The sequence below is a fragment of the Stenotrophomonas sp. PvP093 genome (assembly GCF_017876915.1).
GTDB lineage: Bacteria > Pseudomonadota > Gammaproteobacteria > Xanthomonadales > Xanthomonadaceae > Stenotrophomonas > Stenotrophomonas muris.
The window spans coordinates 3504825-3617861 of record NZ_JAGIOX010000004.1; the positions used below are offsets into that span (position 1 = coordinate 3504825).

Sequence of the window (113037 nt, forward strand, 5' to 3'; positions counted from 1 at the left end):
ACCATGCGCGAACGCGTACAGCGCCGCCATGTTCAGGTGCTGCTGCGCCAGCGGATCGGCCACGCCATGCGAGGCGTAGGCGGACAGGCCGATCGAGGCAGCGGCCAGCAGCGCCCCCAAGCAGGCGAGCAGGGACGGCTTACGTGCACGACGTTCGAGATTGAACATGGGGGCTCCTTGCGCAGCGCCCCTTGCCGGGCGCCGGATCAAAAAAACGCGCCGCAATGAGCGGCGCGTTTTCGTGTCCAACACTACATGGGTCAGCCGAGGCTTACTTGACGGCCCAGTAGATGTCGTAGGTCGCTTCCGGGGTGAACGACTTGTCGATGCCGTCCTTCCAGGTTTCGTACGGGCGGTCGATGACTTCGTTGCCCGAAGTCACGGCCCAGGCACGCAGGCCGTTGCGGGCCACGTCCAGACCCGCCATGTGGCCGGTGTAGGCCGCATGCGCCGAACGGTGCGGAGCAACGTGCACGTACTTGACCGGAGCGCCGCCGTCGATCTTGACGGTCAGCTCGTCGGCAGCAGCACCTTCAGCACCCTTCTTCTTCACCGGCTGGGCGATGTCGAAGGCGTACTTCTCCTGGCCGAAGTCGGTGGTGATGATGCGGAACGGGCCGGCGGCTTCAAGGCCATTGGCCTCCATCACGCGCTTGATCCACTCCTGGTTGTCCTTGATGGACTTGGTGATGGTGTCCTGACCGCGGTCCACGTTGCCGGCGTTGACCACCAGCAGGTTCTCGGCCGGCACTTCAACGATGGCCAGGTCGGTCAGCGGGGCTTCCGGCGTGCGGTAGTCCACGTTCGGCACGGTTGCGAGCATGTTGGCGATGCGCGACAGGCCCAGCTTGATGTCGTCGCCGATCTGGCGGCTGACATACAGGCCGGCGTAGCGGCCGAACAGGTCGAAGCCGTACTTCACCGAGTAGTCCTGGGTGATCTTGACGTTGCGACCGCCCTTGCCGGTCGGCTCCAGGTTGAAGGTGGTGACCTTGTCGTGACCCTTGGTGGCGTCTTCGATGGCGATCACAACACGCTTGTTCTCTTCGGCTTCGGTGATCTTCCAGGAACCGGTGCCCAGCTCCTTGGAGGTGAAGTCGAGGGTGGCACCGGTACCGGAGGCCGGGCCGGACAGCTTCAGTTCAACGGCGGGATCGCGCAGTACCAGCGGGTTCCAGTCCTTGAAGCGGCGCAGGCTGCTGACCGTGTCGTACACGATCGTCATCTTGCGGTTGGTCTCGATGCTTTCGGTGATGTGACGCTCGCCCGGCAGACATACGCCAATGATGACGAACAGGCCAGCCACGATCCCCAAGGCGATCAGGAACTCGATAATACGGGTCATTCAGAGAGTCTCCGGGGCCGATCCCACGGCCGGGTTGATTGAAGCGAAGCGCCAATCCTAGCAGGCTTCGCGGGCATTGTTTATCGGGATTGGCGCACCGGTTTCCCTGCCGGCTGCGTATTTGTATGGACAAAGAATTCGAAGGGTAACGCATACCGCTACCCGGCAAGTAGGGGGCAACCTTGGCAGGAACCCGTAACTACGACCCAAGTCTTTGTACTTGAACGATTTTCTTCAGACCAGCTGGAGTTCGAACGCCTTCAGTACGGCACGCGTACGGTCGCGCACGCCCAGCTTGGACAGGATGTTGGACACGTGGTTCTTGATGGTGCCTTCGGCCACGCCCAGCGAATTGGCGATCTCCTTGTTGGAGAAGCCGCTGGCCATCAGCCGCAGGATCTCGGTCTCGCGGTCGGTCAGCGGGTCCGGGCGGTCCAGGCTGACGAACTCGTTGCGCATGTGCTCCAGGCCGGACAGCAGGCGCTGGGTCACCGCCGGCTGCACCAGCGAACCGCCGTCGGCCACGGTACGGATGGCACCGACCAGCTGCGCCAGGGTGACATCCTTGAGCAGGTAGCCCTTGGCACCGGCCTTGAGCCCGGCCAGCACCAGCTGGTCATCGTCGAACGTGGTGAGGATGATGGTCGGCGGCAGCTGTTCCTGCCGCGACAGCACCTGCAGTGCCTCCAGACCGGACATCACCGGCATGCGCATGTCCATCAGCACCACGTCGGGGCGCACCTGCGGTATCAGCTCGACCGCCTGCCGGCCGTCGCCGGCCTCGGCCACCACCTCGATGCCGTCGTCGAGCGCCAGCAGGGAGCGGATTCCCTGCCGCACCAGGGTTTGGTCGTCGACCAGGCAGACGCGAATCATCAACGCACTCCTTCAGGAACCTTGGTAAGGGCCGCCACCAGCACCGTTGCCGGCACCGTCGCCCGCAGCCGGAAGCCTTCTCCGGGACGGGTTTCGATCTGCAGCTGGCCACCACATTGTTGCAGGCGCTCGCGCATGCCGCGCAAGCCATTGCCTACATTGACCATATCCGCGCCGACGCCGTCGTCGCGGGCCTCCACCACCACCCGGTCGGGGGCTTCACGGTACACCTTGATCCACAGGTGGCGGGCGCCGGCGTGGCGCACCGCGTTGGTAATGATCTCCTGGGTACAGCGCAGCAGCACGTGGGCCCGCTGCGGGTCTTCCACGTTCAACGGATCCTCGATCTCCAGCTGGATATCCAGCGAGGGCACGTTCTCGGTCAGCGGGCGCAGCGCCGCGGCCAGATCGATCGCGCCGGTCTCGCGCAGCTGGCTGACCACCTCGCGCACATTGCCCAGCAGCAGCTTGGCCAGCGCGTGCGAGCGCTTCACGTGGTCCAGCGCCTGGCCCTCGGCCAGGTGGCCGGCGACCTCCAGGTTCAGGGTCAGCGCGGTCAGCTGGTGGCCCAGCAGGTCGTGCAGCTCGCGCGAAATGCGGGTGCGCTCGTTGACCCGCGCGCTCTCGGCCAGCAGGGCGCGGGTGGCACGCAGCTCCGAATTGAGCCGGCGCTGCTCGTCGCGGGCCTCGGTCTGCTGCCGTGCAACCAGGCTGGTCACGAAGATGAACATGGAGAAGCCGCCATACAGCAGCGACTGCATCACCGCTTCGAACAGCGGGAAGCGCAGCAGCAGGTAATAGACCGGCGCCACCGCCAGCTGGCTGACCAGCAGCCACAGCACCCCCAGCCGAACCGACAGCATCCACGGAATGACCCCGGCGGCGACCATCATCAGGATGCTGCCCAGGCCCGAACCGCTGAGGAAACTGACCCCCAGCGCCGAGACCGTCAGCAACAGCAGCAGGCCGCGGTCCAGCCAGCTGGTGTGGCTGTCGCTGCGCAGGATGCGGGTCAACCAGTAGTAGGCCGTGCCGAAGGACAGGTAGGCGACGAACAACAGGATCGCCCAGCCGCCCATGTCACCGCGGCTGTGCAGGTTCTCGAACTGCGAGTACGCCAGGGGCAGGCCGACCATGACCCAGGTGAACAGGCCGGCCAGGCGGAGGACGCGGGTATGGCTGAGGACTCCCAACATGCCAGCACTCTACGGGCCGCGCCTGCGCACCGCACCCCACGGAAGTCATGCCTGCCCGGTCGCCTGTTCATGCCGCAGCCCACCCCGGGCATGCAATAATCGTGCGCAGGGTCCCTTGATGGACCAACCGCGTTACCCCACGGAGTCACAATGTCGATTGTCATCCGCGACGTGCGCGAGCACGAGCTCGATTCCGTCCTGGCTTTGAACAACAACGCTGGCCTGGCCATCCTTCCCCTGGATGCGGCCCGCCTGCGCCTGTTCTATGAAACCGCTGAGTATTTCCGCGTCGCCGAGCGCGACGGCAACCTGGCCGGCTTCCTGATCGGCTTCGGCAGCGACAGCCAGCACGACAGCAGCAATTTCGCCTGGTTCAAGCAGCAGCTGGACACCCCGTTCTTCTATATCGACCGCATCGTGGTCGCCAGCCGCCGTCGTGGCGGTGGCGTCGGGCGTGCGTTCTACGCCGACGCGCAGAGCTTCGCCGAGCTGCGCTACCCGCAGATGACCTGCGAAGTCTTCCTCGACCATGGCGCCGATGCCGCCCTGCTCTTCCACGGCAGCTTCGGCTTCCGCGAGCTGGGCCAGAACACCATGCCGCAGGTCGATGTGCGCGCCAGCATGCTGGCCAAGGAACTGTGCAGCTACCCGTGGGTCCAGGAGACCTACGGCGACAAGCTGCCGGATGTGGCATGGACACGCGCCCGGCAGCTGCCGGCGCAGGCACAGCGGCCGACGGGGACCTGAGCGTGGCGGTGAATTTCGATTACGAACAGGCCGGTGAACTGAAGATCGGCCAGGTGGGCATCGCCAACCTGCGCATCCGTACCCTTGATGTCGAACGCCTCGTGCAGGAAATGCGCGAGCGCGTGACCCGCGCACCGAAGCTGTTCGGCCGCGCCGCGGTGATCCTCGACTTCGGCGGCCTGAGCCAGGTGCCGGACGTGGCCACCGCGCAGGCGCTGGTCGACGGCCTGCGCAGCGCCGGGGTGCTGCCGGTGGCGCTGGCCTACGGCACCAGCGCGGTCGACCTGCTCTCCCAGCAGCTCGGCCTGCCGCTGCTGGCCAAGTTCCGCGCGCAGTACGAGCGTGCCGAGGGCGAACCGGCCCCGCCGCCGCCCGCACCGGAACCGCGCCGGGCAGCCCGTGCCGAACCGAAGCCAGCTCCGGCGACGCCGGTGGCCAAGGTGGCCGACGCCGCTGCACCGCAGCCGGGCCGCATGCAGCTGGGCAACGTGCGTTCGGGCCAGCAGCTGTACGCGGAAAACTGCGACCTGACCGTGATGGCCACTGTCGGCGCCGGCGCCGAGGTCATCGCCGATGGCAGCATCCATATCTACGGCACCCTGCGCGGCCGCGCGCTGGCAGGGGCCCAGGGCAACACCGCGGCACGCATCTTCTGCCGTGATTTCCATGCGGAACTGGTGGCCATTGCCGGCCACTACAAGGTACTGGACGATGTTCCGGACAACCTGCGCGGCAAGGCCGTCCAGGTGTGGCTGGAACAGGACCAGATCAAGATCGCTGCGCTGGACTGACGCAGCACCAAACTCATGCAGAACCAGGAGAAGTCCTTTGGCTGAAATCATCGTAGTCACCTCCGGCAAGGGCGGCGTCGGCAAGACCACTTCCAGCGCGAGCCTGGCCTGCGGCCTGGCGCGGCGCGGCAAGAAGGTGGCGGTGATCGACTTCGACGTCGGCCTGCGCAACCTCGACCTGATCATGGGCTGCGAACGCCGCGTGGTGTACGACTTCGTCAACGTCGTGCACGGCGAAGCCACCCTCAAGCAGGCCCTGATCAAGGACAAGCGCTTCGACAACCTGTACGTGCTGGCGGCCTCGCAGACCCGCGACAAGGACGCACTGACCCAGGAAGGCGTGGGCAAGGTCCTGAAGGACCTGGCCGCCGACGGCTTCGACTACATCATCTGCGACTCCCCGGCCGGCATCGAGAAGGGCGCCTTCCTGGCGATGTACTTCGCCGACCGCGCGGTGGTGGTGGTGAACCCGGAAGTGTCGTCGGTGCGCGACTCCGACCGCATCATCGGCCTGCTCGATTCGAAGACCCACAAGGCCGAATCCGGCCAGGACGTGCCGGCCTTCCTGCTGCTGACCCGCTACACCCCGCTGCGCGTGGAAAGCGGCGAGATGCTGAGCATCGCCGACGTCGAGGAAGTCCTCGGCCTGAAGGCGATCGGCGTGATTCCGGAATCGGGCGACGTGCTCAACGCCTCCAACAAGGGCGAGCCGGTCATCCTGGATGTCGAATCCGCTGCCGGCCAGGCCTATGAAGACGCCGTCGCGCGCATCCTCGGCGAAGAACGCCCGATGCGCTTCACCAACGTCGAGAAGAAGGGCTTCTTCAGCAAGCTGTTCGGAGGGTAAGCATGGGCCTGTTTGATTTCCTCAAAGCGAAGAAGACCACCGCCGAAACCGCCAAGAACCGCCTGCAGATCATCATCGCGCAGGAACGCAGCCACCGTGGTGGCCCGGACTACCTGCCGCTGCTGCAGCGCGAGCTGCTGGAAGTGATCAAGAAGTACGTGAACATCGACGTCGATGCGGTGAAGGTCGACCTGGTGAAGGATGGCCAGCACGATGTGCTGGACATCTCCGTGGCGCTGCCGGAAGGCCCGGACAAACCCTGATCCCCTGCCCCGCCCGTGCCTGCATGGGCGGGGCTGCCTGACCCGCATGACCGATACGACAACCGCCGTGGACATCACCTGCGTGGGCGACATCGCCTTCGCCGATGCGCAGTGCCTGCTCGCCGCGCATGGCCTGCGGCTGCACCACGTGGCCGCCGGCGAGCCGATTCCCGGCAGCTACTGGGGCGAGCCCGAGGCGGGCATCATCGCCAGCAACGTCTACGTGCGCGATGACACGCCCGTGCACTCGATGCTGCATGAGGCCTGCCACCTGATCGTACTGCCGCCGGAGCGGCGGGCGCAGGTGCATACCGATGCCACCGACTCGGTGGCCGAGGAAGACGCGACCTGCTACCTGCAGATCGTGCTGGCCGGGCAGCTGCCCGGCGTCGGCAGCCAGCGGCTGATGGCCGACATGGATGCCTGGGGGTATACGTATCGGCTGGGATCTACGAAAGCGTGGTTCGAGCAGGACGCCGAAGACGCGAAGGCATGGTTGATCGAACGCGGGTTGCCGGTGGCGTGATTCACCGGGAACCGGGGTCAGATCCCTTTTGCGTCGCAAAAGGGATCTGACCCCATCACCCCGTCGCCGTATCAGCCCTGCCCGGCCAGTGCGCGCAGGGTGATGCCGACGATGTAGGCCAGGTAGGTGCCGGTGGCATAGCCCATCGTGCCCAGCAGCACGCCCACCGGCGCCAGGGCCGGATGGAACGCGGCCGCCACCACCGGCGCCGAGGCCGGGCCACCGATGTTCGACTGCGAACCGACGGCGAAATAGAAGAACGGCACCTTCAGCAGCTTGCCCAGGCACCACAGCAGCACGATGTGCACGGCAATCCAGATCAGGCCAAGCAGGAACAGCCACGGGCGATCCAGCAGCGCCAGCAGATCCATCTGCATGCCGATGCAGGCGATCAGGAAGTACAGCAGCAACGAACCCAGCCGCGATGCACCCGCCCCTTCCAGGTTGCGTGCGCGGGTGAAACTCAGGCTCAGGCCCAGCGTGGTCGACAGCACCACCACCCACACGAACGGCGCGTCCAGGCTGAACTGCGACGCCCAGCTGACGTTGGCCTTGAACCAGGCCGCCAGCGGCGCACCGATCGCATGCGACAGGCCGACGCCGCCGAAGGCCACCGCCACGATCAGCATCAGATCGGTCAGGCTGGGAATGCGTTCGTGCTCGGCCTGGAAGCGCGCGATGCGTTCCTTCAGTTCATCGATGGCCGAGGTATCAGCGCCACTGCGTGCATCGATCTTCGCTGCACGTCCTGCCAGGAAGATCAGCGCGGCCATCCACACGTAACCGACACCGACATCGACCACCGCGAACTGGCCAAAGGTGGTCGCGTTGACGTCGAACACTTCGCGCATCGCCAGCATGTTGGCACCACCACCGATCCAGCTGCCGGCCAGTGCCGCCATGCCGGCCCAGGTATCGCCGGCCACGGTGTCGGGATGGATCGCGCGCATCACCAGGAACGCCACCACCGCACCGAGCATGATGCTGGCCGAGGCGCCCAGGTACATCAGTACCAGCTTCGGGCCGAGCCGCAGGATGCCCTTGATATCCACTGCCAGGGTCAGCAGGATCAGCGCCGCCGGCAACAGGATGTCGCGCGCGATCGGGTTGTAGAGCTTGGTGTTCTGGCCGTCGATCAGGCCGACGGTGTTGTAGATGCCGGGAATCAGGTAGCACAGCAGCAGCGCTGGCACGAACGTATAGAAGCGCTTCCACAGCCCCTGCTCGCGCGAGGCGGTCCAGAACACGGCGCCAAGAGTGGCGGCGATCAAACCGAAGACGACGATGTCGTTCTGGATCAGGGCAGTCGAAGGCATGCAGGCGCTCTGGTAGAGCCGGCCGCTGGCCGGCTGCTGTTGGCGGCAGATCAGGAAGGTGTGCCGACCAACGGTCGGCACCCACCGGTAAAGCAGATGGTGAAACAGAAGCGCCGCCCCGGAGGGCGGCGCCGCAACCATCAGTTGCCGATGTGCTGCTTCAGCCAGGCATTGACGGTGTCATGCCACAGGATGCTGTTGTTCGGCTTCAGCACCCAGTGGTTTTCATCCGGGAAGTACAGGAACTTCGATTCGATGCCCTGGCGCTGGGCAGCGGTGAACGCGGCCAGGCCCTGCTCGACCGGAATGCGGAAGTCCTGCTGGCCGTGGATGACCAGGATCGGCTTCTTCCAGTCCGCCACGTGGTTGACCGGGTTGAACTTCTCGTAGTTCGCCGCCTTCTGGTACGGCGTACCGCCCTGCTCCCACTCGGTGAACCACAGTTCTTCGGTGGCGTAGCCCATCATGCGCTGGTCGAACACGCCGTCATGGTTGACCAGGCACTTGAACGGGCCGTTCCAGTTGCCGGCAATCCAGTTGACCATGAAGCCGCCGTAGCTGGCGCCCAGCGCACAGGCCTTGTCACCATTGAGGAAGGAATACTTCTTCAGCGCCGCATCCCAGCCCTTCTGCAGGTCTTCCAGCGGGCGGTCGCCCCAGTGCTGGCTGATCGCATCGGTGAACGCCTGGCCGTAGCCGGTGGAGCCGTGGAAGTCGATCATCACCACCGCATAGCCCTGGCCCGCGTAGGTCTGCGGATTCCAGCGGTAGCTCCAGCCATTGCCGAAGCTGCCCTGCGGGCCGCCGTGGATCAGGAACGCGACCGGGTACGACTTGCCTTCCTGGTAGTTGTGCGGCTTGACCACGTAGCCATGCACGGTGTCGTTGTTCCAGCCCTTGAACTCGAACTGTTCGTAGTCGCCGAAGCTGACATCCTTGAGCACCTCACCGGCGGCCGGGGTCAGCGCGCGCAGCTCGCCGATGGCTTCGCCCGCGGCCGGCAGCAAGCCAACCAGCACCTGGTCGTTGCTCTTCAGGCTGTTGCGGGTGATCGCCACGCTGTTGCCGGCCACATCGACCGAGGTCACGCTGCCGTCGCCGATCAGCTTGGTGGCCTTGCCGCTGGCCACGTCGATCTGGAACAGCGGGTGTTCGCCGAGGTCATCGGCCGTGGTGTAGATGCTGGCGCCGTCGGCGGACAGGGTGATGCCGCCAGCCGAACGATCCCACTGCGGGGCGATCTCGCGGGTCTTGCCACTGGCCAGGTCCATCGCCATCAGGCCGAAGCGGTCAGCCTCGAAGCCCGGGCGCTTCATCGCGCGGTAGAACAGGGTCTTGCCGTCGGCACTGAACACCGGGCCGGCATCCCAGGCCGGGTTGGAGGCGGTCAGGTTGACCGGCGCCTGCTTGCCCGCCGCGTCGAAGCGGTACAGGTCAAAGTTGGTCGACCACGGCTCCTGCTTGCCGGCCACGCGGATGCTGGCGACCACGCTGGCGCCATCCGGCGACCACGCGAAATCATCATTGCCGCCGAACGGCTTGGACGGGGCATCACCGTCAATGGTGGCGCTCAGCGCGGAAGCGCCCTTGACCGGACCGGCCTTGGCTGCCGGCAGCGGCGCGACGAACAGGGTGTTGCGGCGGCCGTCGTTCCAGGTATCCCAGTGGCGCACGAACAGCGAATCGAAGACCTTGCCACTGGCCTTGGCGCCGGCGACGTCCTTGAGCTTCTTCTCGGTGCAGGCCAGGTCCGAGGCACAGGCCTGGAACACGCCGGCGCTGAACAGCACGCGGTCGTCCTGCGGCGACACGTGGTAGCTGTCCACGTCGACCGGGAAGTCGGTCAGCTGGCGCGGGGCGCCGCCGCTGAGCGGCTGCGCGTACAACTGCTGGCTGCCGCTCCTGGCGCTGAGGAAATACACGGTCTGGCCATCGGCCGACAGCGAAGCGGAATTGACGTTCCAGCCGGCCGGGGTGATCTGCTTCGGCGGTGCTGCATCGCGGGTACGCAGGTTGCGCGCGAACAGCGCGGTGGAGGCCTTCAGGTTGGCATCCACGCTGCGCTTGGCGAACACCACGGTGCCGCCGTCAGCGGTCAGTACCGGTGCGGAGACGCGGTCCATGGCCACCATGTCGCGGACTTCCAGGCCACGGGCAGCGGCGACGCTGGGCAGGGCGGCCAGCAGGCTCAGTGGCAGCAGGGCATGACGCAGTTTCATCGGGGTCTCCGCAGGACGGCAAAAAACCGATGGTAGGCCCGTGCGGCCGGGGCTGCCAAGGCCATCGGTCATGGCTGCCGGTGGGGCGCGGCCCCGCCGCCAGAAAAAGCAAACCGCGCCGTGGCGCGGTTTGTGGGGACACCGGGGTCGGATTCGATTCCGACGGAATCGGCTCTGACCCCAGACGCTGTCAACCCGGGGTCAGAGCCCTTCCCTGCGGGAAGGGATCCGACCCCAACCCTTACGCCATGGCGCGCTTGCCGGTGCGGTAGATCAGCCAGCCGATCAGGAACAGCACGGCCAGGCCGATCCACTGTGCGCCCGGCAGGTGGAACGGCACGGCCAGCACGTCGGCGCGACTGCTCACCACGATCGGAATCGCGATGGCGATGCCCATCAGTGCCTCACCGGTGATCAGGCCGGCGGCGAACAGCACGCCCGGCTTGTGCACGCGGTCGCGACCTTCTTCGTCATCGGCACGCACCTTGTGGAAGCGCTCGACGAGGTAGGCGATCAGGCCGCCGAGGAAGATCGGCACCATCAGTTCCAGCGGCAGGTAGATGCCGATGGCGGCGGCCAGCACCGGCACGCGGAAGCGGGCGTTGCGCGACTTCAGCCAGCTGTCGAACGCGATGATGGCGGCACCGACCACGGCACCGATGCCGATGAAGGTCCACGGCAGTTCACCACCGAACAGGCCCTTGGCCACCGAGGCCATCAGGTTGGCCTGCGGCGCGGCCAGCGCGTTCGGGTGCAGCTCCGACTTCACGCCGATGCCGTAGGCGGTGGCCAGCAGGTTCAGCACCGGGGCCATGATCAGCGCGCACGAGAACGCACCGATGCCCAGCATCAGCTGCTGCTTCCACGGGGTGGCACCGACGATGTAACCGGCCTTGAGGTCCTGCAGGTTGTCACCGCCGACCGCTGCAGCACAGCACACCACCGCGCCGATCATGATCGCGGCCACCGCGCCCAGCGGCGCGCCGAAGGCGCCGACCGGCTGCAGGCCATCCTTGCCCAGCAGCACCACCAGCACGGCCGAAGCGAACAGGATGGTGGAGATGGTGATGCCCGAAACCGGGTTGTTGGACGAGCCGATCAGGCCAGCCAGGTAGGCCGAGACCGAAACGAACAGGAAGCCGGCGACGATCATGATGAGGGTCATCGGGATGGACACGTGCCACTGGCCGACGATGGCCTGGTACAGGGCCAGCAGCGGCAGCACGAACACCACCAGGGCGACCAGCATCCACTTCATCGGCAGGTCGCGCTCGGTGTGCGCCAGCACCGGGCCACCGCTCTTGCGGGCGGCGGCAAAGCCGCTCTTGACACCGTTGAGCAGCGACTTGCGCAGCGAGATCAGGGTCCAGATGCCACCGATCAGCATCGCACCGACGCCCAGGTAGCGCATCTTCGCGCCCCAGATGGCGAACGCTGCCTCGGTGGACGAGGCCGCGGCAACCGACGCGGCCAGTGCCGGATCGGTGTTCATGAAGAACGCCTGGTAGATCGGAATGGCGATGTGCCAGGTCAGGATCGAGCCGGACACCACCACGATGCCGACGTTGAGGCCGACGATGTAGCCCACGCCCAGCAGTGCCGGCGACAGGTTGGTGCCGATGAAGGCGGTGACCTTGGAACTGCCGACGTAGGCCGAGGTGGCCCAGGCATCGGGAATCAGGCGCATGCCGCTTTCCGCGGCCAGCTTGACGAAGGCACCGATCACCGCCGACAGGCCGAGGATCTTCAGGCCCGGGCCCGGGTTCTCACCGGCCTTGAGCACTTCGGCCGCAGCCTTGCCTTCCGGGAACGGCAGCGGGTCTTCGACAATCATCGAACGGCGCAGCGGCACCGAGAACAGCACGCCCAACAGGCCACCGAGGCCGGCGATGCCCAGCACCCACCAGTACTTGAAGTCCGGCCAGTAGCCCATGATCACCAGCGCCGGGATGGTGAAGATCACACCGGCGGCGATCGACGAACCGGCCGAGGCGCCGGTCTGCACGATGTTGTTCTCGAGGATGGAGCCACCGCCCAGCAGGCGCAGCACGCCCATGGAAATCACCGCGGCGGGAATGGCGGTGGCGATGGTCAGGCCTGCGAACAGACCGAGGTAGGCGTTTGCGGCCGACAGCACCACCGCCAGCACGATGGCCAGGGCCACTGCGCGGAAGGTGAGCTGCTTGGGCGCAGCGTCGTGGTTCATGGAAGCCCCTGCTGGCAAAAAATCCCTGCCACGCTAGCGTTCAGGGCAGATCAAGTCCAGCGTGCCAAAGGATGGGGGCGTGTGCTGCGGCGCAATGGGCCGGTACGTGGACCGGCAATCGACCGACCCGGCAAAGTCCGGCTGGGCACGCCGTAAATGATATGTTATATCTTAATGATACCTTGTTGTTACTGCATCGCATGCCCCCTTCCCCCTCCCCCCGCCTGGCCTCCATCGACCAGCTGCGCGGCACCGTGATGCTGTTGATGCTGCTGGACCACGTGCGCGAGACCTTCTTCCTGCAGCACCAGGTGAGCGACCCGATGGACGCGGCGACGGTCTCCCCCGCGCTGTTCGCCTGCCGTCTGCTGGCCCACCTGTGCGCCCCCGTGTTCGTGCTGCTGACCGGGCTGTCGGCCTGGCTGTACGGCCAGCGCCAGGCGGATCCGCGCGGGGCCACAGCTGCGTTCCTGCTCAAGCGCGGGCTGTTCCTGGTGGTGCTGGAACTGACCCTGGTGAATTTCGCCTGGACCTTCCAGCTGCCGCCGGAAACGCTGTACCTGCAGGTGATCTGGGCCATCGGGCTGAGCATGATCGCGCTGGCCGGGCTGCTATGGCTGCCACGCCCCGTCCTGCTGGCGGTCGCGGTCGCGGTGGTGGCCGGGCACAACCTGCTGGATGGTGTGCGGGTGGAAGGAAGCGGCCTGCTGGCGGTGCCGTGGAAAGTGCTGCACCAGCGCGACTGGATCGAGGCCGGCGCGCTGCGCCTGCGCACCTCCTACCCGGTACTGCCGTGGATCGGGGTGATTGCGCTGGGTTATCTGATGGGGCCCTGGTTCGGCCGCGCGCGCGCGCCGGAGCAGCGCCAGCGCTGGCTGCTGTGGGCAGGCGTCAGCGCGCTGGCCCTGTTCGCGCTGCTGCGGTTCGCCAACCAGTATGGGGATGCTCCCTGGTCGTACCAGACCACTACGCTGCGCACGTGGTTGAGCATCTTCAACGTCACCAAGTACCCGCCGTCATTGCAGTTCCTGTTGCTGACCCTGGGCGTGGGGCTGTTGCTGCTGCGCTTGTACGAATGGCCGCCCCTCGCGCTTGCGCTGCGCCCGCTGTCCGATATCGGCGCCGCGCCGATGTTCTTCTACCTGCTGCACCTGTACGTACTGAAGGGGCTGTACCTGGCCGCGTTGGCGGCCTGGGGGCCGACCCATGGCGAGCTATATGCCCTGGATTCGGTCAGCGGCCTGCTGCTGGTGGCCTGTGCGCTGGCGGTGGTGCTGTACCCGCCGACGCGGGCCTTCGCGCGGTTCAAAGCGCGAAGGCGCGATCTGCCTTGGTTGCGATACCTGTGAGCGGTGGCCGCCGGGGGAGCGCCATCCCTGCATGGCGTGGATCCACCGGCGGCTGCCTGCCCAGGCCCAGAGGCCTATAATCGCGCCCTTTCCGCTGTCCCCGCCGTCGATGACCGTTGCCGCCTCTGCTTCCGACGACTTCCTGGGCCACCCCAAGGGCGTCTACGTCTGCTTCTTCACTGAAATGTGGGAGCGCTTCTCCTTCTACGGCATGAAGGCGCTGTTGCTGCTGTACCTGACCAAATACCACCTGTTCGGCGACAAGGCCGGCCTGGACCTGCTCGGTGCCTACGGTGGCCTGGTGTACTGCATCCCGGTGTTCGGCGGCATGCTGGCCGACCGCTGGCTGGGCATGCGCCGGGCAGTGCTGTTCGGCGGCATCCTGCTGGTACTCGGCCACCTCGGCATGGCCTTCGAGGGCCACGCCGCGTACCGGGTGAACGGCGAAGTGGTGCGCGACACCTCGGCGCTGGCGGTGACCTACCTGTCGCTGGCGCTGATCATCATGGGCGTCGGCTTCCTGAAGCCGAACATCTCCACCATTGTCGGCAAGCTGTACGCCAAGGACGACCCGCGTCGCGACTCGGGCTTTTCGCTGTTCTACGCCGGCATCAACCTCGGCGCGCTGTTCTCGTCCCTGGTGTGTGGCTTCCTCGGTGAGGCCTACGGCTGGAAGTACGGTTTCGGTGCGGCCGGCATCGGCATGCTGGCCGGCCTGGCGATGTTCCTGTGGGGCCAGAAGTACCTGCAGGGCCATGCCGAACCGCCGCAACCGGCGGCGCTGAAGCAGAAGGTGCTGGGCCTGCCACGCGAATGGCTCATCTATCTGTGCGCGGTGCTCGGCGTGCTGCCGGTGGCATGGCTGATGTGGGCCGCCGGCAACGGCGCGTTCGCGCTGGGCGGTGAAATCAGCCTGGCGCTGATGCTGATGCTGGTGGTGCTGGGCGGCGTGCTGGTCTGGTTCGCCTGGTTCACCGGCACGAAATGCACGCCGGTGCAGCGCCAGCAGATGATCGCGCTGATGGTGCTGATCTTCATGGCGCTGGTGTTCTTCACGATGTACGAGCAGTCCTACGGCTCGTGGGTGACCTTCACCGACCGCCTGCTGACCAAGGACATCGTGCCCTCGCTGGTGATCACCGGCGGCACGCCGCTGCCGTGGTCGATCCTCTCGCTGCTGCTGGCACCGCTCGGCTTCGTGGTCAGCGCGCGCCTGTCGGAACGGCGCCCGGGCTCGGCCGCGCCGCGCACGTTCTTCGCCGCCATCGTCGTACTGATGCTGGTGCTGCTGGTGCGCGACTGCCTGGTGATTCCGCAGACCGCCGGCTCGCTGACCTACCTCGGCGGCCTGTTCCTGGTGCTGCTCGCTCCGGCCTTCGCCGCGCTGTGGACGTGGATGGACCGCCGCGGCTGGGAACCGGGCAAGCCGGTGAAGTCGGCCTGGGGCCTGGTGATCGGCGCGCTGTCGTTCGTGCCGCTGGCGCTGGCCGCACAGCAGGTGGGCGCCACCGGCGAGATGGCCAGCGTGTGGTGGCTGGTGCTGGCCTACTTCCTGCTGGCCAGCGGCGAGATGTGCCTCTCGCCGGTCGGCCTGTCGGCGGTGACCCAGCTGGCCGTGCCGCGGGTGATGAGCCTGATGATGGGCACCTGGTTCCTGGCCACCGCATTCTCGGAAACGCTGGCCGCGCTGTTCGGCAAGCTGGCCGCGATCGAGGTGCCGGAAGGCGAATCGCTGGACATGGTGGCTGCCGCCGGTGCCTACGCGCACCTGTTCTGGCTGCTGATGTGGATCGGCTTGGGTTGCGCGTTGGCGGCCTTCATCGCCGCGCCGCTGCTGAAGAAGATGATGCACGGGGTGAAGTAAGTCCCGCGTGCGGAAGACCAGGGCGGCGGAAAATTCATCCGCCGCCCTGTCAGCTCAGGGCGCCTTGTCCTTGCCGGCCACGGGCGCGGTCGTCGCGGTCTTGCCCCCCAGGCTGCGCGCCAGGAACGCCAGCAGCTTGTCGTAGTACTCGCTGCGATGCGCCTCGGTGTAGAAGCCGTGGCCTTCGGTCTTGTAGTACAGGCTTTCCACCGGTGTGCCGGCGCGCTTGAGCGCCGCTTCCATGCGCTCGGTATGCTGGATCGGCGCACGCTTGTCTTCGCCACCGGCGGCGAGGAACACCGGCACCTTGATCCGTTCGGCCAGGTTCACCGGCGACACCGCGCCCAGCTTGGCCGGATCACCCAGCCATTCGCGCAGGTAGGTCACGCCTGAGCCGCGGTCCTGGATATCGCCACGGGTGTACATCATCGGCAGGTCGTAGACCCCCACATAGCCGGCCGCGCACTGATACAGCCCGGGTTCGCGGGCCGCCCCCATCATCGCCGAGTAGGCCCCGTAGCTGGCGCCATAGATGCAGATGCGACGAGCATCGGCGATGCCTTCGCTGATTGCCCAGCGGGTGGCATCGGTGACATCGTCCTGCATCGCCGCGCCCCACTGCTGCGCACCGGCCTGGGTGTGGGCCCGGCCGTAATTGCCCGACCCACGGAAGTTGACCTGCAGCACCGCATACCCGGCGGCGGCCAGCATCTGGGTTTCGCGGTCGTACTGGCCGGAATCGAAGATGTCGAACGGACCGCCATGCGGCATCACCACCATCGGCAGGTTGCGGCCGTTGCTGCCGGCCGGCAGGGTCAGGAAGCCATGCAACGGCAGCCCGTCCCGCGCCTTCAGTGCAATCGGCTTCACGCTGGCACTGCGGTCCACGTCAATCCAGTCGCTGCGGCTGATCAGGTGGTCAGCCTTGCGCGCCACCGTGTCGTAGACGTAGAAATCGCCCGGGTTCGAGCCCGACCAGGTTTCCACCAGCACAACACGGCCATCGCGGGTGCTGGAGGTGATGTAGACCGGCCCTCCGAAGGCGGCTTCCAGGCTGCGGTACAGGCGCGCCTCCGGCGACTTCTCGTCGAAGAACCGGGTACGCGGCGTGTCGCCCAGATAGAGCGCGCCCACCGGCACGTGGGTGCCGGGCCGATGGATGATGCGATACGGATTGACCACCTCGTCGCGCAGCAGCGTGGCACGCTCGCCGGTCTGCGGGTTCCAGCTGACGATCGCGTCCGGGCCCTGGGTCTGCTCGACGTTGAGGTAGGCCAGGCTGTCATCGGCCGAGAAGCCGAGGGCGGTTTCGATGCGCTTGCTGACGGCCTCGTCGTTGATCAGCTTCCAGCTGTCGCCACTGCGTTCGCGGAAGTACAGCTTGTTGATGTTGTCGCTGCCCGAGCCATGCACGAAGCGCACTTCGCCGGCGCCGGCGGTGGTGAACTCGCCGCGCCGTACCGGCGAGGACGCCACCCGCGAGCGACGACCCGTAGTCACATCCATGCGATCTACGCGGGTGTACGGATCCTCGGCCAGCGGCCATACGGTCACCAGCACGTTGCGCTCGTCGCCCGGCAGGTCGTCGGCCAGGAAGGCGGCCACTGCTTCGACCTTCTTCGGCTGGATGCGGGTCCCCGGGCCCTTGCTTTCGACGCGATAGCCGACCAGCAGCTCGCCACGGTTGCCGTTGGCGTCGATGGCATAGAGTTCGCCGGTGGGATTGGGTTGGTCGAGCGAGCCCCACTTCTGGGCCAGGCCGATCAACAGGCGCTCGTTGCTGACCCAATCGAATTCCTGCGCGTGGTTGCGGCTGGGCGGCCAGAAACTGCCGACCACCTCCTTGTCCTTCAGGCGCAGGATCGCGATCGCGGTGCTGTCCTCCCTCGGCACCGTTGCCGCTACGTACTCGCCCCCCGGCGAGATCTTGATGTCGGTGAAGGTCTCCCGGCGCAGGTACTGCGTCAGCTCCACCGCCCCCGCGCTGCCTGCGGCAACGCCCCCGATGACGGCCAGTGCGGCCGCCAGAATCGTCCTGTACATCCTTCCCCTGCTCCTGTGGACACCTTGTCCTGGTCTCCGATTCTAGGCAGGGCAATGGGTTTCCCGCCAGAGCCGGAAAAGACGACGGCACCGTTGCCGGTGCCGTCGTTGCCACTACCTTGGAGAGAGAGAGTCAGGACGTGGGTTCGGGGGGCGTGCGCCGGGTCAGTGGACTCCGCGCACCGCCAACATGAGGGCCAGGATGCTGAGGATCACGGCGATGGTGCCGTCGAGCATGCGCCAGGTGCTGGGCTTGGTGAACAGCGGCGCCAGCAGGCGTGCGCCGAGGCCCTGCGCGGTCAGCCACAGGCAGCTGGCCGTGACCACGCCCGCAGCGAAGGCCATGCGGGCGTTGCCGAAGTTCTCGGCGATGGAGCCGATCACCATCATGTCCAGCCAGAAGTGCGGGTTGATCAGCGAGAAGCCGACCGCGGCCATCAGCACCGCGCGGCGGCTGCCGTCGTCGCTGTCGGCCTCGCCCATGCCACCGCCGCCGGCGATCGCACGGCGTGCCGACTTCATCGCATACCAGGCCAGGAACGCGACACCGGTCCACAGCACGGCGGTGGTCAGCCACGGCAGCGCTGAAGTGAGCGTGCGCAGGCCGGCCACGCTGGCAAAGATGAAGATGGCATCGATGGCCGCGCAGGTGGCGACCACCGGCACGATGTGCTTGCGCAGGATGCCCTGGCGCAGAATGAAGGCGCTCTGGGCCCCGACCACGGCGAACAGGCCGATGCCGGTGGCTGCACCAGAGAACCAGGCACCGAGGCCGGTGCTGGCGGAGATGACCGAGAACATGGGATTCACTGCCTTGTATTGCTTGGGGGACGGTGCCTCGCGAAGGCGGACAGCACCGGAACGGGCGCCATTGTCGCGCCGCAACATGGAAAAGACGAGCTAAACTTCCTAAACCAACATTAGCGGAGCTTAATTCGATGCGCATCGATCACGCCCAGCTGCGCGCCTTGGCCGCGGTGATCCGCGAAGGCAGCTTCGACCGCGCCGCGCAATCGCTGAATGTCACGCCCTCGGCCATCTCGCAGCGGGTCAAGGCACTGGAGGACCGGATCGGCCGCCTGCTGGTCAAGCGTGGCACCGCGGCCACCGCGACCGCCGAGGGCCAGCTGCTGGTGCAGCTGGCCGAGCAGACCGCCCTGCTGGAACACGATGCGCTGCACCGCATGGGCCTGGCGGATGAGGACCTGCCCCAGGCCAGCATCCCGGTGGCAGTGAACCACGACAGCCTGGAAACCTGGTTTCCGCAGGCCGCGGCGCAGTTCGCGCAGGGCACCGGGACCACCCTGGACCTGCGCGTGGAGGACCAGGACCACACCGTCGAACTGCTGCGCCAGGGCACGGTGCTGGGCGCGGTGACCACGCTGGACGAGCCGGTGCAGGGCTGCCAGATCCACGCGCTGGGCAGCATCCGCTATGCAGCGACCTGCACCCCCGAATTCCGCGAACGCCACTTCGCCAAGGGCGTGACCGCGCAGGCACTGGCGCAGGCACCGGTGCTGGTGTTCAACCGCAAGGACGAAATGCAGTCGCGCTTCGCCCGGCGCATGGCCGGCGATGACCTGCCCAGCACCGCACCGACCTGGTGGATTCCGTCCACGCGCGCCTTCGTGCAGGCCAACCTGGGCGGCATGGGCTGGACGATGAACCCATTGCCGCTGGTCAAGCGGCACCTGGATGCCGGGCGACTGGTCTACGTACGCCAGCGCGCGTGGGAAGACGTGCCGCTGTACTGGCAGCACTGGAAGGGCGACGTGCAGACCATGGCCCTGCTGACCCGCGCCGTGCTGGATGCATCCTCGGCATTGATCCGGCGCAAGCGCTGACGCACAGCGCAAAAAGGGGACGGAGGGGATTAAGTCGCTTAAGGCCAATACGACATCCAAGGCAAATACGGCTTAATCCCCTCCGTCCCCTTTTTCGGGGCTCCATCGGATCTCCATCAAGCCTACACACCGGGTCCATGCGCGATGCGGATACTGGCGGGCCGACCATTACAAGGATGTCCGGCATGCCCGTGTACCTGCGCGATGCCCGCCCCGAGGATGCCGCTGCCTGCGTCGACCTGCGTGGGCGCACCCGCGAGAACGCCTTCAGCGCCGAGCAGCTGGCCCAGCTGGGCATCACTGTGGACAGCTGGGCGGCCGGCATCGCCCAAGGCGATTCGATCGGCCGCGTCGCCTGGGAGGGCGAGCGCATGGCCGGCTACTGCTTCGCCGACCGCGACAGCGGCGAGGTGCTGGTGCTGGCCCTGCTGCCGGACTACGAGGGCCGCGGCATCGGCCGCCAGCTGCTGCAGGAAGTGGTCAGCCTGACCCGCGATGCCGGCCACCGGCGGCTGTTCCTGGCCTGCTCGGCCGACCCGCGTTCGCGCTCGCACGGCTTCTACCGCCGCCTGGGCTGGCGCCCGACCGGCGGGGTCGATGAGGCTGGCGACGAGATCCTTGAGCTGGTCTGATCCCACCGTCGCCGGGCATCGCCTGCCGCCCATGTGGCAGCACCGCGAAACGTCGGATGCTGCGTTGCATCAAAAAAGGACCGGATCCGGTTAGAATCACCGGTGGATGATGCAAGGCGTTGTTTCTTCACGCCCTTTCCCTGCCCCACGCGCATCCTGACCTCTTCCCCTCCGCCAACGATCCCGCCCCCATGAAGAAATTTGGCAAGGCTCTTCTCGCCCTGCTCGTGCTGCTGTTGCTGGCCGCCGCGCTGTTCCTGTACTGGCCGCTGACCCAGCGCTCGGTGCCCGCCGCCAGCAACGACAAGCCCGTCGATGTTGTGCTGGTCGGCGCCGGCATCATGAGCATCACCCTGGCCACCTACCTGCAGGAACTGCAGCCGGACTGGAACATCCAGGTCTACGAACGCCTCGACGGCGTCGCCGGTGAAAGCTCCGATGGCTGGAACAACGCCGGCACCGGCCACTCGGCGTTCGCCGAACTGAACTACACCCCGGAACTGCCCGACGGCAGCATCGAGACCAAGCGCGCGGTCGGCATCGCCGAATCGTTCGAGGTCTCGCGCCAGTTCTGGTCGCACCAGGTGAAGGAGGGCCGGCTGAGCCAGCCCAGCGACTTCATCAACCCGACCCCGCACATGAGCTTCGTCTGGGGCGATGACAACATCGCCTACCTGCACAAGCGCCAGCAGGCCCTGGTCAAGAACCCGCTGTTCTACGGCATGCAGTACTCCGAGGATCCGGCCCAGATCAAGCAGTGGGCCCCGCTGCTGATGGAAGGCCGTGACCCGAAGCAGAAGGTTGCCGCAACCTGGATGCCGCTGGGCACCGACGTCAACTTCGGCGTGATCACCCGCCAGCTGACCGCCGGCCTGCAGCGCAGCCCGAACTTCAGCCTGCACCTGAACCATGAAGTGAGCGCGCTGCGGCAGAACGCCGACAAGAGCTGGAACGTGACGGTGAAGGACCTCAAGGCCGGCACCGAATCCACCACCCACGCCCGCTTCGTGTTCATCGGTGCCGGTGGCGCCGCACTGAAGCTGCTGCAGATGTCGGGCATTCCGGAATCGAAGGACTACGCCGGCTTCCCGGTCGGCGGCCAGTTCCTCGCCTTCCAGGGCCAGGACGTGACCTCGCGCCATGGGGTGAAGGCTTACGGCATGGCCGAGACCGGCTCGCCGCCGATGTCGGTGCCGCACCTGGATGCGCGCAAGCTGGACGGCAAGCCGGTGGTCCTGTTCGGGCCGTTCGCGCTGTACAGCACCAAGTTCCTCAAGCACGGCTCGTGGTGGGACCTGTATTCCTCGGTCACCCACAACAACGTTGGCCCGATGCTGGAAGTGGGCAAGGACAACCTGGACCTGGTGCAGTACCTGATGGGACAGGCGCGCCTGAACGATGCCGACCGCCAGGCCGAACTGGTCAAGTACTTCCCCAATGCCAAGCCGGGTGACTGGAAGCTGGTCACCGCCGGCCAGCGCGTGCAGATCATCAAGCGCGATCCGCTGAAGGGCCCGGTGCTGCAGTTCGGTACCGAGATCGTGACCGACAAGGACCACACCCTCGCCGCCCTGCTCGGCGCGTCGCCGGGCGCGTCGACCTCGCCGCCGATCATGCTTGACCTGATGGCCAAGGCCTTCCCGGAGCAGATGAAGGCCGGCTGGGAAACCCGCCTGCGCGAGATCGTGCCGTCGTACGGGCGCAAGCTCAACGACAGCGCCGCGCTGGTCAACGAGATCCGCACGCTGACCAGCCAGACCCTGCAGCTGCCCTACCTGGAGGTGCCGGTGGACGCGAACGCGGCATCGCCCGCTCCGGCGGCGGTTCCGGCGCCGGCCAAGGAAAAGCGCAACGCCAACGAGGAACTGCAGGCGCTGTAAGCCCGCAGTTTGCTTTCGATGCAGACGGACGGCCACCTTCGGGTGGCCGTTTGCGTTTGTGCAGGTTACGCCTGTAGAGCCGAGCCCATGCTCGGCTCCGGCAAAAAGCAGCCGAGCATGGCTCGGCTCTACAGAAAGCGATGCCCCGTGCCGGGAACCCTGCGCACAATGACGCGAATTGTAATGTTGTTAAGAATTATTTACATTTGCGTCCTGCGCAGTGACCGCGCCTCGCCCCAGACGGACCTGACCGTGCCCGAAGCCGCCGCCCCGGGTGCTGGACGACTGTTGCCGCCCCTCCCCGCCTCCACGCTTCGAGCCCACCATGTGCCTGACCTTCGATAACCGCCTGCCCCGCCGCGCGCTGCTGCCGGCTGCCCTGCTTTCGTCTTTGACCCTGCTGGCCGCGCCCAGCGCGTTCGCCGCCACTGATGGCGCTGCCGACGCCAAGACCCTGGACCGGGTGAGCGTGCGTGCCGAACAGTCGGCGCCGCCGGCCAGTACCACGCGCCTGCCGATCACCCTGCAGGAAACCCCGCAGTCGGCCACCGCGATCAGCCTGCAGCGCCTGCAGGACGAATCGCTGTTCAGCATCAATGACGTGATGCGCAACGTGACCGGCGTCAGCGTGTCCTTCTATGACACGCAACGCCCGCTGTACTACGCGCGCGGCTTCGCCATCACCGACTTCCAGGTCGACGGCATTCCCACCTACAGCGGCTCGACCAACCAGGAGTACGACACCGCTTTCTACGACCGCATCGAAGTGATCCGCGGTGCCAACGGCCTGCTCAGCGGCGCCGGCGTGCCGTCGGCCACGGTCAACCTGCTGCGCAAGCGCCCCGGCAAGGAATTCGACGCGTCGTTCGCGGTCAGCGCCGGTAGCTGGGACTACCGCCGCATGGAAGCCGACGTAACCGCGCCGCTGACCGCCGACGGCCGCTTCCGCAGCCGCGTGGTCGCCGCCTACACCGATCGTGGCCTGTATTACGACCGCTACAAGGAAAACAAGATGGCCGGCATGGCGGTGCTGGAAGGCGATGTCACCGACAGCACCACGGTTACCGTCGGCTACCAGACCCAGGACAACAACCCGACCGGTTCGACCTGGGGCACCGTGGCGTTCTTCGACAACCAGGGCAACTTCGCCCATCTGGCGCGCTCGACCAACCTGTCGCCGAAGTGGAGCTACTGGAAGCGCGAAAGCAATACCGCCTTCGCCAACCTGGAACAGCGTTTCGGCGACCACTGGCTGCTGAAGATCAACACCGCCTACACCCGCGGCAACGTGCAGAACGTGCGCCTGTACGGCACCGGCAACCCGGACCCGGTGACCGGCGCGGGCATCTACCTGCGCGCGGCCGCCGGTGATTCGAAGGACACCCGCCGCAATGTCGATGCCTACCTGACCGGCAGCTTCCCGCTGTTCGGCCGCGACCACGACCTCACCGTCGGCGCGCAGTGGTCGGACCTGGAAGGCACCACCAATACCGTGGCGCTGAACTTCCCGGGCGACTGGGCGACCTGCGGGCGTGAGCGCTGCTACTACATCCCCAACGTGTTCAACTGGAACGGCGACATCTCCGAGGTGACCTACACCCGCACCGGCGCACGCCGCGTGGCCAAGACCACGCAGAGCGGCGTCTACCTGGCCACCCGCCTGCGCCTGGCCGAGCCGCTGTCGCTGATTGCCGGTGCGCGCCTGAGCCGCTGGGAAACGCTCAGCCGCTCGTACAACGCTGCCGGCGCCTATACCGGCACCAGCGGTGCATACAAGGTGAGCGATGAGGTCACTCCGTACGTGGGCCTGGTCTACGAGATCACCCCGAACGTGTCGGCCTATGCCAGCTACACCGAGATCTTCAATCCGCAGAACTACAAGGACCGCAACGAGAACCTGCTGGCACCGGTGCAGGGCTCGAACCTGGAAGCGGGCATCAAGACGCAGTGGTTCGATGGCCGCCTGACCGCCAATGCGGCGGTGTTCGAGGCCAAGCAGGACAACTACGCGGTGCGTGACATGAGCGTGCCGGAAGGTACGCTGAGCGACGGCAGCTCGGCCTATATCGGCATCAACGGCACCAAGGCGCGCGGTTGGGAGATGGACGTCAACGGCGAGATCCTGCCGGGCTGGACGGTCAATGCCGGCTACACCCGCGTCAAGGTGACCCGCGCCGCCACCGACCTGCTGTACGCCAATCCGCCCAAGGACCTGCTGCAGCTCAACACCCAGCTGCAGCTGCGCGGCGCGCTGGAGCGACTGAGCATCGGCGGTGGCCTGCAGTGGCAGAGCCGGGTGCAGGGCTACAACATCGCCTACCCGCTCGGCGGCACGGTGACGGTGAACCAGCCGGCGTATTCGCTGGTGCAGTTCAACGCCAACTACCGCATCAGCGACAACTGGACCGCGACGCTGAGCGTGCGCAACGCGCTGGACAAGACCTACTGGGCCAACCTGGACTACAACAACTTCGGCGAGCCGCGCTTCGTGTCGGCCAGCCTGCGCTGGAAGTTCTGAGCAAACGACGGGTGCAAGGTGGGTGCCGACCGTTGGTCGGCACGCCCTCCGCCACGACCGCGGTCGTGGGCTACCTGAATGGGCCCGTCGCCGTGCGGGCCCTTCCTTTTGCTGCACTGCAGGTTGCACCCTACGCCGTAATTATGCCGTAATTATCCCAACACCCGTCGGAAGCCGGTCAATGAACCCGAGCTGGGATACGTTGGAACGCAGTCGCCAGGCCCGCCTGGAACGTGCCGCGCCGTGGGCCCGGGGACGCGAGGTCGCCGCCGGCGACGTAGGCGAGCTGCTGCATGCACTGCTGGAGCCCGGCGACAAGGTCTGCCTGGAGGGCAACAACCAGAAGCAGGCCGATTTCCTCGCCCAGGCCCTGGCCGATCTTGATCCGGCCCGCGTGCACGACCTGCACATGGTGCAGTCGGTGCTGTCGCTGCCCTCGCACCTGGATGTATTCGAGCGTGGTATCGCTTCGAAACTGGACTTCTCGTTCTCCGGCCCGCAGTCGGTGCGCTTGGCCAACCTGGTGGCTGAAGGGCGCATCCAGATCGGTGCCATCCACACCTACCTGGAACTGTTCGGCCGCTACTTCATCGACCTGACCCCGCGCGTGGCCCTGGTCGCCGCGCAGGCCGCAGACCGGCACGGCAACCTGTACACCGGCCCGAACACCGAAGACACGCCGGTGATCGTCGAAGCCACTGCCTTCGGTGGCGGCATCGTCATCGCCCAGGTCAACGAGATCGTCGACGCCCTCCCCCGCGTCGACATTCCCGCTGACTGGGTCAACTTCGTGGTGCAGGCACCGAAGCCGAACCACATCGAACCGCTGTTCACCCGCGACCCGGCGCAGATCTCCGAGATCCAGGTGTTGATGGCGATGATGGCGATCAAGGGCATCTACGCCGAGTACGGCGTGAACCGCCTCAACCATGGCATCGGCTTCGATACGGCGGCCATCGAACTGCTGCTCCCCACCTACGCCGAATCGCTCGGGCTGAAGGGAAAGATCTGCCAGCACTGGGCGTTGAACCCCCACCCGGCACTGATTCCGGCGATCGAATCGGGCTTCGTCAGATCGGTGCATTCGTTCGGTTCGGAACTGGGCATGGAGAAATACATCGCCGCGCGAGGTGATGTGTTCTTCACCGGCGCCGATGGCTCGATGCGTTCCAACCGCGCGTTCTCGCAGACCGCCGGCCTGTATGCCTGTGACATGTTCATCGGCTCCACCCTGCAGATCGACCTACAGGGCAACAGTTCCACTGCCACCCGTGACCGCATCGCCGGCTTCGGCGGTGCACCGAACATGGGCTCGGACGCACGCGGCCGCCGCCATGCCAGCGAGGCCTGGATCAAGGCCGGGCAACAGGCTGCGCGCCCGGGCGAAATGCCACGCGGGCGCAAGCTGGTGGTGCAGATGGTGGAAACCTTCCGCGAGCACATGGCACCGGCCTTCGTCGAAAGGCTCGATGCCTGGGAACTGGCCGAGCGCGCGCAGATGCCGCTGCCGCCGGTGATGATCTATGGCGACGACGTCAGCCATGTGCTGACCGAAGAAGGCATCGCCAACCTGCTTTTGTGCCGCACCCCTGAGGAACGCGAACAGGCGATCCGCGGCGTGGCCGGCTATACCGCCGTGGGCCTGGGCCGCGACCGCGCGATGGTGGAAAACCTGCGCGACCGCGGCGTGATCCGCCGTCCCGATGACCTTGGCATCTCCGTGCGCGATGCCAGCCGTGACCTGCTGGCGGCGCGTTCGGTGAAGGACCTGGTGCGCTGGTCCGGCGGTCTGTACGACCCGCCCAAGCGCTTCCGCAACTGGTAAGGGGCTGAGCATGGAAACCCTCGACTATCGATTCGAAGGACACACTGCGGTGCAGTTCCCGCGCGAAGCGGTGCTGGTCGGCGTGCTGGCCTCGGGCAACCTGGAAATCCTGCTGGAACCCGCTGCGCTGGAAGGCGCGATGACGGTGCGCATCATCACCGCCGCGAAGGGCTTCGGCAGCGTGTGGCAAGCGGTGATCAGCGACTTCGCACAGCGTCATCCGCTGCGCGATGTACGCATCTCGATCAACGATGCCGGTGCGACCCCGGCGGTAGTCAGCCTGCGCCTGGACCAGGCCGTGGAAACCCTGCGTGCTGGAGATCCACGATGAACCGGACGCAGCGCTACAGCTACTACGAAGCCGATGCGCGCGAGCGTATCGCCAGCCTGGTCGATGCCGGTTCCTTCAGGGAATTCCTCGGCCCGGCGCGGCGGATGATGAGCCCGCACCTGGCACAGCTCGACCAGCCCGCGGCGTTCGACGACGGCATCGTTGTCGGCGAAGCCACGCTGCGTGGCCGACGCGTGCTGCTGGCCGCGCAGCAGGGTGAATTCATGGGCGGCGGCGTGGGCGAAGTGCACGGTGCCAAACTGACCGGGCTGCTGCGCCGCGCAGCCGAAACACATCCCGAAGGCGTGCTTCTGCTGCTGGACACCGGTGGTGTGCGCCTGCACGAAGCCAATGCAGGGCTCATCGCCATTTCCGAGATCATGCGCGCCACCCTGGACGCGCGTGCAGCGGGTGTGCCGGTGATCGCGCTGATCGGCAGCGGCAACGGCGCCTTCGGCGGCATGGGCATCGTCGCCCGCTGCTGCAGCACGGTCATCATGTCCGAAGAGGGGCGCCTGTCGCTGTCCGGCCCGGAAGTGATCGAAACCGTACGCGGCGTGGAAGAGTTCGATTCCCGCGATCGCGCGCTGGTCTGGCGCGTAACGGGAGGCAAGCACCGCTACCTGATCGACCAGGCACAGGTGCTGGTGCCCGATGCCATCGAGGCCTTCGCGCAGGCGGCCAGCAACGCGCTGCAGCCTGATACCAGCAGCACCGATCCGGATACTGCACTGGCTGCGCTGCAGGAACGCCATGCGGCATTGAAGGCGCGCGTGGAGGCCTGGGGCGATTGCCGCGATGGCCTGGAGATCTGGGCCCGCCAAGGCATCGCAGCCCCCGAGCGACTACCGCTGCTCGACACCGATGAGTTCCTCATCGCCACCGCCGACCGGAGCCTGCCATGAGCATGCCGTTGCAGAACCTGCTCGATGCCCTGTTCCCGCATGGGCATGCCATTGCGGTGAACGATTCGGTGCTGACCGGCAGCGCCACCACCGAGGATGGCGAGGTGACCGTGATCGGTACCGCCGACAAACTTGAAGTCGGCGTGGACCACGCACTGGCACTGGCCGAAACCGTGCTTGCCAGCACCGGCGCACATCCACAGCGACCGATCGTGATGCTGGTGGATACCGCCGGACAGCGCCTGGCGCGGCGCGACGAACTGTTGGGCATCAATGGTTACTTTGCGCATCTCGCGCAGACGCTCGATCTGGCACGCCGCCGTGGTGCGCGCCTGGTCACCCTGGTCTACGGCGAATCGGTCAGCGGTGGCTTCCTGTCATTCGGCCTGATGGCCGACCACATCCACGCCCTGCCCGACGCACAGGTGCGGGTGATGGACCTGCGCGCGATGGCACGGGTGACTAAGCAACCGCTGGAGAAGCTGCAGGCGCTCAGCCAGAGCTCGCCGGTATTCGCGCCGGGCGTGGCCAACTACGTGGCGATGGGTGCGGTGGAATCACTATGGGAAGGCGACCTTGCCCAGCGCCTGCTGCAGGCCCTGCTCACGCCCGCCGAAGGCGACCGACGTGCTGCACGCGGCGCTCAGCGCGGCGGTCGTGCCCTGGCGGCCGGGGTTTCGACTGCGGTGGCCCACGGCGATGCCTGAGCGGCCCGCCCGCCACACGCTGGCCTGGCTGTCGGCCGATGCCGACTGGCGTGCTGACCTGACGGCGCACGAACCGCGCCTGGCGGCGTGGTTTGCGCAGGGGTTGCCAGCGATGGTGGCACGCAGTGCGGCGGATGATCCCGACCCGCGACTGCGCCTGGGGGTGCCGCTACCGCTAGGCGAAGGCAAGCAACGGCTGGCGCTGCGCGTGGCCCTGCAGGACATCCAGCACCTGCAGCCTCCCCCTGCCCTGGATCAGATTCTCGCCGGCGGCGTTCCGGCTGACTGGCAGGCGGCACTGCAGGCAATGCTGCGGCTTGCACCGGCCCGCGTGTTCGGCGCCTTCGCCTGGCAGCACCTCAGCGGTCTGCCCTATGTGCACGCACGCTCGGACATCGACCTGCTGTGGCAGGTGGGCGACGCGCGCCAGGCCGACCTGCTGGTCGAGCGCCTGCAGCACTGGGAAAGCGCCTTCGGGCATCGGGTCGATGGCGAACTGTGCCTGGTGGATGGTGGCGCGGTGAACTGGCGCGAATACGCCGGGCGCAGCCGCGAGGTACTGGTCAAGCGCCTCGATGGTGCCGCACTGGAACTACGTGATGCGTTGTTCGCCTCCACCGGGGTGAGCGCGTGAACGCCCTCGTGCAACCGGCGGTCAGGCCAGCTGCCGTGGACAGCGCGCGTCTGGGGCGCCTCGCCATCGCCAGCCTGCACGCCGAACTGGCCCTTGCACCCAAGCCAGGGTTGGTCACCCCCTTCGACAGCGGCAGCCACCACGACATGGACGCCGGCACGTTCCTGCGCAGCCTGTTCACGCTGCGCCACTACTTCATCGCCGTGGCCTGCCTCGGTGCAGCCGAGGCGGACTTCAATGCCTTGCGCCGGTGTGGCATCTCCGCCGAAATCGCGATGCTGCGCGCGACCGCCGGCATCAACACTCATCGCGGCGCGGTCTTCAGCCTTGGCCTGCTGGTCGCGGCTTCCGCTGCCTGTCGGGGCCGCGCGGGCGGTGCCATCGCAGCCGAGCAGGTCTGCCAGGAAGTGCGCCGCTGGGCTGCCGAGCTCGCCGGCGCACCACTTGATGCGAACAGCCCTGGCCAGCGCGCGCGCGCACGGCACGGCGTGCAGGGTGTGCGCGAACAAGCGGCCGCCGGCTACCCGCTGCTGCGCGAGGTGGCACTGCCTACACTGCGCCACGCGCTGGCCAGCGACCTGCCACGCGAGGCCGCGATGTGCCAGACCCTGGTGCAGCTGATCGCGTGCGTGGATGACCTCAACCTGCTGCACCGTGGCGGCGCCAACGGCCTGCGCTGGGCCCAGCAACAGGCGCGAGGCTTCCTCGATGCCGGTGGCGCCTTCGTACCCGGCTGGCAGGCACGCCTGCACAGCATCGGTGATGGATTCGTCGCACGCCGGCTGAGCCCCGGCGGCAGTGCCGACCTGCTGGCCTGTGCCTGGTTCCTGCTGCAGCAGGAGGTCGCATGAGCCTTGCCCTGCTCTGCCCCGGCCAAGGCGTCCAGCACGCGGAGATGTTCGAACGCGTGCGCGATCTTCCGGCCGCACGCCACATCCTTGATCTGGCCAGCACGGTGCTCGGACGCGATGTATTTTCCGCCGCTGGGGCCGAAGACCGCTTCGACAATGCGCAGGCGCAACCGCTGCTGTGCGCGGCCAGCCTGGCGCAGTGGCAAGGACTGCGCGACTGCGTGCCAGCGCCGACGCTGATCGCTGGCTACAGCATCGGCGAGCTCGCCGCGCACGCCATTGCCGGCAGCTTCGATGCGGCCACCTGCCTTGCCCTTGCGGCGCAGCGCGCGCGATTGATGGACAGCGCCAGCCCCGCCGATGCAGGCCTGCAGGCGGTGCTTGGCCTGGAACGCCATGTACTGCAGCCGCTGTGCGATCTGCACGGTGCGCACGTGGCCATCGCCAACGGGCAGGACCATTTCATCGTGGGCGGCACGCGCGCCTCGTTGCAGCGGCTGGCCGATGCAGCGCGGGCGCAGGGCGCGGACATCCGTCTGCTGCCGGTGCGCGTGCCCGCACACACACCATTGCTGGCGGCGGCGGTCGCACCGTTCGCTGCCGCACTCGATGCATCGCCACTGCAGGCCCCACGCCTGCCGCTGCTGGCCGGCATCGATGCGCGACCGGTGCGGGACCGCGCAACGGCAGTCAACACGCTTTCGTTGCAACTGGCGCAGACCATCGAATGGGCGCAGGTGATGCGCCAGGCCTTCGAGCGCGGCGCGCGGGTATTCCTGCAGTTGGGCCCGGGCAACGCGCTGGCGCGCATGGTCGCGCCGGCCTATCCGTGCTGCGAGGTGCGCGCGGTGGAAGAGTTCCAGAGCCTTGAAGGCGCGGCGGCATGGGTCCGCAGCGCGCTGGAACGGCTGCAGTAACGGGTTCGAGCAGTACGTATCACGCAACACGCCGTACGTCGCCTTACCCCGGGATGGCGGGTCTCCATCCGCGCTGTACGTGAGTCACGTGTCTGGGAGGGCGCATGAGTCCACAAATCGCAACGATCATCGGTCTGGTGATCATGTTCATCGTCGCCACCGCGATGCCAATCAACATGGGTGCCGTCGCTTTCGCGCTGGCCTTCATCATCGGCGGGCTGTGGGTCGACATGGGCGGCAAGGAGGTCCTGGCCGGCTTTCCCGGCGATCTGTTCCTGACCCTGGTCGGCATCACCTACCTGTTCGCCATCGCGCAGAAGAACGGCACCATCGACCTGCTGGTGCACTGGGCAGTGAAAGCGGTGCGCGGCCATATCGTGGCCATTCCGTGGGTGATGTTCGTGATCACCGCGGTCCTCACCGCGTTCGGCGCTCTGGGCCCGGCCGCGGTCGCGATCATCGGCCCGGTCGCCCTGCGCTTTGCCAAGCAGTACAACATCAATCCACTGATGATGGGCCTGCTGGTCATCCATGGTGCGCAGGCCGGCGGCTTCTCGCCCATCAGCGTGTACGGCAGCATCACCAATGGCGTGGTGCAGAAAGCCGGGCTGGAAGTGACCGAGATGGCGGTGTTCCTGACCAGCCTGGGCTTCAACTTCATGATGGCGACGATCTGCTTCTTCGCCTTCGGTGGCATCGCCCTGCTGCGTCGCGGTTCGATCACGGCAGCGGGAACGATCGGCAATGCCGAGCTGGCGATGGCCGGTGGCCCGCAGGCATCCTCGCGCCAGTTCGCGATCGAAGGCCATGGCGCGCTGGTCGCGGCGGGCGGCGGCACCCTGTCCAACGATCCGGCGGCACTGGATGAGGTCAGCCTGACCCGCGAGCGGTTGTTCACCCTGATCGGCCTGCTCGGCCTGGGCGTGGCCGCGCTGATCTACAACCTCAACGTCGGCCTGGTCTCGATCACCGTGGCTGTCGCGCTGGCACTGCTGTCGCCACAAAGCCAGAAGGGCGCGGTCGATGGCATCAGCTGGTCCACCGTGCTGCTGATCTGCGGTGTGGTGACCTACATCGGCGTGCTGGAACATGCCGGCGCGGTGGACTTCATCGGCAATGGCGTGTCCGACATCGGCATCCCGCTGCTGGGTGCACTGCTGGTCTGCTACGTGGGTGGCATCGTCTCTGCATTCGCCTCGTCGGCCGCGGTGCTCGGCGCAACGATTCCATTGGCCGTGCCGTTCCTGATGCAGGGTCACCTCAGCGCCGCTGGCGTGATCTGCGCGCTGGCGGTGTCGTCCACCATCGTCGATGTCAGCCCGTTCTCCACCAATGGCGCACTGGTGGTGGCTTCGGCAGCCAAGGAAGAGCGCGAGAGCCTGTTCCGTCGCTTCCTGGTGTACAGCGGTCTGGTGGTGGCGCTGGGGCCGTTGCTGGCCTGGCTGGTGTTCGTGGTGCCGGGCTGGATGTAACCGCCATCGGGTCGTGCCGGCCGCTGGCCGGCGCGACCTGGCGTTACACTCTGCGCATGGCCATTGCCCCTGCCCCGCGGTCACCGAAGAAGCGCGCGCCTCTGTACGAAGAGGTGGCCGAACACGTGCGCGAGCGCATCTATGACTACCGGTTGCCGCCGGGCGAGTGGATCGACGAGCCCGCGCTGTGCGAGGAACTGGGTATCAGCCGTACGCCCCTGCGCGAGGCGTTGAAGCTGCTGGCAGCCGAAGGCCTGGTGCAGATCGATGCCGGTCGTGGCAGCCGGGTCACCCGGCTGACGCTGGAAGACCTCAACCAGCTGTTCCCGGTGATGGCCATGCTGGAAGGCCGTTGCGCACACGAGGCGGTGAGGCACATCGACGATGCCGGCGTGCAACAGCTGGAGGCCCTGCATGCGGCGATGGAAGCGGCGGCGGCCGAGGGCAACATCGCCGAGTACTACCGCAACAACTACCTGATCCACGAAACCGTGCAGCATTACGCCGGCAACCCGTGGCTGATCCGCATCACCCACGACCTGCACCGCATCCTGAAGATGCATCGCGGCCGCCAGCTGCTGACCCCAGGGCGCACCGCGCAATCGCTGGCCGAGCACCGCGAGCTGATGGAGTGCTTCCGCCGCCGCGACGCGCAGGCCGCCGAACGCACCATGGAACGCCATCTGCTCAGCCAGGGCCAGGCCCTGGCCGCCTATGTGGCGGCAGGCGGGCTGTTGAACGTGCCGGCGCCCTTGCCGACCGAAGGCGGCGGCTGAGCGGATGTGGTTGCCGGCCAGCGGCCGGCACTACCGGGACGTGCCCTTGGTTGGACTGTTGAACGTGCCGTGGGCGCTTGCCCGCCGAAGGCGGCGGCTGAGCGGATTTGGTTGCCGGCCAGCGGCCGGCACTACCGGGACGTGACCTTGGTTGGGCTGCTGAACGTGCCGTGGCCGCTTGCCCGCCGAAGGCGGCGGCTGAGGGGAAGAGGTTGCCGGCCAGTGGCCGGCACTACCGGGACGTGACCTCGGCGGGTTAGTGCCGGCCGCTGGCCGGCATCCCGAAACGTCTGATCAATCGCCACCGCAGCTGCCGCCGTCCCCCCCACCACCATCACTGCTGCAGTCGGAGCTGCTGTAGCTGTGATGGCTGTGGCTGTCACCGGAATAGCCAACGGAGGTGTCATGGCTTGCGCCGCCATCCCCCCGGCTGCCTGAGCCATCGGCCGTGGCCACTGCCAGGCACAGGATGGCGCCGACCAGCGGCAGCAGCCAGACCAGCAGCAGCTGCACCGCGCGGCCACCCGCCGACAGGCCATCACGCCTGACGATCACCACGGTAGCCGCCACGTTCAGGCCCAGCACCAGCAGGACCAGCAGAAGGGCAACGATCAACATTCGGCGGCTCCATGCCTGGACTGGAGGGCATTATGGGCCTGCCAGCCCGGCAATGGCCCTGCCCGTCATGAAGATGGGACAATGCAGGGCGCGCCGGCCTGCTTCCAGGCCGCCGGCGCCCCCCGCACCACACGGAAGAAGAAGAACAACAACATGCTGAAAGTCATTTTCGATACCGACCCGGGCGTCGACGACGCCCTGGCCCTGCTGTACCTGCACAAGCACGCCCAGATTGACCTGATCGGCGTCACCACCACCTTCGGCAATGCCTCGGTGGAGTCGACCACGCACAACGCGCTGTACCTGAAGCAGGCCTGGGGCTTCGCCGCCCCGGTCGCGCGCGGTGCCGGTGGCCCGCTGCAGCCGGAAGCCACCCCGGAAGCCTGGCCGGTGCACATCCACGGCCACAACGGCCTGGGCAACCACCCGGTGCCGACCGAACTGGACGTGGCCGCCGACGCGCGCCCCGCTCACCAGCTGATCATCGACCTGGTCCGCGCCCATCCGGGCGAAGTGACCCTGGTCGCGGTCGGCCGCATGACCAACCTCGCGCTGGCCTTGCAGCAGGCCCCGGACATCGCCGGCCTGGTGCGCGGCGTGGTGATCATGGGCGGCGCGTTCCACGTCAACGGCAACATCACCCCGGCCGCCGAAGCCAACATCTGGGGCGATGCCGAAGCGGCCGACGTGGTGTTCACCGCCAGCTGGCCGGTGACCGCCATCGGCCTGGACGTGACCACCCGCGTGGAAATGGACCGTGACGGCCTGGATAAGCTGGCAGCGATCGGCGGTACCGACGCCGAGCTGGTGCGTGCGCTGTCGCAGGATTACGTGGACTTCTACCTGCAGGCCGGCCACAAGGGCATGGTCGTGCATGACTGCTGCGCCTGCATCGCGCTGACCCGCCCGGAGCTGTTCCAGTTCGAGCGCGCCAGCGTGCGCGTGGCCACCGACGGTGTTGCCCGCGGCATGACCATTCCCAAGCCGGAAGGCATGGCATTCGGTCCCAGCGTGTGGGACGGCCACGTGGTGCAGTCGATCGCCATCGGCGTGGATGCGGCCGCGGTACTGGCCGACATCGAGCAGACCCTCAAGGTCTGACCCGCTAGCGCTTGGCCCTGCCCGGGACCGTCTCGGGCAGGGTCCACAGCACCGGCAGCACCAGCACCGCCACCAGCGCGATCATCGCGCCTGGCGCTGCTGCCCAGCCGCTGCGCTCCACCCACCATTGCGCCAGCCATGGCGTTGCCCCGCCGAAGAAGGCCGTGGCCATGGTCACCCCCAGTGCCAGCCCACTCACCCGCCCTTCGCCGGGGAACTGCTCGGCCGTGGCCGGGGCCGCGACCGCGCTCACGCCGCCGGCCACGCAGGCCAGCAGCACCGCCGCCAGCGCAATGCCCAACGGCGGCGCCTGTGCCATCCAGGCGAACAGGGACAGCGGCAACAACGCTGCCAGCAGGGTCAGGCCCAGCAGCATCGGCCGCCGCCCGACGCGGTCGGACAATGCGCCACACAGCGGCGTGATCGCAATCACTGCGACCGCCGCAATTGTCGAAAGCCACAGTGCATCGCCCTCATCGTGGCCCTGCGCGTGCAGGAACGCAGGCACATAGGTGATGCCCACGTAGTAGGTGATCGATCCCAAGGCCGAGATCGCGAAGGTGCGCGCCACCGCCAGCGGGTGGTGCTGCAGCACATGCCGCAGCGGCGTGGCAGGAATGCTGCCTTCGCGGCGCTGGCGTTCGAACTCAGGCGATTCGTGCATGCCCGAGCGCGCGACCAGGATCACCAGTGCCAGCGCAGCGCCGACGAAGAACGGAATACGCCAGCCCCAGCTGTCCAGCTGCGCGGGCGCGAGCAGCGCCACGGTGACCGCCGAGATCGCTACCGCCAGCAGTGCGCCTACTTCACTGGCGGCCGAGGCCAGCGAGGTCACCAGGCCACGCCGCCGCGCCGGTGCGCTTTCCAGCAGGTACGCCACCACGCCGGTGTACTCACCGCCCACCGAAAACGCCATCACGCAGCGCAATACCAGCAGTAGCACGCCCGCCGTGGTACCTGCGGTGGCCGCGGTTGGCAGCAACGCAGTGGCCAGCATCGCCGCCGCCATCAACGCCATCGAAGCCAGCAGCATCCAGCGCCGGCCCAGGCGGTCGCCCAGGTGGCCGAAGCACAGCGCGCCCAGCGGGCGCATCAGGTAGGACACCGCGAAGCCGGCCAGGGTGACCAGCAGCGCCTGTTCGCCGCCGCCGAAGAACACCCGCGACAACACCGTGGCGAAATACAGGTACAGGGTGAAGTCGTACCACTCCACTACCGTGGACAGGCCCGCCACCCACATCGAGCGCTGCCGCGCCGCGGTCATTGCGTGTTCGCCTTCAACAGCCTCGGTCCCGGTTGCGCAGGTTCGGGGCAGGATGTCATGGCCCGGGTGAAATACCGGTCATCGGCCATCCGCTGCCTGCATGTACTGGGTTTCATGGCCGGTGAAGCGCTCACCGTCAAAACCGAAGCAGAAGCGCCCTTCCTCGAACACGCGGTAGACCAGCAACGCGCCATCGAGGCAGAACTGCGGCTGGTCCACGCCCGTCTCCAGTGTCCCGTAGCCGGTAGCATCACCGCCCTTTCCCGCCGGCCCGGTGAAGGCATCGAACGGCAGTGGCGTCGCCCTGCCCGTGCGGGTATCGACCAGCACCAGCGTGCGCTGGAAATACTCCGGACGATCATCGACCTGTACCAGCAGGTAGTGCCGGTTGAAATTGGGTTTCTGATGCTGGAGGGCATCTTCGATGGCTGCGCGGTGCCGCGCATCGCAGAAGTCGACCGGGCTGTAGCGGTAACTGCAACCGTCGTGGTCGTAGGGCAGGTTCATGCCGGAATAGCTGATGCTTCCCTCGCTGTCCACGTCGTGGCCCAGTTCCGGGGTGCTGCACAGCAGCCACGAACGCTGCGCATCTTCGGGATCGGCCATCAGCTTCGGCTCGCGGCCCGCCTCGTAAGCCGCATCACCCGGGAAGTCCTGGCCGAAACGCTGGCGGACGATGGGACGTGCCTTCTCCAGCGGCAGGCCGATCCTGGCCCCACGGAACGAAACGAATGTCATCGTCGGCAGGATCACCTCTTCCACCGGCAGCCCCTTCCACTGCCCCTGCACGCAGAACGTGGCGATCTCGTTCTCCACGTCTTCCTTGCAGGGCTTCGGCGCGTTCGCCGCCAACCAGGGATGGGCCGGGCGCCCGGTCTGCTGATCGATGTACCAGCCGTCCAGCGCGCAGGTCGGCAAGGCGTCGAGCAGCGGAGAGAGATCTGTTGCGGTGGCCGGGGCGGCAGGCGGCGTGCCCGCTGCGGGTGGGTCGGTCGGTGCGTCCGGTGTGCGCTGGCAGGCCGCCAGCGCGAGCAGACCGACCAGCAGCGCGACGTGGCGCGGGCGCTGGATTGAATGCTGCGTTCCCTGCATTGCGTGCTTCCTGGTTTCGACACTCCCTGCAGATGATCGCCGATCCCAAGGCCGTGCAGGAACGTCACAGATCCCACATCGGGGTCAGAGCCCTTCGCTCCCGCAAAGGGATCCGACCCCGCCCGTTACCCCGGCAGCTGCAGCTCAGCCATCAGCCCGCCACCCTCGCGGTTGCGCAACCGCAGCGAGCCGCCCAGCGACTGCGCCAGTTGCACCGCGATGGCCAGTCCCAGGCCAGTGCCACCGGTATCGCGATTGCGCGAGCTTTCCAGCCGATGGAACGGCGCCAGCACTGCCTGCAGCTGGTCCTCGGGGATGCCCGGGCCTCGGTCGGAAATTCCGATCCATACCCTTCCGGCCTCGTCACGGCCGGCCTCGATCTCGGCAGCGCCGGCGTAGCGGAGTGCATTGTCGACCAGATTGCCGACCACCCGTCGCAGCAGCTGCGGCCAGGTCTGCACGACCAGTCCAGCGGGCGCACCGCCACTGACCGGCTTGCCCATGTCCTCGTAATCGCCGACCACACTGGCCAGGAACGCGCCCAGGTCCATCGACACCGGCGCGCCACTGGCGACGTGGCTGCTGCGCGCATAGGCCACACCCTCGCGCACCAGTTGCCCAAGGTGATCGAGGTCGGCCAGCAGCCGCTGCTGGGTGCTGTCTTCAGGCAGGGTCTCCACCCGGAGCTTCATGCGCGTGATGGGGGTCTGCAGGTCATGCGAGATCGCGGCCAGGATCTGCAGGCGTTCACTGACATGGCCACGAATGCGTGCCTGCAGTGCGTTGAGCGCGGCTGCTGCGCCGCCCACTTCCGCCGGGCCATCTTCAGGCAGTGCAGGCCCGTCCTTGCCCGGCTGCAGATGCTCCACCGCATGCGACAACTGCTGCAGCGGGCGCATGGCCAGGCGCACCGCCAGCCACGCGCACACCAGCAGCAGCGCCAGCTGCACCAGCAGCACGGCGGGCAGCCAGCGCGCCAGCGGCAGGCCCGACGGGGTGACTTCAATGGTCAAGGGAGTGCCGTCGTGCAGGCGCAGTTCCACCTCGAACCGCTCCGGCAGGCGAGCCACCTGGCGCGCCTGCAACGGATAGCGGTGCTGCAGGCTGTCATCGATGATCGCCGTGACCTGGCGTGCACGATCGGTCTGCAGCCCCGGTCCGGCCGCGGCCGGGCGCAGCAGGTAACGGTAGGTGCGCCGCTCCAGCCGCGGCACCCAGGCATCGCGCTGGTCCGCGGGCAGGTGCTCCAGCAGCGCGACACTCACGGCCACGTCTTCGTCCAGGTTGCGCAGCATCATGCTGCGGGTGGACTGGTAGCGTTCGAAGAACAGCAGGCCGAAAGACAGTGCGTGGGCCAGCGCCAGTCCGCCCAGCAGCACCAGCAGCAGCCGCGCCGACAGCGTGCGCGGCCAGCGTGGGCGGCGTGCGGTGGCGTTCATTCGTCCGGCCCCAGCAACTGCACCGGCACGCTGAACACATAGCCTTCGCTGCGCACGGTCTTGATGTAGGTCGGCTCGCGTGCGTCGTCACCCAAGCGCTGCCGCACGCGGCTGACCAGCAGGTCGATCGAGCGGTCAAACAGTTCGGCATCGCGGCCCTGCGTGAGGCTGAGCAGCTGGTCGCGGCTAAGCACCCGATTGGCGTGATCGAGGAATACGCGCAACAGGCGGAATTCGGCGCCACTGAGTGGATACGCGGTGTCCTGTGCATCCAGCAGATGGCGTGCGGTGGTGTCCAGGCGCCACTCGCCGAAGGCCAGCTGGCGACCGGCTTCGCTCACCTGCAGGTTCGGCGGCAACATCCGGGTGCGGCGGATCACCGCATTGATGCGTGCCAGCAGTTCGCGCGAAGAGAAGGGCTTGGTCACGTAGTCATCAGCGCCCATTTCCAGGCCGATGATGCGGTCGGTTTCGTCGTCGCGGGCGGTCAGCAGCACCACCGGCACCGCACGATGCTTGCCGGCGCGCAGGTTGCGGCACAGGCTCAGTCCGTCCTCGCCCGGCATCATCACGTCCAGCACGACCAGATCCACGGCATGGGTATCCATCAGCGCGCGCATGGCCCGGCCACCGTCGGCCTGGCTCACGCGCAGGCCGTTGCGTTGCAGGTAATCGGCCAGCATCTGGCGGATCTCGCTGTCATCGTCGACGACCAGGATGTGCGGTACGTGGTTCATTGCGTTCTCGATGAGGACGAAGGTCAAGGCCGCGCGGTGCGGCCATGGTAGCGCGGCTCAGGGGTTGGCCAGCAAGCGCTGGATCTCGCTTTCGGTACGTGCGTAGTCGCCCTCGCCGTAATGGCGGTAGACCACCCGCCCCTGCCGGTCGAGCAGGTACAGTGCGGGCCAGAAGCGGTTGCCCCAGGCGTTCCAGATCCGGTACTGGTTGTCCTGCACCACCGGCCAGGCGATGTCCAACCGTGCGATGGCCTTGCGCACGTTGCCAGGCAGCCCTTCATAGGCGAACTCCGGCGTATGCACGCCGATCACCCTCAGGCCCTGCGACGCGTAGCGCGCATGCCACTGGTGGACATACGGTGCCACGTTGAGGCAGTTGCTGCAGGTGTAGGTCCAGAACTCGACCAGCACCACCTTCCCCCGCAACTGCTCCAGTGTGAGCGGCGGGCTGTTGTGCCAGGGCCCGCCACCGTCGAACCCGGCGGCGGGAACGGCCTGTGCCGGCTGCGCATCGGCCTCCGGGCTGGGCCAGGCCATCAACAGCGCAGCCCCACCCAGCACGCCCATCAGCAACGGCAGCACGTACGCACGCAGGCCGGCCATCGCTCAGCCCCCCTGCTCGGCCAGTGGCAGTTCCGCCGGCTTCACCCCCGCCGCTTCCAGGATACTGTCGGCCACCTGCGCCGGATGCGAAAGCAGCGACACATGGCTGCTGCCGATCGATTGCAGCTGCGCGCCAATGCGCTTTGCGGTGGCGGCCTGCAGCTGCGGCGACAGCATGCGATCGTCACGGCTGAGCACGTACCAGCTCGGCTTGCTGCGCCACGCCGCAACGTTCACTACTTCGCCCAGCGCGCTGGCCTTCAACGGGACCTGCGTGCTGTACAGCAGTGCGGCCGACTTCTTCATCACGTCCGGCGCGAAGTCCTGGGCGACAGCGTCAGCCGGCAACGTCAGGTAGCCGTCCCTTTCCTGCAGGCGGGCCAGGCCCGGACCGACCGGGAAGCCTTCGCCCTGTTGCGCCGATGATTGCCCTGCATCCGGTGCGAACGCCGCCACATACACCAGCGCCTGCACCTTCGGGTCATTGCCCGCTTCGGTGATGACCGTGCCACCCCAGCTGTGGCCGACCAGCACCACCTTGCCAGGCGCAGCGGCAATCGCACGACGGGTGGCGGCGACGTCGTCGGCCAACGAGGTGAGCGGATTCTGCACGGCCACCGCCGGCAGCTTCCAGTCATGCAGGGTGCTGATGACCTTGCTCCAGCTGGAGCCATCAGCGAACGCGCCGTGCACCAGGATGACGGTGGGCGGTGCAGCGGTATCGGCCCGGGCAGCGAAGGCAGGGGCGGCGGCGGCAAGGGCGAGAGCGGCGGCCAGCAAGCAGGTACGGATCATGGGGGGCACTCCGGAGTTGGGAGTGGCCATTTCCGCCTGCCGGTGTATCGGCGCTGTTTCTCCGCAGCGCGGAGTTGTACCGGACTGTAGGGCGCAGGCGGGTTTCTACAGTGGGATACATTCGCGCGCCGGTCCTGGCCGGGCGCTTTCGGGTGGATATCGCTGCCCGCACGCGGGCGCGCAACGCCCCGATGCGCATCCGCGCATCGTCTTTGTATCTGACTGTACGAAACCCCGGCCGCGGCCACAGTCGCTGACAAAACCCCGGGCAACGGCACACGTTGCCGATACCTGCGCCGCCTGGAATGGCTTCCATCGACCACTGGCCCGCAGGACACCACCATGATCAGCACCGCTTCTTCCGTGTATACGCCCCGCCTGGACGCCGTCGGCCGCTGGCTCTCGCCGTTGGCGCTGCGCACCCTGCTGGCCTGGGAGTTCTTTGAATCCGGCCGCGAGAAGCTGGGCGGCCAGAACTGGTTCGCCGACCTGGAAGGCCGCTTCCCGTTCCCGTTCTCCACACTGCCCGCGTCGCTGAACTGGCAGCTGGCCACGTGGCTGGAACTGGTGGGTGCGGTGATGCTGCTGCTCGGCCTGGCCACGCGCTCGGTGGCCTACGTCTTCTGGGTACTCACCATCGTTGCCATCGCCGCCGTGCACTGGCCCGACCAATGGAACGGCCTGGGTGAACTCTGGCAGGGCTATGCGATCACCGACCAGGGCTACGGCAACTTCAAGCTGCCGTTGCTGTTCCTGGCCATGCTGCTGCCACTGATCCTCAACGGCGGTGGCGCACTCAGCGTGGACCGGCTGCTGGCCGGGTCCGGCCGTGCCACGGCACGCAATGACGGCCTGGGTTGGGGCGTCAGCCTGATCGCCCTGCTGCTGCCGGTTGCCGCGCTGTTGCCCGGCATCGGCTTCGGCGGTGCCCTGCTCGGCGGTGTGCTGCTGCTGGGCCATCTGCTGCGCTGTCGCCGCGCCGCCTGAGCCGACTCCCCTGTTCCCGCGCGTTTCGCTTTCCGTCGCCTCTTCGGCGGCGTCCATCCCGCACGCCCCGCGTGCTTTCCCAAGGAGTCACCACCATGTCCATCTCGACCAAGAACACCTCTTCCTCCCGCCTGCCGCGCATCGGTGCCATCGGCATCGCCCTGGCCGGTGGCCTGCTGCTGGCCGGCCAGGCCGCGGCGATCCAGCCGCTGGCGATCAGCGCGGTGGCCATGAGCGCCGCCGCCGAAGGCAAGTGCGGTGAAGGCAAGTGCGGGGCCAACAAGGCCACCACCGGCAAGCCCGCCGGCAAGGCCAAGGTGGCCGAGGGCCAGTGTGGCGAAGGCAAGTGCGGCGACGCCTCGTTTGCCCGCACTGATCGCGACCACGACGGCAAGGTCTCGCGTGCCGAATTCAACGCTGTGGCCGCCAAGCGTGCCGCCGAGTTCGACCGCATCGACACCGACCACGACGGTTACATCAGCGAGCAGGAAGCGCACGACTACCTGCGCAGCGTCTACACCGCCAACGGCAAGCCGATGCCGAAGGGCCTGTTCTCCCGCGTTGCCGATTGATCGACGTTCACCCGGCGCCGCCTTCAAGGCGGCGCTCTCTGTGGAGCATCCGCCATGTCCCTGCCCCTGCCCACCCATGCCGCCGGTCTTGGCCTGCGCCGTGGCCTGATCGACGAACTGCTGGCCATGCCGGCCGGTGCCATCGACTTCCTCGAAGTCTCCCCCGACAACTGGATCGGCGTCGGCGGTGCACACGGCGACGCGCTGCGCCAACTCAGCGAGCGCCACCCCTTGACCTGCCACGGCCTGTCGCTGTCGCTGGGCGGTCCTGATCCGCTGGACCGCACCCTGCTGGCACAGACCCGTGCCTTCCTCGACCTGCACCAGGTGCAGCTGTACAGCGAACACCTGAGCTACTGCGCCGCCGGTGGCCATGTCTACGACCTGCTGCCACTGCCGTTCACCGCCGAGGCCGTTCACCATGTCGCCGGCCGTATCGCCCAGGTGCAGGACATGCTGGGCCGGCGCATCGCCGTGGAGAACATTTCCTACTACGCCGTTGCCGGCGCGGACATGAGCGAGATCGACTTCATCAACGCCGTGCTCGCCGAAGCCGACTGCGACCTGCTGCTGGACGTCAACAACGTCTTCGTCAATGCCTGCAACAACGGTTACGACGCCTTCGAATTCCTGGCCCACGTGCCGTCCCACCGTGTCGCCTCGCTGCACGTAGCGGGCCACTTCGATGAAGACGACGGCTTCAAGATCGATACCCATGGTGCGCCGGTGAAAGGCGTGGTCTGGGCCCTGTTGCGCGAGGCCTACATGCGGGTGGGCGTGCGTCCCACGCTGCTCGAACGCGACTTCAACTTCCCGCCGCTGGCCGGATTGCTGGCCGAGATCGCGCAGATCCGCCAGGCGCAGGCTGAGGCACGTTGGCCGGAGGTGGCCCATGGCTGAGCCGCTGGCTACCCTGCAACGGCGCTGGGCCGATCATGTGCGGGACCCTGCAAAGACCGCACCCGATGGCGTGGAGGCGCGCAGGCTGGCGGTATACCGCCGCCTGTGCATCGACAGCCTGGACACCCTGCTGGCCGGCAGCCTGCCGCGACTGCAACAGCAGTTGGGCACGTCGCGCTGGCGCGACACCGTGGCGCACTATTACGCCCGCCACACCTGCCAGACCCCGTTGTTCCCACGGATCGCCGGCGAGTTCGCGGCCTGGCTGGCAGTGCAGGACACGCTGGTACTGCCGGGCTGGGCGGCGGAACTGGCGCACTACGAGAGCACGCAGCAGTCGCTGCACATTGAAGCGCGTGGCACTGGCTGTTTGCTGCAGCGCGTACCCGAGGACAGTGATGTGCTGGCGGTTTCGCCGCTGGTGCGGGTGCTTGGGTACCGGTGGCCGGTGCATGAGGACGAGGGCCTGGAGCCGGTGCTGGGCGCAGCTCCCACGCTGCTGGTGATCCAGCGCCGCGCCGATTTCAGCCTGAAGGTCGAGCAACCGTCACCGCTGGCCTACGCGCTGCTTTCGGTCTTCGGTGACGACGGCGCGCGTGTGGATGAGGCACTGCAGGCGCTGTCCGAAACACATGACGTGGCAACGGACGCATTGCGTGCTGCCTGCGTGCCCGTTCTGGGCGAGCTGTGCACGGCGGGGGTGCTGGTTGCATTGCCTGCTTTCTGAGGTGCCGGCCAGCGGCCGGCACTACCCGCCCCCTACTTCGAGGTCTCATCATGGCTGCTTCCAACATTTCCTTCCTGCACGGCTGGCGCCTGTTCGTAGCCATCGCCGTGGTCCTGATCGCGTTCGCACTGACCGCCTTCGCCCTGTATCCCGATGCAGCCGAAGGCAGCCGCGCGGCGATCCGGCTCACCGCCCGCACATCGTTCCTGCTGTTCCTGGCGGCATTCACGGCATCCTCCTTCGCCACCCTGCTGCCCGGCCCGTTCACCCGGTTCCTGCTGCGCGAACGGCGCATCATCGGTCTGTCCTTCGCGTTCTCGCACCTGCTGCACGCAGTCGCCATCACCAGTTTCGGCATCCTCAACCCGGCGTTCTGGCCAGCACGCTCCGCGCTGGCCAACCTCCCGGGTACGGTGGGCTACATCGCCATCCTGGCGCTGGCCATCACCTCGCACCGGGGGCTCGCCAGGCGCATGGGACCCACCGCCTGGCGTCGCCTGCACGTCACCGGCATGTGGATCATCGCGGCGGTGTTCACCTACTCGTACTTCAAGCGCGTGCCCGGCAACTTCTGGTATGCGGTGCCGTCGGCGCTGCTGTTCACCGCCTTCGTGGTGCGCTGGATCGCCAAGCGGGCGCAGGCCCTGCGTCGAAGTGCGCATGCGCGGCCGCCGCTGCGGGCGGCCTGACGGGCCGGGGTCAGATCCCTTTGCCAAAGGCAAAGGGATCTGACCCCACATCAGGTCAAGGCGCGCGGCGCAGCGTGATCAGGGTGATCTCCGAAGGCACGCCGATGCGCGCCGGGAAACCGGCCCAGAGGCCCGCGCCGTTGCCCACGTACAGCGTCATCCCCTCCACGTCGTAGCGGCCGGAGACAAAGCCACCATTGGCCCGCTTCACCAGCTGGTCCATGCCGATGATCTGCCCGCCGTGGGTATGCCCGGACAGCTGCAGCTTCACCCCACGCGCCGCCGCCTCGCGTGCATTGCGCGGGCGATGGTCGAGCAGGATCACCGGTGCGGACGGATCGGCACCGGCCAGCGCAGCATCCAGATCCGGCAACGGCAGGCCATAGCGCGCCGCCACCGGATCGGTGACACCGGCGATGGTCAGCGCCGCGTCGCCGCGCCGCACCTGCATGTGGCTGTTCTCAAGCACCTGCATGCGCAGTGCGCGGAATGCCTGCATCCAGTCCTGGTACTGCGCGTAGTACTCGTGGTTGCCGGTGATGGCGATGACACCGTCCGGCGCTCGTAGATCGGCCAGAGGACGCGCGTCGTCACGGCGGGCCTCGACGCTGCCGTCGATCAGGTCGCCAGTGATCACGATCAGGTCCGGCTTCAGCGCGTTGCTCTCGTCCACCACGCTGCGCACCCAGTCGCCGGTCAGCAGGCGGCTGGCGTGGATGTCGGTCAGCTGCAGCACGCGATAGCCGTCGAACGCAGCAGGCAGATCCTTGATCGCCACGTCGATCTGCCTGGGCTGGGGCACGGCCATGCCCTGGCTGATGCCATAGCCACTCACAAGCAGCGCCAGCAGGCCGGCCAACGGCCGCAGCTTCGAGGCGCGCAGGGCCGATACGATGCGCGGCCATCGCAGCAGGCGCGAAAGCAGCAGGCCCACATCCAGCACCAGCATCAGCAACGCCAGCAGCAGCACCGCCGTGGAGCCGGTGGCCAGGACGGCGATGGCCATCTTCGGGATTTCCGGTGATGCCATCGTGCCCCAGAAGGTGGCCACGATGCGCAGCTGCACGGCCGTGGCCACCACCAGCAGCGACAGCACGACCTTCAACCCGATGGGCATGCGCAGCGGCCAGAACAGGCGCCAGGCCACATACAGGCCCATCAACAAACCGATCGTACTCAGCACTGCAACCATCCATGACAGAAAGCGGGCCCGCCATGGTGACGGCTGCGGGTCGTGTTGTGTAGAGCCGCGCCCATGCTCGGCTTCTCGACACGCAGCCGGGCATGGGCCCGGCTCTACAACAACAGGCGGTCAGGCCATTCCGTCGAGGCGCTCCACCCGCAGGCGGGCGATACGGCGCTTCTCCATTGCCAGCACGGTGATGCGCACGCCGGCCACCTCCACCGCGTCGCCGACGTCCGGCAGGCGGCCCAGCTGCTCCAGCACCAGACCCGAGATGGTCATGTAGTCGGCACTGCGGGGCAGCGACACGCCCGCCAAACGCTGCAGGTCGTCCAGGGTCAGCGCACCATCGGCCTCCCATTGATCCTCGCCCTGCGCCACCACGCCATAGCGCTCGTCCTGGGTATCGACCAGGTCACCGGCAATCGCCGCCAGCAGGTCGTTGGCGGTCACCAGGCCCTCCACGCTGCCGTACTCGTCCACCGCCACCGCCAGCGGCACCGGATGCTGGCGGATCAGTTCCAGCGCCTGCAGCGCACTGGCAGTGGACAGAACGTACTGCGGTTCGCGCAGGTTGCCCTCCAGCTGCAGTGGCTTGCCCTGCAGCAGGTCGGCCAGCACGTCCCGGCTCTGCACCACGCCACGCAGGCTGTCCAGGTCACCGTCGCCGACCAGCAGGCGCGTATGCGGCGAGGCCACCAGGCGCGCCACCACATCCTCCTGACCACGCGCCAGGTCGATCCATTGCACGTCGGCACGCACAGTCATCACGCTGGACACCGGACGATCGGCCAGGCCCAGCACGCTGCGGATCATTTCGTGCTCCGCCGGCTGCAGGCGCTCGTCGGCGTCCACCTGCTCGTCCACGCCTTCGTCCTCGTGGCCGTTCGCTGGACGCGCGCCCAGCATCCTCAGCACGGCATCGGCGGTGCGCTGGCGGAACGGCTGGCGGCGCTCGTTGCGCTCACGGTTGAAACGCACCCACTGGTTGAACGCCTCGACCAGGATCGAGAAAGCGATCGCTGCGTACAGGTAGCCCTTCGGGATCTTGTAGCCCAGGCCTTCAGCCACCAGGCTGAAGCCGATCATCAGCAGGAAGCCCAGGCACAGCACCACCACGGTGGGATGCTTGTTGACGAAGCGGGTCAGCGGCTTGCTGGCCAGCAGCATCAGCGCCATGGCGATGGTCACGGCCGCATACATCACGCCCAGGTTGTCGACCATGCCGACGGCGGTGATCACCGAGTCCAGCGAGAACACCGCGTCGAGCACCACGATCTGTGCCACCACCATCGCGAAGCTGGCATAGACCTTCTTGCCATCCTCGTGATGCGCGCGGCCTTCCAGCCGTTCGTGCAGTTCCATGGTGCCCTTGAACAGCAGGAACAGGCCACCGCCCAGCAGGATCAGGTCGCGCCCGGAGAAGCTGTGGTCGAACAAGGTCACCAGCGGCTCGGTCAACTTCATGATCCAGGCCAGCGCCGCCAGCAGCACCAGCCGCATCAGCAGTGCCAGCGCCAGGCCGATCACCCGCGCGCGGTCGCGCTGGTGCGGCGGCAGCTTGTCGGCAAGGATCGCAATGAACACCAGGTTGTCGATGCCGAGAACGATCTCCAGCACGACCAGGGTTGCAAGGCCCATCCATATCGAGGGGTCAGCCAACCATTCCATTTCAGGTCCGTTTCGTCAGTGGGTAAGGGAAAAGGGCGTCCACTCAGTCGGCATCCTGCGCCTGCGCCGGGTCATGCCCAAGCAGGTCGCCGGGCGTGCACTGCAGCTCGCGGCAGATCGCATCCAGCGTGGAAAAGCGGATGGCTCGCGCCTTGCCGGTCTTCAGGATCGACAGGTTCGCCAGGGTGATGTCGATGCGCCCGGCCAGCTCGGACAGGGTCATGCCCCGTGCCTGCAGCATGCGGTCCAGGGTGATGACGATCGCCATCAGATGACACCATCAAGGTCATCGCGCATCGCCGCGCCCACGGCGAACACGCGTGCGAGCACGAACAGCATCAGCACCGCCACCAGCCCGGTGATCGACATGCCGCCGCCCACCTCCATCCAGGTGAAATCCGGGCCCATCCAGGCCGCGTAGGCACCGATCAGGATCGACAGCAGTTCCATTGCCAGCATCAGCCAGGCCATGCGCTGCAGGCGCTGTGCATTGGCATGGGTGAACGGCCGCTCGCGCGCCGCCGACTTCAGCAGCCTCAGCAGATGGCGCAGGAACAGCAGGCACAGCACCAGCAGCGCGACGATCGCGCCCAGGCCCAGGCAGAAGTGCAGGAACAGGTCGTTGCCATGCGCGGCGGCGGCCTCGGCGTCATGCACGCTGTCGAGCAGCCAGCGGCGGTCATGGGCGACCAGGGGCACCGCCAGCAGTGCGGCCAGGATGCCCAGCCAGCACATCGCCCGGACGGCCTGTACGGCGGCCTGGGCCAGGGTGAACAAGCCTCGCGCGGGTCTGGCGCGGGCGGGACGAGCGGTCAAGCGGCCTCCGGCATTGGGGTGGCCTCGCCGCCCCAGGGTGGATTTATCGATAAACGATATAACACATCCTGCGTGAAAGGCTGAATCGCGGGCATGGTCCACCGGCTGGGCGCGGGCCCCGGCAGGCGTTACGGGGTGGGAGCCGCGGGTTCGAGCATCGCGTCCCCCGGCGTCACCGAGGCCATCGCCTGTACGCCGGCCTCGGCCGCCTGCCGCGTCACCAGCCGGAAGCGCACCTGCAGCTTGGCCTGCCCCGGCGTGGCCCAGCCGTATTGGATCGCCACCTGGTCGGCCGACAGCGGACCACGGCCCGGCAGCGAGCGCGCCTGCAATGGCTTCGGTGCCGCCTGCACCAGCCGTGCGAAGCCCTTCTGCACCACCGCCGCATCGGCCTTTTCCGCATACACCGAGCAGGTGCCATCGTCGGCCCAGCTGACCGCATAACGGCCGCTGGCCAGCGGCACCATCCAGGCCACGCCCGACTGCCCCTGCAGCAACGTTGCCGCTTCGGCAGGCTGCAGCGGTGACAGCCCGTTGGATTCCATCAGCGACTGCAACCGCGCCGGCGCGCCGATGTGCTGCATGCAGGCGGTATCGAACAACTCGCTGAAGGGATCCTGCGCCGGGGCCTTGGCCTTGGGAGCACGCGCGGGTTGCGCCACCGCCAGGGTGGGCAGCAGGGCCAAAGCCAGCCAGAACGCAGGACGCATCGGGATTCCACGCTACGGAAAACAGCAGGGAGGATGGCAAAGCCCGGGCGCGCCGCGCAATGGGTCATGGCTTGACAGTCTCATGGCTTGACAGTCTTAAGCTGCGGGAGCAACATTAATTAACGAATTAGTTAATTCCCTCGCCATGGACCGCATCTTCGAAGCCCTTGCCTCCACCGCCCGCCGGCAGATCCTGGCCTATCTCAGCGCCGGCGAGCTCAGCGCGGGCGAGCTGGCCGAGCGCTTCGACTTCAGCAAGCCGGCGTTGTCCAGCCACCTGCGCATCCTCGAGGAAGCCGGACTGATCGAACGCGAGAAGCGCGGCCAGTTCGTGTACTTCAGGCAGGTACCCGACCGTTTGGCCAACACGTTGTTCTCGTGGGCGGCCGAAGTCTGCCCGGTCGGCGGCCCGCTCAAGCGTGAAGCCCGCGCCCGCCGCAAGTCCCCCGCCCGCTGATCCGCCCCGCCAAGGAGCATGACCATGCCTGGTTCGACCCGCGATCGCCGTTCGTTTCCAGCAGTGCAGCTTCCGGCACAGGACGGCGGCAGTCCGACCGAAGTCACCCTGATCGCGCAGCTCGGCATCGGTGCCGGCGACGCGCTGGTGAGTGACGCCGGCCAGCGTCAGCGCCACCACCCGGCCTTCATCGATGCGTTGGATGAACCTTCGGCGCGACTGGGTGGCATGCACCTGCAGCACGGGGATGCCTCCTCGCTGTACAGCTTCACCGTCGGTGCCGGTGGCCACCCGTTTCATCGCCATGCAGGCCCGCGCATTTTCACCGCCATCGCCGGCAGCGCGGGAGCCGAGCTGCGTTTCGCTACCGCCTCCGACGCGCAGCTGGCAGCAGGTCCTGGTGCCTTCGCGCGCACGCTTCGGCGCGTCCGCATCCCACCGGACTGCCTGTTTACCGTGCGCTTCGGCGGCGGCACCTGGCACCAGTTCGCGTCGAACCATCCTGCACATCCGGCGCTGTTTGCGCTGTCCTGCCACAGCGATGAACTGGCAGGCCGAATGAGCGAGCAGACCCGTGCGCAGGTGGAGCGCAATGCCGCCGATATCCCCAGCCTGACCGAGGTGCTTCCGGAATCGTACTGGCCTTCGTGCACCTCGCTTGCGGCGGCACCGCTGTTGCAGCTGTCGCTGCAGGCGGCACCTCCCAGCGTGTGCGCGCTCCTGTGCGCGCGTACCCGTGCCCTGCTCGGCCCGCTGCGCCGCATCCCCATGCGGCCGCTGCGCGGGTTCGTCGAACGTGCCACACCGGCCTATCCCATCCATTCGCGGCCCGCGCCCACCGATGGCCTGCTGACCACAGCGCTGCCGCACAGCCACTACCAGGACCTGACCACCCTGTGCCTGGAACCCTCGCAGGTGCTCCACCGTTCAGCGTCGGCGCTGCTGGCCGACGTACTGGAGGGCTTCCTGCGCAATCCACCCAGCGGCGTAGGCCATCTGATGGCGCTGCGAAACCGACTGGTGGCACCGCTGCGGTTGCGCACGTCGCCGCTGGGATGCCCGGTGTCGTCATTGCTGTCGACCGATCGCAGCCGGTTGTTCGCTGGTCGATTCCCGGTGCTGGATTCGCACATCGATACGCAGGACAACGACGCCGAAGTCCTGCTCGGCGCCGACGATCGGCACCTGCGTTTCCGCAGCAGCGTGCGCGTGCAGCGGCATCGCGATGGACATGTCGAGATCAGCCTGGGCTCACGCGTGCAGACCCTCAATGCGTTCGGCGGCATGTACATGGCCCTGATCGACGCCGGGCACCGGCACTATGTCGCGCCGGCACTGCTGCGGCGTGCGGTGGAGCACGCCTTGGCACCGGAACTGGCCAACCTTGAGGATCCGGCAGCACACCCTGCGCACTGCTGACCCTGGAACGCGATGCGCCGGGCGCTGCGTGGTTCCGGTCAGATCACGATTTCGCCCTCGTCCTCGCCATCCCAGTAGTGGACGCGGCTGGCGCGCACATGGATCAGTACCAGCCCCGGTGTATCCACGCCCTGTTCGAACCAGCGCTCCAGGTCCTTCACCCAGTGCTGGCTCATCGTGGCCCGGTCGCGCACCAGCACAGCCCTGCCCTGCACGTGCACGAACAGCGGCGGCTTGCCCAGCAGCGACTTGCTGCCGGAAAGACCCAGCGCAACGGCGGGGTCAGCTTCAATCTCGCGCACCATGTCGGTGTCTTCGGTGGTGAAGAACCAGCTGTCACCGTCATAGTCCACGTCGCCATTGTTGCTCATCGGACGGCCGGCAATCTCTCCACCGGCGTGGGTCTGCAGCAGGGTGAAATCAATGCCGGCCATTTTCCTGGCCAGTTCGGGCAGGGTGAGCTGGGTCATGGCGTCGTCCTTCATGGAATGGAATCCCAGCGTCTGCGCAGCGCGGTGACCTGGGCGTGGACGGGTAGTTGCGGCCTCTTCACAGGAAACGAGATAGAGCGCATGGCGCGTACGTGACGCACTCCTCACCACCACACTGGCGTTAACGGCAGATGGAGGAACGGCCCTGCAAGCCGCGACACGCCCCTAACGGCGTGCTGCCCCAGAATCGCGCAACCCCGTGGCGCGACCGGCATGGCTGCCGGTACAAACGCGGCCTTTCCTCCGCAACCGCATGGCCTCCACATGGACCTGTCCGCCTGGCTCGCGTTCGGCTGCTACCTGTTGGCGTTCTTCATTGTCTGCCTATTTGCTGCGGCCTATCTGAAACGCTCCGACTTCATGCCCTACCACGGCCAGGCCGTGGACAGGCCGTGGGCACAGATCGACCCCCGCATGCAGGTGCTGCTGATGGCACTCATCCGCGTGGTCGGCGCTGCTTGGATCGCACTGGCCGGTGCCGGCGTGATGCTGGCCTGGTTGATCTTCTTCGGAGGTCACTTCGCACTGCCGCAGCTGCTGGCGTTCCAGCTGTTCTGCCTGGTCGCCACCCTGCCGCCGGTCCTGGTCGCTTCCGGCGTGCGGCGACGCACCGGTGCGCGTACACCGGTGCCCGCCGGCGCCGCAGTGGTGCTGCTGTCGGTCATCGGATTCGTGCTGGCCCTGTTGTCGCTACCGCAGTGAGTTCTTTTTCTCCCCTCTCCCCCGCGAGGCTCCACGATGAATCCCGAATCGATCTTCTACAGCGTGGTCAACGGTGATCTTCCACGCTCCCAGGCCGGCACCCTGCTCGGCTGGCGCTTCGTCGGTTACGACGATGCACTGCGCCGCATCCAGGTCGAGTTCGAGGCCGGGCCGGTGCTCACCAACCCGATGGGCAACGTGCAGGGCGGCTTCCTGTCAGCGATGCTGGACGACTGCATGGGGCCAGCGATCTACGCCACCCTGCCTGCCAACCGCATCGCGGTCACGGTCGAATCCAAGACCAGTTTCGTCAGCCCCGCACGGCCCGGGCGGATCATCGGCTGGGGCGAAGTCGAGCACAGCAAGGGCAGCATCGCCTTCACCCGCGGCTGGCTGACCGACCCGGCCGGCAAGGTGCTGGCCACTGCCAGCGCCACCTTCCGTGTGGGTGCGCTGCGCTGGCGTGGACTCTCGGTGCCGCGTCCCATCGCGCGCCGGATGATTGCGCGCACGCTGCTGCGCGTGCATGCGCAGATCGGCTGATGGGTGCCGTCAACGTGCGTTGCGGCCGCCGCCAGCCACGCGCACGCGGTCGCGGCCCTGCGCCTTGGCCTGGTACATGGCCGCGTCGGCGGCACGCAGCAGGGTGCGCCAGCCCAGCGCGTCGGTGCCGCCCTCGGCCACACCGAAGCTGGCGGTGACGCGCAGCACCTTGCCACCGACCAGGGCGATGTCCAGCCGCTGCAGCGCCACCCGCAGCGACTCGGCCAGCTGGCGGCCACCGGCCAGATCACCGTCGGCCAGCAACACGAGAAACTCCTCGCCACCATAGCGGGCAATGCTGTCGCTGCGGCGCAGGTGGCGCTGCAGCAGCTGCGCCACCTGCACCAGCACCTCGTCACCGGCGTCATGCCCGTGGCCATCGTTGATCGCCTTGAAGCGGTCCACGTCCAGCAGGATCACCACCGCGCTGTTGCCACCGTCGGCATGACGCTGCTGCACCAACTCGTCCAGCGCGCGCCGGTTCAACAGCCCGGTCAGCTCATCGGTGCCGGCCAGCTGGCGCAGCTCGCTGGTCAATGCCGAGCGCTCGCGCGACTTCTCGCGCAGCACTTCGATGGCATCGAACAGGCGCTGCATCTCGGCCAGCGGGTGGGTCACATGCTGCTCCGGGCCGGGCGCTTCCGAGGCGATCTGGATGACCTGCTTCTGCGCCTGCAGCAGCGGCCGCAGGATCTGAAGATGCGCGATGCGCAGCGCCACGCCCAGCACCACCAGCGTGCCCAGCACCGTCGCCACCAGCACCACCAGGCGCGTCGCTTCGCGATTGCGGGTGCGTTCGAAACGGGCGATGGACACGCTCAGGTAGCCGTCCCGCAGCGCTTCCAGCGACCGCAGGGTCGGCACGTAGCGGGTGGTGAATTCGGCGGTGGTCCACGGCGGCGGCACGCCGCGCCGGCCATCCTCGATCAACTGTTCGATCATCGGCAGCGATTCGCCGAAGAACTGCCGGCGCGCCATGTCCCAATGCCAGGACAGCGCTGGATCACTGCGGAACACCGCTTCATGGCTGCCTGCCAGCCGCCACAGCTCCAGCAGGCGGCCTTCGGTCTGCAATGCCGCCCGCACCTGTTCGTCACGCCAGGCCCCCGGCACCGCCACCGGCGCCATCACGTTCGAGGCCAGGCGGCCGCCATGCTCGCGCAGGTCGATCAGCACCTGGCCCTGCATCGCCGGAATCGCCGCTTCGCGGTCGGCGCTGACCAGCACGTTGATCTGCGCCGAGGTCAGCACGTGCAGGCGATCAACCACGGCGAACATGCTGCTGATCGCGCGCTCCACGTCCTCCACCTGGCGCGCGCCATGCGGCTGTGCCGCCACCCGGTCCACCGCGGCCCGCGCCGATTGCAGGCGACGTTGCGCATCGGCCAGCAGCCCGTGTTCGTCGACCACGCCCGGGTGAGCGTTGAACACGGTGTCCAGGCGTTGCAGGGCGGTATCGACCCGCTTGCGCGCGACTGCCAGCTCCGCCGCCAGCCGGGCCTGTTCGCCCGCATCGGCCGTGTCGGCCCCGAGCAGGCTGTTGGCGGGGCCGCGCTCGGCCGACACCAGGTTGGCCAGGTCGAAGGTCTGCCGCAGCTGGCGCAGGCTGACCAGGTTGTCCTCGGCGGCAGTGAAGCGCAGCGTGCCCTGCACCAGCGCGATGGCCATCAATGGCAGCGTACAGACTACGAACAGCCCGGCCAGGATCCAGACCCAGGTCCGCAATCCGATGGGCGACGCCTTGCGGGCCATGCACATTTCCCCTGTAGTGCACAACACTGTAGCGGCCGCCTGCACAGGCGCCAAGCCGCTACCGGATCAATCGTTGCCATGGGTATACCGCGCCCGCCGCGAACGCACCGACAAAGGCCGCACGGGTCGTCGAATCGGGGCAAATTACGTCATGCCCCGCCGCGTCAGATCCAGCGCTGGTCGACCAGTTCGCGCTTCACGTAGGCATAGAACACCGGTGCGGCGACCAGGCCCGGCAGGCCGAAGGCCGCCTCCATCACCAGCATGGCCAGCAGCAGCTCCCAGGCACGCGCCTGGATCTCGCCACCGACGATGCGCGCGTTGAGGAAGTACTCCAGCTTGTGGATCACGATCAGGTACAGCAGCGCCGCCACCGCCACATAGAACGAGACCGACAGCGCGACGATGGCGATGATCGTGTTGGAAATGATGTTGCCTACCACCGGCAGCAGGCCGGCCAGGAAGGTGATCAGCACCAAGGTCTTGGACAGCGGCAGGTGCACGCCGAACAACGGCAGCACGCCCAGCAGGAAGATGGCGGTGAACACGGTGTTGAGCAGCGAGATCTTCACCTGCGCGAACACCACCTGGCGGAACGCGGTGGCCAGGCGGCTGGTGCGCCCGACCAGCTCCTGCGCCAGCGGGCCCATCTTCGGCAGCGGCAGTTCGTCATACAGCGCGATCATCGCGCCCAGCACCATTCCGATCAGTACGCGCACACCGACCTGTACCACCGAGGTACCGGCCACGCCCAGCTGCCGCTGGTGCTCGGCGGCCCAGTCGTTCAGCGCCGCGCGCAACGCCGGCATGTCTTCGGGAATGTAGGGTTGCAGCAGCGCCGGCACCTGGTGCCGCGAAGTGTTGAGGATCTCCATCAGGCGCGCCAGCAATGCGTCCGGGCCGCCGGTCTCGTTGCGGAAGAACGAGGCCACGCCGATGCCGGCCAGTACCAGCCCGCTGATGATGATCGCCGACAGCACGATCACTGCGATCGCCCGTGCCCGCCCCGGCGGCAGCTTGCCCTCCACGGTGGAGGCCAGCACGTGCGTCAGCTGGAACACCAGCAGGCCGGACAGCAGGGTCACCACCAGGCCCAGCTTCAGCGCCAGCCACATGCCCAGCAGCATCATCAGCCACGCCGCGATCCTTGGAATGGGGGGTTTGGGCTGGGCAACGAGAGCGTCTTGCATGGGAGCGCGTCCGGGCGGGGTGGCCCATGGTAGAGGATTGGCATGCCGATTCCGCGTGCAGGATGAACGGGCATTTCACCCTCGTTCGGCGGCGGCGGTGCCGCACTCACTCGCCGTAGCTGGCCGTGTTCTTGCCCTGCCGCTTGGCGTGGTACAGCGCGCGGTCGGCCAGTGCCAACCAGTCCTCGACACTCCCGCCACGCGGTGTGGCGGCAATGCCGATACTGACGCTGAACTCCACGCCCGGCGTGGCCTGCTGCGCGGCCTCCAGCAGGTGCAGGCGCACCCGCTCGGCCACGTGCATCGCATCGACGGGCGCGCAGTCGCGCAGCAGCACCACGAACTCATCGCCCCCCAGCCGCGCGGGCGTATCACCGGGCCGGGCAAAGGTGCGCAATGTCGCCGCGATATGCCGCAGTACCTCGTCACCGGCGCGGTGGCCATGCGAGTCATTGATGCGCTTGAAATCATCCACATCGAGCATCAGCAGGCAGGCAAAACCGCCCTGGCCCTGTGCCCGGTCCAGCGCCTGCTGCGCACGCAGGATCAGGAAGCCACGGTTGGCCAGCTCGACCAGCGGGTCCATCCGGCTGAGCCGCTGCAGCTGACGGTTCTGCGATTTGACCCGGCGCGCCAGCTGCCAGCTGAGAATGCTGAGGCCGATGCCATACACGAACAGGAACGGGACACTCAGCATGATCGTGCGCTGCGAGGTGACCGGCTGGAAAGGGAAGCCGAGCAGCCACCAGGCGAGAGCGAAACCCAGCAGCAGGGCCAGGGTGGCGCGCATCGCCAGGCGCACGCCACCGGCAGCGATCTTGTCGGCCACCAGCAGTGCGGCGAACAGTGCACTGGGCACCGCGCTCAACGCCATGAAGGCGATCCAGCCACCGCCGAAGAAGGAGTCGGCCACCATGCAGCGGAACTGGACGACCGCCGGCTGGCGCGAGCGCTGGGTCAGCCGCAGTGCCAGTGCCGGCCACGCCAGCGCGTTGAGCAGCAGCAGGACCCAGGCCAGCCCGCCGTCCTGGCGTTCAAGCATGATCGAAGCGATGGGGATCGCCCCCAGCCCATTGCCGACGAAACGCATCCAGCCGATGCGACGTGCCGCGCCAATGCCTTCGACCGCGCCTTCCGCCGAATCGGTGAAGAATGGCATTGCCGACCCCCTTGCGCGATCGCACCTGGTGCTACGGCCCTTGCCGGGCTGCCTGCGATGAGTCTGACAGCTTTGCGTCAATTCGGGATCAAGGTTGCGCGATATCGCGCGGGCCGCTGCCGCTCCCCCTCCCCGTGGTCATCCGGGTCGGGGCGCAGCCGTCGAACCACGCAGCTTGAAGCTGAACTCCAGCGTCTGCTGAAGCGGCACATCGACGTGCTCGATGATGGCGAGCAGCAGGTTGACCGCACGCTCGCCAATCTCCCGCATCGGCTGCCGGATGGTCGTCAGCGGGGGCGTGAGGTAGCGGGAGGACGCCAGATCATCGAAGCCGACCACGGACAGCTCGTCCGGCACGCGGATGCCCAGGTCCCGGCAAGCGGCCAGGGTACCCAGTGCCATCTGGTCACTGAAGCAGAACACCGCGGTCGGCGCGGCCGTGCCATCCAGCAGCGCCATCGCCGCTGCATGGCCGGATTCCACGGAAAAGTCACCCGGCACGATGCTCAGCTGGCGCAGGCGGCCACGCGCCTTGCCGGCCGCGCGGACCCCTTCCAGCCGTTGCTGGTGCAGGGGATTGTCAGGCGGCCCGCCGACCACCGCAATCCGTTCGTGTCCCAGCCCGTACAGATGCTCCATCACCGCGCGTGCGGCGGCGGCGTTGTCGATGTGGACGCTGGGGATGCCCAGCGCGGGGTCGAACTCGCAGCCGTTGACCACCGGTGCGGCGGCGCCGCGCTGCTCGACGATCTCGCGCGCGGTCGGTGGCAGGCGATGGCCCAGCACGATCATGCCGTCGGCCTCGTTGCGCCGGAGCATCTGCGCGTAGCGCTCCTCACGATCGGGTTGATGCTGGGTATCGCCCAGCAGGACCGCATAGCCCACCGCCTGCGCGGCCTCCTCCGCCCCCTGCAGGATCTGCGCGAAGAACGGATTGGCGATGTCCGGGACGGTGACGAGGATCTTGCCGCTGCGCTGGGTCTTGAGCGTGCGCGCCACCGTGTTGGGCACATAGCCCAGTGCGGCGGCGGCCTGCTCGATGCGCGCGCGGGTGGCCGGCAGCACCTTGTCCGGCCGGGAAAGCGCGCGCGACACCGTACCGGCGGACACGCCGACGTGTTTTGCGATGTCGTAGATGGTGGCCATGGCGTTAGTCCTCCTGCCCGCTGTGCACTGCACAACAGGTCCTGCGTAAGCCCCTGCTAGGATAATGCAATCGATTGCATCGAGGGCGAATCACGTTGAAGACGCTCAAGGGTCCAGCGCTGTTCCTGGCGCAGTTCATCGGCGACACAGCTCCTTTTGATCGGCTGGACACGCTGGCCGGATGGGCCGCGGGTCTGGGCTATTCTGGCGTACAAGTCCCCACCTCCGCGCCCCACCTGTTCGACCTGGCGGAGGCGGCGCGCAGCCAGGCGTACTGCGACGACATTGCCGGCATGCTGGCCGGGCACGGCCTGCAGATCACCGAACTGTCGACCCACCTGCAGGGGCAGTTGGTTGCCGTCCATCCTGCCTACGACAGCCTGTTCGACGGATTCGCGCCACCGGACAAGCGCGGCAACCCGGCCGCCCGCCAGGCCTGGGCGGTGGAGCAGCTGCGGCTGGCGGCGCAGGCCAGCCAGCGCCTGGGGCTGACCGCGCATGCCACGTTCTCCGGTGCATTGGCCTGGCCCTACTTCTACCCCTGGCCGCAGCGCCCGCCGGGACTGGTGGAAGAAGCCTTCGCCGAACTCGGCCGTCGCTGGCGCCCGATCCTGGATGCGTTCGATGCCTGCGGCGTTGACCTGTGCTTCGAGATCCACCCGGGCGAGGACCTGCACGATGGTGCGACCTTCGAGCGCTTCCTCGATGAGGTCGACCACCATCCCCGCGCGAAGATCCTGTACGACCCCAGCCACCTGCTGCTGCAGCAGATGGATTACCTCGGTTTCATCGACCGCTACCACGCGCGCATCGGCATCTTCCACGTCAAGGACGCGGAACATCGCCCCAGCGCAAGCAGCGGCGTGTACGGCGGCTACCAGGACTGGATCGACCGTCCGGGCCGGTTCCGTTCACCCGGTGACGGCCAGATCGACTTCAAGGCGATCTTCTCGAAGTTCGCGCAGTACGACTTCCCCGGCTGGGCGGTACTGGAATGGGAGTGCTGCCTGAAGCACCCGGAAGACGGCGCGCGCGAGGGTGCCGCCTTCATCCGCGACCACCTCATCCGCGTGACCGAACGCGCCTTCGATGACTTCGCCGACAGTGGCACCGACGCCGCATCACTGCACCGCATGCTGGGAATCTGAGCCAAGACCGCCCCGGGAGGGCAAGCCATGACGCACGCCATGTCGCGCCTGGGCGCGATGATGTTTCTGCAGTTCTTCATCTGGGGGGCGTGGTTCGTCACCCTGGGCACCTACCTGGTGCAGGGCCCGCTGCAGGCCAGCGCGAGCCAGGTGGCGACCGCGTTCCTCAGCCAGTCGATCGGCGCCATCGTGGCGCCGTTCCTGGTCGGGCTGATCGCGGATCGCTACTTCGCGGCGCAGCGCATTCTTGCGGTACTGCATCTGGCCGGTGCCGCGCTGATGTGGCTGGCGTCCACGGCAACCAGCTTCAGCATGTTCTCTGCGTGCGTCATGGGCTACATGTTGCTGTTCATGCCGACCCTGGCACTGGCCAACAGCGTGGCCATGCGGCACATGCAATCACCCGAGAAGCAGTTCCCGCTGGTCCGCGTGGCCGGCAGCATCGGCTGGATCGTGGCGAGCGTGCTGATCGGCTGGCTGGGCTGGGAACAGGCGCATCGGCTTGAGCTGACGTTCCGGATGGCGGCGGCGGCGTCGCTGGTGCTCGGGCTGTATGCGTTCACCCTGCCGCACACACCGCCACTGGCGCAGCAGCGCGATGCCGGGCTGGGGCAGATCCTGGGGCTGGATTCGCTGCGGCTGCTGAAGTCGCGCGCCTACCTGGTGTTCTTCCTGGCCTCCATCGCCATCTGCATCCCGCTGTCGTTCTACTACAACTTCACCAATCCCTATCTCAACGACCTCGGCGTGCGCGGCGCGGCAGGCCTGCAGTCGCTGGGCCAGGTTTCCGAAGTGCTGCTGATGCTGGCCATGCCGTTCCTGTTCGTTCGGCTGGGGGTGAAAACCATGCTGGCGGTCGGCATGGCCGCCTGGGTGGTGCGCTACGCGCTGTTCGCCTTCGGCGATGCAGGTGGCGGTTTCCCGCTGCTGGTGATCGGCATCGTGCTGCACGGCATCTGCTACGACTTCTTCTTCGTCACCGGCCAGATCTACACCGATGCCCATGCCGGCCCTGCCGCGCGCAGCAGCGCACAGGGGTTCATCACCCTGGCCACCTATGGCGTGGGCATGTTGATCGGCACCTTCCTGTCCGGCGCGGTGGTGGAGCACTTCACCACCGAGGCCGGTCCCGACTGGCAGCAGATCTGGCTGTTCCCGGCCGCTGTTGCGCTGGTGGTGCTGGTCGCCTTCCTGCTGCTGTTCCGCGACCGGCCGGCGGCTGCGGCCGCGCCCTCCACACCCTGAGGATCCCAGTCGATGCCCAAGCTTGGAATCGCCATCGTCGGCACCGGCATGATCGGCGCCGTGCACCGCCGCGCGGCCTTGCTCGCCGGCGCCGAGGTACGCGGCGTGGCCGCCTCGTCACCGCAGCGCGCGCATGAGGCAGCGCACTCCTGGAATGTCCCGCGCGCCTACCTGGATATCGAGGAGGTGATCGCCGATCCGCAGGTACAGGTGGTGCACGTGTGCACGCCCAACCATCTGCACCGCGCCATGGCACAGGCTGCGCTGGAAGCCGGCAAGCACGTGATCTGCGAGAAGCCGCTGGCGACGACGCTGGACGATGCGCAGGCGCTGGCGGTACTGGCCGCCTCGACCGGATTGGTTGCCACCGTCCCCTTCGTCTACCGCTACCACCCGGTGGTGCGCGAGGCGCGTGCACGCATCGCCCAGGGTGACCTGGGGCCGCTGCACCTGATCCATGGCAGTTACCTGCAGGATTGGCTGCTGGACCCGGCCAGCAACAACTGGCGCGTGGACCCGGCGCTGGGCGGCACCTCGCGCGTGTTCGCCGACATTGGTTCGCACTGGTGCGACCTGGTCGAATGGGTCAGTGGCGAGCGCTTCACCGAAGTGAACGCGGCGTTTGCCACGGTGATCGCCGAACGCAGCGCCGTCACCGGCCAGAGCTTCAGCACACCGGCGGCGAACGGCGCGACGCAGGCGGTCGCGAGCGAGGACGTGGCGACGGCGATGTTCAGGACCGGCGCCGGTACGCTGGCGTCGTTGACGGTGAGCCAGGTTTCGGCCGGACGCCGCAACCGCCTCTGGTTCGAGATCGATGGCGCCAAGGCCAGCATGGCGTTCAACCAGGAGGACGCCGAGCGGCTGTGGATCGGCCTGCCCGACCAGCGCGAGGAGATCTTCGTGCGCGGGCCCGGCGCGGGCACTGCCGAGCAACGCCGGCTGTCGGCGCTGCCGGCGGGGCACGCGCAGGGCTACGCCCAGTGCTTCGAGGCGTTTGTCGCCGACACCTATCGCGCCATCGACGGCGAGCAACCGGACGGCCTGCCCACCTTCGAGGACGGCATGCGTTCGGCGCGGATCGTTGATCGTGTCATTGCATCGGCCAGGTCACGCGCCTGGACCACCATCGGTTGAATCCCGGGAGGATCTGTTGATGAAAGCCCTTGTCCGTCGAAGTGCAAGCCTCGTCCTGCTGCTCGCGGCGCTGCCCGCCTTCGCAGTCGAAGCCGCCAGCGCGCAGAAGCCGATAGCGGTGCAGATGTACACCCTGCGCAATGCCGGCTCGCTCGAGCAACAGTTGAAGATCGTCCACGATGCCGGTGTGCACGCGGTGGAAACCGTCGGCACGCAGAACGTCAGTGCCGCGGAACTGAAGCAGCTGCTGGACCGGTATTCGATCAAGGCCATTTCATCGCATGTGCCGCTGGCCGAGCTGCGCAGCAACCTGGATGGGGTGGTGACCTTCAACCGGTCGATCGGCAACACCACGCTGGTGGTGCCGTACCTGGACAGGAAGGAACGCCCGAGCGATGCCGCCGGCTGGACCGCCCTGGGACAGGAACTGGGCCGGATCGCGAAACAGGTGCGCGGCAAGGGCATGCGCCTGGCCTATCACAACCACGACTTCGAGCTGGTCGACTTCGATGGCAGGACCGGGCTGGAACTGCTGTTCGCCGCCGCCGGCCCCGACCTGCAGACCGAGCTGGACCTGGCCTGGGTCGCGCGTGCGGGCCTGGACCCGGCGGTGATGCTGGGAAAGTTCCGCGGCCACGTATTCGCGGTACACGCCAAGGACAATGCGCCCAAGGGCCAGGCCGAAGACGAGGGCGGATTCGCTGCGGTCGGCCAGGGCGTACTGGACTGGAACGCGATCCTGCCTGCCGCGGCGGTCGCCGGCGTGCATTGGTACATCATCGAACACGACCAGCCACGCGAGCCGGCCAAGGTCGTCCAGGCCGGCGCCGACTATCTGCGTGAACACCTGACCACCAATACGCCTGCCCGTGCGCGGCGCTGACGCATCAAGGAGCCCCACATGAAAATGATCCTGGCAATGGCGGTGGCCCTGGGCGGCATGAGTGTTGCGACAGCCGCCTGGTGCAAGGGCGACCCGGCTGCGGGAGCAAAGCTCTACACCGCGAACTGCGTGGCCTGCCACGGCGCCGATCGCGCGGGCATGCCGGGCGCGTTCCCGGCACTCACCGACATCGGCAAGCGCATGGCACCTGCACAGATCAAGGAAAAGATCAGCAAGGGCGGCGGCCTGATGCCGCCCTTCTCCCAGCTGTCACAGCAGGAGATCGACGATATCGCCAGCTACCTGGCGAAGTAAGCGGCCGGCGACCACGCCGGCCGTGTGCGGCTACAGCTCGCGCACCCAGATGTTGCGGTAACTGACCCTGGAGTCATGCTCCTGCAGATAGAGCGGCGCACACGCATGGGGCGAATACGAGGGCGCCCCGATGTACTCGGTCTTGCCTGCCAGCACGGTGTCATCCTGCACCAGCACGCCGTTGTGCAGCACCGTGATGCGCGCGGGCGACACAAGCCCACCGCCCACCGAGAAGCGCGGTGCCTTCCAGATGATGTCGTAGGCCTGCCACTGGCCCGGCGCGCGCGAGGCATTCACCCGCGGCATGGCCTGCTTGTAGATGGAGCCCGCCTGGCCATTGGCATAGGTCGGGTTGTTGTAGCTGTCGAGCACCTGCAGTTCATACAGTTCCTGCAGGAAGATCCCGCTGTTGCCCCGGTTCTGGCCGTCAAAGCCCTTCGTGTCAGTGGGCGTGCGCCACTCCACATGCAGCTGGACATCGCAGAAGCGTTGCCGGGTGCGGATGCCCTTGCTGCCCGGAACGACGGTCATGGCGCCCCCGGCAACCTTCCAGGGCACGCGTCCGCCCTGCTCCGATTCCCACGCGGAGACATCCTTGCCATCGAACAGCACGATCGCGTCGGAGGGGGCCTTGCCTGGCGGCGTGGCCACGACAGCGGGCACGGGGGTCCACAGTTCGGTCATCTTCGGGTCGCGCGCAGCGTCGGCACTGTCCTGCGCGAATGCAGATGCAGCGGCCAGCAGGCCAACAGTGATCAACGCAGGGCGGATCATCAGGGTGGTGTCCATCAGCTGGTCCCCCACGCGGGCGTACCGGGGACATAGGCGAGGTCGCCGTCGTAGCGGCCGGGCACCGCGACGTACTGCAGCACGCCGGTCGCCCCGACCTTGGAGGTGAAGAAGCCGAAGATGGCCAGCTGCTTGATCATCGTGAAGTAATGCGGCATCGCCTCGCCCTCTTCAGGCGTACCGGTCTCGGTCACGTCGGCAGAGCGCGCCTTGGCTTCGGCGTCCAGCGTTCGCAGCAACTGGGTGCGGGCTTCCGGCGCAAGCGCCACAAACCTGCCGCCGGCGCGCTTGTCGATATCGACCAAGCCTGCCCGGAACGTTGCCTGCTGCCGGGCGGTGTAGCAATCGCTGACGAAGGTCGCCATGAACAGGCCAGCGCCGGCATCCTTCGCCCCTGGCGTCCGGGTCCGCGGCAGGATGGTCTCGGCGATCTCGTCCAGCGTGCCGATGTCGGCATCGGAGAACAGGGTCTTCACCGGTGCCGCGGCGGCGTTTCCCTGCGCGAGCGCAGGCAGGCCGACCATGGCCGCGCCGGTGGCGGCAACGATCATCTTCAACAGTTCGCGGCGATCCATCAGAGGCTCCCCGCTTTCAGTTCGCGTGCCGCGTGGTCGGCCGCGCGCGCGGTCAGCGCCATATAGGTCAGCGAAGGATTCACGCAGGCGCTGGAGGTCATGCAGGCACCGTCGGTCACATAGACGTTGGGCGCATCCCAGACTTGGTTGTGCGCGTTCAATACCGAGCTCTTCCGGTCACGTCCCATGCGTGCGGTCCCCATCTCGTGGATGCCCTTGCCCGGGGCATAGTCGTGGTCGTGCATCTTCACGTCCTTGACGCCAGCCGCCTCCAGCATCTCGGCAGCATCGGCGGCCATGTCCTTGCGCATCGCCAGTTCGTTGGCGCGCATGGACACGTCCATCGCCAGCACCGGCAGCCCCCATTTGTCCTTGCGGTCGTGGTCCAGGCGGATCGTATTGTCGTGGTGCGGCAGCATTTCACCGAACCCGGTCATGCCGATGCGCCAGTCGCCCGGTACGGTCAGCGCCTCCTTCAGGTCGGCACCGATGTTCAGCTCGGCGATCTCGCGCGACCAGCCGGTGCGGCTGGCACCGCCCTGGTAACCGAACCCGCGCAGGTAGCCGCGCTTGTCGGCCGCGACGTTGCGGAAGCGCGGAATGTAGAAACCGCACGGACGGCGGCCGAAGTAGTACTTGTCTTCGTAGCCCTCGACCCGGCCCGAGGCGCCCGCACCGAAATGATGGTCCATCACGTTGTGCCCCAGCTCGCCCGACGAAGAACCCAGTCCCCCCTCCCACACATCGGTCGCCGAGTTCATCAGCAGCCAGGTCGAATTGAACGACGATGCATTGAGGAAGATGACCTTGGCGGTGTACTGGTAGGTCTGCCCGGTCTCGGCATCGATCACCTCCACGCCGCGCGCACGCTTGCGATCCTTGTCGTAGAGCACTTCCTTGACGATCGAGAACGGCCGCAAGGTCAGGTTGCCGGTCTTCATCGCCGCTGGCAGCGTCGCCGCCTGGGTCGAGAAATAGGCACCGAAGGGACAGCCCAGGATGCACTTGTTGCGGTACTGGCAGTTCACGCGCCCCTGCTCGGGCATCGGCTGGGTGATGTTGGCGGTGCGCGAGTGGATCATGTGCCGCGTTCCGCCGAAGGCCTTCTTGATCCGCGCGGCCACGTCCTTCTCGACGATGTTCAACGGGATCGGCGGCAGAAACTCGCCGTCCGGCAGCACGTCCAGTCCTTCGCGCGTGCCGGCGATGCCGGCGAACCTCTCTACATGGTCGTACCACGGCGCGATGTCGGCATAGCGGATCGGCCAGTCGGTGGCGATGCCATCCTTGAGGTTCGCTTCGAAGTCCAGGTCGGAAAACCGATAGCTCTGCCGGCCCCACATCAGCGAGCGCCCGCCCACGTGGTAGCCACGGAACCAGTCGAAGCGCTTGGTTTCGATGTAGGGTGAGTCCTGCTCGTTGGCCCACATTCCTTCCAGGTTCTCGGCCAGGCCGTAGTCGCGCATCAGCACCGGGAAGGCGGCCTTCATCGCCTGCGTCGGCCGGTTGCGATGCGGGAAGTCCCACGCTTCCTTCATCGCATTGACGTAGTCCTTGACGTGCTCGATGTTGCGCCCGCGTTCCAGCATCAGGACCTTCAGGCCCTTCTCGGTCAGCTCCTTCGCTGCCCAACCGCCACTGATTCCCGAGCCAACAACAATGGCGTCGTAGTGATTATCTGCCATGGTCTCTCACCTGGGTGGATATCGTTTCAGACGTCGCAGAGGCGGATCGCCTCGCGCAATGAGGCAACGGGATCGGGCGCTGCAGGCGTGAATTCCTGCGCCAGATACCCCTTGAAACCGGTGTCGCGGATCGCGCGACAGATGGCCGGATAGTGGAGCTCCTGCTGGTCTCCAATCTCGTTCCGGCCCGGCACGCCTGCAGTGTGGTAATGCTTGAAGCAGGCGTGATGCTTGCCGATGGTGGCGATGATGTCGCCCTCCATGATCTGCATGTGGTAGATGTCGTAGAGCAGGCCGAAGTTGTCCGAGCCGAGCCGCTGGCACAGCTCCACGCCCCAGGCCGAGTGATCGCACAGGTAGTCGTGGTGATCGACCCTGGAGTTCAGCAGCTCCATCACCAGCACCACGCCGCGCTTCTCGGCATGCCCGAGGATGCGCTTGAGGCCCGCCTCGGCATTGGCCATGCCGTCCTGCGGGTCCATGCCGTTGCGATTGCCGGAGAAGCAGATGAGGTTGCGGTAACCGGCATCGGCGACCAGGTCGATGTGCCGCGTGTAGCGCTCCACCAGCGGGTCGTGGAATTCGCGGCCGGCAAAGCCCTTGGTCAGGCCCAGCTCCGCGCCATTGCACATCGAGCTGTAGACGCCGTTCGCCTTCAGCGTGGGCCAGTCTTCCGGGCCGACCAGGTCGATGGCGGCGAAGCCGATGTCCTTCACCGTCGTGCAGAGCTGGGCGACCGACAGCTGCGGGAAGGTCCAGCGTGCGACGGAGTGCTTCAGGTTGCCCTTGAGCGCTGCGGTGGCGGCGAATGCAGGCAACGCTCCCGCAGTACCCAGGGCTACGCCTCCAGCAACCGCCATGCGCAACGCATCACGCCGCGTGAGGCCCGTCGCCGGAGCCGGTCTGATCGAATGGATGGACATCCACCTGCCGGCCTCCCAACCGACATCAAACACTGAGGATTCACTGCAATGCAATCGATTGCACCATAGGGGAGGAATTTGTGTGTTTGCAAGTCGCAGTGCACGAAAATCAATGCTGCGAGGCACAACTCCGCAACCGACCTGGAAAACAAAAGCCCCGCGTGAGCGGGGCTTTCCTTCTGGCGGTGGGAGCAGGACGACGCCTGTTGGCTACAGGGTCGAAACCGTGCCGCCGTCGATCCGATACTCCGTTCCGGCAATCGACGCCGACCGGGGAGACGCCAGGAACACAATCAGATCGGCCACCTCCTGCGGTGCCGCGGGCCGTCCCACCGGGATCCCGCCGAGCCAGTCCATGACCACCTTCTTGCCTCCTTCATAGTCGGTTCCCGCTTCCGCAGCGATCCGTTCTGCAAATTCCCTGGATGCTTCTGTCTCGATCCAGCCCGGCGCTACGCTCAGCACCCGCACGCCCTTGGGGGTGACCTCTCGTGAAAGCGACTTGCTGTAGGTCGTGAGTGCCGCTTTGGCGGCGGCGTAGGCGGTGGTGGACTCCGGCAGAGGCAGCATGCGCTGGATCGAACTGACGTGGATGATCACGCCAGCGCTCTGCGCGAGCATGGATGGCAGCAAGGCACGATCCAGGCGGACCGCCGGCATCAGATTCAGGTTCAGCTCGGCAAGCCAGTGCGCATCACTGATCGCTGCGAAGCCACCGGCAGGTGTCTTTGATCCCCCCAGCACATTGACCAGGATGTCTGCGCCGCCCCATGCCTGCAGCACGGCGTGGGCGAAAATGCCGGTGCCCTCGGCCGTCGACAGATCGGCGGCTACGTAGGCGACTCCTTCCACCGGGCGTGCCGGCAGGCTGCGCGCCGACGTCATTACCCTGGCCCCGGCCTCGGCGAGGGTCCTGACCACGGCCGCCCCCACACCGGCCGTGCCGCCGGTCACCACGGCCCGCAGGCCACCGAGTTGAAGATCGAAGCTCATGCCGTGATCTCCAGCGATGCGATCAGGCCCCGTTCCAGTTCGAAACGGTAGCTCAGCAGAATCGGACTGCCGGGGAAGTTACCGCTCACGATGGCACGGACAACGTGGTGTTTCTCCTGCCGTTCGATGGCGCTCGGCACGCTGGTGGCGCTGTATTTGGCCGATGCCTCGGCCAGGAAGGCTTTGATGGCGTCGACGCCGACGAGGGTGTGCCCGTCGTCCTTCAGCACAGCCTGGGCGGCAAAACAACGCGCCAGCAGTTCAGGGTCATGTTCGGCCGCGAAGTACGCGGCAATGGGTTCTGGGAGGGTCAACGCATTCATTCCTGGCTCCTGCAGTGGTCAGGCGCTCAGGATGTGCACGCTGGTCGGTTAAGTGAATGCCCTATAATCCGAATGGGTTATGTCAAGAATCTCACATAATGCGCGGATCCGAGTTCGCTGAACTGAAGGCCTTCGTGGCGGTAGTGGAACGTCAGAGCTTCGCGCGGGCGGCGGAACATCTGGGGGTATCGCCCTCGGCCCTGAGCCAGACCATCCGCCAACTGGAAGGCCGTCTCGGCACCCGCCTTCTCAATCGCACGACACGAAGCGTGGCGCCCTCGGCAAGCGGCGGGCGACTGTACGCGCGCATCGCGCCGCTGTTCCAGGAGTTGGCCGTCGCGGTCGCTGAAACCAGCGAAGCCAGCGGACGGATCAACGGGACCCTGCGAATCAATACGCTGGGCATCGCCGCGAGAACACTGATTGCCCCGCGGCTTGCCCGCTTCCACCAGGCCTACCCTGATGTCGTTGTCGACATCGTGGTCGACGACGCGCTCAGCGACATCGTCAGTGGCCGGTTTGATGCGGGCATCCGCGTGGGTGGTCAGCTCGAGAAGGACATGGTGGCCATCCGCCTCACCCCGGACCTGAACATGGTGGCCGTGGCGTCACCGGATTACCTGGCACGCCGCGGAACACCGCGAACTCCGGCGGAACTGCAGGATCACGCCTGCATCAACTGGCGGCTGCAGAGCGATGGCAGGCAGTACCGATGGGAGTTCAAGAAGCGAGGTCGCCACCTCGAGGTCGCCGTGGACGGTCCTGTCGTCACCAATCACGCTGACATCGGGATTGCGTCGGCCCTGGCCGGCCTTGGAATCGCCTATCACTTCGAACAGGATGGTGTGGGCGAACTGTTGGCACAGGGACTGCTGGTGCGGGTACTGGCGGATTGGTCGGTCTCGCGGCCCGGGCTTTTTCTCTACTACCCGAACAGGCGGCATCGCCCCGCCCTGCTGGGCGCGTTCATTGACTGCCTGCTGGACCAGGGAATGTTCGGCAATCGGTGACGAGGTCGACGAACGTCCGCATCCTGCCGCCGGGCAATGGGATCCTGCCACGTCGCCTGTAACGAGAAGGGCCCCGGGCACGCGTGCCAGGAGCCCTTGTCGGGATAAACGGAAGATACGCTTAGAACGGAATATCGTCGTCAGCGAAGTCGTCCATCGGCGGCGCCTGCTGCGGCTGCGGGCGCTGGTTGCCGCCCTGGTTGCCGTAACCCCCGCCCTGGTTGCCGCCCTGGTTGCCATAGCCACCGCCCTGGCCGCCACGCTGGCCACCGCCACCGCCGCCACCGCCGCCACCGCCATACTCCTGGCGCGGCGCCTGCTGGCGCTGCGGACGATCGCCGCCGTAGTTGCCACCACCACCGCCACCGCCTTCACCGCGGCCGCCCAGCATCTGCATTTCATCGGCGATGATGTCGGTGGAGTACTTCTCCACGCCGTCCTGGCCGGTGTACTTGTCGTAGCGCAGGCTGCCTTCGACGTAGACCGAGCTGCCCTTGCGCAGGTACTCGCCGGCGATCTCGCCGAGCTTGCCGAAGAACACCACGCGGTGCCATTCGGTGCGCTCCTGCTGGTTGCCATCCTTGTCCTTGCGGACGCTGGTGGTGGCCAGGCTGATGCGGGTGATCGCCATGCCGCCCTGGGTGTACTTCACGTCCGGGTCGTTGCCGAGATTGCCGACCAGGATGACTTTGTTGATGCCGCGCGCCATAGGTACCTTCGTCCGTTGTCCAGGGGCAGACCGCCAGTGATAGCACAGCCCCGGCCGGGGGTGCAGTACGCTGGGCCGCCCCTGTTGAAATTTGGGGGAATGCGAGAACGACGCATCTTACCATTGCCGCCGCCATCCGCCCGGTCAGGAGACCCCGACCGCACCGAAGGATCACGCTGATTTCCTTGTCCGGCAATGACTTACCTGTGCCCAGGCCGACGTTAAGAGGGGCATTCGCGTCTGCGCATGGCATCATGCCCGGGCACCTCCCACCTGCCCGCTCCGCCCACACATGACGATCAAAGGCAAAGCCACCTCCCTGGACATCGCCCACCTGGCCGGGGTCTCCCAGCCGACCGTGTCGCGGGCCCTGCGTGGCAGCCCGATGGTCAACGCCGAGACCCGTGAGCGCATCCTGCGCATTGCCCGCGAGCTGAACTACAAGGTCGACAAGAATGCCTCCAGCCTGCGCCTGCGCAATGCCGGCACGCTGGCCCTGCTGTTCTTCGAGGACCCGACCAACGACGACTCGCTGATCAACCCGTTCTTCCATTCGATGCTGGGCTCGATCACCCGCGCCTGCGCCCTGCACGGGCAGGACCTGCTGGTCTCGTTCCAGCAGCTGTCCACCGACTGGCAGGCCGATTACGAGGACAGCAACAAGGCCGACGGCATCATCCTGCTCGGCTACGGCGACTATCACGAATCGCGCGACCGCCTGCAGCGGCTGGTCGAACAGGGCACGCACTTCGTGCGCTGGGGCGCCGCCCTGCCCGGCCAGCCCGGTGTCTCGATCGGCAGCGACAACTTCCAGGGCGGGCATGACATCACCACCCACCTGCTGCAGCAGGGCTGCCGCCGCATCGCCTTCCTCGGCCATGCCTCCAGCCACTACCCCGAATTCCAGGAGCGCTACCGCGGCCACGTCGCGGCCCTGCAGGACCACGGCCTGGCCGCCGAACCGGCGCTGCAGCACGATGCGATCACCACTGAAGCCTCCGGCCAGGAAGCCTGCCAGGCCCTGTTGGCGCGCGGCGAGCCGATCGATGCGATCTGCGCGGCCAGCGACCTGATCGCCATCGGTGCGATGCGCGCCCTGCGCGAGGCCGGGCTGCGGGTGCCGCAGGACGTGGCGGTGACCGGCTTCGACGACATCCCGCTGGCCGCTTCGGTATCCCCCGCGCTGACCACGGTGCAGCAGGACACCAAGCAGGCCGGCCAGCTGCTGGTGGAACGCCTGCTGGCGCTGATCGGCCGGCAGCCGGTGGACAGCCAGAGCATCCCGGTGAAGCTGGTGGTGCGCGAATCATCCCTGCGCGGGTAAGGCGCCGCTGGGCCGGCGCGCTGGCCAACGCACGACGGCGGGATTCTCCCCCCATGACCAACGGCGGATGCGCACGGAGGCGGTTGCGCGGATAACGCGCAGACATTGCCCAGGGAAAGGTGTACGTCGCATGCTGAAGATCGATTCGCTGTCCAAGACGTACGCCAACGGCGTGCATGCCCTCAACAACGTCACCCTGGACATCCCGCGGGGCATGTTCGGCCTGCTCGGCCCGAACGGCGCCGGCAAGTCCTCGCTGATGCGCACGCTGTCCACCCTGCAGGAGGCCGACAGCGGCACGGTGACGCTCAGCGTTCCGGGCGAGGCGCCGATCGACGTGCTGCGCGACAAGGACGCCGTGCGCCGTCGGCTGGGCTACCTGCCGCAGGATTTCGGCGTGTACCCGAAAGTCAGCGCGCTGGACCTGCTGGAGCATTTCGCAGTGCTCAAGGGCCTGACCCAACGCGCGCAGCGCCGCGAGGTGGTCGATGGGCTGCTGCAGCAGGTGAACCTGTGGGATGCCCGCAAGCGCAAGCTGGGCACCTACTCCGGCGGCATGCGCCAGCGCTTCGGCATTGCCCAGGCGCTGCTGGGCGACCCACGGCTGGTGATCGTCGACGAACCCACCGCCGGCCTCGACCCGGAGGAACGCAACCGCTTCCTCAACCTGCTGGCGGCGATCGGCGAGAACGTAGCGGTGATCCTGTCCACCCACATCGTCGAGGACGTGACCGACCTGTGCCCGACGATGGCGATCATGAACAAGGGCCAGGTGCTGCTGACCGGCCGCCCCAGCGAAGCGATCAACGCCCTGCAGCACCAGGTCTGGCGCAAGCAGGTCGATCCTTCGGAGCTGGCCGACCATGAAGCGCGCTACGTGGTGCTGTCGACCCGTCTGGTCGGTGGCCGCCCGGTGATCCATGTGCACAGCGCCAACGACCCCGGCGACGGCTTTGCGGCCGTGGCTCCTGACCTCGAAGACGTGTACTTCCAGCGCCTGCGCCTGCAGGCCCGTGCTCGCGCGGCAGCCTGAGCGGAGCACGCCATGATCCTCAATTTCTTCCGTTTCGAGCTGCGCGAGCAGCTGCGTTCCCCGCTGCTGTGGCTGCTGGCCGGGCTGTTCGCCCTGCTCGCCTTCGCCGCTGCGTCCAGCGACGCCGTACAGATCGGTGGTGGCAGCGGCAACGTGCACAGCAACGCTCCCACCGTGATCGCGCAGATGCTGGGCATCTTCACCCTGCTCGGCATGCTGGTCACCGCCCTGTTCGTCAGCAATGCGCTGCTGCGTGACTTCGAACTGGGCACCGCCGAGCTGATCTTCGCCAGCCCGGTGAAACGCCGCGATTACCTGGCCGGCCGCATCGCCGCCGCCCTGGCCACCGGCCTGCTGTTCTACCTGCTGGTCGCTTTCGGGCTCTGGCTGGCACCGTTCATGCCCTGGGTGGACGCCGAGCGCATGGGGCCGATCAGCTGGCAGGGCTATGCCTGGAGTTTTGCGGTCATCGTCATTCCCAACCTGTTGTTCACCACCGCGCTGCTGTCATTGCTGGCAGTGGTCACGCGTTCAATCCTGTGGGTCTACATCGGGCTGGTGGCCTACCTGGTCCTGTTCGGCGCCAGCGCGGCGGTGCTGCGCGACATCGACAACACCTGGCTGGCGGTGCTCAGCGAGCCTTTGGGCATGCGCGCCCTGTCACGCACCATCCGCTACTGGTCCACCGCCGAGCACAACAGCGGCGTTCCCGGCCTGGCGGGCTACCTGCTGGCCAACCGTGCCCTGTGGCTGGGCGTGACGGCGCTGCTGTTCGCCGCCACGTTCGCCCTGTTCCGCACCGAGCGCAGCGGCAGCGGCCGTCGTCGCTGGGGCCGCCGGCAGGCGCAGCCGGTTGCCGACGCCGCCGCCCTCCGGCCCAACCGCAACCCGTTGCCGCGCGTGGTACCGGCATTCAGCGCGACCACCGCGTGGCAACAATTCCTGCGCCAGGTGCGCTTCGACACGCGCGGCGTCCTGCGCAGCGTGCCGTTCATCGTGCTGCTGGTGCTGGGCCTGGCCAATTTCCTGCCCAACGCGCTGTTCCGGCAGACCCTGTACGGCACCTCGATCTGGCCGGTCACCTCGCAGATGATCATGGGCCTGCAGGGGGCCTTCAGCTGGCTGCTGGTGATCATCGTGCTGTTCTTCGCCGGTGAGCTGGTGTGGAAGGAACGCAGCGCGCGCATCAACGAAGTGACCGATGCCATGCCGGTGCCGAACTGGGTACCGCTGCTGGCCAAGTTCACCGCACTGCTGGCAGTGATCATCTGCTTCCAGGCCGCCGGTGCACTGGCGGCGATGGGCGTGCAGCTGGTCAAGGGCTACACCCACCTGGAGCCGCTGCTGTACCTGCGCAGCCTGGCGCTGGATTCGGTGATCTACATCCTGATGGGGGGCCTGGCACTGGTGCTGCAGGTGCTCACCAACAACAAGTTCGTCGGTTACGCGCTGCTGATCGTGGTGATGATCGGCCAGGGCGTGCTCGGCATGCTGGACTACACGCAGAACCTGTACACCTTCGGTGGCTGGCCCAACGCTCCCTATTCGGACATGAACGGCTACGGCCACTTCCTGCCGGGGCAGCTGGCGTTCCAGGGCTACTGGGCGCTGTTCCTGCTGACCCTGATGTGCCTGGCATCGGCGCTCTGGGTGCGCGGTGTCAGCCAGGGCCTGCGCCAGCGCCTGGCCCTGGCCGGCCGCCGCCTGCGCGGCCCGACCGGCGTCTTCGCCGGACTTGCGGCATTGGCCTTCGCCGGCGTGGGCAGCTGGCTGTACTGGAGCACCAATATCCGCAACGAGTTCATCTCGCCCGACCAGCAGCTGGACCTGCAGGCCCGCTACGAGCGCGAGCTGTCGAAGTACCGCACCCTGCCGCAGCCGCGCATCGTGGCGGTGGACAACCGCGTGGACCTGTTCCCGGAATCGCAGTCGATGGTGATCGATGCGAACTGGACGGTGCGCAATACCCATGCCACGCCGATCCAGGACGTGCATGTCTCGATGGGCGATGACAAGCAGCTGGTCGACGTCGACCTGGGTGGGCAGACGCTGTCGTTGCACGATGCCGATCTCGGCTACCGCATCTACCGCCTGCAGAAGCCGCTGCAGCCGGGCGAAACCCGCAGCGTGCATTTCCGGGTGGTGCAGAAACCCAACGGCATCACCGCCGGGCTGGCGCCGAGCAACATCGTGGACAACGGCACCTTCTTCAACAGCCGCGTGCTGCCCTCGTTCGGCTACAACGAGGGCGCCGAGATCAGCGACCGCAACGAGCGGCGCAAGCGCGGCCTGGGTGAGCCGCGGCGCATGCCCAGGCTGGAGGACGAAGCGGCGCGCGCCAACACGTACATTGCCAACGATGCCGACTGGCTCGACTTCCGCACCACGGTCTGCACCGCACCAGACCAGGTGGCGCTGGCCCCGGGCTACCTGCAGCGCGAGACCACGGTCAACGGCCGGCGCTGCTTCAGCTACGCCATGGACCGGCCGATGCTGAACTTCTATGCCTATCTATCGGCACGCTGGGAGGTGCGCAAGGCGAAGTACAAGGACATCCCGATCGAGGTCTACTTCGATCCGGCGCACGGCTACAACGTGGACCGGATGATCGAGGCGGTGCAGAAGTCGCTGGCCTATTACGAGGCGAACTTCACCCCGTACCAGCACCGCCAGGTACGCATCATCGAATTCCCGGGCTATGCCCGCTTCGCGCAGTCCTTCGCCAACACCATCCCCTATTCCGAGGCCATCGGTTTCATCGCCGACCTGCGCGACCCGGACAAGGTGGACTACGTGTTCTACGTGACCGCGCACGAGATCGCGCACCAGTGGTGGGCGCACCAGGTGATCGGCGCCAACGTGCAGGGCGCGACCGTGCTGTCCGAATCGCTGTCGCAGTACTCGGCCTTGATGGTGATGGAGCAGGAATACGGCCGCCAGCACATGCGCCAGTTCCTCAAGCGCGAACTGGACGGCTACCTGTCCGGCCGCGGTGGCGAAGCCATCGAGGAACAGCCGCTGGAACGCGTGGAAAACCAGCAGTACATCCACTACCAGAAGGGTTCGCTGGTGTTCTACCGCCTGCGCGAGGAAATCGGCGAGCAGGCGCTGAACCGTGCGTTGAAGCGCTTCCTGCAGGACAAGGGCTACCAGCAGCCGCCGTACACCACCTCACGCGAGCTGCTGGGCTACATCCGCGCCGAGACCCCGGCCGACCGCCAGCAGCTGGTCACCGACCTGTTCGAGAAAATCAGCTTCTACGACAACCGGGTGATGGCCGCCAGCGCCCGCAAACGTGCTGACGGCCGCTACGACGTGACCCTGGACCTGCATGCCGCCAAGCAGTACGCCGATGGCAAGGGCAGGGAGAGCGACGCGAAGATGGATGACTGGGTCGAGATCGGCGTGTTCGCCACCGGGCCGTCGGGCAAGGAACGCGACCAGAAGGTGCTGTACCTGCAGCGCCACCACATCACCAGCGCCGCGCCGAAGATCACGGTGACGGTGGATGAAAAGCCGGACGAGGCAGGCTTCGATCCCTACAACAAGCTGATCGACCGGGTGAGCGATGACAACCGGCGCAAGGTGACGATGTGAAGCAACGGGGCGCCGGCCGATGTGCCGGTGCTCCGCGCGACGCGTGCGGGCTTGGATTGGCCTTGCTGTAGTGCCGAGCCCTGCCCCGCACACCGTCCACGACAACCGCGAAGGTTCAGCGCACCGGGGCCTTCGGCCCCAGCAGCGCCAGCAGCACGAAGACCACGATCGAGGCGACGGTGCCAAGCACCGCCGGCAACCCGAATGCCCACGCCGGACGGCCCTGCTGGCGCGCCCACTGGCCCAGATGCCAGGCGGCCCCCAGGTTGATCAGCCAGGCAATGGCGAACACCGGCCACAGCACCATGCCCACCGCACGCAGAACAGGCATGGACACCAGTGCGGCGACGATGGCCGCGAACAGGAAGACCAGTGCGGAGCGGGAATGGCGTGATCGTGCCGGTGCGTCGGCGGGTGATTCGCTGAATTCCATGGAGAGAGCCTCGATCCCGATGTTGTCCAAAGGGGATCACGTACGGTGCCCGAAGGGAAGCTCTCTGTAGTATCGAGCCGTGCTCGACTGATCCGGCATTGCGCGAACGGCAGCCGAGCATGGGCTTGGCTCTACATGACAATCAACCCTGGGCGAAGTCCTTCAGGATCTCGCCGACGCCGCTGGGCGAGATCTCGAAGCCCAGCGAAGTGCCCGGGTTGATCACCACGCCGTAGCCACCCGGCACCCGGCGCAGCACGTCCAGCATCTGCCAGCGGATCTGGTGTTCGGCCTGCTGGCTGTAGATGCCCACCCGCGACGGATCGGTGAACACGGCCACGTGCAGGGTGCCCTGCTTGTCGAACAGCAGCGGGTCGAAGCCGCTGCCATCGGGGGTCACCAGGCTGCCGGTCAGCAGTACCACCTCGGAGGCGACGAAGGCCTCCATGAAGGCGCGGATCGGCACCGACCCGTCCATCGCCGCCTTCAGCAGGGTTTCGATCGGGGTCTGCGGGGCGAGGTCGGTCATGGCGATACGGCGGGGCGTGAGGGGGGCCTATTGTGCCGGATATGGTCACCCCGGTAGTGCCGGCCGCTGGCCGGCACCTGAAGGTGCCATGGATTCATGGGTTGCCGGCCAGCGGCCGGCACTACCGCCCCAGCCGCACGTCCCGCGCCCGCTGGTCGGCCATCGCTTTGTCCAGCTCGGCCTGCAGCGCCGGGTGCTGCACGGTGGCATCGAGCACGTACACCTTCACCCCGTGCGCCGGCACTTCGGCCTTCAGGGAAGCATCCACCTGCAACGAACCGCCGTCCAGCGCATCACGCCAGCGGCCCGCCTGGACGTACCGCGCCACGGTGAAGGTCTTCGCACTGTCGCCCTTGTTCAGCAGCACCAGCGCGGTCTGCGCCACCTCGCCATGCTGCAGCACGCGGAAGAACACCGCCTCATCACCCTGCAGGCGCTCGTTCACCTGCAGGCCGCGCTGCAGCGCCGGAGTGGCTGCGCGCAGCCGGGCGATACGCTGCAGCGGCGCGAAGATCGGACTCTTCGGCGCAGCATCCACACGCGGCTGGCCGAAGTAAGCGCGATTGCCGGCATGCTCGGCACGGCCACGCATGAAGCCCGTCTCCGAGCCGTAATAGACCACCGGAATGCCGCGCGCGGTGAACAGCCAGTTGTGTGCATCGATGAAGCCACTGTCGCTGGCCTGCAGTCGTGGCATGTCGTGGTTGTCGTAGAAGCTCATCAGCTCGTACGGGTTGGCATACGGCCCCCCCCTCAGGTGCAGCGGCTCGGCCAGGGTTTCAAAGCCCTTGCCGGCGGTGCCGAACGCCTGCTCCAGCGCACCGCGCAACGGGAAGTCGAGCACGCTGACGTTGGCGTTGGCCGGCCAGGTGTGCTCTGCAATGCGCGCGGCATCGTAATCGAACGCTTCGCCGAACATGAACATGCCCGGGTGCTCGGCGCGGATACGCTTGACGAAGGCATGCCACCACGGGTGCGGCAACCAGCCGATGGTGTCGATGCGCAGCGCATCCACGCCCTGAGCGGCCCATTGCAGGTAAGCACCGACCAGGTAGTCCATCACCGCCGGATTGTCCTGGTTGAAGTCGGACAGCTCGGCAAGGTTGCCATCGAAGATCGAGCCGTCCTTGCTGTCGACCGGTCCAATGCTGTTGTAGAACGCGTGCAGCGGGTTGTGCTTCGGATCCAGTTCCTGCGGCGGCAGGTTCTGGTGGTCGGCGATCAGTTTTCCGTCCTTGTCGAAGATCTGCCCGAACTGCGGCTGCCGTGTCGGCATGGTCCAGGCCGGCGAACCGTGGTTGCCTACGATGTCCAGCACCACCTTCAAGCCGGCACCGTGCAGGCCCTTGGTCAGCCCGGCGAAATCCAGGTCTTTGCTGGGCAGGTGCTCATCGAGCTTGTAGAAGTTGATGCCCCAGTACCCGTGGTAGCCGGTCTTGCCGCGGTCGGTCAGCGTGCTGGTGCAGCTGATCGGCTTGCTGCCGGTAAAGGCCTCGTCCGGGTTGTCGACGATGGGCGTGATCCACACCGCGCCGAAGCCGAGGTTGCGGATGTACTGCGCATTGTCGAGCACGCCGCGGAAGTCGCCGCCGAGATAGCCGATGTTGCCGTCCACCTTGTCCGGGCATGGCACCGGAATATCGAAGGTGCGGTGCACGCCGCCCTGGTCACGGTGATCGTTGGACGGATCACCGTTGACGAAGCGGTCGGTGACCACGAAGTACACCGCATCGCTGGCGAACGGTTCGGTGGTGCCCACATAGTCCGGGCGCGGCGCGGCCGCCGCATGGCCGGCCAGCAGCATCAAGGAAACAGCAACAGACAACGCAGCACGCATCACACCACCTCCGGACGGGACGGAACCCACAACACGCACAGGCCGGCAATGAACAGGCTGCAGCCGCCCAGCACCAGCACATGCATCGGCTGGCCGCCCAGCAACGTGCGCAGGGCGAAGCCGAGTGCACTGGCCGCCACCAGCTGCGGGATCACGATGAAGAAATTGAAGATGCCCATGTACACGCCCATCTTCGATGCCGGCACGCTGTCGGACAGCAGTGCATACGGCAGCGAGAGGATGGACGCCCAGGCGAAACCGACGCCGACCATCGACAGCAGCAGCCAGTGCGGGTCGCGGATGAACATCAGCGAGACCAGGCCGGCACCGCCCAGCCACAGGTTGACCAGGTGGCTCCAGCGCAGGCCGATCGCACGCACCATGAGTGGAATCAGCACCGCCGCCAACGCGGCGAACCCGTTGTAGGCGCCAAACAGCACGCCCACCCAGTTGGCGCCCTCGTTGTAGGCCGCCGACTCTGGTTCAGTCGAACCGAAATGGGCGCCAGCCACCGCGGCGGTGGTGTAGATCCACATCGCAAACAGCGCGAACCACGAGAAGAACTGTACCCACGCCAGGCGACGCATGGTGACCGGCATCGCGCGCAGGTCGCCGACGATGGCGGCCAGCATGTGCGTGGCCGGCAGCGTACGCGCGAGCGCCAGCAGCAGGCCATAGCCGGCACACAGGCCGGCCAGCACGTACAGCATCCGGTCGCCCTGCCGCCAGGTGATCAGCAGCGCCAGCAGTACGCCCAGCCCCAGCCATCCGGCCACCTGCACCCAGGGCGCCGGGCCGCTGATCGGCGCCGCTGCGTGATGTGACGGAGGTTCGGCGTCATCGAAACCGGCCAGCTCCGCCGGTGAGTATTCGCGGGTGCTGACCACCGTCCAGGTGATTGCCGCCAACAGCACCACCGCGCCGAAGTAGAACGCATAGCGCACGGTATCAGGCACCTCACCTGCGGCGGCCGTATTGGCGACCCCGAAGTGGGCCAGGATGAACGGCAGGAAGCTGGCGACGATGGCGCCCACGCCGATGAAGAAGCTCTGCATGGCATAACCGGCCGGACGCTGGCGCGGCGCCAGCTGGTCGCCGACGAAGGCGCGGAACGGCTCCATCGACACGTTGATCGAGGCATCGAGTACCCACAGCGTGCCGGCGGCGATCCACAACGTCGGCGAGTTCGGCATCACCAGCAGCGCCAGCGTGGTCAGCACCGCTCCGATCATGAAATAAGGACGGCGGCGCCCCCAGCGCGTCCAGGTGCGGTCGGACAGGTAACCGATCACCGGCTGCACCAGCAGGCCGGTCAGCGGCGCGGCGATCCACAGCCCGGGCACCGCGTCGATGTCCGCGCCCAGCGTCTCGAAGATGCGGCTGGCATTGGCGTTCTGCAGGGCGAAGCCGAACTGGATGCCCAGGAAGCCGAAACACATGTTCCAGATCTGCCAGAACGACAGCTGCGGCTTGGCGGTACGATTCATCGTGCGCCCTCTGCCGCGGCCACCGGCGCCACCATCAGCGCCTGCACCTGGGCCTGGTTGAGCACGCCATCGCGTCCGCCCTTGCCCCCGGTGTAGTGCGCGAAGTGCTGCAGCGCGCTCATGTTGAAGCCTTCTTCAAGCGTGACCGTGCATCGGCCCTTGGGCACCGTGAATGTCGCCGAGGTCGAGTCCTGCACGGCCACGCTGTGCGGCAGGGTGACGGTGTGCCGCTGCAACGGCTGGCCCGGGCACTGCAGCACCAGCTGCTTCACCGCAGCGGTGACGCCGGTGTTGATCGGCCCGTTCGGATTGCGGTACTGCAGGCGCAGGCGCACCTGCCCGGCCCTGGCGGAGGTGAACTGCCAGCGCTGCGTACCCTTCAGTCGCTGCTGCGGACCGACGCATACCATCGGGCTGTGCAGCGATTCAATTGCACCGTCGCGCCGGGTCAGGCTGAGGCAATGCTGCAGGCCATCGTCACCGATGCGTGCCAGGCCATTGCTGGCGGCGAGCGCCCGGCCGTCCTGCCACAGCACCTGGCCTGCAGCGACCACGACATTCCAGCCCCTGCCCTTGCGTTGCACCTGCGGTGCGGCCGGCGTGGCTGGTGCGCGCGCATCTGCGTCGGCCGTCGTCGCCGCGCTGCGTGGCGCCGCTGCGGCGGGCACCAGCTGCACGGTGGTGGTGGCGCCACGGGTCTTCACCTTGCCCGCCACCAGCAGGCCATCACCCACCTGCTTCGGTCGCTCCAGCACATAACGCCTGCCATCGGCCTCCAGGGAGATGCGGCGCTGATTGCCGAACAGTTCGGGCACCAGCACGGCCGGCAGCTTGGGCTGCACGCGGCCATCGTCCTGCACGCCGAATACGCCCTCGACCACCATCGACAGATAGCCGGCCACCGACCACAGCTGGCGTTCGGAGTTGACCACCGGGCCGCTCAGCACGCCCTCGTCAACATGCACCGCCTGGCTGACCAGCTCGTAGTTCTCCATGTTGGAACCGGCCAGCGCGGCGCCCTGCATCAGCGAGCGGATCTCGGCGGCGATGCGCGGTGCATCGTCCAGCTGGCGCGCCGCGCGCAGCGAATAGGCACTGACGAACGGCCAGATCGCGCGGTTGTGGTAGATCGGCTGCTGCGCCTCCTGCGGCCACACCACCGGGCTGCCGGCCGGGCCCATCGGATACGCCGCCAGCGCACGCCGCGCGCGCTCGGGCGGCAGCACCTCGGCCAGGATGCCCAGCGACAGGCCGAGCAGATCGACCTTGGCGTACGGCACCGGGTGCGCGGCCTCGCCGATGTAGCTCATGTACTGGCCGATATCCTCGCGCCAGAAGCGCGCATTGATCTGCTGCGCCAACGCATCGGCCCAGGCCCTGTAGTCGGTCGCGCGGGCATCGCCGTGCTGCCCGGCCAGGCGTTCGGCCAGGCGCAGTGCCTGGTAGTGCAGCACGTTGGTGGACAGTGCGTAGGAATCACCGATGAAACGCACGTCCTCACGGGTCCAGTCTGGATAGGTCTGCTCGCGCCAGTCCAGGAAGGAGGTCTCGCCGCGGTACAGACCCATCTGCGCGTCGAACACCATCGCGCGGTCCTGCGCCAGCGCGCCCTGCAGCGCCTGCCAGACCTGATCGGCAAACGCTCGGTCCTCCAGCAGGTGGCGTGCCGCCAGGAACCACACCACGCGATCACTGCTGATCGGCCAGCTGCCGCCGGAACCGGTGTCCTGCGCCACGAACAGGCCGGGCGTACGCCCGTCACGGGCTGCCGACAGCTTGAACTGCAGCGACTGCCGGGTGCGCTGCGGGTCCAGCCGCGCCAGCGCCAGGTCGGCGGCGAAGCTGACATCACGGGTCCACACATAGGGCCAGCGTGCACCGGTCTGGAAGCACTCGCACGGGACCGGCCGCCCCTCGTCGAACGCCGGATCGCGGATCGCGTCCACGCGGTCCTGGGACATCTCCTGCTGGGCCAGCGCGAACAGGGCATCGAACATCACGCTGCCGGTCTGGCTGCGCATCGGTGCGGCTGCGATCTGCACTGCGCCCTTCGGCGCATGCAGCACGAAGCTGCCCTTGGCAGCGGCTTCGGCGCGCGCATGGCGACCGTCGAATTGCAGGTCGGCCGCCTGCGCGGTCGATCCCAGCGCTGCCCCCAGGGCAGCGGTCAGGCAAATGATCTTCAGCATCGAAGCGGCGGACCGGCTTGCGCCCGTCGGCCTCCCTCCCTCTCTGCACGCGTTGTAGGTCCGCACCGTCGTTGCCGGCGGGCGGGCGCGGCCCCTCCCTCAAGGTGCCTGGGCCCCATGGTAGACGCGGGGCTGTCGGCTGCGTCCAGTTGCATACGTATTCATGGCATCGCGCGGTGGCGCGCCCGCCGCGCTGGCTTATGGTCCGGGTCTGCCAACGGCGCCTTGGGAGGGGAATTGCCGATGTCATCCACTGCTGTACGCGCGGTGTTCGCGCACATGCTCGGCCTGGCCCTGATCGGGTGGGCCACGCTGGTACAGGCCGCGCCACAGGTGGCCAGCGTCGAATCGCCGGGCAAGGTATTGAAGGTCAGTCTGCTGCTGGACGGCGGCACCGCCCGCTACCGTGTCGAGCGCCTGGGCGACACCGTGGTGGACGATTCGAAGCTTGGCTTTGCCCTGCGCGACGGTCGCCTGGACCGCGATTTCGCCCTGCTGGGCCAGCAGCGGCGCAGCGTCGACGACACCTGGGAGCAGCCGTGGGGCGAGCGCCGGCTCACCCGCGACCACTTCAACGAGCTGACCGTGCAGCTGGCTGAAACCACCGGCCGCAAGCGGCGGCTGGATGTGGTGTTCCGCGTCTACGATGATGGCCTTGGCTTCCGCTATGTGTTCCCTGAACAACCGAACCTGCGCGAAGCCATCATCGATGACGAACTGACCGAGTTCGCCATCGCGCCCGAATCAACCGCCTGGTGGATTCCCGCCGGCGAACCGATCCACTACGAATACCTGTATCAGCGCACGCCGCTGCGCGAAGTGCCGCTGGTGCATACGCCGATGACCCTGCGCAGCCGCGATGGCCTGCATCTGGCGATCCACGAGGCAGCGCTGGTGGACTATGCCGGCATGTGGCTGCGGCGCACCGAGGGGCAGCGCCTGCGCGCGCAGCTGTCGCCCTCGGCCGAAGGCTGGAAGGTACGCCGCACCCTGCCCTTCGCCACGCCGTGGCGCACGCTGCAGATCGCCGATCGTGCCGGTGGCCTGGTCGAATCGGACCTGATCCTCAACCTCAATGAACCCAACGCGCTGGGCGATGTGAGCTGGGTGAAGCCGGCCAAGTACCTGGGCGTGTGGTGGTCGATGCACCTGGACAACGAGAGCTGGGCAACCGGACCGAAGCACGCGGCCACCACCGCCAAGACCAGGAAGGTGATCGACTTCGCGGCCGCGCACGGCTTCCGCGGCGTGCTGGTGGAAGGCTGGAACCCGGGCTGGGATGGCATGTGGGTGGGCAATGGCTACGACTTCGATTTCACCCGTGCCACGCCTGATTTCGACATTGAAGCGCTGACGGCGTATGGCCTGAAGAAGGGCGTGCACCTGATCGGCCATCATGAAACCGGCTGCGCCATCGAGCACTACGAGGACCAGCTGGGTGCCGCGCTGGAGCTGTATGCACGGCTGGGCGTGGACCAGTTCAAGACCGGCTACGTCTGCGACGACGGCCAGGTCGACCGCCGCAATCCGGCCGGGGGCCCACTGTGGCGCGAGTGGCACGACGGGCAGTTCATGGCCCGCCACCACCTGAAGGTGGTGCAGGAAGCCGCGCGCCGGCACCTGTCGGTCAACCCGCATGAGCCGATAAAGGATACCGGCCTGCGCCGCACCTATCCCAACTGGATCTCACGCGAAGGCGCGCGCGGCATGGAGTACAACGCCTGGGGCCAGCCACCGAACCCGCCCGAGCACGAGGTCAACCTGGTGTTCACCCGCATGCTGGCCGGGCCGATGGATTACACCCCCGGCATCCTCAGCCTGAAGGGCCGCCACGGCCAGGCCATTCCCAGCACGCTGGCCCGCCAGCTTGCCCTGTACGTGGTGCTGTACAGCCCGATCCAGATGGCCGCGGACCTGCCCGAACACTACCTGCAGCATCGCGAGGCGTTCCGTTTCATCGAGGACGTGGCGGTGGACTGGGAGCAGAGCCGCGTGCTCGATGGCGAAGTGGGTGACTACGTGACGATCGTGCGCCGCGACCGCAACAGCCGCGACTGGTTCCTCGGCAGCATCACCGACGAACACGGCCGCGTGCTGCCGGTACCGCTGGGCTTCCTGGAGCCAGGCGTGCGCTATCGCGCCGAGATCTACCGCGATGGTGAACGCGCTGATTTCCGCAGCAACCCGTTCGCGTTCGCACGCGAAACCCGCGAGGTGACCAGTGCCGATGCACTGACGCTGGTGCTGGCACCGGGCGGTGGGCAGGCCATTCGCTTCACGCCCATCCACTGAACGTTTTCCTACCTGCGCTCCCGTAGCGCCCGAGCCCATGCTCGGGCGGCGGTGCGTAGCACCGAAACGCAGCCGAGCATGGGCTCGGCTCTACCGAACAAGGCACCTGAAAGCGATTACAACCCTGCAGACGCCATTGAATACGTATGCAGGGTGATTCCCGCGAAGAACGCGCTGCCTACCATAGCGGCGACGACAGCGGCCACCGCGTCGCACGTTCACGGCCCCGCCGGAACGCTCACAAATCGATCTGCAACATTGCCTGGGAGGGGAAAATGTTGAACCACAAGCGCAGCGCGCTGAGCATCGCGCTGGCCGTTGTCCTGGCGCCGACGCTGGCGTCGGCACAGTCCACGCAGAACACCACCACGCCGGCCGGCACCGCCGCCACCAACCTGGATACGGTGCAGGTCACCGGCATCCGCCGCGGCATCGAGAGCGCGATCGCGGTCAAGCAGGACGCCACCTCGGTGGTCGAGGCAATCTCCGCTGAAGACATCGGCAAGCTGCCCGACGTCAGCATCGCCGAATCCATCTCGCGCCTGCCCGGCCTGGCCGCCCAGCGCGTGGCCGGCCGTGCGCAGGTGATCAGCGTGCGCGGCCTGTCGCCGGACTTCGCCACCACCCTGCTCAATGGCCGCGAAGTGGTCAGCACCGGCGACAACCGCGGCGTCGAGTTCGACCAGTACCCGTCCGAGCTGGTCAACGGCGTGACGGTGTACAAGACCCCGGACGCGGCGCTGGTCGGCCAGGGCCTGTCGGGCACCATCGACATGCAGACCGCACGCCCGCTCAGCTTCGGCGAGCGCGTGATCGCGGTCAGTGGCCGCTACCAGAAGAGCTCGCTGGGCCGCGCCGCCAACACCGATCCGTACGGCAACCGCTTCAGCGCCAGCTACATCGACCAGTTCCTGGACAAGACCCTGGGCATCGCCATCGGCTATGCACACAGCGACATGCCGATCCAGGAGAACCAGGTCGGCCTGTACGAGCCGTGGACCACCGAGCACACCGACAAGGGCGACCGCCCGGGCGTGGGTGCCGGCACCTACTTCTCCGATGGCATCAAGGCGCTGCGCCGCACCGGCAACAACAAGCGCGACGGCGTGATGGCCACGATCCAGTTCCGCCCGAACAACAGCTGGACCAGCACCTTCGATGCCTTCCACACCGAAGCCGAGCAGATCGACACCGCCAACCAGTTCGAGCTGAACCTCAGCAACTACAACGGCAACTACACCCCGGGCCTGCTGGTCAGCAACCCGCAGGTCAACGCCAACGGCTCGTTCACCGGCGGCACCGCCAGCGGCGTGTATCCGCTGGTGCGCGGCATGTACAACAAGCGCAAGGACAAGATCGATGCGTTCGGCTGGAACAACGAGTTCAACTTCGGCGGCGTCAAGCTGGTCGCCGACCTGAACTACTCCAAGGCCACGCGCGACGAGCTGAACCTGGAAAACAACCTGCAGCTGACCCCGATGCCGCAACTGGATACGGTCGGCGTGTCGATCCGCCAGGACGGCTTCTCGCAGATCACCCCGGGCCTGAACTACTCCAACCCCGATGCGCTGTTCCTGACCAACACGATCTACGGCTCCGGCTACGGCAAGGTGCCGCAGGTGGAAGACCGCCTGAAGGGCGGCAAGCTGGCTGCCACCATCGCCCTTCCTGATGCCATCGCCTCGTGGGCACCGGACATCGACATCGGCGTGAACTATGCCGACCGCCGCAAGGTGAAGACCCAGTCCGAAGGCAACATCCTGCTCGGCGCACAGGGCGATGCCAACATCGCCTCGGACCTGCAGTACCGTCCGGTGGACCTGGGCTTCGCCGGCCTCGGCACCATCCCGGCCTGGAACGTACCGGCCGCTGTGGGTCGTTACATGACCTTCAACCCGGTCGACAACCTGGACTACCTGATCCCCAAGTCGTGGACGGTCGAAGAGAAGATCACCACCGCCTGGGCGCGCCTGAACATCAACACCGACATCGGTGAAGTGGGCGTGCGCGGCAACATCGGCGTGCAGATGCAGCACACTGACCAGAGCTCGGATTCGCGCTACTGGGACAGCTCGCAGTCAGCCGGCAACAACGTGCAGCCGTATTCGAACGGCCGCACTTACAACGACTGGCTGCCGAGCTTGAACCTGGCCTTCATGTTCCCCCACCAGCAGACGCTGCGCTTCGCCGCCGCCAAGCAGGTCGCGCGCCCGCGCGTGGACCAGATGCGCGCCGGCCTGGAGTTCGGCGTGGATACCGGCACCGGCCGGCCGGGCGGCAGTGGTGGCAATCCGCTGCTGGATCCGTGGCGCGCCACCGCGCTGGACCTGTCCTATGAGAAGTACTTCGGCGAGAAGGCCTACGTGGCTGCCGCGATCTTCTACAAGGACCTGAAGAGCTACGTCTATACCCAATCGGTGGACAACTACGACTTCACCGCGCTGCTGGGCAGCTACGTGCCGCCGCCGGGCATGACCGCGCCGGTGCTGACCACCGGCACCTTCTCCGCGCCGCAGAACGGCAAGGGCGGCACGTTGAAGGGCCTGGAACTGACCGCATCGTTCCCGCTGGACATGCTGACCGACAGCCTGCGTGGCTTCGGCCTGCAGGCCAGCGCGACCTTCAACAAGAGCGACATCACCATCCTGGATCCGGAGAGCGCCTCCAGCGTCGGCAGTGACCCGATCAGCCTGCCGGGCCTGTCCAAGCGCGTGTACAACTTCACTGCCTATTACGAGCGCAGCGGTTTTGAAGCACGCGTCAGCCAGCGCCGCCGGTCGGACTTCATCGGTGAGATCGGCAACTTCAACGGCAACCGCAGCCTGCGCTATGTCGTCGGCGAAAACGTGACCGATGCGCAGGTCAGCTACACCTTCAGCGACAGCAGCGCCCTGCGTGGCCTGACCCTGCTGCTGCAGGGCAGCAACCTGACCAACGAGCCGTACCGCACCTACGCCGGCAGCAAGGACCGCCCGCTGGAGTACATCGAATGGGGCCGCACCTACATGCTGGGCGTGAACTACAAGTTCTGAGGCAGCGCCGGGCCCTGCCCGGCAGCCCGGACCCGGTAGTGCCGGCCGCTGGCCGGCAACAGAAAACAGGGAGCAGGACCGGAAACCCGCTGCGCAGGCAGCGGGTTTTCCTCTGCGCGGATGCCGGCCGCTGGTCGGCAAGGCCCAGCCACAAAAAAGGGACGGGGCGCTTCGGCCCCGTCCCCGCAAGTACCGCCACCGGAGAAAACGGTCAGCTGCGTCGGGCGCAATACACCGCGCGTGGCGGCAGCTGGAGTTCATTGCCCTGCACCGTGCCCGCATCCGGGCCCGGTACCACCACCTGCTGCCAGTTGCCCGGCGGCAGCGGATGGCTCACCGCTTCGGCCGACAGGTTGAAGGCCAGCAGGAGGGTTTCATCTGCAAGCATACGCTCGAACAGCAGCACGGGCTCGGCGCTTTCAAGAAATCTGATGCTGCCATGCAGGAGGGCCGGCTGGGTATGCCGCCAGGCCAGAAACGCGCGGAACGCCGCCAGCACCGAATGCGGGTCGCGCTCCTGCACGGCGACCGCCGCGGCCCGGTGTTCGGCCGGGATCGGCAGCCAGGGCTGGCCAGTGGTGAAGCCGGCCAGCGGTGCATCGGTCCACGGCAGCGGGGTACGGCAGCCGTCACGGCCCTTGAAATTCGGCCAGAAGGTGATGCCATAGGGGTCCTGCAGGGCCTCGAACGGCACCTCGGCCTCGGCCAGGCCCAGCTCCTCGCCCTGGTACAGGCAGACCGAACCGCGCAGCGAGCACAGCATCGCCACCAGCATCCGCGCCAGGCGCGGGTCGGCGGGGTGGCCGCCCCAGCGGCTGACCGCGCGCTCCACATCGTGGTTGGACACCGCCCAGCACGGCCAGCCTTCGGTCATCGCTGCTTCCAGGCGCGAGACCGTATCGCGGATGTAGGCCGCACTGTAGTCGTCCACCAGCAGCTCGAAGCTGTAGCCCATGTGCAGGCGGCCATCGCGGGTGTACTCGGCCGTGGTGGCCAGCGAGTCTTCCGAAGAGATCTCGCCCAGGCTGACCGCCCCCGGGTATTCGTCCAGCAGCGCGCGCAGGCGCTCCAGGAACGGCAGGTTCTCCGGCTGCGTGTTGTTGTAGTAGTGGTACTGGTAGGCGTACGGGTTGTCCGGGCTGAAGCCGCGCCCCACCCGCTTGTCGGCGGGCTTGGCCGGGTTGTCACGCAACTGTGCGTCGTGGAAGCAGAAGTTGATCGCATCCAGGCGGAAGCCATCCACGCCGCGGTCGAGCCAGAAGCGCACGTTGTCCAGGGTCGCCTGCTGCACGTCCGGGTGATGGAAATTCAGGTCCGGCTGGTCGACCAGGAAGTTGTGCAGGTAGTACTGCTCACGGCGCGGCTCCCACTGCCAGGCGCAGCCGCCGAACAGCGACAGCCAGTTGTTGGGCGGGGTGCCATCCTCGCGCGGGTCGGCCCAGACGTACCAGTCGGCCTTCGGATTGCTGCGGTCCTGGCGGCTCTCACGGAACCACGCATGCTCGATCGAAGTGTGGCTCAGCACCTGGTCGATCATCACCTTCAGGCCCAGGCCGTGGGCCTTGGCCAACAGGCGGTCAAAGTCGTCCAGGCTGCCGAACAGCGGGTCGACATCGCGGTAATCGGCGATGTCGTAGCCGAAGTCGGCCATCGGCGACCTGAAGAACGGCGAGATCCAGATCGCATCCACGCCCAGCGCGGCAATGTGGTCCAGGCGCTGGATGATGCCGGGCAGATCGCCCACGCCATCGCCGTTGGCATCGAGGTAACTGCGCGGGTAGATCTGGTAGATGACGGCTCCGCGCCACCATGGATAGTGCGACATCGACAGCCCCCCTCCGGGCATGCGGGACCCGCCGGCAGCGGGCCGAAATCCTGATCCGGCAAGCTTAGCGGCGGGCTCCCAGGCATGGCGCAACCTGCATACGTATTCACGCGGAGGGCCGCGCAGGCCGGGCTGGAATTGCCGCTCGGGCCGGTTTGCGCCCGAATTCACGGCCAGCGCCTATAATCGGTGGTGAGCCTGAAAGCCTGATCGCATGACCATCACCGAAGACACCCGTCCCGCCCTGGGCCTGCCCCAGATCCAGTCGCTTGCCGCGGCCGACATGGCCGCCGTCGACGCCCTGATCCGGCGCCGGCTGTCCTCGGACGTCGTGCTGATCAACCAGATCGCTGACCACATCATTTCCGCCGGCGGCAAACGCCTGCGCCCGATGCTGGTGATGCTGGCCGGCCATGCGGTCGGCCAGGCCGGCCCGGAGCACCACCAGCTGGCGGCGATCATCGAGTTCATCCACACCTCCACCCTGCTGCACGACGACGTGGTGGACGAATCCAGCCTGCGCCGTGGCCGCAGCACCGCCAACGCACTGTGGGGCAACGCGCCCAGCGTGCTGGTCGGCGACTTCCTGTACTCGCGCAGCTTCCAGCTGATGGTCGAGCTGGAGCGCATGCCGGTGATGCAGATCCTGGCCGACGCCACCAACCGCATCGCCGAGGGTGAAGTGCTGCAGCTGCTGCACGTGCACAATCCGGATACCGACGAAGCCGCCTACCTGCGCGTGATCGAGCGCAAGACCGCGGTGCTGTTCGCCGCCGGCACCCGCCTGGGCGCGCTGGCCAGCGGCGTGGATGAAGCGACCCAGCATGCCTTGTTCGACTACGGCATGCATCTGGGCTACGCGTTCCAGATCGCCGACGACGTGCTGGACTACTCGGCCAACGCCGAGGAGCTGGGCAAGAACCTGGGCGACGACCTCGCCGAGGGCAAGGCCACGCTGCCGCTGATCCACGCGATGGCCCACTCCGACGACGCCACCCGCGAGCGCCTGCGCACCATCGTGCAGGACGGTGACGCCTCGGCGATGCCGGAAGTGCTGGCCGCGATCCGTGCCACCGGCGGCCTGGAGTACAGCCGCGCGCGTGCCGAGGAATATGCCGCAGCCGCCGAGCGCGCGCTCGACGGCCTGGGCGACAACGATGCCGTGGCCGCCCTGCGCGGCCTGGCCCGCTACGCGGTGCAGCGCTCGCATTGACCGGCTGAGGTGTGCCGACCAACGGTCGGCACCCACCAAACCGGCATTCCGGTGGGTGCCGAGCGTTGGTCGGCACTGAAGCATCGGTAGTGCCGGCCGCTGGCCGGCATTCCCGATGACATCCGCAGCATCATGAGGTTGCCGGCCAGCGGCCGGCACTACCACTGCACGAATCAACGTTTCTCGAAGCGTTCCTCGAAGAACTCATCCAGCGCCTTCCATGCGCGCTTCGCCGCCCGCTCGTTGTACTGGCACCCCGGCGGACTGTTGGCATCGCGCTCGGCGAAGCAGTGCACCGCACCGCTGTAGTTGGTGAACTCCCACTCGACCTTGGCCGCGTCCATTTCCTTCTGGAAGCCAGCGATGTCCTCGGCGGTCACGCTCCTGTCGTCGGCGCCGTTGAGCACCAGCACCGACGGATGGCTGCCACCGGCCTGCGCCGGCAGCGGTGAACTCAACCCACCGTGCAGGCTGACCACACCGGCCAGCGGCGCACCGGCACGGGCCAGTTCCAGCACCGTGGTGCCGCCGAAACAGAAGCCCACCGCGCCGATCCGGCCGGCATCGAGCGGCACCTTGCCCGCCTGCGCCCTGAGCACGTTCACCGCCTCCAGCGCACGTGCGCGCAGCAGCGGCCTGTCATTGCGCAGCTTGGTTGCCACCGGCCCGGCCTCGGCATCGGTCTTCGGCCGCACGCCCTTTCCGTAGACATCGGCCACCAGCACCACGTAATCATCGCCGGCCAGCTGCTTGGCCTTTTCGACCGCCGATTCGTTCACGCCCTTCCAGTTCGGCACCATCACCAGACCCGGGCGCTTGTCGTTGTCGCCGTCGTCATAGACCAGCACGCCACTGAAGGTCGTGCCCTGGTGTTTCCATTCCACCGGCTGGGTCTTCATCGCCGCCCACGCCGGCATCGCCGCCAGCCCCAGGATCACCGCCACACCGCATCGCCAACGATTCATGCGCCTGCTCCGCAAGAAAAAGGGGACGGAGGGGATTAAGCCGCATTTGCCCCTCCCGCGTCGCATTCTGCATTGGCGACGTGACGCAGGTGTGGTTGGATACGACTTAATCCCCTCCGTCCCCATTTTCCGTATGAACGTTGTTGACCGCTTTCTGTCTGGCCTGAACCCGCGCCTGCCTGCTGATGACGCCTCGCAATGGATCCACGTCCAGGGCGCCAGCGCCGAAGACCTGCAGCGCCTGCGTGTGCAGTGGCCGCAGGTGCCGGACAGCCTGGTCGAACTGCTGTCGGGCGTGGATGGCACCCATTTCCGCGAGTATCCAGGCGGCGAGGTGTGCGTGCTGATGCTCGGCTCGGACGTTGAGGACGGCGGCTATCCGTACTACCTGCGGTCGGTCGCACAGATCTTCGAAGACCAGCAGCAGTGGGACGACAGCATCCGTTCGATCTACGAAGAGTGGCTGGATGACGAACCGGAGATCCTGGGTGAGGGCATCGACGCCGATCTGCCGATGAACCGCCGCCTGTGCTTCTCGCACTGCATGAACAACGGCGGCACCTCGATGCTGTACCTGGATTTCGATCCCGCGCCGGGCGGCACGGTCGGCCAGGTGGTGCGCTACCTGCACGATCCGGACAGCTACGCGGTGATCGCCCCCAGCTTCGACGCCTACCTGCAGCAGCTGATTGACGGCGATTACGCGTTCATCGACGAAGATCTGTAGATCCACGCCATGCGTGGATAGCTGCACAGGATCCCGCCGGGGTCAGAGCCCTTTCCTGCGGAAAGGGATCCGACCCCTCACCCGATACCCAGCCCGGGAATCGCGCTGATGCTGTCCGGATCGAAGCCGGCCAGCTCGGCGAAATGACGGCCACGCGCCACGTAGTCGCGGTACGCACCAAAGCTCGGTGCACCCGGCGACAGCAGCACCACCCCGCCCTGTTCGCCCAGCGCGGCACGCACCAAGGCCATCGCCTCGGCGAGATCGCCCGCCGCATGCAGGCCGAAGCGACCGGCGTCGGCCAACGGCTGCAGCATCGCGTGGATGCGCGGGCCGTTGCTGCCCATGGTCACGATCTCCACCGGCGGCACATCGTGCGCCATGTGCTGCATGAAATCGGTCCAGTCCAGGCCACGGTCATGCCCCCCCACCAGCAGCGCGATGCGCTGGCCGGCGAAGCACTCCAGCGCGGCCAGGCTGGCATGCGGCGTGGTGCTGATCGAATCGTTGACGTAGGTCAGGCCATCGGCCACGCCGATGCGCTGCAGGCGGTTCGGCAGCGGACGGAAGTCCTGCACCGCCGGCGCAAGCGCCGCGGCATCCAGCCCCAGCGCTTCCAGCGCGGCCAGCACCGCGCACAGGTTGCCGCGGTTGTGGCGGCCTGGCAGCGGCGTGTTGCGGGTATCAAACACGGCCTGCTCACCGCGATGCACGATGTCGCCGCGCATGTGCCAGCCCTGCGGCTGGTTGAACCAGACCACTTCGCTGTCGGGCAGCGACAGCGCGGCCAGGTGCGGATCGGCGGCGTTGAGCACAGCGATGCGCGGTGCGGCTTCAGTCACCAGCCGCAGCTTGTCTTCGATGTAACGCTGTTCGCTGCCGTGCCAGTCCAGGTGTTCCGGGAACAGGTTCAGCACCACCGCCACCTGCGGGCGGCTGCCACTGCGTGCCACCTCACCGGTCTGGTAGCTGGACAGTTCCACCGCCCAGTACTCCGGCGCGGGCTGCGGATCCAGCACTTCCAGCAGCGGCAGGCCGATGTTGCCGACCAGGCCGGTGCGATGGCCGGCGGCACGCAGCAGGTGCGCAACCAGCGCGGTGGTGGTGCTCTTGCCCTTGGTACCGGTCACGCACACGGTGTCGTGCACGGTGCCATCGTCGGCCGCGTGTTCGGCGAACCACAGCGCGGTGCCACCGATGAAGCTGGTGCCCTGCCCTGCAGCCGCCATCGCGATCGGCTGGTAGGGGCTGATGCCGGGCGATTTGATCACCACGTCGAACGCGGCCAGCGCTTCAGCGGAAGGCTCGCCACGCACGTCCAGTGCGCCCTTCGTTTCCGCACGCGCCGCCTCGACCTCGGACGCCGGGCAGAACAGGCTCAATGCCAGCGTGGGCAGGCGCGCGCGCAGCACCGCAAACGCGGCGCGGCCCTCACGGCCCCAGCCCCACAGCGCGACGCGCTTTCCTTCAAGCTTCGAAATCTTCACGCACCCGTTCCCACAGCGCAGCTGGAACACGGTGCTCGCCCTGCAGCTGCAGCAGCGGTGCCAGTTCCAGTTCGGCGGCATCCAGCTGCGGCTGGATCTCGTTGCAGAAGCGCTTCACCAGCACGTCTTCCTTCCACTCCGGGCGCTGTGCCAGGGTCGCCATCGCCGCACGCGATTCGCGGCCTTCGCCCACGCACTCGAACGGCTTGTGGTCCTGGAATTCCAGCAGCGCATCGAAGCCACCGGCCTGCTCGGCATCGTCCAGCAGGTTGCGGCCGAAGATGCGCACCAGGCGCGTCTTGGGCATGAACGGGGCCAGCGCCAGGAACACGAAATGGCATTTCGGGCAGACGCCGCACCAGCGGTTCACCGGGCGCTCGCCGAGGATGTGGAAGTTGCGGTTGCAACTGGAGAAATGCGCGTCGTAGAAGTCACTCTTGGCGAACTGGCGGGCCACCGCCAGCTCGGACATCGGGCGCAGCAGCGAGTAGTACTGCAGGTCCGCCGCCACGTACTTCTGCACATGGCTACCGAAGGCCTGCTCGCAGGCCCACCCCTTGGACCACTGGTGGTTCACTTCGCCGGTGCCTGGAATCTGGCTGCCGTAGCTGGCCGAGCGCTCGTTGGAGAACACGACCTGGTCCACGCCGTGCAGCAACGCGGCCAGCACCATGATCGCCGAGTTCACCACCGTCACCGGGATATGGCCGTTCCAGGCGCCCTGGCGGTTCAACTCGAACAGTTCCGGTGCCAGCGTGCGGCCCAGGTTCAAGGTCGGCAGGCCAGTGCGCTCGGCGCACGCACGGATCAGCTGCGAGCCACCGATCCAGGTCACGGTCTCGTCCACGCCGGCACGGCGCAGCGCTTCGATGCTGACCAGCGAATCCTTGCCGCCGCCGATGGCCACCAGCGCGTGCGGCTGCAGGCCCAGCGCCGGCGCCTGCGCAGCTACGCCCTGCACCGGCAACCGGAAGCGGCCGCGCAGGTTCAGGCCGTTGCGGTAGGCGAATTCGCCCAGGCCGTTGAGGTAAATGGTCTCCACCAGCGCGGCGGTATCGGCATCGATGCTGTAGCTGTCGATGCTGACCGTATCCGGTACGCCGGCCTTGTAGTAGCTGACACCGGCGATCAGGTGCAGCAGCTGCAGCGCGCGCTGCACGGCGGCGCTACGCGCTTCGTCCAGCACGAACGGGGCGCCGGGCACGGTGATGGTTTCCACCATCTCCGGGCCGTCATCAAAGGCGTAGACCAGCCTGGCCACGCCGGTATCCGCGGCGAATTCGCAGCGGACGAAGCGGAAGCGGGAAACCTGGTGTTTGTCGAAAGCAGTCATGGTGTATCCGGTCAGGCACGGGCCCGCGCGATGGCGCGGGGCGTGTCGGTGGGCGGGTGCAGGGCGCGCGCGGTGGTCATTCGATCACGTCTTCGCGCGGCAGCATCCGCTGGTTGTAGGTGTTGGCCATCACATAGCCGTACGCGCCGGCGTCGGCGATCAGCATCACGTCGTCCGGCGCAGTTGACACCGGCAGCTTGCGGCGCTTGCCGAACACATCGCTGGATTCGCAGATCGGGCCGACCACATCGAACGCCGCTTCGGCATAACCACCCTGGCGGCTGAGATTCTCGATGTCGTGCCAGGCGTCGTACAGGGCCGGGCGCATCAGCGTGTTCATGCCGGCATCCAGGCCCACGCGGCGCACGCCGTCCTTTTCCACCACCTGGGTGGCATGGGTCAGCAGCACGCCCGATTCGGCCACCAGGTAGCGGCCCGGCTCGATCGCCAGGCGGAATGCCGGGTGCAGCGCCTTGACCTCGGCCAGGCCCTCGGCCCAGGCGTCCAGGTCGAACGGCTCGTCTTCGTCGCTGTACGGAATCGGCAGGCCGCCACCGATGTCGATGGTGTGCACGCTGCCGATGCGGCGGGCGAAGCCGGCCAGCTCATCGCACATCAGGCGCCAGTGCTGCGCGGTTTCCACGCCACTGCCCAGGTGCGCATGCAGGCCGACCACGCGGCTGCCCAGCTCGGAGGCCGCGCGCACGAACTCGTCCACGCGGGCGATCGGCAGGCCGAACTTGGACTCCTTGCCGCCGGTGCGGACCTTGGCATGGTGGCCTTCGCCACGCCCCAGGTCGACGCGCAGCCACAGCTCGCGGTTGCGGAACAGGTCCGGCCAGCGTTGCAGCGCTTCGACGTTGTCGACGGTGACGGTCACGCCAAGGGCGAACGCCGCCTCGTACTCGCTGCGCGGGCAGAAGCTGGGAGTGAACAGCACGCGCCGCGGCGACAGCTCCGGCAGGTGCTGGAACACATGCTTCAGCTCGCCGTACGAGACGCACTCCAGCCCGAAGCCCTCGGCTTCCAGCAGCTGCAGGATGGCCGGGTGGCTGTTGGCCTTGATCGCGTAGTAACGCTGGTCGATCGGCTTGATCGCGGCCAGCGCGCGGGCGCGGGCGCGCACCGTCGGCAGGTGGTAGACATAGCGCGGCGTACCGGCATCGGCCAGCTGCAGCAGGTGCGCACGCTGGCCGCGCCACCACGGCGTGCCGCGCGGGCGCACGGTGCCGGCAATCTCGCGCCAGCGCGGGCCGAACACTTCGGTTTCTTCCACCGGCATCGCACCGCTGTCGATCAGCTCGGCATGCAGGATCGGCAGCAGGCCATCGGCATCGGCCTCGTCGATGACGAAGGTCAGGTTCAGGTCGTTGGACGACTGCGAAATCATGTGCACGCGCTCGCGGCCGAAGGTGGCCCACACGTCCGACAGCTTGTGCAGCAGAGAACGCATGCCACGGCCGACCAGGGTGATCGCCGCGCACGGCACGATCACCTTCACCTTGCAGATCTGCGACAGGTCGGCCGACAGCGCGGCCAGCACATCGGTGTTGACCAGGTTCTCGGACGGGTCCAGCGACACGGTGACGTTGGTCTCGGCCGAACCGATCAGGTCCACCGACAGGCCATGCTTCTTGAACAGGTTGAACACATCGGCCAGGAAGCCGACCTGCTGCCACATGCCGATGCCTTCCATCGACACCAGCACGATGCCGTTGCGGCGGCTGATCGCCTTGACGCCTGGTACCGGTGCAGCACTGCCGTCAATGCTGGTGCCCGGCAGTTCCGGACGCTCGGTATCGAGGATGGCCATCGGCACGCCTGCATCGCGGCACGGCTTGATCGAGCGCGGATGCAGCACCTTGGCACCAGTGGTGGCGATTTCCTGCGCCTCGTAGTAGTCCAGGCGGGTCAGCAGGCGCGCGTCCGGCACATCCTTCGGGTTGGCACTGAACATGCCCGGCACATCGGTCCAGATTTCCACGCGGCTGGCGCCGAGCAGCGCGCCGAAGTACGCCGCCGAGGTATCCGAGCCACCACGGCCGAGGATGGCGGTACCGCCATCGGCATGCCGCGAGATGAAACCCTGGGTGATCAGCAGGCGGGTCGGCTGCGCGCGGAAGCGCTGCATCCACTCCGCGTCGGCACGCCACTGGCAGTTCACCGACAGGCGCTGTGACCAGTCGCTCTGGTTCGGCTGCGGCGGCATTGCGTCCAGCCACTGGCGGGCATCCATCCAGCCCATGTCCAGGCCCGAGGCCTGCAGGTAGGCCGCGCCCAGCGTGGACGACAACAGTTCGCCCTGGCCCAGCACTTCGGCCTGCCACTGCAGCGGACGGGTGGCCGCACGCGGGTCGTCGAGCAGGCCCTGCAGTGCCGCCAGGCGCTCGGCCAGTACTTCGCAGCCCAGGCCCAGTTCGGCCAGGAAGCCTTCATGGCGTTCGACCAGCGCGGCCACGCGATCACGGCTGTCCGGCGCGCCATCGGCGATCGCGGTCAGCTCGTTGGTGACCCCGGACAGCGCCGACACCACCACCAGCACGCGCGAGCCGGTCTCTTCCGCGCGTTTTTTCGCCAGCTTCCCGATCGTGTCCCAGCGGTGACGACGCGACACCGAGGTGCCGCCGAACTTCAGTACGATCCAACGATCGACAAGGGGGGAAGCTGACATGGATTGGCTATGTAGAATGTGGGGAAGCCGCCCTCGGGGGCGGAACCTTTGATTCTAAGCGCAATATCCCCGTAGATGGCCCTCCTCCGTTACCTGCAGCTCGATGTCTTCGCCTCCCGCCCCGGAACCGGGAATCCACTGGGTGCCCTGCTGGACGCCGATGCGCTCTCCGGCGAGCAGATGCAGGCCCTGGCCGCCTGGCTGAACCTGTCCGAGACGGTGTTCTTCCTGCGCCCCAGCGCGCCCGGCGCCGACTACCACATCCGCATCTTCACCCCGACCCGAGAGCTGGCGTTCGCCGGCCACCCGAGCGTCGGCGCGGCCTGGGCGGCGGTGAGCTGCGGCCTGGCCCAGCCTCGCGACGGCGCCCTGCTGCAGCAGTGCGCGGCGGGGGTGCTGCCCGTGCGGGTGAGCGGCCCGGCCGAGGCACTCCAGATCCAGCTGGCCAGCCCACCGGCGCGGCAACTGGCGACTGGCGCAGATGTGGCACCCGAAACACTGCTGGCCCTCGCCGCCAACGGGCACGTGCCCGAACTCTGGGACAACGGCGCGCGCTGGTGGCTGCTGCCGCTGCGCGATGCCGCCGCTGTGCGCGGCCTGGCGCCGGACATGGCCGCCCTGCGCGACTGGAGCCTTGCCACCGAGGCCACCGGCGTGGCCGTATTCGCCGACGAAGCCGGTACCGACCACACCCGTGTGGTGCGCACATTCTGCCCCGCCGATGCGGCCAGCGTGCCGGAAGATCCGGTCACCGGCAGCGCCAATGCCCTGATCGCTGCCTGGCTGCGGCAGCGCAACGCCCTGCCCGGCCGCGAGGGCCACTACGTGGCCAGCCAGGGCCGCGAAGTCGGCCGCGATGGCCACGTGCAGGTGCAGGTCGACGCGCAGGGCACGGTCTGGATCGGCGGCCAGGTGCAGCCGGTCATCGACGGCCACCTTCGCTGGTAGCGCACGAAAAAAGGGGACGGAGGGAATTAAGTCGCTTATCGCACTTGGGGCACAAGCGACTTAATTCCCTCCGTCCCCTTTTTTGTGCCCCGCGCTACGCTATGCCGCCTGTTTACTGGAGTCCTGCCTGATGTCCACCCGCCGTTTCCTGCAGCTGGATGTGTTCTCCCCGCGCGCCGGTGCCGGCAATCCGCTGGCCGTGGTGCTTGATGCCGAAGGCCTGGACGATGCCAGCATGCAGGCCATTGCGCGCTGGACGCGCCTACCCGAGACCACCTTCGTGTTCCCGCCGCAGGTCGCAGGCGCCAGCTACCGGCTGCGCATGTTCAGCCCGCAGAAGGAGGTCCCGTTCGCCGGCCATCCCAGCGTCGGCACCGCGCATGCGGTGCTGCAGGCGGGCCTGGCCGCGCCAGTCGACGGCGTGCTCGTGCAGGACGGCATTGCCGGTGCGCTGCCGCTGCGCGTGAACGGCGAGGGCGCGCAGCAGCGCATTGCCATCCGCACCCCGCGCGCGCAGCTGGCGGAGATCGCCGAGGCCACCGACCCGCGCCTGCAGGCGGCGCTGAAGGATTGGCCGCTGGGCTCGCTGCCGCCGGCGCGCATGCAGGGCGGGCGCAGCTGGTGGGTGGTGCAGGTGGCCGATGAAGCGGCACTGCGCGCACTGCGCCCGGACTGGGACGCGGTCGCGGCTCTGGCCGAATCCACCGACAGCATGGGCGTGTTTGCCTACGCCTTCAGCGATGGCGGCGAAGGCTTCGATCTGGCGGTGCGCGCCTTTGTCGGCAATGGCCGCCGCTTCGAGGACGCCGCCTCCGGTGCTGCCAATGCGGTGCTGGCCGCATGGCTGGACCTGCGCGATGCGCTGCCGCGGGGCCGTGAATCGTTCGAAGTCAGCCAGGGCCGCGAAGTCGGCCACGACGCGCGCCTGACCCTGCGCGTCGATGAAGACGGCGAGGTCTGGTCGGGCGGGCAGGTGCAGACGGTGATTACCGGCACCCTTGATTGGTGATCGCGCTGGCGGGTGGTAGAGCCGAAGGCAGCGGCAGGAGCCGCTGCCAACGTCGGACGCGACGGCCCGGAGGGTGGCGGCCAGGAAGGCCGCCATAACGCTGGCCGGCTGCTACATGGACCCCGGCATCATGCGGTTGCCGGCCCGCGGCCGGCACTACCGTGGCTCAGCCCAGTTCGGCTTCCAGGCTGATCGGCACCGCGCTCAGCGCCTTGGACACCGGGCAGTTCTGCTTGGCGTCATCGGCAATGGCACGGAACTGTGCGGCGTCGATACCCGGCACCACGGCCTTCACCTTCAACCGGATCTGCGACAGCTGCGGCCCGCCCTCCAGGGACAGATCGACCTTGGCCTCGGTGTCCAGCGAGGTCGGGGTGAAGCCGGCCTCACCAAGCTTGGCCGACAGCGCCATGGTGAAACAGCCGGCGTGCGCGGCGGCGATCAGCTCCTCCGGATTGGTGCCCTTCTCGTCGCCGAAGCGGCTGTTGAAGCCGTAGCGGGTCTTGTCCAGCAGCCCGCTCTGCGGCGTGCTCAGCTGTCCCTTGCCCGACTTCAGATCGCCTTCCCAGTGCGCGGTGGCGTGTCGCGAGATTCCCATGTGCTGCTCCTGCGTGGCGGTGATGAACGGCCACTCTCGCACGGGACGCGTTAGCCCTGCGTCGCTCCGCCGCATGCCGCACGTCCGCCGGACATCGGACAGCTGGTCACTTCTTCGCCAGACCGACGTGGACTTTTCCCTTGTTTTCAGTGGTTTCGCACATTCCAGCAACGGGCAGGCAGCAGCCATCGCGCACGCTGCAGCGCCCCCGCCCCCCACCGCCGGCCATGTACTGAATCGGCCTGGATATGAAAAAACATGCACTTTCCGCGCTTCGGGCTATTGGCGGCGCCCGAGAGTTGCCCTACATTGCGCTTGCCGACGGGGTTCGGCGCCGACCACACAACCAACCGTTCACGGAACAGGAAACCATGGCAAAGACCGCTAAGAAGGCTGCCCCGAAGAAGGCAGTGAAGAAAGTCGCGACGAAGGCAGCCGCCAAGCCGGCCGCTCCGAAGCCGATCAAGGAAGTGCTGACCAAGTCCGGCCTGGTTGCACACATCGCTGAAGCCTCCGGCGTCATCGCCAAGGACGTCCGCGCTGTGCTGGCCTCGCTGGAAAGCGCCGTCGCCTCCTCGGTGCACAAGAAGGGCGCTGGCTCGTTCACCCTGCCGGGCCTGCTGAAGATCACCACCGTCAATGTGCCGGCCAAGCCGAAGCGCAAGGGCATCAACCCGTTCACCAAGGAAGAGCAGTGGTTCGCTGCCAAGCCGGCCACCACCAAGCTGAAGGTGCGTCCGCTGAAGAAGCTGAAGGACGCCGCGCTGTAAGCGCGCGCCCCAACGCGGATTCCGACGGGACGGCTCTGGCCGTCCCGTTTTTTTTTGTCCGCACCACACCCCGCAACACAGCGTTGCCGCGGCCCCGGCAATCCCCGTACAGGCCCGCCAGCATTGGCTGCCGGTGCTCCGCAAAGGGCGCGGAACGTACCGGGTGGAACACTGCGTGCAGCGCCGGCCGTCGCCGCCAGCCGTGGCCTTGCCTATGGTGGGCACATCCTCCACAGCTACGGCGAGCACACCCTCATGGCCAGCCCCTCCACCCGCTACCGCATCTCGGTAACCCCGATCGAAAAGGACGGGCTGCAGTGCACCGGGCGCTGCACCATCGAACTGGAACACCGCGCCGGCCGCGACCTGATGCGCCTGCTGGAAGCGGCCCCGCGTACCGCCGGCATCAGTGGCGACGAGCGCGCGACCCTGGTGATCGCCACCCAGCTGCTGCGCGACATCGTGCAACGCCACGCCGAGACCGACGGCCACGCACTGGCCGCCATCGCCGCTCAGGTCCTGCCGGCGCTGGACGCGCTGGAGCAGCTGCCCTCCTCCCGCTGATAGCGGCGCAACCGATACACTGCCGCCCTCCAGGTTGCCTCGGGGAGGAGGCGGGCATGCGCAGGATCCTGTTCCTGATCGCACCACTGGTGCTGCTGGGTTGTTCACGCCCGGCGGCACAGACGAATGATCACATCACGGCAGCGTCCGCTCCCGTCGCCGCAGCAGCGGACACCGGTACCGGCCCCGGCCCCGCAGCATTGCAGGCGAGCGATATGACGCTGCTGTCCGCCGTCGACGACGGCGCAGAGCCGCCGTCGACGATGCTCAACCGCTACGTCGCCGCACTGCTCAACCGCGACCGCGCCGCCAGCGATGCTGCCTGGACGATCCCACCCGGCGACCCGCGGCATGCAGACGACGCCGCGCTGCGGCAGCTGCAGGACCTGCGCACGCTGCGCCTGCACAGCGATACTCCGATCGCCCGAGATGACCGGCAGCCACCGCGGCTGCTTGAAGTCCCTGTGCAGATCCGTGCGGTCACCGCCAATGGCACGTTCCGCTTCGGCGGCTGGTACCGCGTGCAGCCCAGCAGCGACGGCAGCGCCTGGCAGATCCAGTCGGCACAGCTGCGTCCAACGCTGGACTGAACCGTTGCAGCGGCATGCACGCGCGATTCAGCCTGCGCGGCTACTCTTTGATCCATCCATCTGCTTTCCACCGGTCACCGACATGCGCCTGCGTTCCCTGATGACCCGCCTCGCGGCCTCCACCGTGCTGATCGCCGCTGCGATCGGTGCTCAGGCGGCTCCCTCCATTTCCGGCCGCGAACTGTCGGTGGGCGCCAGCGACGTGCAGCAGTACCTCGATGGCAGCTTCCCGCGCACCCAGGACGCCCTCGGCGGCCTGATCGCCCTGACCATGAGCCATCCGCAGCTGAGCCTTCCGGCCGGCGAACGGTTGACCCTGGGCATGGACGTCGCGCTGGCCACCGCCGGCGGCAACCCGGCCCGACTGGGCACGGTGAAGCTCAGCAGCGGCCTGCGCTACGACGCGCAGACCCAGGGCTTTCACCTGCAGCAGCCGAGCGTGGATGACTTCACCCCGGCCAACCAGGGCGGCCGCCTCGACTCGCGCACCCGTGGCCTGCTCAATGCGTGGCTGAGCGACTACGCCCAGCGCGAACCGATCTACAAGCTGGACCCGGCCGTGGCCGGGGTGCTCGGCGCCCTGCAGGTGCAGTCGGCACAGGTGAAGAACGGCAAGCTGGTGGTCACTTTCAACCAGAACCTGGGCAACCTGGTACCGGCAGGCCTGCTGGGCAAATGAGGTGGTGCCGGCCGCTGGCCGGCAGCACGTCACTGCATCTGCCGGCCAGCGGCCGGCACTACCGGTAGCGCATCAGGCGGCAAGCGCTTTTACCACCGCCTCGCTGAAAGCCGGAATGTCATCCGGCTTGCGGCTGGTGATGACGTTGCCGTCGACCACCACCTCGGCATCGCGCCATGTCGCACCCGCGTTCGCCAGATCCTGCTGCAGGGAAGGCCAGGAGGTCAGCTCGCGGCCATCGGCCAGGCCGCTGTTGATCAGCAGCCACGGGCCATGGCAGATCGCCGCCACGGGCTTGCCGGCTTCATCCACTGAACGGATGAAGGCCAGTACGGCATCATCGGTGCGCAGTGTGTCCGGATTGATGACCCCGCCGGGCAGAACCACCGCATCGAAGCGTGCAGGATCGGCCTCATCCAACGGGATATCCACCGCGACGGCGTCGCCCCAGTTCTTCTCCTTCCAGCCCTTGATCGTCGCTTCCTTTGCGGGCGAGACCACGCTGACGCGCGCCCCTTCCGCTTCCAGCAAACGCTTGGGTTCGATCAGTTCAGACTGTTCGAAGCCGTGGGTGGCAAGGATGGCAATCTGCTTGCCCTTCAATCGCTCTGCCATGGAGGCACTCCGGTTGGGGGAGCCCACAGAATGGAAGAACGGCCCTTGCGCGGCGGTGACCCTGTCGTGCACGGCAGGTGGAGAGCCGCCGGGTGGTGCCGGCCGCTGGCCGGCACCTGGATTGCGCCTTGCCGGCCAGCGGCCGGCACTACCCGGTACCGATCAGCGCTTGGGCTGCAGCATCGTGCCGGTGCACTTGGGCGAGCCGCAACGGCACTCCCAGATCTTCTTCAGCTTGGCGGTGTGGCGCTCGGCCAGGGTGATGCCGTAGTTGTAGGTCAGCTCCTCGCCGGCCTTGATATCACGCAGTGCCTCGATGAACACCTTGTCGCCCCGGCTGTCGCCGTCCTCGTCCTCCTCGATCACCGCCTCGCAGTTCGGGTCGCAGCTGTGGTTTATCCAGCGCGCGTCGTTGCCCTTGTAGTTGGCGTCGATCACCCAGTCATCGTTGAGGGTGAACAGGAAGGTATGGCCACTTTCGACGTCGCCGCTGTCATCGGCATCAACGTCGCCGTGGCTGCGCAGCAGGCCCTTGTACTGGATCACGCGCTCGCCCTGCTTGATCGGGGCCACGGCGAACACGCCGTTGCCATGGATGGCGGACTTGCGGGCTTGGATCTTCTTCGGCATCGGCGCGGGCTGTTTGCAGCGAATGGAATGGGGATTCTCGCCCATTCCGGGTGATTGCGAAAATCACCCCGTTGGCGCAGCATTGCGCCCCGGCAACGGCCGCGGTGTGTCCTCCCGGCCTGGCCCAAGCGCCGGCTGAATGCCCGGGTTGGATGGTGGCGAATAAAAGCGTACAATTTCAGTCCGCTTTAAGAACCACTCGCATCCCCATGTTGCGCGTCACCAAACTCACCGATTACGCCACCGTCGTGCTGACCGTGCTCGCCGCCCGTCCGGGCGAAGTGCTCAGTGCCACCGAGCTGGCCGAATTCACCGGTCTGGAGCCGCCCACCGTCAGCAAGGTGCTCAAGCCACTGGCCCAGGCCGGCCTGGTCGAAGGCCTGCGTGGCGTCCGTGGCGGCTACCGCCTGACCCGCCCGGCCATCGAGATCTCGTTGTTCGAAGTGGTCGAAGCGATGGAAGGGCCACTGGCCCTGACCGAATGCAGCCACGACCACAACCAGTGCGGCATGGCGCCCAAGTGCGGCGCGCGCAGCAGCTGGCGGCTGATCAACGACGTGGTCTCCGAGGCCCTGCGCGATGTCACCCTCGCGCAGATCCTGCCCCCTCTCCCCCTTGCCGATGACGAACAGCGCCGCACCATCGCTGTCGACGTCGTCTCCTGATTCGTAGGCAGCCCCCATGGCCACCGAAACCATCGAAAACGTCGCCCACGACGACACCCCCAACCGCGAGATCCACGAGCAGCTCGGCCGCAAGTATTCGGCCGGCTTCATCACCGAGATCGAGTCGGACTCCCTGCCGCCGGGCCTGGACGAGGACACCATCCGTGCCCTGTCGGCCAAGAAGGACGAGCCGGAGTGGATGACGCAGTGGCGCCTGGATGCCTACCGCCACTTCCTGACCCTGCCGATGCCGGACTGGGCCAAGCTGGAGATCGCGCCGATCGACCTGCAGGCGCTCAGCTACTACTCCGCGCCGAAGGGCCCGAAGTACGCCTCGCTGGATGATGTGCCGAAGGAACTGCTCGACACCTACGACAAGCTGGGCGTGCCGCTGCACGAGCGCGCCAAGCTGGCCGGCGTGGCGGTGGATGCGGTGTTCGACTCGGTATCCGTGGGCACCACCTTCCGCAAGGAACTGGCCGAGAAGGGCGTGATCTTCTGCTCGATGTCCGAGGCCATCAAGGAACACCCGGCGCTGGTGCGCCAGTACCTGGGCACCGTGGTGCCGGTCGGTGACAACTACTTCGCCGCGCTCAACTCGGCGGTGTTCTCCGACGGCAGCTTCGTGTTCATTCCCAAGGGCGTGCGCTGCCCGATGGAACTGAGCACCTATTTCCGCATCAACGCCGGCCACACCGGCCAGTTCGAGCGCACCCTGATCGTGTGCGAGGACAAGGCCTACGTCTCCTACCTGGAAGGCTGCACCGCGCCGATGCGCGATGAGAACCAGCTGCACGCCGCGGTGGTCGAGCTGGTCGCGCTGGAAGATGCGGAGATCAAGTACTCCACGGTGCAGAACTGGTACCCGGGCGACGAGAACGGCGTCGGTGGCATCTACAACTTCGTGACCAAGCGTGCCGAATGCCGTGGCGCGCGCAGCAAGGTCACCTGGACCCAGGTCGAGACCGGCTCGGCGATCACCTGGAAGTACCCGTCCTGCGTGCTGCTGGGCGACGATTCGGTCGGTGAGTTCCACTCGGTCGCGCTGACCCATCACCGCCAGCAGGCCGACACCGGCACCAAGATGATCCATGTCGGCAAGCGCACCAAGAGCAAGATCGTCAGCAAGGGCATCAGCGCCGGCCGTGGCCAGAACACCTACCGCGGCCTGGTGCGGGTGGACCGCAACGCCGAGGGCGCGCGCAACTACACCCAGTGCGACTCGCTGCTGATCGGCAAGCAGTGCGGCGCGCACACCTTCCCCTACATCGAGGTGAAGAACCCGGGCGCCACCGTCGAGCACGAGGCGACCACTTCCAAGATCTCCGATGACCAGCTGTTCTACTGCCGCGCCCGTGGCATCAGCCAGGAAGACGCGGTGTCGATGATCGTCGACGGCTTCTGCAAGCAGGTGTTCCGCGAACTGCCGATGGAGTTCGCGGTGGAAGCCAAGAAGCTGCTGGAAGTCTCGCTGGAAGGTTCGGTGGGCTGACCGCCCGCCCCTGCCCCTCGCAAACGCATTCTCTTTACCGGCGGGCCCTGGCCCGCCCCACGGAAACCCCCACCATGCTGAAGATCGAAAACCTCCACGCCCGCATCGGCGACAAGGAAATCCTCAAGGGCCTGTCGCTGGATGTGAAGCCCGGCCAGGTGCACGCCATCATGGGCCCGAACGGCGCCGGCAAGTCCACCCTGGGCAACGTCCTGGCCGGCCGCGACGGCTACGAAGTGACCGAAGGCAGCGTGCAGTTCGACGGCGTCGACCTGCTGGAGCAGGACCCGGAAGCACGTGCCGCCGCGGGCCTGTTCCTGGCGTTCCAGTACCCGGTGGAAATCCCGGGCGTGAACAATACCTACTTCCTGCGCGCGGCACTGAACGCCCAGCGCAAGGCGCGCGGCGAAGAAGAACTCGATTCCATGCAGTTCCTCAAGCTGGTGCGGCAGAAGCTGGCCGTGCTGCACCTGAAGGACGAACTGCTGCACCGTGGCGTCAACGAAGGCTTCTCCGGCGGCGAGAAGAAGCGCAACGAGATCTTCCAGCTGGCCGTGCTGGAACCGAAGCTGGCGATCCTGGACGAGACCGACTCGGGCCTGGACATCGACGCGCTGAAGAGCGTGGCCGACGGCGTCAACGCACTGCGCGGCGCCGACCGTTCGTTCCTGGTCATCACCCACTACCAGCGCCTGCTGGACTACATCAAGCCGGACGTCGTGCACGTGCTGGCCGATGGTCGCATCGTCAAGAGCGGCGGCCCCGAGCTGGCGCTGGAGCTGGAAGCGCACGGCTATGATTTCCTGAAGGACCGGGTCGTGCCCGAGGCGGCGGTCTGATGAGCGCCCTGCTTGACTCCATGGCCCAGGCCTTCTGTGGCAGCGATGCGCGCCGCGAAGTGCTGGATGCGGCCCTGCGCGACGGCCTGCCCGCCGCCCGCAATGAAGCCTGGAAGTACACCTCGCTGCGCCAGCTGGAACGCCGTGCGTTCGCTGCAGCGCCACTGCAGGGCCCGGCGCTGGACGCCGCGCTGCTGGACGACATCCCGGCGCCGCGCCTGGTGTTCGTCAACGGCCGCCTGGATGCCACGCTGAGCGATGTGCAGGCCCTGCCGTCCGGCGTGCAGCTGCAGCCGCTGTCGGCCGCGCTGGCCGCTGGCGAAGACGCCGTGCGTTTCCTTGGCCGTCGCTACGAGCGCAGCGAAGAGATCTTCGCCCGGCTCAACGCCGCACTGGCCGATGAAGGCGTCGTGCTGCGCGTGGATGAAGGCGTGCAGGTCGAAACGCCGCTGCAGCTGGTATTCGCCAGCGTCGCCGGCGAAGCCGACCTGGCCTGGCACCATCGCCACCTGATCGAACTGCGCGCCGGCGCCAGCCTGGGCGTGGTCGAGCACCGCTTCAGCGTGGGTGACTCCGCCCACCTGGACAACACCGTGCTGCATGCCCACGTCGCCCGCGATGGCGTACTCAAGCACGCCCGCGTGCAGGCCGGCAGCGCCCGCCAGACCAGCTTCCTGCGTACCGACGCGGTGCTGGCCCGCGACGCGCAGTACCACCGCGTGGACCTGGAACTGGGCGCCGCGCTCAGCCGCCACGAACTGAACGTGCGCTTGGAAGGCGACAACGCCCGGCTGACCGCCAACGGCGTGCTGCTCGGCAATGGCCGCCGCCACGTCGAGACCCGCCTGGGCATCGACCACATCGCGCGCGATACCGCCTGCGAGCTGCTGTGGCGCGGCGTTGCCGCCAACCGCAGCCGCGTGGTGTTCCATGGCGGCATCCAGATCCGCGGAGGCGCCGACGGCACCGACGCGAACCTGTCCAACAAGAACCTGCTGCTGTCGGCCGATGCCGAGATCGACACCCAGCCGACGCTGGTGATCGACGCCGATGAAGTGAAGGCCGCGCACGGCGCGACCGTCGGCCAGCTCGATGCCAATGCGCTGTTCTACCTGCGCTCGCGTGGCCTGCCCCAGGTCCAGGCGCAGGCACTGCTGAGCGCTGCGTTCTGCCATGAACCGCTGAAGATCCTGCCGGACGCGTTGCGCGAGCAGCTGGCACGCCGCCTGGACAAGGCCCTGGCCGAGGCGGGTGTGGCATGAACCTGTCCACGCCACGCCCGATCGAAGAACGCACCGGCGCCCCGGACTGGGATCGCGTCCGCCTCGACTTCCCGCTGCTGATGCGTGAAGTGCACGGCAAGCCGCTGGTCTATTTCGACAACGCCAACACCGGCCAGAAGCCGGTACAGGTGATCGGCGCGGTGGATGAGTTCTACCGCCGCTACAACGCCAACGTCAGCCGCGCGGTGCATGCACTGGGCAGCGAAGCGACCGACGCCTACGAAGGCGCACGCAACAAGCTGGCACGCTTCCTCAACGTGCGCGCCAGCGACCTGGTGCTGTGCAGCGGCACCACCTTCGCCATCAACCTGGTGGCCTACTCGTGGGCGCTGCCGCGATTGAAGGCCGGCGACGTGATCCTGATCACGCGCATGGAACACCATGCCAACATCGTGCCGTGGCAGCTGGTCGCGCAACGTACCGGCGCCACCATCCGCGTGGCCGAGATCACGCCCGATGGCGCGCTGGACCTGGATGCGCTGCGCGCGGCGATGACCCCGGAGGTCAAGCTGCTGGCGGTCACCCATGTCTCCAACGTGCTGGGCACGGTCAATCCGGTGCGCGAGATCTGCCGTGAAGCGCGCAAGCGCGGCATCATCACCGTGGTCGATGGCTCGCAGGCGGTGCCGCACCGCAAGGTCGACGTCGCCGCGATCGGCTGCGACTTCTACGCCATCACCGGCCACAAGATGTGCGGTCCGACCGGCACTGGTGCGCTGTGGGCGCGCCGCGAGCACCTGGACGGGATGCCGCCGTTCCTCGGCGGCGGCGAGATGATCAAGGAAGTCAGCTTCGACGGCACCGTGTTCAACGATGCCCCGCACAAGTTCGAAGCCGGCACCCCGAACATCGCCGGTTTCATCGGCCTGGGCGTGGCCGCCGACTACCTGCAGCAGCTCGGCCAGGAGAACGTGGAAGCCCGCGAAGCCGAACTGCTGGCGCACTTCACCGAGGAGCTGCGCCGCGTCGACGGCCTGCGCATCATCGGCGAAGCGCCGGAGAAGGCCGCCGTGGTCTCGTTCCTGATCGATGGCGCGCATGCGCACGATCTGGCCACCCTGCTCGACCTGGAAGGGGTGGCCGTGCGCTCGGGGCAGCACTGCGCACACCCGCTGCTGCAGTACTTCGGCGTCGCCGCCACCTGCCGTGCCTCGCTGGCGTTCTACAACACGCACGCCGAGATCGAGCGCTTCATGACCGCGCTGACCAAGGTACGCAAGCTTCTGGGCTGAGCCGGCACACCGGGGTCAGATCCCTTTCGCGACGCGAAAGGGATCTGACCCCACCAGTATTCCCGACAGCCGCCGCTGCGACCGCAATGCCCGCTGGATCGCGACCAGATGAACGCGGCATACCGCCCGCAGCACACCGGGGTCAGATTCCTTTCGCCACGCGAAAGGGCTCTGACCCCACCAGCATTCCCAACAGCCGCCGTTGCAACTGCAATGTCCGCCGGATCGCGACCAGATGAACGCGGCATACTGCCCGTAGGACAGCGGGGTCAGATCCCTTTCGCCACGCGAAAGGGATCTGACCCCACCAGCATTCCCGACAACCGCCGTTGCGACCGCAATGCCCGCCGGATCGCGACCAGATGAACGCGGCATACCGCCCGCAGCACACCGGGGTCAGATCCCTTTCGCCACGCGAAAGGGATCTGACCCCACCAGCATTCCCGACAGCCGCCGTTGCGACTGCAATGCCCGCCGGATCGCCAGCAGATCCCCCGCCGGAATACCCGCCTCGATGAACTCCACATAGCGCCTGCACCGTTCATCCGCATCAGAACCCATCAGCTCAAATGCCGAATGCGGCTCGAGCAGCGCATTGGGCCTGCCACGCGCATTGGCACGATAGCTCGACCAGCGATAGTCACCGGGATGCGCCACCTTCCCCGCCCGAACCGGGTTGAGCTCGATGTAGCGCTGGCAAGCCAGCAGATAGCGATCCGTATCCACCACCGCGGAGTGGAAGCGCCCTTCCCATAACGTGCCGGTGCGGCCCTGCCGATCATTCACCCGACGTACGTAGGTCCGGTTCACGGCCTGCATCATCCGCGACAGCCCGCCGCAGAGATCAGGCGTTGCCAGAAGATGGACGTGATTGTCCATCAGCACATAAGCGTGGACCCGGCAGTGCCGCTGGTCTGCGTGATGACACAGCAGACGCAGGTAGGCCACGCGGTCGCCATCCGCAAAGAACACGGGCTGGCGATTGTTGCCGCGCTGGACGACATGTTGCGGATATCCGGGCGCATCGATGCGCCGTGGCCTTGGCATGGGCTGCTCCTGGTAGCAGGGGGTCAGGGCCCTTCGCTGCGCAAAGGGATCTGACCCCGAGCATCTGCCGATTCCGGGCCCGTGCCAGTCGGTCCATGGCCTGCCGTTGAGTCAGTAGATGCCGGGGTCAGATCCCTTTCGCGTTGCGAAAGGGATCTGACCCCACTCCCCCATTTGCGCCCGCCCACGCCCCACCTAGAATGGGGCCATGAGCACCCTGACCTTCCGCGCCGCCACGCCGGCCGACATCCCCGCCCTGATCGCCCTCGTCACCTCGGCCTACCGTGGCGACGCCAGCCGCGTTGGCTGGACCACCGAAGCCGACCTGCTGGATGGCGCCCGCATCGACGCCGAAGGCATCCAGGCCGACCTCGACCGCCCGCGCTCCACGATCCTGCTGGCCGAGCGCGAGGGCCAGCTGGTGGCCTGCGCCCACGTTGCCGACGTCGACGGCAACGGCTACTTCGGCATGTTCTCGGTCGATCCGGCCCAGCAGGGCGGCGGGGTCGGCAAGCAGCTGATGGACGCCGCCGAAGCGCACGCCGCACGCGAATGGAAGGTGCCGGTGATGCAGATGACGGTGATCGACGTACGCGACGAACTGATCGCCTTCTACGAGCGCCGCGGCTACCAGCGTACCGGCATCAAGAAGCCGTTCCCGTATGGCGACGAACGCTTCGGAATCCCCAAGCGCGACGACCTGCGCTTCGAGGTCCTGGAAAAGCCACTGGCCGGAGCCGCCGCGTGAGCGATACCTGGACCTTCGTGTGTGCCGGCAACGAGCTGCTGCCCGGTGAAATGAAGAGCGTGTTCGACGAAGTGACCGGCACGCCGATCGTGGTGTTCAACCTCGACGGCGAGCTGTACGCGCTGGAAGACCAGTGCACGCATGAGGAGTTCGAGCTGTCCTCGGGCGAGTTCAACACCGACGAAGGCAGCGTGGAATGCGTGCTGCACGGCGCGCGCTTCGACGTGCGCGATGGCCGCGCCCTGTGCGCCCCGGCCTATACGCCGGTACCCAAGTTCCCGGTGAAGCGCGAACACGACGCCGTCTGGACCCGCGACGACCGCGATTGAGGCGGCGTTCGGCCGCCGGCGACTCCGCCCAGGGGGTGGAAGCCAGCGGAGCGCGCTGAGAGGCGTTCAGTGGCCTCCCCGGGCATCCAGACCGCTCGCTCGCCCGCGCATATGCGAATCATTATCGTTGATGTTATCCTACGTAACATCTTCGTAACGACTCCGCCCCCTGCGCCATGGCTTTGCCCGCGCCCGCCGCCACGCTGTGCCAGCTTGCCCGCCATGGGTGGCCGTTGGCTGTGGCCCTGCTGCTGACGCTGCTGCTGGGCTGGTCGGCCCTGCACGAAGGGCGCGATGGACCCGCCACCTACGGCTGGCAGGCACACGCTGAAGATCTTCAGCAGGCCATGCCGATGCCGGCCCCGCCGGCGGACGAGTGCCCGCGCCATGCGGTGCCAGCACCGGAGCCGCCGCTGGATGGCGAGGGCACAACGCCCTGTACCGGACTGGCTCCCCCGCGCGCCGCCCTGGTCGCGCACGTTCCGCTGTGGCGCTCCGATGCCCTGCACTGGCAGCTGCACGATCCCGCACTGCGGTTGAACCCCGGCCACGCACCGCCTGCACCGCACGCCAGCTGAGGCGCCCTGCGGCCATTGCCGTGCGCCTGGAGTCGTCCGCTGCGTAGCCGAGCATCGGCTCGGCTCTACAGAAAACGCCCTCTACATGCCGTCGCGCTGTCTGCGCTTCGGCCCTCGCCCCTTTCCGATCCCAGCCACTACCACCCAAGCCATGACCCACATCACGTCCCGCAAGCGCGCCCCGCGCGTTTCCCTGCTCGCCACCGCCACCCTGGCCGCCGGCTTCGCGCCGTTGGCCGCACAGGCGGCCGACAGCGCTGACGCAGCCTCCTCCCGCAAGGCCACCGACCTGGACAAGGTGCAGGTGCGCGGCAGCTGGTTCAATCCGTCGTCACCGAAGTTCACCGCCGAGCTGCTGGACACCCCGAAGTCGGTGTCGATCGTCTCGGAAAAGCTGATCGCCGAAACCGGTGCGACCAACCTGCAGGATGCGCTGCGCATGGTGCCGGGCATCACCTTCGGTGCCGGCGAAGGCGGCAATCCGACCGGTGATCGCCCCTTCATCCGTGGCTTCGATTCGCAGAGCAACGTCTTCGTCGATGGCCTGCGCGACGTCGGCTCGCAGACCCGCGAGATCTTCGACCTGGAGCAGGTGGAAGTAGTCAAGGGCCCGAGCTCGGCCTACGGCGGCCGTGATTCCGGCGGTGGCAGCCTGAACCTTGTGAGCAAGACGCCGAAGCTGAAGAACGAGACCAGCGCCAGCATGGGCATCGGCACCGACAGCTACGCGCGCGGCACCGTGGACGCCAACTACGTGCTGGGCGATGGCATCGCCGCGCGCCTGAACCTGATGAAGCACGAATCGGACATCGCTGGCCGTGACGCCGCCAATGTCAGCCGCTGGGGTATCGCGCCGTCGATCGCGTTCGGCCTGAACGGCCCGGCCCAGCTGATCGCCAGCCACTACCACATGCAGAGCGATGACCTGCCGGACGCGGGTGGCTTCCCGTATGGCAACCCGAACGGTGCGCCGGCCTCGAAGTGGGTCGACGGCCGCCCGATGGTGCCGGACCGCAACAACTACTACGGCCTGGTCGACCGTGACTTCCAGCGTACCCGCGCCGACATC

At 67.2% G+C, this 113037-nt stretch carries 105 protein-coding genes (2 of these 105 running past the window's edge); 58 read left to right on the plus strand and 47 right to left on the minus strand.

Annotated elements, in window-relative coordinates; genetic code table 11:
- The 4 genes from J3A72_RS18970 to J3A72_RS18985 form a co-directional block, all read right to left on the minus strand.
- A protein-coding gene (locus J3A72_RS18970; RefSeq protein ID WP_014646356.1) for a DUF423 domain-containing protein crosses the window boundary here: on the minus strand, positions 1-168 show its 5' portion. It extends 204 nt beyond the left edge of the window; only the first 168 of its 372 coding nucleotides appear in the window; it begins with the start codon at positions 166-168; the stop codon falls past the left edge of the window.
- A gap of 103 nt (positions 169-271) precedes the next feature.
- On the minus strand, positions 272-1345 hold the full coding sequence (locus J3A72_RS18975; protein ID WP_049406424.1) for an SRPBCC family protein: 1074 nt from the start codon (positions 1343-1345) through the stop codon (positions 272-274).
- A gap of 234 nt (positions 1346-1579) precedes the next feature.
- Positions 1580-2221: a response regulator transcription factor gene (locus tag J3A72_RS18980; RefSeq protein ID WP_006424175.1), complete on the minus strand. Its 642-nt coding sequence runs from the start codon at positions 2219-2221 to the stop codon at positions 1580-1582.
- Positions 2221-3417 (minus strand): sensor histidine kinase, encoded by a 1197-nt coding sequence (locus J3A72_RS18985; protein ID WP_032961359.1) that lies wholly within the window; start codon positions 3415-3417, stop codon positions 2221-2223. The genes J3A72_RS18980 and J3A72_RS18985 overlap by 1 nt, the downstream gene beginning before the upstream one ends.
- A 150-nt stretch (positions 3418-3567) precedes the next feature.
- On the opposite strand from J3A72_RS18985, the gene J3A72_RS18990 reads away from it, so the two are divergent.
- From J3A72_RS18990 to J3A72_RS19010, 5 genes are read left to right on the plus strand one after another with little or no spacing between them, the layout of a single operon-like run.
- Complete coding sequence (locus tag J3A72_RS18990) at positions 3568-4164, plus strand: GNAT family N-acetyltransferase (protein ID WP_014036357.1); 597 nt, start codon at positions 3568-3570, stop codon at positions 4162-4164.
- Positions 4110-4955, plus strand: a complete 846-nt coding sequence (minC, locus tag J3A72_RS18995) for a septum site-determining protein MinC (RefSeq protein WP_046429497.1) — start codon at positions 4110-4112, stop codon at positions 4953-4955. Before J3A72_RS18990 ends, minC begins: the two co-directional genes overlap by 55 nt.
- 37 nt (positions 4956-4992) lie before the next feature.
- Positions 4993-5802: a septum site-determining protein MinD gene (gene minD, locus J3A72_RS19000; protein WP_005415682.1), complete on the plus strand. Its 810-nt coding sequence runs from the start codon at positions 4993-4995 to the stop codon at positions 5800-5802.
- A 2-nt stretch (positions 5803-5804) separates the two neighbouring features.
- The gene (gene minE / locus J3A72_RS19005; RefSeq protein ID WP_005408532.1) at positions 5805-6065 is read left to right on the plus strand and encodes a cell division topological specificity factor MinE; all 261 of its coding nucleotides are present in this window, start codon (positions 5805-5807) and stop codon (positions 6063-6065) included.
- Positions 6066-6111: 46 nt separating this feature from the next.
- Positions 6112-6591, plus strand: a complete 480-nt coding sequence (locus tag J3A72_RS19010; RefSeq protein ID WP_014646351.1) for a hypothetical protein — start codon at positions 6112-6114, stop codon at positions 6589-6591.
- 71 nt (positions 6592-6662) lie between these two features.
- On the opposite strand, the gene J3A72_RS19015 is transcribed toward J3A72_RS19010, so the two are convergent.
- From J3A72_RS19015 to J3A72_RS19025, 3 genes are all read right to left on the minus strand, one after another.
- On the minus strand, positions 6663-7907 hold the full coding sequence (locus J3A72_RS19015) for a DUF819 family protein (protein WP_046429580.1): 1245 nt from the start codon (positions 7905-7907) through the stop codon (positions 6663-6665).
- A gap of 140 nt (positions 7908-8047) precedes the next feature.
- Entirely contained in the window at positions 8048-10126 is a 2079-nt protein-coding gene (locus J3A72_RS19020) for a S9 family peptidase (protein ID WP_075076121.1), read from the minus strand.
- Between the two features lie 241 nt (positions 10127-10367).
- Positions 10368-12332, minus strand: coding sequence for an oligopeptide transporter, OPT family (locus tag J3A72_RS19025; RefSeq protein WP_075076122.1), 1965 nt, complete (start codon positions 12330-12332; stop codon positions 10368-10370).
- Between the two features lie 200 nt (positions 12333-12532).
- Between J3A72_RS19025 and J3A72_RS19030 the strand changes: the two genes are divergently transcribed.
- Positions 12533-13681, plus strand: a complete 1149-nt coding sequence (locus tag J3A72_RS19030) for a heparan-alpha-glucosaminide N-acetyltransferase domain-containing protein (RefSeq protein ID WP_075076123.1) — start codon at positions 12533-12535, stop codon at positions 13679-13681.
- A gap of 109 nt (positions 13682-13790) precedes the next feature.
- Positions 13791-15545 carry an oligopeptide:H+ symporter gene (locus J3A72_RS19035; protein ID WP_014646346.1) on the plus strand — a complete coding sequence of 585 codons (1755 nt, stop codon included), beginning with the start codon at positions 13791-13793 and terminating at the stop codon, positions 15543-15545.
- A gap of 54 nt (positions 15546-15599) precedes the next feature.
- On the opposite strand, the gene J3A72_RS19040 is transcribed toward J3A72_RS19035, so the two are convergent.
- Together J3A72_RS19040 and J3A72_RS19045 are read right to left on the minus strand one after the other, a co-directional pair.
- On the minus strand, positions 15600-17588 hold the full coding sequence (locus tag J3A72_RS19040; RefSeq protein ID WP_075076124.1) for a prolyl oligopeptidase family serine peptidase: 1989 nt from the start codon (positions 17586-17588) through the stop codon (positions 15600-15602).
- Positions 17589-17753: 165 nt separating this feature from the next.
- Complete coding sequence (locus J3A72_RS19045; protein ID WP_075076125.1) at positions 17754-18389, minus strand: LysE family transporter; 636 nt, start codon at positions 18387-18389, stop codon at positions 17754-17756.
- A gap of 137 nt (positions 18390-18526) precedes the next feature.
- Between J3A72_RS19045 and J3A72_RS19050 the strand changes: the two genes are divergently transcribed.
- From J3A72_RS19050 to J3A72_RS19110, 13 genes are all read left to right on the plus strand, one after another.
- On the plus strand, positions 18527-19432 hold the full coding sequence (locus tag J3A72_RS19050) for a LysR family transcriptional regulator ArgP (RefSeq protein WP_209572134.1): 906 nt from the start codon (positions 18527-18529) through the stop codon (positions 19430-19432).
- A 185-nt stretch (positions 19433-19617) separates the two neighbouring features.
- On the plus strand, positions 19618-20064 hold the full coding sequence (locus tag J3A72_RS19055; RefSeq protein WP_075076126.1) for a GNAT family N-acetyltransferase: 447 nt from the start codon (positions 19618-19620) through the stop codon (positions 20062-20064).
- A 191-nt stretch (positions 20065-20255) separates the two neighbouring features.
- On the plus strand, positions 20256-21944 hold the full coding sequence (gene mqo / locus J3A72_RS19060) for a malate dehydrogenase (quinone) (RefSeq protein ID WP_046429482.1): 1689 nt from the start codon (positions 20256-20258) through the stop codon (positions 21942-21944).
- Positions 21945-22269: 325 nt separating this feature from the next.
- Positions 22270-24462 carry a TonB-dependent siderophore receptor gene (locus J3A72_RS19065; RefSeq protein WP_075076127.1) on the plus strand — a complete coding sequence of 731 codons (2193 nt, stop codon included), beginning with the start codon at positions 22270-22272 and terminating at the stop codon, positions 24460-24462.
- Between the two features lie 181 nt (positions 24463-24643).
- A complete protein-coding gene (gene mdcA, locus J3A72_RS19070; RefSeq protein WP_075076128.1) occupies positions 24644-26287 on the plus strand; it encodes a malonate decarboxylase subunit alpha in 1644 nt (547 codons plus the stop codon).
- Positions 26288-26297: 10 nt separating this feature from the next.
- Positions 26298-26618, plus strand: a complete 321-nt coding sequence (gene mdcC, locus J3A72_RS19075; protein ID WP_049441175.1) for a malonate decarboxylase acyl carrier protein — start codon at positions 26298-26300, stop codon at positions 26616-26618.
- Positions 26615-27523 carry a biotin-independent malonate decarboxylase subunit beta gene (locus J3A72_RS19080; protein ID WP_075076129.1) on the plus strand — a complete coding sequence of 303 codons (909 nt, stop codon included), beginning with the start codon at positions 26615-26617 and terminating at the stop codon, positions 27521-27523. The genes mdcC and J3A72_RS19080 overlap by 4 nt, the downstream gene beginning before the upstream one ends.
- Positions 27524-27525: 2 nt before the next feature.
- Positions 27526-28230 carry a biotin-independent malonate decarboxylase subunit gamma gene (mdcE, locus tag J3A72_RS19085; RefSeq protein ID WP_075076134.1) on the plus strand — a complete coding sequence of 235 codons (705 nt, stop codon included), beginning with the start codon at positions 27526-27528 and terminating at the stop codon, positions 28228-28230.
- Positions 28223-28864 carry a malonate decarboxylase holo-[acyl-carrier-protein] synthase gene (gene mdcG, locus J3A72_RS19090; RefSeq protein ID WP_075076130.1) on the plus strand — a complete coding sequence of 214 codons (642 nt, stop codon included), beginning with the start codon at positions 28223-28225 and terminating at the stop codon, positions 28862-28864. The genes mdcE and mdcG overlap by 8 nt, the downstream gene beginning before the upstream one ends.
- Before the next feature lie 35 nt (positions 28865-28899).
- Positions 28900-29715: a triphosphoribosyl-dephospho-CoA synthase MdcB gene (gene mdcB, locus J3A72_RS19095; RefSeq protein WP_080355777.1), complete on the plus strand. Its 816-nt coding sequence runs from the start codon at positions 28900-28902 to the stop codon at positions 29713-29715.
- Positions 29712-30632 carry a malonate decarboxylase subunit epsilon gene (gene mdcH, locus J3A72_RS19100; RefSeq protein WP_075076131.1) on the plus strand — a complete coding sequence of 307 codons (921 nt, stop codon included), beginning with the start codon at positions 29712-29714 and terminating at the stop codon, positions 30630-30632. The genes mdcB and mdcH overlap by 4 nt, the downstream gene beginning before the upstream one ends.
- 104 nt (positions 30633-30736) lie before the next feature.
- Positions 30737-32104, plus strand: a complete 1368-nt coding sequence (locus tag J3A72_RS19105) for an SLC13 family permease (protein ID WP_014646333.1) — start codon at positions 30737-30739, stop codon at positions 32102-32104.
- Positions 32105-32160: 56 nt separating this feature from the next.
- Positions 32161-32880: a GntR family transcriptional regulator gene (locus tag J3A72_RS19110; RefSeq protein WP_049441166.1), complete on the plus strand. Its 720-nt coding sequence runs from the start codon at positions 32161-32163 to the stop codon at positions 32878-32880.
- Positions 32881-33174: 294 nt separating this feature from the next.
- Here the strand turns inward: J3A72_RS19110 and J3A72_RS19115 are convergent, their stop codons facing one another.
- Positions 33175-33498 carry a hypothetical protein gene (locus tag J3A72_RS19115; RefSeq protein ID WP_049441165.1) on the minus strand — a complete coding sequence of 108 codons (324 nt, stop codon included), beginning with the start codon at positions 33496-33498 and terminating at the stop codon, positions 33175-33177.
- Between the two features lie 153 nt (positions 33499-33651).
- Here J3A72_RS19115 and J3A72_RS19120 point away from each other — a divergent pair, with 153 nt between their 5' ends.
- Complete coding sequence (locus J3A72_RS19120) at positions 33652-34599, plus strand: nucleoside hydrolase (protein ID WP_075076135.1); 948 nt, start codon at positions 33652-33654, stop codon at positions 34597-34599.
- A gap of 4 nt (positions 34600-34603) precedes the next feature.
- Here J3A72_RS19120 and J3A72_RS19125 read toward each other — a convergent pair whose 3' ends face one another.
- The 6 genes from J3A72_RS19125 to J3A72_RS19150 all read right to left on the minus strand — a co-directional run bounded on the left by J3A72_RS19125 (position 34604) and on the right by J3A72_RS19150 (position 40529).
- Positions 34604-35863, minus strand: a complete 1260-nt coding sequence (locus J3A72_RS19125) for an MFS transporter (RefSeq protein WP_075076132.1) — start codon at positions 35861-35863, stop codon at positions 34604-34606.
- A gap of 78 nt (positions 35864-35941) precedes the next feature.
- The gene (locus J3A72_RS19130; protein ID WP_075076133.1) at positions 35942-36955 is read right to left on the minus strand and encodes a hypothetical protein; all 1014 of its coding nucleotides are present in this window, start codon (positions 36953-36955) and stop codon (positions 35942-35944) included.
- A gap of 125 nt (positions 36956-37080) precedes the next feature.
- On the minus strand, positions 37081-38394 hold the full coding sequence (locus J3A72_RS19135; protein ID WP_032960782.1) for a HAMP domain-containing sensor histidine kinase: 1314 nt from the start codon (positions 38392-38394) through the stop codon (positions 37081-37083).
- Positions 38391-39131, minus strand: coding sequence for a response regulator (locus tag J3A72_RS19140; RefSeq protein WP_032960784.1), 741 nt, complete (start codon positions 39129-39131; stop codon positions 38391-38393). Before J3A72_RS19140 ends, J3A72_RS19135 begins: the two co-directional genes overlap by 4 nt.
- 57 nt (positions 39132-39188) lie before the next feature.
- Complete coding sequence (locus J3A72_RS19145; protein ID WP_014646325.1) at positions 39189-39734, minus strand: redoxin family protein; 546 nt, start codon at positions 39732-39734, stop codon at positions 39189-39191.
- Positions 39735-39737: 3 nt separating this feature from the next.
- The gene (locus J3A72_RS19150) at positions 39738-40529 is read right to left on the minus strand and encodes an alpha/beta hydrolase (RefSeq protein ID WP_014646324.1); all 792 of its coding nucleotides are present in this window, start codon (positions 40527-40529) and stop codon (positions 39738-39740) included.
- A gap of 342 nt (positions 40530-40871) precedes the next feature.
- Here J3A72_RS19150 and J3A72_RS19155 point away from each other — a divergent pair, with 342 nt between their 5' ends.
- From J3A72_RS19155 to J3A72_RS19175, 5 genes are all read left to right on the plus strand, one after another.
- Positions 40872-41516 carry a DoxX family protein gene (locus J3A72_RS19155; protein ID WP_046429441.1) on the plus strand — a complete coding sequence of 215 codons (645 nt, stop codon included), beginning with the start codon at positions 40872-40874 and terminating at the stop codon, positions 41514-41516.
- A 95-nt stretch (positions 41517-41611) separates the two neighbouring features.
- Positions 41612-42088 carry an EF-hand domain-containing protein gene (locus tag J3A72_RS19160; protein ID WP_014646322.1) on the plus strand — a complete coding sequence of 159 codons (477 nt, stop codon included), beginning with the start codon at positions 41612-41614 and terminating at the stop codon, positions 42086-42088.
- A 54-nt stretch (positions 42089-42142) separates the two neighbouring features.
- Positions 42143-42988, plus strand: a complete 846-nt coding sequence (locus J3A72_RS19165; protein ID WP_053494608.1) for a DUF692 domain-containing protein — start codon at positions 42143-42145, stop codon at positions 42986-42988.
- Positions 42981-43715: a putative DNA-binding domain-containing protein gene (locus tag J3A72_RS19170; RefSeq protein WP_032960795.1), complete on the plus strand. Its 735-nt coding sequence runs from the start codon at positions 42981-42983 to the stop codon at positions 43713-43715. The genes J3A72_RS19165 and J3A72_RS19170 overlap by 8 nt, the downstream gene beginning before the upstream one ends.
- Before the next feature lie 50 nt (positions 43716-43765).
- A complete protein-coding gene (locus tag J3A72_RS19175; RefSeq protein WP_014646319.1) occupies positions 43766-44404 on the plus strand; it encodes a ferric reductase-like transmembrane domain-containing protein in 639 nt (212 codons plus the stop codon).
- A 55-nt stretch (positions 44405-44459) separates the two neighbouring features.
- Here the strand turns inward: J3A72_RS19175 and J3A72_RS19180 are convergent, their stop codons facing one another.
- From J3A72_RS19180 to J3A72_RS19200, 5 genes are all read right to left on the minus strand, one after another.
- Entirely contained in the window at positions 44460-45596 is a 1137-nt protein-coding gene (locus tag J3A72_RS19180) for a metallophosphoesterase (protein ID WP_032960797.1), read from the minus strand.
- Positions 45597-45716: 120 nt separating this feature from the next.
- Positions 45717-47258, minus strand: a complete 1542-nt coding sequence (locus J3A72_RS19185) for a TerC family protein (RefSeq protein WP_032960799.1) — start codon at positions 47256-47258, stop codon at positions 45717-45719.
- 43 nt (positions 47259-47301) lie between these two features.
- Positions 47302-47526, minus strand: a complete 225-nt coding sequence (locus J3A72_RS19190; RefSeq protein ID WP_012479411.1) for a helix-turn-helix transcriptional regulator — start codon at positions 47524-47526, stop codon at positions 47302-47304.
- The gene (locus J3A72_RS19195; RefSeq protein WP_041864087.1) at positions 47526-47993 is read right to left on the minus strand and encodes a DUF2975 domain-containing protein; all 468 of its coding nucleotides are present in this window, start codon (positions 47991-47993) and stop codon (positions 47526-47528) included. Before J3A72_RS19195 ends, J3A72_RS19190 begins: the two co-directional genes overlap by 1 nt.
- A gap of 209 nt (positions 47994-48202) precedes the next feature.
- On the minus strand, positions 48203-48784 hold the full coding sequence (locus J3A72_RS19200; protein ID WP_049441141.1) for a hypothetical protein: 582 nt from the start codon (positions 48782-48784) through the stop codon (positions 48203-48205).
- Between the two features lie 145 nt (positions 48785-48929).
- On the opposite strand from J3A72_RS19200, the gene J3A72_RS19205 reads away from it, so the two are divergent.
- Both J3A72_RS19205 and J3A72_RS19210 read left to right on the plus strand, forming a co-directional pair.
- Positions 48930-49241, plus strand: a complete 312-nt coding sequence (locus J3A72_RS19205) for a metalloregulator ArsR/SmtB family transcription factor (RefSeq protein WP_004147836.1) — start codon at positions 48930-48932, stop codon at positions 49239-49241.
- A gap of 24 nt (positions 49242-49265) precedes the next feature.
- On the plus strand, positions 49266-50660 hold the full coding sequence (locus J3A72_RS19210) for a DUF2867 domain-containing protein (protein ID WP_075076554.1): 1395 nt from the start codon (positions 49266-49268) through the stop codon (positions 50658-50660).
- Between the two features lie 38 nt (positions 50661-50698).
- On the opposite strand, the gene J3A72_RS19215 is transcribed toward J3A72_RS19210, so the two are convergent.
- Positions 50699-51130, minus strand: coding sequence for a pyridoxamine 5'-phosphate oxidase family protein (locus J3A72_RS19215; RefSeq protein ID WP_075076555.1), 432 nt, complete (start codon positions 51128-51130; stop codon positions 50699-50701).
- A 285-nt stretch (positions 51131-51415) separates the two neighbouring features.
- On the opposite strand from J3A72_RS19215, the gene J3A72_RS19220 reads away from it, so the two are divergent.
- Together J3A72_RS19220 and J3A72_RS19225 are read left to right on the plus strand one after the other, a co-directional pair.
- A complete protein-coding gene (locus J3A72_RS19220) occupies positions 51416-51853 on the plus strand; it encodes a hypothetical protein (protein WP_046429425.1) in 438 nt (145 codons plus the stop codon).
- 36 nt (positions 51854-51889) lie between these two features.
- Positions 51890-52396 carry a PaaI family thioesterase gene (locus J3A72_RS19225; RefSeq protein ID WP_075076556.1) on the plus strand — a complete coding sequence of 169 codons (507 nt, stop codon included), beginning with the start codon at positions 51890-51892 and terminating at the stop codon, positions 52394-52396.
- A gap of 9 nt (positions 52397-52405) precedes the next feature.
- Here the strand turns inward: J3A72_RS19225 and J3A72_RS19230 are convergent, their stop codons facing one another.
- From J3A72_RS19230 to J3A72_RS19245, 4 genes are all read right to left on the minus strand, one after another.
- Positions 52406-54148 (minus strand): GGDEF domain-containing protein, encoded by a 1743-nt coding sequence (locus J3A72_RS19230; protein ID WP_075076575.1) that lies wholly within the window; start codon positions 54146-54148, stop codon positions 52406-52408.
- Between the two features lie 164 nt (positions 54149-54312).
- Entirely contained in the window at positions 54313-55338 is a 1026-nt protein-coding gene (locus J3A72_RS19235) for an AI-2E family transporter (protein ID WP_032961540.1), read from the minus strand.
- 106 nt (positions 55339-55444) lie between these two features.
- Positions 55445-56497, minus strand: coding sequence for a sensor domain-containing diguanylate cyclase (locus tag J3A72_RS19240; protein ID WP_069117451.1), 1053 nt, complete (start codon positions 56495-56497; stop codon positions 55445-55447).
- Between the two features lie 138 nt (positions 56498-56635).
- On the minus strand, positions 56636-57643 hold the full coding sequence (locus J3A72_RS19245) for a LacI family DNA-binding transcriptional regulator (protein WP_046429416.1): 1008 nt from the start codon (positions 57641-57643) through the stop codon (positions 56636-56638).
- 95 nt (positions 57644-57738) lie between these two features.
- On the opposite strand from J3A72_RS19245, the gene J3A72_RS19250 reads away from it, so the two are divergent.
- From J3A72_RS19250 to J3A72_RS19270, 5 genes are read left to right on the plus strand one after another with little or no spacing between them, the layout of a single operon-like run.
- The gene (locus tag J3A72_RS19250; protein ID WP_049441133.1) at positions 57739-58791 is read left to right on the plus strand and encodes a sugar phosphate isomerase/epimerase family protein; all 1053 of its coding nucleotides are present in this window, start codon (positions 57739-57741) and stop codon (positions 58789-58791) included.
- A gap of 27 nt (positions 58792-58818) precedes the next feature.
- Positions 58819-60036, plus strand: coding sequence for a nucleoside permease (locus J3A72_RS19255; RefSeq protein WP_075076557.1), 1218 nt, complete (start codon positions 58819-58821; stop codon positions 60034-60036).
- A gap of 12 nt (positions 60037-60048) precedes the next feature.
- Positions 60049-61173: a Gfo/Idh/MocA family oxidoreductase gene (locus tag J3A72_RS19260; RefSeq protein WP_075076558.1), complete on the plus strand. Its 1125-nt coding sequence runs from the start codon at positions 60049-60051 to the stop codon at positions 61171-61173.
- A gap of 19 nt (positions 61174-61192) precedes the next feature.
- Entirely contained in the window at positions 61193-62056 is an 864-nt protein-coding gene (locus J3A72_RS19265) for a sugar phosphate isomerase/epimerase (protein WP_075076559.1), read from the plus strand.
- 18 nt (positions 62057-62074) lie between these two features.
- Positions 62075-62371 carry a cytochrome c gene (locus J3A72_RS19270; protein ID WP_032961525.1) on the plus strand — a complete coding sequence of 99 codons (297 nt, stop codon included), beginning with the start codon at positions 62075-62077 and terminating at the stop codon, positions 62369-62371.
- 30 nt (positions 62372-62401) lie between these two features.
- Here the strand turns inward: J3A72_RS19270 and J3A72_RS19275 are convergent, their stop codons facing one another.
- From J3A72_RS19275 to J3A72_RS19300, 6 genes are all read right to left on the minus strand, one after another.
- A complete protein-coding gene (locus tag J3A72_RS19275; protein WP_075076576.1) occupies positions 62402-63160 on the minus strand; it encodes a DUF1080 domain-containing protein in 759 nt (252 codons plus the stop codon).
- The gene (locus J3A72_RS19280) at positions 63160-63735 is read right to left on the minus strand and encodes a gluconate 2-dehydrogenase subunit 3 family protein (protein WP_014646300.1); all 576 of its coding nucleotides are present in this window, start codon (positions 63733-63735) and stop codon (positions 63160-63162) included. Before J3A72_RS19280 ends, J3A72_RS19275 begins: the two co-directional genes overlap by 1 nt.
- Positions 63735-65420 carry a GMC family oxidoreductase gene (locus tag J3A72_RS19285; RefSeq protein WP_075076560.1) on the minus strand — a complete coding sequence of 562 codons (1686 nt, stop codon included), beginning with the start codon at positions 65418-65420 and terminating at the stop codon, positions 63735-63737. The genes J3A72_RS19280 and J3A72_RS19285 overlap by 1 nt, the downstream gene beginning before the upstream one ends.
- 26 nt (positions 65421-65446) lie before the next feature.
- Positions 65447-66343, minus strand: a complete 897-nt coding sequence (locus tag J3A72_RS19290; RefSeq protein WP_049404955.1) for a TIM barrel protein — start codon at positions 66341-66343, stop codon at positions 65447-65449.
- Between the two features lie 210 nt (positions 66344-66553).
- Positions 66554-67336 carry an SDR family oxidoreductase gene (locus tag J3A72_RS19295; RefSeq protein ID WP_075076561.1) on the minus strand — a complete coding sequence of 261 codons (783 nt, stop codon included), beginning with the start codon at positions 67334-67336 and terminating at the stop codon, positions 66554-66556.
- Entirely contained in the window at positions 67333-67659 is a 327-nt protein-coding gene (locus J3A72_RS19300; RefSeq protein WP_069117468.1) for a nuclear transport factor 2 family protein, read from the minus strand. Before J3A72_RS19300 ends, J3A72_RS19295 begins: the two co-directional genes overlap by 4 nt.
- A gap of 98 nt (positions 67660-67757) precedes the next feature.
- On the opposite strand from J3A72_RS19300, the gene J3A72_RS19305 reads away from it, so the two are divergent.
- Positions 67758-68669, plus strand: a complete 912-nt coding sequence (locus J3A72_RS19305) for a LysR family transcriptional regulator (protein ID WP_049404958.1) — start codon at positions 67758-67760, stop codon at positions 68667-68669.
- Between the two features lie 121 nt (positions 68670-68790).
- Here J3A72_RS19305 and J3A72_RS19310 read toward each other — a convergent pair whose 3' ends face one another.
- A complete protein-coding gene (locus J3A72_RS19310; RefSeq protein ID WP_209572136.1) occupies positions 68791-69378 on the minus strand; it encodes a single-stranded DNA-binding protein in 588 nt (195 codons plus the stop codon).
- A gap of 292 nt (positions 69379-69670) precedes the next feature.
- Between J3A72_RS19310 and J3A72_RS19315 the strand changes: the two genes are divergently transcribed.
- The 3 genes from J3A72_RS19315 to J3A72_RS19325 all read left to right on the plus strand — a co-directional run bounded on the left by J3A72_RS19315 (position 69671) and on the right by J3A72_RS19325 (position 75332).
- Positions 69671-70702, plus strand: coding sequence for a LacI family DNA-binding transcriptional regulator (locus J3A72_RS19315; RefSeq protein WP_014646297.1), 1032 nt, complete (start codon positions 69671-69673; stop codon positions 70700-70702).
- 130 nt (positions 70703-70832) lie between these two features.
- The gene (locus J3A72_RS19320; protein WP_075076563.1) at positions 70833-71735 is read left to right on the plus strand and encodes an ABC transporter ATP-binding protein; all 903 of its coding nucleotides are present in this window, start codon (positions 70833-70835) and stop codon (positions 71733-71735) included.
- Between the two features lie 12 nt (positions 71736-71747).
- Positions 71748-75332 carry a M1 family aminopeptidase gene (locus tag J3A72_RS19325; RefSeq protein ID WP_075076564.1) on the plus strand — a complete coding sequence of 1195 codons (3585 nt, stop codon included), beginning with the start codon at positions 71748-71750 and terminating at the stop codon, positions 75330-75332.
- A gap of 115 nt (positions 75333-75447) precedes the next feature.
- Here J3A72_RS19325 and J3A72_RS19330 read toward each other — a convergent pair whose 3' ends face one another.
- From J3A72_RS19330 to J3A72_RS19350, 5 genes are all read right to left on the minus strand, one after another.
- Positions 75448-75765, minus strand: coding sequence for a hypothetical protein (locus J3A72_RS19330; protein ID WP_032960678.1), 318 nt, complete (start codon positions 75763-75765; stop codon positions 75448-75450).
- 142 nt (positions 75766-75907) lie between these two features.
- Complete coding sequence (locus J3A72_RS19335) at positions 75908-76294, minus strand: SseB family protein (protein ID WP_053494597.1); 387 nt, start codon at positions 76292-76294, stop codon at positions 75908-75910.
- 121 nt (positions 76295-76415) lie between these two features.
- The gene (locus J3A72_RS19340; protein ID WP_075076566.1) at positions 76416-78131 is read right to left on the minus strand and encodes an alpha-amylase family glycosyl hydrolase; all 1716 of its coding nucleotides are present in this window, start codon (positions 78129-78131) and stop codon (positions 76416-76418) included.
- Positions 78131-79618: an MFS transporter gene (locus J3A72_RS19345; protein WP_075076567.1), complete on the minus strand. Its 1488-nt coding sequence runs from the start codon at positions 79616-79618 to the stop codon at positions 78131-78133. Before J3A72_RS19345 ends, J3A72_RS19340 begins: the two co-directional genes overlap by 1 nt.
- Positions 79615-81807, minus strand: coding sequence for a Six-hairpin glycosidase-like protein (locus J3A72_RS19350; RefSeq protein WP_075076568.1), 2193 nt, complete (start codon positions 81805-81807; stop codon positions 79615-79617). The genes J3A72_RS19345 and J3A72_RS19350 overlap by 4 nt, the downstream gene beginning before the upstream one ends.
- 237 nt (positions 81808-82044) lie before the next feature.
- Here J3A72_RS19350 and J3A72_RS19355 point away from each other — a divergent pair, with 237 nt between their 5' ends.
- A complete protein-coding gene (locus J3A72_RS19355) occupies positions 82045-84099 on the plus strand; it encodes a glycoside hydrolase family 97 protein (RefSeq protein ID WP_075076569.1) in 2055 nt (684 codons plus the stop codon).
- A 275-nt stretch (positions 84100-84374) separates the two neighbouring features.
- Entirely contained in the window at positions 84375-87131 is a 2757-nt protein-coding gene (locus tag J3A72_RS19360) for a TonB-dependent receptor (protein ID WP_053494617.1), read from the plus strand.
- A gap of 211 nt (positions 87132-87342) precedes the next feature.
- On the opposite strand, the gene J3A72_RS19365 is transcribed toward J3A72_RS19360, so the two are convergent.
- Entirely contained in the window at positions 87343-88956 is a 1614-nt protein-coding gene (locus tag J3A72_RS19365; RefSeq protein ID WP_032957799.1) for an alpha-glucosidase family protein, read from the minus strand.
- Positions 88957-89170: 214 nt separating this feature from the next.
- On the opposite strand from J3A72_RS19365, the gene J3A72_RS19370 reads away from it, so the two are divergent.
- Entirely contained in the window at positions 89171-90169 is a 999-nt protein-coding gene (locus tag J3A72_RS19370) for a polyprenyl synthetase family protein (protein ID WP_075076570.1), read from the plus strand.
- Between the two features lie 173 nt (positions 90170-90342).
- On the opposite strand, the gene J3A72_RS19375 is transcribed toward J3A72_RS19370, so the two are convergent.
- On the minus strand, positions 90343-91134 hold the full coding sequence (locus J3A72_RS19375) for a dienelactone hydrolase family protein (protein WP_075076571.1): 792 nt from the start codon (positions 91132-91134) through the stop codon (positions 90343-90345).
- Between the two features lie 133 nt (positions 91135-91267).
- On the opposite strand from J3A72_RS19375, the gene J3A72_RS19380 reads away from it, so the two are divergent.
- Complete coding sequence (locus tag J3A72_RS19380) at positions 91268-91861, plus strand: SMI1/KNR4 family protein (RefSeq protein WP_075076572.1); 594 nt, start codon at positions 91268-91270, stop codon at positions 91859-91861.
- Positions 91862-91938: 77 nt separating this feature from the next.
- On the opposite strand, the gene murD is transcribed toward J3A72_RS19380, so the two are convergent.
- From murD to J3A72_RS19395, 3 genes are all read right to left on the minus strand, one after another.
- The gene (murD, locus tag J3A72_RS19385) at positions 91939-93348 is read right to left on the minus strand and encodes a UDP-N-acetylmuramoyl-L-alanine--D-glutamate ligase (RefSeq protein ID WP_075076577.1); all 1410 of its coding nucleotides are present in this window, start codon (positions 93346-93348) and stop codon (positions 91939-91941) included.
- Complete coding sequence (gene murL, locus J3A72_RS19390) at positions 93329-94681, minus strand: UDP-N-acetyl-alpha-D-muramoyl-L-alanyl-L-glutamate epimerase (RefSeq protein ID WP_014646280.1); 1353 nt, start codon at positions 94679-94681, stop codon at positions 93329-93331. The genes murD and murL overlap by 20 nt, the downstream gene beginning before the upstream one ends.
- 76 nt (positions 94682-94757) lie before the next feature.
- Complete coding sequence (locus tag J3A72_RS19395) at positions 94758-97352, minus strand: bifunctional aspartate kinase/diaminopimelate decarboxylase (RefSeq protein WP_075076573.1); 2595 nt, start codon at positions 97350-97352, stop codon at positions 94758-94760.
- 75 nt (positions 97353-97427) lie between these two features.
- Between J3A72_RS19395 and J3A72_RS19400 the strand changes: the two genes are divergently transcribed.
- Positions 97428-98300 (plus strand): PhzF family phenazine biosynthesis protein, encoded by an 873-nt coding sequence (locus J3A72_RS19400; protein WP_075076574.1) that lies wholly within the window; start codon positions 97428-97430, stop codon positions 98298-98300.
- Positions 98301-98430: 130 nt separating this feature from the next.
- Entirely contained in the window at positions 98431-99309 is an 879-nt protein-coding gene (locus tag J3A72_RS19405) for a PhzF family phenazine biosynthesis protein (RefSeq protein ID WP_075077034.1), read from the plus strand.
- 166 nt (positions 99310-99475) lie between these two features.
- On the opposite strand, the gene J3A72_RS19410 is transcribed toward J3A72_RS19405, so the two are convergent.
- Positions 99476-99907, minus strand: a complete 432-nt coding sequence (locus tag J3A72_RS19410) for an OsmC family protein (RefSeq protein WP_014646276.1) — start codon at positions 99905-99907, stop codon at positions 99476-99478.
- 371 nt (positions 99908-100278) lie between these two features.
- On the opposite strand from J3A72_RS19410, the gene J3A72_RS19415 reads away from it, so the two are divergent.
- From J3A72_RS19415 to J3A72_RS19430, 4 genes are all read left to right on the plus strand, one after another.
- The gene (locus J3A72_RS19415; RefSeq protein WP_010483539.1) at positions 100279-100677 is read left to right on the plus strand and encodes an HU family DNA-binding protein; all 399 of its coding nucleotides are present in this window, start codon (positions 100279-100281) and stop codon (positions 100675-100677) included.
- Positions 100678-100932: 255 nt separating this feature from the next.
- Positions 100933-101241, plus strand: a complete 309-nt coding sequence (locus tag J3A72_RS19420) for a DUF3861 family protein (RefSeq protein WP_075077033.1) — start codon at positions 100933-100935, stop codon at positions 101239-101241.
- Between the two features lie 56 nt (positions 101242-101297).
- Positions 101298-101831, plus strand: coding sequence for a hypothetical protein (locus J3A72_RS19425; protein ID WP_032957813.1), 534 nt, complete (start codon positions 101298-101300; stop codon positions 101829-101831).
- Positions 101832-101913: 82 nt separating this feature from the next.
- A complete protein-coding gene (locus tag J3A72_RS19430) occupies positions 101914-102510 on the plus strand; it encodes a DUF1439 domain-containing protein (protein WP_075077032.1) in 597 nt (198 codons plus the stop codon).
- A gap of 72 nt (positions 102511-102582) precedes the next feature.
- Here the strand turns inward: J3A72_RS19430 and J3A72_RS19435 are convergent, their stop codons facing one another.
- Positions 102583-103125 carry a type 1 glutamine amidotransferase domain-containing protein gene (locus tag J3A72_RS19435; RefSeq protein WP_032957815.1) on the minus strand — a complete coding sequence of 181 codons (543 nt, stop codon included), beginning with the start codon at positions 103123-103125 and terminating at the stop codon, positions 102583-102585.
- A gap of 162 nt (positions 103126-103287) precedes the next feature.
- Complete coding sequence (locus J3A72_RS19440) at positions 103288-103755, minus strand: SET domain-containing protein-lysine N-methyltransferase (protein ID WP_012479369.1); 468 nt, start codon at positions 103753-103755, stop codon at positions 103288-103290.
- A gap of 209 nt (positions 103756-103964) precedes the next feature.
- Here J3A72_RS19440 and J3A72_RS19445 point away from each other — a divergent pair, with 209 nt between their 5' ends.
- The 5 genes from J3A72_RS19445 to J3A72_RS19465 all read left to right on the plus strand — a co-directional run bounded on the left by J3A72_RS19445 (position 103965) and on the right by J3A72_RS19465 (position 109266).
- The gene (locus tag J3A72_RS19445; RefSeq protein WP_075077031.1) at positions 103965-104420 is read left to right on the plus strand and encodes an SUF system Fe-S cluster assembly regulator; all 456 of its coding nucleotides are present in this window, start codon (positions 103965-103967) and stop codon (positions 104418-104420) included.
- A 16-nt stretch (positions 104421-104436) separates the two neighbouring features.
- Positions 104437-105912: a Fe-S cluster assembly protein SufB gene (sufB, locus tag J3A72_RS19450; RefSeq protein ID WP_014646271.1), complete on the plus strand. Its 1476-nt coding sequence runs from the start codon at positions 104437-104439 to the stop codon at positions 105910-105912.
- Positions 105913-105986: 74 nt separating this feature from the next.
- Positions 105987-106751 carry a Fe-S cluster assembly ATPase SufC gene (sufC, locus tag J3A72_RS19455; RefSeq protein WP_032957818.1) on the plus strand — a complete coding sequence of 255 codons (765 nt, stop codon included), beginning with the start codon at positions 105987-105989 and terminating at the stop codon, positions 106749-106751.
- Complete coding sequence (gene sufD / locus J3A72_RS19460) at positions 106751-108013, plus strand: Fe-S cluster assembly protein SufD (RefSeq protein ID WP_075077030.1); 1263 nt, start codon at positions 106751-106753, stop codon at positions 108011-108013. The genes sufC and sufD overlap by 1 nt, the downstream gene beginning before the upstream one ends.
- Positions 108010-109266: a cysteine desulfurase gene (locus tag J3A72_RS19465; protein WP_075077029.1), complete on the plus strand. Its 1257-nt coding sequence runs from the start codon at positions 108010-108012 to the stop codon at positions 109264-109266. The genes sufD and J3A72_RS19465 overlap by 4 nt, the downstream gene beginning before the upstream one ends.
- Positions 109267-109662: 396 nt before the next feature.
- Here J3A72_RS19465 and J3A72_RS19470 read toward each other — a convergent pair whose 3' ends face one another.
- Positions 109663-110313 carry a transposase gene (locus J3A72_RS19470; protein ID WP_075077028.1) on the minus strand — a complete coding sequence of 217 codons (651 nt, stop codon included), beginning with the start codon at positions 110311-110313 and terminating at the stop codon, positions 109663-109665.
- A 208-nt stretch (positions 110314-110521) separates the two neighbouring features.
- Between J3A72_RS19470 and J3A72_RS19475 the strand changes: the two genes are divergently transcribed.
- From J3A72_RS19475 to J3A72_RS19490, 4 genes are all read left to right on the plus strand, one after another.
- Positions 110522-111061, plus strand: coding sequence for a GNAT family N-acetyltransferase (locus J3A72_RS19475; RefSeq protein ID WP_014646266.1), 540 nt, complete (start codon positions 110522-110524; stop codon positions 111059-111061).
- On the plus strand, positions 111058-111390 hold the full coding sequence (locus tag J3A72_RS19480) for a non-heme iron oxygenase ferredoxin subunit (RefSeq protein ID WP_014646265.1): 333 nt from the start codon (positions 111058-111060) through the stop codon (positions 111388-111390). Before J3A72_RS19475 ends, J3A72_RS19480 begins: the two co-directional genes overlap by 4 nt.
- Before the next feature lie 176 nt (positions 111391-111566).
- Positions 111567-111968, plus strand: a complete 402-nt coding sequence (locus tag J3A72_RS19485) for a hypothetical protein (protein ID WP_041863144.1) — start codon at positions 111567-111569, stop codon at positions 111966-111968.
- 151 nt (positions 111969-112119) lie between these two features.
- Positions 112120-113037, plus strand: partial view of a TonB-dependent receptor gene (locus tag J3A72_RS19490; RefSeq protein WP_075077027.1) — the 5' portion only. It continues 1377 nt past the right edge of the window; only the first 918 of its 2295 coding nucleotides appear in the window; its start codon is at positions 112120-112122; its stop codon lies beyond the right edge, outside the window.

Coding starts and splice junctions, on each gene's coding strand:
- J3A72_RS19140 (WP_032960784.1), bottom strand. CDS start 39,131: ATGAACCACGTACCGCACATCCTGGTCGTCGACGATGACAGCGAGATC.
- J3A72_RS19470 (WP_075077028.1), bottom strand. CDS start 110,313: ATGCCAAGGCCACGGCGCATCGATGCGCCCGGATATCCGCAACATGTC.
- mqo (WP_046429482.1), top strand. CDS start 20,256: ATGAAGAAATTTGGCAAGGCTCTTCTCGCCCTGCTCGTGCTGCTGTTG.
- J3A72_RS19050 (WP_209572134.1), top strand. CDS start 18,527: ATGCGCATCGATCACGCCCAGCTGCGCGCCTTGGCCGCGGTGATCCGC.
- J3A72_RS19420 (WP_075077033.1), top strand. CDS start 100,933: ATGGCCAGCCCCTCCACCCGCTACCGCATCTCGGTAACCCCGATCGAA.
- J3A72_RS19150 (WP_014646324.1), bottom strand. CDS start 40,529: ATGATCCGTACCTGCTTGCTGGCCGCCGCTCTCGCCCTTGCCGCCGCC.
- mdcG (WP_075076130.1), top strand. CDS start 28,223: ATGCCTGAGCGGCCCGCCCGCCACACGCTGGCCTGGCTGTCGGCCGAT.
- sufB (WP_014646271.1), top strand. CDS start 104,437: ATGGCCACCGAAACCATCGAAAACGTCGCCCACGACGACACCCCCAAC.
- J3A72_RS19190 (WP_012479411.1), bottom strand. CDS start 47,526: ATGGCGATCGTCATCACCCTGGACCGCATGCTGCAGGCACGGGGCATG.
- J3A72_RS19110 (WP_049441166.1), top strand. CDS start 32,161: ATGGCCATTGCCCCTGCCCCGCGGTCACCGAAGAAGCGCGCGCCTCTG.
- J3A72_RS19440 (WP_012479369.1), bottom strand. CDS start 103,755: ATGCCGAAGAAGATCCAAGCCCGCAAGTCCGCCATCCATGGCAACGGC.
- J3A72_RS19290 (WP_049404955.1), bottom strand. CDS start 66,343: ATGTCCATCCATTCGATCAGACCGGCTCCGGCGACGGGCCTCACGCGG.
- J3A72_RS19370 (WP_075076570.1), top strand. CDS start 89,171: ATGACCATCACCGAAGACACCCGTCCCGCCCTGGGCCTGCCCCAGATC.
- J3A72_RS19340 (WP_075076566.1), bottom strand. CDS start 78,131: ATGCGTGCTGCGTTGTCTGTTGCTGTTTCCTTGATGCTGCTGGCCGGC.
- J3A72_RS19255 (WP_075076557.1), top strand. CDS start 58,819: ATGACGCACGCCATGTCGCGCCTGGGCGCGATGATGTTTCTGCAGTTC.
- J3A72_RS19170 (WP_032960795.1), top strand. CDS start 42,981: ATGGCTGAGCCGCTGGCTACCCTGCAACGGCGCTGGGCCGATCATGTG.
- J3A72_RS19305 (WP_049404958.1), top strand. CDS start 67,758: ATGCGCGGATCCGAGTTCGCTGAACTGAAGGCCTTCGTGGCGGTAGTG.
- J3A72_RS19405 (WP_075077034.1), top strand. CDS start 98,431: ATGTCCACCCGCCGTTTCCTGCAGCTGGATGTGTTCTCCCCGCGCGCC.
- J3A72_RS19380 (WP_075076572.1), top strand. CDS start 91,268: ATGAACGTTGTTGACCGCTTTCTGTCTGGCCTGAACCCGCGCCTGCCT.
- J3A72_RS19410 (WP_014646276.1), bottom strand. CDS start 99,907: ATGGGAATCTCGCGACACGCCACCGCGCACTGGGAAGGCGATCTGAAG.
- J3A72_RS19025 (WP_075076122.1), bottom strand. CDS start 12,332: ATGAACCACGACGCTGCGCCCAAGCAGCTCACCTTCCGCGCAGTGGCC.
- mdcA (WP_075076128.1), top strand. CDS start 24,644: ATGAACCCGAGCTGGGATACGTTGGAACGCAGTCGCCAGGCCCGCCTG.
- J3A72_RS19105 (WP_014646333.1), top strand. CDS start 30,737: ATGAGTCCACAAATCGCAACGATCATCGGTCTGGTGATCATGTTCATC.
- J3A72_RS19165 (WP_053494608.1), top strand. CDS start 42,143: ATGTCCCTGCCCCTGCCCACCCATGCCGCCGGTCTTGGCCTGCGCCGT.
- J3A72_RS19245 (WP_046429416.1), bottom strand. CDS start 57,643: ATGGCCACCATCTACGACATCGCAAAACACGTCGGCGTGTCCGCCGGT.
- J3A72_RS19350 (WP_075076568.1), bottom strand. CDS start 81,807: ATGCTGAAGATCATTTGCCTGACCGCTGCCCTGGGGGCAGCGCTGGGA.
- J3A72_RS19130 (WP_075076133.1), bottom strand. CDS start 36,955: ATGCAGGGAACGCAGCATTCAATCCAGCGCCCGCGCCACGTCGCGCTG.
- J3A72_RS19180 (WP_032960797.1), bottom strand. CDS start 45,596: ATGGTTGCAGTGCTGAGTACGATCGGTTTGTTGATGGGCCTGTATGTG.
- J3A72_RS19270 (WP_032961525.1), top strand. CDS start 62,075: ATGAAAATGATCCTGGCAATGGCGGTGGCCCTGGGCGGCATGAGTGTT.
- J3A72_RS19160 (WP_014646322.1), top strand. CDS start 41,612: ATGTCCATCTCGACCAAGAACACCTCTTCCTCCCGCCTGCCGCGCATC.
- J3A72_RS19265 (WP_075076559.1), top strand. CDS start 61,193: ATGAAAGCCCTTGTCCGTCGAAGTGCAAGCCTCGTCCTGCTGCTCGCG.
- J3A72_RS19280 (WP_014646300.1), bottom strand. CDS start 63,735: ATGGATCGCCGCGAACTGTTGAAGATGATCGTTGCCGCCACCGGCGCG.
- J3A72_RS19035 (WP_014646346.1), top strand. CDS start 13,791: ATGACCGTTGCCGCCTCTGCTTCCGACGACTTCCTGGGCCACCCCAAG.
- minC (WP_046429497.1), top strand. CDS start 4,110: ATGGACACGCGCCCGGCAGCTGCCGGCGCAGGCACAGCGGCCGACGGG.
- J3A72_RS19485 (WP_041863144.1), top strand. CDS start 111,567: ATGGCTTTGCCCGCGCCCGCCGCCACGCTGTGCCAGCTTGCCCGCCAT.
- J3A72_RS18985 (WP_032961359.1), bottom strand. CDS start 3,417: ATGTTGGGAGTCCTCAGCCATACCCGCGTCCTCCGCCTGGCCGGCCTG.
- J3A72_RS19205 (WP_004147836.1), top strand. CDS start 48,930: ATGGACCGCATCTTCGAAGCCCTTGCCTCCACCGCCCGCCGGCAGATC.
- sufD (WP_075077030.1), top strand. CDS start 106,751: ATGAGCGCCCTGCTTGACTCCATGGCCCAGGCCTTCTGTGGCAGCGAT.
- mdcE (WP_075076134.1), top strand. CDS start 27,526: ATGCCGTTGCAGAACCTGCTCGATGCCCTGTTCCCGCATGGGCATGCC.
- J3A72_RS19360 (WP_053494617.1), top strand. CDS start 84,375: ATGTTGAACCACAAGCGCAGCGCGCTGAGCATCGCGCTGGCCGTTGTC.
- J3A72_RS19115 (WP_049441165.1), bottom strand. CDS start 33,498: ATGTTGATCGTTGCCCTTCTGCTGGTCCTGCTGGTGCTGGGCCTGAAC.
- J3A72_RS19330 (WP_032960678.1), bottom strand. CDS start 75,765: ATGGAATTCAGCGAATCACCCGCCGACGCACCGGCACGATCACGCCAT.
- J3A72_RS19015 (WP_046429580.1), bottom strand. CDS start 7,907: ATGCCTTCGACTGCCCTGATCCAGAACGACATCGTCGTCTTCGGTTTG.
- J3A72_RS19030 (WP_075076123.1), top strand. CDS start 12,533: ATGCCCCCTTCCCCCTCCCCCCGCCTGGCCTCCATCGACCAGCTGCGC.
- J3A72_RS19345 (WP_075076567.1), bottom strand. CDS start 79,618: ATGAATCGTACCGCCAAGCCGCAGCTGTCGTTCTGGCAGATCTGGAAC.
- J3A72_RS19155 (WP_046429441.1), top strand. CDS start 40,872: ATGATCAGCACCGCTTCTTCCGTGTATACGCCCCGCCTGGACGCCGTC.
- J3A72_RS19200 (WP_049441141.1), bottom strand. CDS start 48,784: ATGCGTCCTGCGTTCTGGCTGGCTTTGGCCCTGCTGCCCACCCTGGCG.
- J3A72_RS19055 (WP_075076126.1), top strand. CDS start 19,618: ATGCCCGTGTACCTGCGCGATGCCCGCCCCGAGGATGCCGCTGCCTGC.
- J3A72_RS19415 (WP_010483539.1), top strand. CDS start 100,279: ATGGCAAAGACCGCTAAGAAGGCTGCCCCGAAGAAGGCAGTGAAGAAA.
- J3A72_RS18990 (WP_014036357.1), top strand. CDS start 3,568: ATGTCGATTGTCATCCGCGACGTGCGCGAGCACGAGCTCGATTCCGTC.
- J3A72_RS19445 (WP_075077031.1), top strand. CDS start 103,965: ATGTTGCGCGTCACCAAACTCACCGATTACGCCACCGTCGTGCTGACC.
- J3A72_RS19135 (WP_032960782.1), bottom strand. CDS start 38,394: ATGAACGCCACCGCACGCCGCCCACGCTGGCCGCGCACGCTGTCGGCG.
- J3A72_RS19230 (WP_075076575.1), bottom strand. CDS start 54,148: ATGGCCCGCAAGGCGTCGCCCATCGGATTGCGGACCTGGGTCTGGATC.
- J3A72_RS19020 (WP_075076121.1), bottom strand. CDS start 10,126: ATGAAACTGCGTCATGCCCTGCTGCCACTGAGCCTGCTGGCCGCCCTG.
- J3A72_RS19210 (WP_075076554.1), top strand. CDS start 49,266: ATGCCTGGTTCGACCCGCGATCGCCGTTCGTTTCCAGCAGTGCAGCTT.
- J3A72_RS19220 (WP_046429425.1), top strand. CDS start 51,416: ATGGACCTGTCCGCCTGGCTCGCGTTCGGCTGCTACCTGTTGGCGTTC.
- J3A72_RS19175 (WP_014646319.1), top strand. CDS start 43,766: ATGGCTGCTTCCAACATTTCCTTCCTGCACGGCTGGCGCCTGTTCGTA.
- J3A72_RS19045 (WP_075076125.1), bottom strand. CDS start 18,389: ATGTTCTCGGTCATCTCCGCCAGCACCGGCCTCGGTGCCTGGTTCTCT.
- mdcH (WP_075076131.1), top strand. CDS start 29,712: ATGAGCCTTGCCCTGCTCTGCCCCGGCCAAGGCGTCCAGCACGCGGAG.
- J3A72_RS19375 (WP_075076571.1), bottom strand. CDS start 91,134: ATGAATCGTTGGCGATGCGGTGTGGCGGTGATCCTGGGGCTGGCGGCG.
- minE (WP_005408532.1), top strand. CDS start 5,805: ATGGGCCTGTTTGATTTCCTCAAAGCGAAGAAGACCACCGCCGAAACC.
- J3A72_RS19475 (WP_014646266.1), top strand. CDS start 110,522: ATGAGCACCCTGACCTTCCGCGCCGCCACGCCGGCCGACATCCCCGCC.
- J3A72_RS19310 (WP_209572136.1), bottom strand. CDS start 69,378: ATGGCGCGCGGCATCAACAAAGTCATCCTGGTCGGCAATCTCGGCAAC.
- J3A72_RS19320 (WP_075076563.1), top strand. CDS start 70,833: ATGCTGAAGATCGATTCGCTGTCCAAGACGTACGCCAACGGCGTGCAT.
- J3A72_RS19010 (WP_014646351.1), top strand. CDS start 6,112: ATGACCGATACGACAACCGCCGTGGACATCACCTGCGTGGGCGACATC.
- J3A72_RS18980 (WP_006424175.1), bottom strand. CDS start 2,221: ATGATTCGCGTCTGCCTGGTCGACGACCAAACCCTGGTGCGGCAGGGA.
- J3A72_RS19235 (WP_032961540.1), bottom strand. CDS start 55,338: ATGCAAGACGCTCTCGTTGCCCAGCCCAAACCCCCCATTCCAAGGATC.
- J3A72_RS19285 (WP_075076560.1), bottom strand. CDS start 65,420: ATGGCAGATAATCACTACGACGCCATTGTTGTTGGCTCGGGAATCAGT.
- J3A72_RS19365 (WP_032957799.1), bottom strand. CDS start 88,956: ATGTCGCACTATCCATGGTGGCGCGGAGCCGTCATCTACCAGATCTAC.
- J3A72_RS19400 (WP_075076574.1), top strand. CDS start 97,428: ATGGCCCTCCTCCGTTACCTGCAGCTCGATGTCTTCGCCTCCCGCCCC.
- J3A72_RS19275 (WP_075076576.1), bottom strand. CDS start 63,160: ATGGACACCACCCTGATGATCCGCCCTGCGTTGATCACTGTTGGCCTG.
- J3A72_RS19080 (WP_075076129.1), top strand. CDS start 26,615: ATGAACCGGACGCAGCGCTACAGCTACTACGAAGCCGATGCGCGCGAG.
- J3A72_RS19145 (WP_014646325.1), bottom strand. CDS start 39,734: ATGGCCGGCCTGCGTGCGTACGTGCTGCCGTTGCTGATGGGCGTGCTG.
- J3A72_RS19120 (WP_075076135.1), top strand. CDS start 33,652: ATGCTGAAAGTCATTTTCGATACCGACCCGGGCGTCGACGACGCCCTG.
- J3A72_RS19195 (WP_041864087.1), bottom strand. CDS start 47,993: ATGTGCTGGCTGGGCATCCTGGCCGCACTGCTGGCGGTGCCCCTGGTC.
- J3A72_RS19215 (WP_075076555.1), bottom strand. CDS start 51,130: ATGACCCAGCTCACCCTGCCCGAACTGGCCAGGAAAATGGCCGGCATT.
- J3A72_RS19335 (WP_053494597.1), bottom strand. CDS start 76,294: ATGACCGACCTCGCCCCGCAGACCCCGATCGAAACCCTGCTGAAGGCG.
- J3A72_RS19435 (WP_032957815.1), bottom strand. CDS start 103,125: ATGGCAGAGCGATTGAAGGGCAAGCAGATTGCCATCCTTGCCACCCAC.
- J3A72_RS19225 (WP_075076556.1), top strand. CDS start 51,890: ATGAATCCCGAATCGATCTTCTACAGCGTGGTCAACGGTGATCTTCCA.
- J3A72_RS19260 (WP_075076558.1), top strand. CDS start 60,049: ATGCCCAAGCTTGGAATCGCCATCGTCGGCACCGGCATGATCGGCGCC.
- J3A72_RS19185 (WP_032960799.1), bottom strand. CDS start 47,258: ATGGAATGGTTGGCTGACCCCTCGATATGGATGGGCCTTGCAACCCTG.
- J3A72_RS19065 (WP_075076127.1), top strand. CDS start 22,270: ATGTGCCTGACCTTCGATAACCGCCTGCCCCGCCGCGCGCTGCTGCCG.
- J3A72_RS19240 (WP_069117451.1), bottom strand. CDS start 56,497: ATGCCATTCTTCACCGATTCGGCGGAAGGCGCGGTCGAAGGCATTGGC.
- J3A72_RS19395 (WP_075076573.1), bottom strand. CDS start 97,352: ATGTCAGCTTCCCCCCTTGTCGATCGTTGGATCGTACTGAAGTTCGGC.
- J3A72_RS19325 (WP_075076564.1), top strand. CDS start 71,748: ATGATCCTCAATTTCTTCCGTTTCGAGCTGCGCGAGCAGCTGCGTTCC.
- J3A72_RS19295 (WP_075076561.1), bottom strand. CDS start 67,336: ATGAGCTTCGATCTTCAACTCGGTGGCCTGCGGGCCGTGGTGACCGGC.
- J3A72_RS19425 (WP_032957813.1), top strand. CDS start 101,298: ATGCGCAGGATCCTGTTCCTGATCGCACCACTGGTGCTGCTGGGTTGT.
- sufC (WP_032957818.1), top strand. CDS start 105,987: ATGCTGAAGATCGAAAACCTCCACGCCCGCATCGGCGACAAGGAAATC.
- J3A72_RS19315 (WP_014646297.1), top strand. CDS start 69,671: ATGACGATCAAAGGCAAAGCCACCTCCCTGGACATCGCCCACCTGGCC.
- J3A72_RS19125 (WP_075076132.1), bottom strand. CDS start 35,863: ATGACCGCGGCGCGGCAGCGCTCGATGTGGGTGGCGGGCCTGTCCACG.
- J3A72_RS19300 (WP_069117468.1), bottom strand. CDS start 67,659: ATGAATGCGTTGACCCTCCCAGAACCCATTGCCGCGTACTTCGCGGCC.
- J3A72_RS18975 (WP_049406424.1), bottom strand. CDS start 1,345: ATGACCCGTATTATCGAGTTCCTGATCGCCTTGGGGATCGTGGCTGGC.
- J3A72_RS19465 (WP_075077029.1), top strand. CDS start 108,010: ATGAACCTGTCCACGCCACGCCCGATCGAAGAACGCACCGGCGCCCCG.
- J3A72_RS19430 (WP_075077032.1), top strand. CDS start 101,914: ATGCGCCTGCGTTCCCTGATGACCCGCCTCGCGGCCTCCACCGTGCTG.
- J3A72_RS19040 (WP_075076124.1), bottom strand. CDS start 17,588: ATGTACAGGACGATTCTGGCGGCCGCACTGGCCGTCATCGGGGGCGTT.
- mdcC (WP_049441175.1), top strand. CDS start 26,298: ATGGAAACCCTCGACTATCGATTCGAAGGACACACTGCGGTGCAGTTC.
- murL (WP_014646280.1), bottom strand. CDS start 94,681: ATGACTGCTTTCGACAAACACCAGGTTTCCCGCTTCCGCTTCGTCCGC.